General features: G+C 61.5%; 102 protein-coding genes, 2 tRNA genes and 1 riboswitch (1 of these 105 only partly in view). Of the genes, 45 read left to right on the top strand and 59 right to left on the bottom strand.

The window, feature by feature from the left end; translation table 11 throughout:
• Window positions 1–1,294 carry the 3' portion of a mechanosensitive ion channel family protein gene (locus tag NPS47_RS02590; protein WP_274293557.1) on the top strand. Its footprint begins 863 nt before the window's first position, so the window shows 1,294 of its 2,157 coding nt (coding positions 864–2,157); the start codon falls outside the window, past its left edge; the stop codon is at window positions 1,292–1,294.
• On the opposite strand, the gene phnR is transcribed toward NPS47_RS02590, so the two are convergent.
• The gene (phnR, locus tag NPS47_RS02585) at window positions 1,291–2,004 is read right to left on the bottom strand and encodes a phosphonate utilization transcriptional regulator PhnR (protein WP_274293556.1); all 714 of its coding nucleotides are present in this window, start codon (window positions 2,002–2,004) and stop codon (window positions 1,291–1,293) included. The genes NPS47_RS02590 and phnR overlap by 4 nt on opposite strands.
• A gap of 292 nt (window positions 2,005–2,296) precedes the next feature.
• On the opposite strand from phnR, the gene NPS47_RS02580 reads away from it, so the two are divergent.
• The 7 genes from NPS47_RS02580 to NPS47_RS02550 all read left to right on the top strand — a co-directional run bounded on the left by NPS47_RS02580 (window position 2,297) and on the right by NPS47_RS02550 (window position 9,403).
• The gene (locus tag NPS47_RS02580; RefSeq protein WP_274293555.1) at window positions 2,297–3,361 is read left to right on the top strand and encodes an ABC transporter substrate-binding protein; all 1,065 of its coding nucleotides are present in this window, start codon (window positions 2,297–2,299) and stop codon (window positions 3,359–3,361) included.
• A gap of 98 nt (window positions 3,362–3,459) precedes the next feature.
• Window positions 3,460–4,266: an alkaline phosphatase family protein gene (locus NPS47_RS02575; protein WP_274293554.1), complete on the top strand. Its 807-nt coding sequence runs from the start codon at window positions 3,460–3,462 to the stop codon at window positions 4,264–4,266.
• Window positions 4,267–4,271: 5 nt separating this feature from the next.
• On the top strand, window positions 4,272–5,105 hold the full coding sequence (locus NPS47_RS02570) for an ABC transporter permease (protein ID WP_274293716.1): 834 nt from the start codon (window positions 4,272–4,274) through the stop codon (window positions 5,103–5,105).
• The gene (locus tag NPS47_RS02565; protein ID WP_274293553.1) at window positions 5,092–5,889 is read left to right on the top strand and encodes an ABC transporter permease; all 798 of its coding nucleotides are present in this window, start codon (window positions 5,092–5,094) and stop codon (window positions 5,887–5,889) included. Before NPS47_RS02570 ends, NPS47_RS02565 begins: the two co-directional genes overlap by 14 nt.
• 1 nt (window position 5,890) lies before the next feature.
• Window positions 5,891–6,880, top strand: a complete 990-nt coding sequence (locus NPS47_RS02560; protein WP_274293552.1) for an ABC transporter ATP-binding protein — start codon at window positions 5,891–5,893, stop codon at window positions 6,878–6,880.
• A 25-nt stretch (window positions 6,881–6,905) separates the two neighbouring features.
• The gene (locus NPS47_RS02555; protein ID WP_274293551.1) at window positions 6,906–7,559 is read left to right on the top strand and encodes an HAD family hydrolase; all 654 of its coding nucleotides are present in this window, start codon (window positions 6,906–6,908) and stop codon (window positions 7,557–7,559) included.
• Window positions 7,560–7,978: 419 nt separating this feature from the next.
• Window positions 7,979–9,403, top strand: a complete 1,425-nt coding sequence (locus tag NPS47_RS02550; RefSeq protein WP_274293550.1) for a hypothetical protein — start codon at window positions 7,979–7,981, stop codon at window positions 9,401–9,403.
• A gap of 72 nt (window positions 9,404–9,475) precedes the next feature.
• On the opposite strand, the gene NPS47_RS02545 is transcribed toward NPS47_RS02550, so the two are convergent.
• Window positions 9,476–10,438 (bottom strand): NAD(P)H-quinone oxidoreductase, encoded by a 963-nt coding sequence (locus NPS47_RS02545; protein ID WP_274293549.1) that lies wholly within the window; start codon window positions 10,436–10,438, stop codon window positions 9,476–9,478.
• Between the two features lie 140 nt (window positions 10,439–10,578).
• On the opposite strand from NPS47_RS02545, the gene NPS47_RS02540 reads away from it, so the two are divergent.
• Together NPS47_RS02540 and NPS47_RS02535 are read left to right on the top strand one after the other, a co-directional pair.
• Entirely contained in the window at window positions 10,579–12,666 is a 2,088-nt protein-coding gene (locus tag NPS47_RS02540; RefSeq protein WP_274293548.1) for a carboxy terminal-processing peptidase, read from the top strand.
• Between the two features lie 123 nt (window positions 12,667–12,789).
• A complete protein-coding gene (locus NPS47_RS02535) occupies window positions 12,790–14,568 on the top strand; it encodes a bifunctional diguanylate cyclase/phosphodiesterase (RefSeq protein ID WP_274293547.1) in 1,779 nt (592 codons plus the stop codon).
• Here NPS47_RS02535 and NPS47_RS02530 read toward each other — a convergent pair.
• From NPS47_RS02530 to NPS47_RS02495, 8 genes are all read right to left on the bottom strand, one after another.
• Window positions 14,544–14,918 (bottom strand): hypothetical protein, encoded by a 375-nt coding sequence (locus NPS47_RS02530; protein ID WP_133215943.1) that lies wholly within the window; start codon window positions 14,916–14,918, stop codon window positions 14,544–14,546. The genes NPS47_RS02535 and NPS47_RS02530 overlap by 25 nt on opposite strands.
• Window positions 14,915–15,253, bottom strand: coding sequence for a helix-turn-helix domain-containing protein (locus NPS47_RS02525; RefSeq protein WP_274293546.1), 339 nt, complete (start codon window positions 15,251–15,253; stop codon window positions 14,915–14,917). Before NPS47_RS02525 ends, NPS47_RS02530 begins: the two co-directional genes overlap by 4 nt.
• Window positions 15,254–15,351: 98 nt before the next feature.
• Window positions 15,352–15,792 (bottom strand): YkvA family protein, encoded by a 441-nt coding sequence (locus tag NPS47_RS02520; RefSeq protein WP_274293545.1) that lies wholly within the window; start codon window positions 15,790–15,792, stop codon window positions 15,352–15,354.
• A 283-nt stretch (window positions 15,793–16,075) separates the two neighbouring features.
• Window positions 16,076–16,795, bottom strand: coding sequence for an FKBP-type peptidyl-prolyl cis-trans isomerase (locus NPS47_RS02515; protein ID WP_274293544.1), 720 nt, complete (start codon window positions 16,793–16,795; stop codon window positions 16,076–16,078).
• Between the two features lie 227 nt (window positions 16,796–17,022).
• Window positions 17,023–17,955: a pca operon transcription factor PcaQ gene (gene pcaQ / locus NPS47_RS02510; protein ID WP_274293543.1), complete on the bottom strand. Its 933-nt coding sequence runs from the start codon at window positions 17,953–17,955 to the stop codon at window positions 17,023–17,025.
• Window positions 17,956–18,059: 104 nt separating this feature from the next.
• The gene (gene nirD, locus NPS47_RS02505; protein ID WP_274293542.1) at window positions 18,060–18,425 is read right to left on the bottom strand and encodes a nitrite reductase small subunit NirD; all 366 of its coding nucleotides are present in this window, start codon (window positions 18,423–18,425) and stop codon (window positions 18,060–18,062) included.
• Entirely contained in the window at window positions 18,425–20,983 is a 2,559-nt protein-coding gene (nirB, locus tag NPS47_RS02500) for a nitrite reductase large subunit NirB (protein ID WP_274293541.1), read from the bottom strand. Before nirB ends, nirD begins: the two co-directional genes overlap by 1 nt.
• 273 nt (window positions 20,984–21,256) lie before the next feature.
• Window positions 21,257–25,048, bottom strand: a complete 3,792-nt coding sequence (locus NPS47_RS02495; RefSeq protein ID WP_274293540.1) for a bifunctional nitrate reductase/sulfite reductase flavoprotein subunit alpha — start codon at window positions 25,046–25,048, stop codon at window positions 21,257–21,259.
• Window positions 25,049–25,377: 329 nt separating this feature from the next.
• Here NPS47_RS02495 and NPS47_RS02490 point away from each other — a divergent pair, with 329 nt between their 5' ends.
• Entirely contained in the window at window positions 25,378–26,076 is a 699-nt protein-coding gene (locus NPS47_RS02490) for a DUF1266 domain-containing protein (protein WP_274293539.1), read from the top strand.
• Complete coding sequence (locus tag NPS47_RS02485) at window positions 26,073–28,757, top strand: DUF805 domain-containing protein (protein WP_274293538.1); 2,685 nt, start codon at window positions 26,073–26,075, stop codon at window positions 28,755–28,757. The genes NPS47_RS02490 and NPS47_RS02485 overlap by 4 nt, the downstream gene beginning before the upstream one ends.
• On the opposite strand, the gene NPS47_RS02480 is transcribed toward NPS47_RS02485, so the two are convergent.
• The 3 genes from NPS47_RS02480 to NPS47_RS02470 all read right to left on the bottom strand — a co-directional run bounded on the left by NPS47_RS02480 (window position 28,754) and on the right by NPS47_RS02470 (window position 30,769).
• The gene (locus NPS47_RS02480) at window positions 28,754–30,445 is read right to left on the bottom strand and encodes a molecular chaperone HscC (protein WP_274293537.1); all 1,692 of its coding nucleotides are present in this window, start codon (window positions 30,443–30,445) and stop codon (window positions 28,754–28,756) included. The two genes, NPS47_RS02485 and NPS47_RS02480, sit on opposite strands and share 4 nt — an antisense overlap.
• Window positions 30,446–30,600: 155 nt before the next feature.
• Window positions 30,601–30,677 (bottom strand) — tRNA-Asp (locus tag NPS47_RS02475).
• A gap of 16 nt (window positions 30,678–30,693) precedes the next feature.
• Window positions 30,694–30,769: transfer RNA gene (locus tag NPS47_RS02470), tRNA-Val, on the bottom strand.
• 160 nt (window positions 30,770–30,929) lie between these two features.
• Between NPS47_RS02470 and rdgC the strand changes: the two genes are divergently transcribed.
• From rdgC to sugE, 3 genes are all read left to right on the top strand, one after another.
• Window positions 30,930–31,850 (top strand): recombination-associated protein RdgC, encoded by a 921-nt coding sequence (gene rdgC, locus NPS47_RS02465; RefSeq protein WP_038608187.1) that lies wholly within the window; start codon window positions 30,930–30,932, stop codon window positions 31,848–31,850.
• 245 nt (window positions 31,851–32,095) lie between these two features.
• A complete protein-coding gene (locus NPS47_RS02460) occupies window positions 32,096–32,575 on the top strand; it encodes a hypothetical protein (RefSeq protein ID WP_274293536.1) in 480 nt (159 codons plus the stop codon).
• Between the two features lie 163 nt (window positions 32,576–32,738).
• Window positions 32,739–33,056: a quaternary ammonium compound efflux SMR transporter SugE gene (sugE, locus tag NPS47_RS02455; protein WP_274293535.1), complete on the top strand. Its 318-nt coding sequence runs from the start codon at window positions 32,739–32,741 to the stop codon at window positions 33,054–33,056.
• 15 nt (window positions 33,057–33,071) lie between these two features.
• Here sugE and NPS47_RS02450 read toward each other — a convergent pair whose 3' ends face one another.
• Both NPS47_RS02450 and NPS47_RS02445 read right to left on the bottom strand, forming a co-directional pair.
• Window positions 33,072–34,946 carry an MFS transporter gene (locus NPS47_RS02450; RefSeq protein ID WP_274293534.1) on the bottom strand — a complete coding sequence of 625 codons (1,875 nt, stop codon included), beginning with the start codon at window positions 34,944–34,946 and terminating at the stop codon, window positions 33,072–33,074.
• Between the two features lie 79 nt (window positions 34,947–35,025).
• A complete protein-coding gene (locus NPS47_RS02445; RefSeq protein WP_274293533.1) occupies window positions 35,026–36,171 on the bottom strand; it encodes a TDT family transporter in 1,146 nt (381 codons plus the stop codon).
• A gap of 185 nt (window positions 36,172–36,356) precedes the next feature.
• On the opposite strand from NPS47_RS02445, the gene NPS47_RS02440 reads away from it, so the two are divergent.
• Both NPS47_RS02440 and NPS47_RS02435 read left to right on the top strand, forming a co-directional pair.
• Entirely contained in the window at window positions 36,357–37,544 is a 1,188-nt protein-coding gene (locus NPS47_RS02440; protein WP_274293532.1) for an MFS transporter, read from the top strand.
• A 117-nt stretch (window positions 37,545–37,661) separates the two neighbouring features.
• On the top strand, window positions 37,662–41,135 hold the full coding sequence (locus tag NPS47_RS02435; protein ID WP_274293531.1) for a hybrid sensor histidine kinase/response regulator: 3,474 nt from the start codon (window positions 37,662–37,664) through the stop codon (window positions 41,133–41,135).
• Here the strand turns inward: NPS47_RS02435 and rmuC are convergent.
• Both rmuC and NPS47_RS02425 read right to left on the bottom strand, forming a co-directional pair.
• A complete protein-coding gene (gene rmuC, locus NPS47_RS02430) occupies window positions 41,107–42,495 on the bottom strand; it encodes a DNA recombination protein RmuC (protein ID WP_274293715.1) in 1,389 nt (462 codons plus the stop codon). The genes NPS47_RS02435 and rmuC overlap by 29 nt on opposite strands.
• 179 nt (window positions 42,496–42,674) lie before the next feature.
• Window positions 42,675–43,103 carry a tetratricopeptide repeat protein gene (locus NPS47_RS02425; RefSeq protein ID WP_157191551.1) on the bottom strand — a complete coding sequence of 143 codons (429 nt, stop codon included), beginning with the start codon at window positions 43,101–43,103 and terminating at the stop codon, window positions 42,675–42,677.
• Window positions 43,104–44,059: 956 nt separating this feature from the next.
• Between NPS47_RS02425 and NPS47_RS02420 the strand changes: the two genes are divergently transcribed.
• The 3 genes from NPS47_RS02420 to NPS47_RS02410 all read left to right on the top strand — a co-directional run bounded on the left by NPS47_RS02420 (window position 44,060) and on the right by NPS47_RS02410 (window position 46,542).
• On the top strand, window positions 44,060–44,284 hold the full coding sequence (locus NPS47_RS02420; protein WP_274293530.1) for a hypothetical protein: 225 nt from the start codon (window positions 44,060–44,062) through the stop codon (window positions 44,282–44,284).
• Between the two features lie 345 nt (window positions 44,285–44,629).
• A complete protein-coding gene (locus NPS47_RS02415; RefSeq protein WP_274293529.1) occupies window positions 44,630–45,112 on the top strand; it encodes a hypothetical protein in 483 nt (160 codons plus the stop codon).
• A 146-nt stretch (window positions 45,113–45,258) separates the two neighbouring features.
• On the top strand, window positions 45,259–46,542 hold the full coding sequence (locus tag NPS47_RS02410) for an OmpP1/FadL family transporter (RefSeq protein ID WP_274293528.1): 1,284 nt from the start codon (window positions 45,259–45,261) through the stop codon (window positions 46,540–46,542).
• Window positions 46,543–46,582: 40 nt separating this feature from the next.
• Here NPS47_RS02410 and NPS47_RS02405 read toward each other — a convergent pair whose 3' ends face one another.
• Window positions 46,583–47,518 carry a LysR family transcriptional regulator gene (locus NPS47_RS02405; RefSeq protein ID WP_274293527.1) on the bottom strand — a complete coding sequence of 312 codons (936 nt, stop codon included), beginning with the start codon at window positions 47,516–47,518 and terminating at the stop codon, window positions 46,583–46,585.
• 116 nt (window positions 47,519–47,634) lie between these two features.
• On the opposite strand from NPS47_RS02405, the gene NPS47_RS02400 reads away from it, so the two are divergent.
• The gene (locus tag NPS47_RS02400) at window positions 47,635–47,898 is read left to right on the top strand and encodes a DUF2798 domain-containing protein (protein ID WP_274293526.1); all 264 of its coding nucleotides are present in this window, start codon (window positions 47,635–47,637) and stop codon (window positions 47,896–47,898) included.
• A 9-nt stretch (window positions 47,899–47,907) separates the two neighbouring features.
• Here the strand turns inward: NPS47_RS02400 and NPS47_RS02395 are convergent, their stop codons facing one another.
• From NPS47_RS02395 to cobO, 14 genes are all read right to left on the bottom strand, one after another.
• The gene (locus tag NPS47_RS02395) at window positions 47,908–48,465 is read right to left on the bottom strand and encodes a glutathione peroxidase (RefSeq protein ID WP_274293525.1); all 558 of its coding nucleotides are present in this window, start codon (window positions 48,463–48,465) and stop codon (window positions 47,908–47,910) included.
• A gap of 43 nt (window positions 48,466–48,508) precedes the next feature.
• Window positions 48,509–48,631 carry a hypothetical protein gene (locus NPS47_RS02390; protein WP_274293524.1) on the bottom strand — a complete coding sequence of 41 codons (123 nt, stop codon included), beginning with the start codon at window positions 48,629–48,631 and terminating at the stop codon, window positions 48,509–48,511.
• Entirely contained in the window at window positions 48,628–49,830 is a 1,203-nt protein-coding gene (locus NPS47_RS02385) for an MFS transporter (protein ID WP_274293523.1), read from the bottom strand. Before NPS47_RS02385 ends, NPS47_RS02390 begins: the two co-directional genes overlap by 4 nt.
• Window positions 49,831–49,894: 64 nt before the next feature.
• The gene (locus NPS47_RS02380; RefSeq protein WP_274293522.1) at window positions 49,895–50,299 is read right to left on the bottom strand and encodes a MarR family winged helix-turn-helix transcriptional regulator; all 405 of its coding nucleotides are present in this window, start codon (window positions 50,297–50,299) and stop codon (window positions 49,895–49,897) included.
• A gap of 64 nt (window positions 50,300–50,363) precedes the next feature.
• Complete coding sequence (locus NPS47_RS02375) at window positions 50,364–51,092, bottom strand: adenosylcobinamide-GDP ribazoletransferase (protein WP_274293521.1); 729 nt, start codon at window positions 51,090–51,092, stop codon at window positions 50,364–50,366.
• A 1-nt stretch (window position 51,093) separates the two neighbouring features.
• Complete coding sequence (gene cobC, locus NPS47_RS02370; RefSeq protein WP_274293520.1) at window positions 51,094–51,663, bottom strand: alpha-ribazole phosphatase family protein; 570 nt, start codon at window positions 51,661–51,663, stop codon at window positions 51,094–51,096.
• Complete coding sequence (gene cobT / locus NPS47_RS02365; protein WP_274293519.1) at window positions 51,660–52,715, bottom strand: nicotinate-nucleotide--dimethylbenzimidazole phosphoribosyltransferase; 1,056 nt, start codon at window positions 52,713–52,715, stop codon at window positions 51,660–51,662. Before cobT ends, cobC begins: the two co-directional genes overlap by 4 nt.
• Window positions 52,712–53,233: a bifunctional adenosylcobinamide kinase/adenosylcobinamide-phosphate guanylyltransferase gene (cobU, locus tag NPS47_RS02360; RefSeq protein WP_038608153.1), complete on the bottom strand. Its 522-nt coding sequence runs from the start codon at window positions 53,231–53,233 to the stop codon at window positions 52,712–52,714. Before cobU ends, cobT begins: the two co-directional genes overlap by 4 nt.
• Window position 53,234: 1 nt before the next feature.
• Window positions 53,235–54,689, bottom strand: coding sequence for a cobyric acid synthase (locus tag NPS47_RS02355; RefSeq protein WP_274293518.1), 1,455 nt, complete (start codon window positions 54,687–54,689; stop codon window positions 53,235–53,237).
• On the bottom strand, window positions 54,686–55,678 hold the full coding sequence (gene cobD / locus NPS47_RS02350; protein ID WP_274293517.1) for a threonine-phosphate decarboxylase CobD: 993 nt from the start codon (window positions 55,676–55,678) through the stop codon (window positions 54,686–54,688). The genes NPS47_RS02355 and cobD overlap by 4 nt, the downstream gene beginning before the upstream one ends.
• Window positions 55,671–56,579, bottom strand: coding sequence for an adenosylcobinamide-phosphate synthase CbiB (gene cbiB, locus NPS47_RS02345; RefSeq protein ID WP_274293516.1), 909 nt, complete (start codon window positions 56,577–56,579; stop codon window positions 55,671–55,673). Before cbiB ends, cobD begins: the two co-directional genes overlap by 8 nt.
• A complete protein-coding gene (gene bluB / locus NPS47_RS02340; protein ID WP_274293515.1) occupies window positions 56,579–57,226 on the bottom strand; it encodes a 5,6-dimethylbenzimidazole synthase in 648 nt (215 codons plus the stop codon). Before bluB ends, cbiB begins: the two co-directional genes overlap by 1 nt.
• Window positions 57,223–58,518, bottom strand: coding sequence for a cobyrinate a,c-diamide synthase (locus NPS47_RS02335; protein ID WP_274293514.1), 1,296 nt, complete (start codon window positions 58,516–58,518; stop codon window positions 57,223–57,225). Before NPS47_RS02335 ends, bluB begins: the two co-directional genes overlap by 4 nt.
• The gene (gene cobO, locus NPS47_RS02330; protein WP_191832860.1) at window positions 58,515–59,126 is read right to left on the bottom strand and encodes a cob(I)yrinic acid a,c-diamide adenosyltransferase; all 612 of its coding nucleotides are present in this window, start codon (window positions 59,124–59,126) and stop codon (window positions 58,515–58,517) included. Before cobO ends, NPS47_RS02335 begins: the two co-directional genes overlap by 4 nt.
• Window positions 59,127–59,291: 165 nt before the next feature.
• Window positions 59,292–59,516, bottom strand: a riboswitch (cobalamin riboswitch).
• 148 nt (window positions 59,517–59,664) lie between these two features.
• On the opposite strand from cobO, the gene NPS47_RS02325 reads away from it, so the two are divergent.
• On the top strand, window positions 59,665–60,243 hold the full coding sequence (locus NPS47_RS02325; protein ID WP_274293513.1) for a hypothetical protein: 579 nt from the start codon (window positions 59,665–59,667) through the stop codon (window positions 60,241–60,243).
• Between the two features lie 68 nt (window positions 60,244–60,311).
• Entirely contained in the window at window positions 60,312–61,628 is a 1,317-nt protein-coding gene (locus NPS47_RS02320) for a PQQ-dependent sugar dehydrogenase (protein WP_274293512.1), read from the top strand.
• A 69-nt stretch (window positions 61,629–61,697) separates the two neighbouring features.
• Here the strand turns inward: NPS47_RS02320 and NPS47_RS02315 are convergent, their stop codons facing one another.
• From NPS47_RS02315 to NPS47_RS02290, 6 genes are all read right to left on the bottom strand, one after another.
• Window positions 61,698–62,345: an O-methyltransferase gene (locus NPS47_RS02315; RefSeq protein WP_274293511.1), complete on the bottom strand. Its 648-nt coding sequence runs from the start codon at window positions 62,343–62,345 to the stop codon at window positions 61,698–61,700.
• Window positions 62,346–62,361: 16 nt separating this feature from the next.
• Window positions 62,362–62,895 carry a C40 family peptidase gene (locus tag NPS47_RS02310; protein WP_274293510.1) on the bottom strand — a complete coding sequence of 178 codons (534 nt, stop codon included), beginning with the start codon at window positions 62,893–62,895 and terminating at the stop codon, window positions 62,362–62,364.
• Window positions 62,896–63,029: 134 nt separating this feature from the next.
• Complete coding sequence (locus NPS47_RS02305) at window positions 63,030–63,662, bottom strand: C40 family peptidase (protein WP_157191514.1); 633 nt, start codon at window positions 63,660–63,662, stop codon at window positions 63,030–63,032.
• Between the two features lie 115 nt (window positions 63,663–63,777).
• Window positions 63,778–64,482 carry a DnaA regulatory inactivator Hda gene (hda, locus tag NPS47_RS02300; protein WP_038608127.1) on the bottom strand — a complete coding sequence of 235 codons (705 nt, stop codon included), beginning with the start codon at window positions 64,480–64,482 and terminating at the stop codon, window positions 63,778–63,780.
• A 157-nt stretch (window positions 64,483–64,639) separates the two neighbouring features.
• A complete protein-coding gene (locus NPS47_RS02295; RefSeq protein WP_274293509.1) occupies window positions 64,640–65,713 on the bottom strand; it encodes an AI-2E family transporter in 1,074 nt (357 codons plus the stop codon).
• 25 nt (window positions 65,714–65,738) lie between these two features.
• On the bottom strand, window positions 65,739–66,788 hold the full coding sequence (locus NPS47_RS02290; RefSeq protein ID WP_274293508.1) for a DUF2066 domain-containing protein: 1,050 nt from the start codon (window positions 66,786–66,788) through the stop codon (window positions 65,739–65,741).
• A 345-nt stretch (window positions 66,789–67,133) separates the two neighbouring features.
• Between NPS47_RS02290 and purM the strand changes: the two genes are divergently transcribed.
• From purM to NPS47_RS02270, 4 genes are all read left to right on the top strand, one after another.
• Complete coding sequence (gene purM / locus NPS47_RS02285; RefSeq protein WP_274293507.1) at window positions 67,134–68,192, top strand: phosphoribosylformylglycinamidine cyclo-ligase; 1,059 nt, start codon at window positions 67,134–67,136, stop codon at window positions 68,190–68,192.
• On the top strand, window positions 68,192–68,845 hold the full coding sequence (purN, locus tag NPS47_RS02280; protein WP_274293506.1) for a phosphoribosylglycinamide formyltransferase: 654 nt from the start codon (window positions 68,192–68,194) through the stop codon (window positions 68,843–68,845). The genes purM and purN overlap by 1 nt, the downstream gene beginning before the upstream one ends.
• Window positions 68,846–68,853: 8 nt before the next feature.
• A complete protein-coding gene (locus NPS47_RS02275) occupies window positions 68,854–69,564 on the top strand; it encodes a DUF3108 domain-containing protein (RefSeq protein WP_274293505.1) in 711 nt (236 codons plus the stop codon).
• Window positions 69,565–69,826: 262 nt separating this feature from the next.
• The gene (locus NPS47_RS02270) at window positions 69,827–70,009 is read left to right on the top strand and encodes a hypothetical protein (RefSeq protein WP_274293504.1); all 183 of its coding nucleotides are present in this window, start codon (window positions 69,827–69,829) and stop codon (window positions 70,007–70,009) included.
• Window positions 70,010–70,055: 46 nt separating this feature from the next.
• Here the strand turns inward: NPS47_RS02270 and NPS47_RS02265 are convergent, their stop codons facing one another.
• From NPS47_RS02265 to NPS47_RS02235, 7 genes are all read right to left on the bottom strand, one after another.
• Window positions 70,056–70,595, bottom strand: a complete 540-nt coding sequence (locus NPS47_RS02265; RefSeq protein WP_274293503.1) for a DUF2058 domain-containing protein — start codon at window positions 70,593–70,595, stop codon at window positions 70,056–70,058.
• Window positions 70,596–70,620: 25 nt separating this feature from the next.
• Window positions 70,621–71,451 carry a nucleoside triphosphate pyrophosphohydrolase gene (mazG, locus tag NPS47_RS02260; RefSeq protein WP_274293714.1) on the bottom strand — a complete coding sequence of 277 codons (831 nt, stop codon included), beginning with the start codon at window positions 71,449–71,451 and terminating at the stop codon, window positions 70,621–70,623.
• A gap of 105 nt (window positions 71,452–71,556) precedes the next feature.
• Window positions 71,557–73,797, bottom strand: coding sequence for a GTP diphosphokinase (gene relA, locus NPS47_RS02255; protein WP_038608100.1), 2,241 nt, complete (start codon window positions 73,795–73,797; stop codon window positions 71,557–71,559).
• A 99-nt stretch (window positions 73,798–73,896) separates the two neighbouring features.
• Window positions 73,897–75,255, bottom strand: a complete 1,359-nt coding sequence (gene rlmD / locus NPS47_RS02250; RefSeq protein ID WP_274293502.1) for a 23S rRNA (uracil(1939)-C(5))-methyltransferase RlmD — start codon at window positions 75,253–75,255, stop codon at window positions 73,897–73,899.
• Window positions 75,255–76,157: a cysteine synthase CysM gene (gene cysM / locus NPS47_RS02245; protein WP_274293501.1), complete on the bottom strand. Its 903-nt coding sequence runs from the start codon at window positions 76,155–76,157 to the stop codon at window positions 75,255–75,257. Before cysM ends, rlmD begins: the two co-directional genes overlap by 1 nt.
• Before the next feature lie 109 nt (window positions 76,158–76,266).
• Complete coding sequence (locus NPS47_RS02240; protein WP_425313471.1) at window positions 76,267–77,613, bottom strand: histidine kinase sensor domain-containing protein; 1,347 nt, start codon at window positions 77,611–77,613, stop codon at window positions 76,267–76,269.
• Between the two features lies 1 nt (window position 77,614).
• On the bottom strand, window positions 77,615–78,331 hold the full coding sequence (locus tag NPS47_RS02235) for a response regulator transcription factor (RefSeq protein WP_274293500.1): 717 nt from the start codon (window positions 78,329–78,331) through the stop codon (window positions 77,615–77,617).
• A gap of 217 nt (window positions 78,332–78,548) precedes the next feature.
• Between NPS47_RS02235 and NPS47_RS02230 the strand changes: the two genes are divergently transcribed.
• The 4 genes from NPS47_RS02230 to NPS47_RS02215 all read left to right on the top strand — a co-directional run bounded on the left by NPS47_RS02230 (window position 78,549) and on the right by NPS47_RS02215 (window position 83,227).
• Complete coding sequence (locus NPS47_RS02230) at window positions 78,549–81,302, top strand: response regulator (RefSeq protein WP_274293499.1); 2,754 nt, start codon at window positions 78,549–78,551, stop codon at window positions 81,300–81,302.
• A 65-nt stretch (window positions 81,303–81,367) separates the two neighbouring features.
• Entirely contained in the window at window positions 81,368–82,357 is a 990-nt protein-coding gene (locus tag NPS47_RS02225; protein WP_274293498.1) for a 2-hydroxyacid dehydrogenase, read from the top strand.
• Window positions 82,358–82,388: 31 nt separating this feature from the next.
• On the top strand, window positions 82,389–82,826 hold the full coding sequence (locus tag NPS47_RS02220; RefSeq protein WP_038608081.1) for a hypothetical protein: 438 nt from the start codon (window positions 82,389–82,391) through the stop codon (window positions 82,824–82,826).
• A complete protein-coding gene (locus tag NPS47_RS02215) occupies window positions 82,823–83,227 on the top strand; it encodes an META domain-containing protein (protein ID WP_425313470.1) in 405 nt (134 codons plus the stop codon). The genes NPS47_RS02220 and NPS47_RS02215 overlap by 4 nt, the downstream gene beginning before the upstream one ends.
• Before the next feature lie 87 nt (window positions 83,228–83,314).
• On the opposite strand, the gene NPS47_RS02210 is transcribed toward NPS47_RS02215, so the two are convergent.
• Window positions 83,315–83,779 carry a peroxiredoxin family protein gene (locus NPS47_RS02210; RefSeq protein ID WP_157191489.1) on the bottom strand — a complete coding sequence of 155 codons (465 nt, stop codon included), beginning with the start codon at window positions 83,777–83,779 and terminating at the stop codon, window positions 83,315–83,317.
• A gap of 86 nt (window positions 83,780–83,865) precedes the next feature.
• On the opposite strand from NPS47_RS02210, the gene arsC reads away from it, so the two are divergent.
• From arsC to NPS47_RS02195, 3 genes are read left to right on the top strand one after another with little or no spacing between them, the layout of a single operon-like run.
• Window positions 83,866–84,219, top strand: coding sequence for an arsenate reductase (glutaredoxin) (gene arsC / locus NPS47_RS02205; RefSeq protein ID WP_274293496.1), 354 nt, complete (start codon window positions 83,866–83,868; stop codon window positions 84,217–84,219).
• Window positions 84,216–84,821 carry an NAD(P)H:quinone oxidoreductase gene (gene wrbA / locus NPS47_RS02200; protein ID WP_038608072.1) on the top strand — a complete coding sequence of 202 codons (606 nt, stop codon included), beginning with the start codon at window positions 84,216–84,218 and terminating at the stop codon, window positions 84,819–84,821. The genes arsC and wrbA overlap by 4 nt, the downstream gene beginning before the upstream one ends.
• Entirely contained in the window at window positions 84,814–85,230 is a 417-nt protein-coding gene (locus NPS47_RS02195) for a DUF2069 domain-containing protein (RefSeq protein ID WP_274293495.1), read from the top strand. The genes wrbA and NPS47_RS02195 overlap by 8 nt, the downstream gene beginning before the upstream one ends.
• Window positions 85,231–85,330: 100 nt before the next feature.
• Here the strand turns inward: NPS47_RS02195 and NPS47_RS02190 are convergent, their stop codons facing one another.
• Both NPS47_RS02190 and ttcA read right to left on the bottom strand, forming a co-directional pair.
• Window positions 85,331–86,002, bottom strand: a complete 672-nt coding sequence (locus NPS47_RS02190) for a DNA-3-methyladenine glycosylase I (RefSeq protein WP_274293494.1) — start codon at window positions 86,000–86,002, stop codon at window positions 85,331–85,333.
• Window positions 86,003–86,007: 5 nt separating this feature from the next.
• Complete coding sequence (ttcA, locus tag NPS47_RS02185) at window positions 86,008–86,832, bottom strand: tRNA 2-thiocytidine(32) synthetase TtcA (RefSeq protein ID WP_274293493.1); 825 nt, start codon at window positions 86,830–86,832, stop codon at window positions 86,008–86,010.
• Window positions 86,833–87,103: 271 nt separating this feature from the next.
• Between ttcA and NPS47_RS02180 the strand changes: the two genes are divergently transcribed.
• The gene (locus tag NPS47_RS02180; protein WP_136474961.1) at window positions 87,104–87,703 is read left to right on the top strand and encodes a Yip1 family protein; all 600 of its coding nucleotides are present in this window, start codon (window positions 87,104–87,106) and stop codon (window positions 87,701–87,703) included.
• Between the two features lie 141 nt (window positions 87,704–87,844).
• Window positions 87,845–88,339 (top strand): SprT family zinc-dependent metalloprotease, encoded by a 495-nt coding sequence (locus NPS47_RS02175; protein ID WP_274293492.1) that lies wholly within the window; start codon window positions 87,845–87,847, stop codon window positions 88,337–88,339.
• A 58-nt stretch (window positions 88,340–88,397) separates the two neighbouring features.
• Here NPS47_RS02175 and NPS47_RS02170 read toward each other — a convergent pair whose 3' ends face one another.
• From NPS47_RS02170 to NPS47_RS02155, 4 genes are all read right to left on the bottom strand, one after another.
• Window positions 88,398–89,720, bottom strand: coding sequence for a dicarboxylate/amino acid:cation symporter (locus NPS47_RS02170; protein ID WP_274293491.1), 1,323 nt, complete (start codon window positions 89,718–89,720; stop codon window positions 88,398–88,400).
• A gap of 289 nt (window positions 89,721–90,009) precedes the next feature.
• Window positions 90,010–91,356 carry an ATP-binding protein gene (locus NPS47_RS02165; protein WP_274293490.1) on the bottom strand — a complete coding sequence of 449 codons (1,347 nt, stop codon included), beginning with the start codon at window positions 91,354–91,356 and terminating at the stop codon, window positions 90,010–90,012.
• The gene (locus tag NPS47_RS02160; protein ID WP_045187444.1) at window positions 91,353–92,030 is read right to left on the bottom strand and encodes a response regulator; all 678 of its coding nucleotides are present in this window, start codon (window positions 92,028–92,030) and stop codon (window positions 91,353–91,355) included. Before NPS47_RS02160 ends, NPS47_RS02165 begins: the two co-directional genes overlap by 4 nt.
• Window positions 92,031–92,146: 116 nt before the next feature.
• Window positions 92,147–92,749 carry a hypothetical protein gene (locus NPS47_RS02155; RefSeq protein ID WP_274293489.1) on the bottom strand — a complete coding sequence of 201 codons (603 nt, stop codon included), beginning with the start codon at window positions 92,747–92,749 and terminating at the stop codon, window positions 92,147–92,149.
• Window positions 92,750–92,998: 249 nt separating this feature from the next.
• Here NPS47_RS02155 and NPS47_RS02150 point away from each other — a divergent pair, with 249 nt between their 5' ends.
• Window positions 92,999–93,700, top strand: a complete 702-nt coding sequence (locus tag NPS47_RS02150) for a 4'-phosphopantetheinyl transferase family protein (protein ID WP_274293488.1) — start codon at window positions 92,999–93,001, stop codon at window positions 93,698–93,700.
• A gap of 6 nt (window positions 93,701–93,706) precedes the next feature.
• Here NPS47_RS02150 and fhuF read toward each other — a convergent pair whose 3' ends face one another.
• Genes fhuF through NPS47_RS02135 form a run of 3 tightly spaced genes read right to left on the bottom strand, consistent with a single transcriptional unit; the run spans window position 93,707 to window position 96,587 of the window.
• Window positions 93,707–94,255, bottom strand: coding sequence for a siderophore-iron reductase FhuF (fhuF, locus tag NPS47_RS02145; protein WP_274293487.1), 549 nt, complete (start codon window positions 94,253–94,255; stop codon window positions 93,707–93,709).
• A complete protein-coding gene (locus tag NPS47_RS02140) occupies window positions 94,252–95,865 on the bottom strand; it encodes an ATP-binding protein (protein ID WP_274293486.1) in 1,614 nt (537 codons plus the stop codon). Before NPS47_RS02140 ends, fhuF begins: the two co-directional genes overlap by 4 nt.
• The gene (locus tag NPS47_RS02135) at window positions 95,862–96,587 is read right to left on the bottom strand and encodes a response regulator transcription factor (RefSeq protein ID WP_274293485.1); all 726 of its coding nucleotides are present in this window, start codon (window positions 96,585–96,587) and stop codon (window positions 95,862–95,864) included. The genes NPS47_RS02140 and NPS47_RS02135 overlap by 4 nt, the downstream gene beginning before the upstream one ends.
• Before the next feature lie 781 nt (window positions 96,588–97,368).
• On the opposite strand from NPS47_RS02135, the gene NPS47_RS02130 reads away from it, so the two are divergent.
• From NPS47_RS02130 to NPS47_RS02095, 8 genes are all read left to right on the top strand, one after another.
• Entirely contained in the window at window positions 97,369–100,251 is a 2,883-nt protein-coding gene (locus tag NPS47_RS02130) for a ribonucleoside-diphosphate reductase subunit alpha (protein ID WP_274293484.1), read from the top strand.
• A gap of 241 nt (window positions 100,252–100,492) precedes the next feature.
• Window positions 100,493–101,740, top strand: a complete 1,248-nt coding sequence (locus tag NPS47_RS02125; RefSeq protein ID WP_274293483.1) for a ribonucleotide-diphosphate reductase subunit beta — start codon at window positions 100,493–100,495, stop codon at window positions 101,738–101,740.
• Between the two features lie 482 nt (window positions 101,741–102,222).
• Window positions 102,223–104,727, top strand: a complete 2,505-nt coding sequence (locus tag NPS47_RS02120) for an AAA family ATPase (RefSeq protein WP_274293482.1) — start codon at window positions 102,223–102,225, stop codon at window positions 104,725–104,727.
• 214 nt (window positions 104,728–104,941) lie between these two features.
• Entirely contained in the window at window positions 104,942–105,481 is a 540-nt protein-coding gene (locus tag NPS47_RS02115; RefSeq protein ID WP_274293481.1) for a BRO-N domain-containing protein, read from the top strand.
• A 189-nt stretch (window positions 105,482–105,670) separates the two neighbouring features.
• The gene (gene parS / locus NPS47_RS02110) at window positions 105,671–106,192 is read left to right on the top strand and encodes a type II RES/Xre toxin-antitoxin system antitoxin (RefSeq protein WP_274293480.1); all 522 of its coding nucleotides are present in this window, start codon (window positions 105,671–105,673) and stop codon (window positions 106,190–106,192) included.
• A complete protein-coding gene (locus NPS47_RS02105; RefSeq protein ID WP_274293479.1) occupies window positions 106,192–106,689 on the top strand; it encodes an RES family NAD+ phosphorylase in 498 nt (165 codons plus the stop codon). The genes parS and NPS47_RS02105 overlap by 1 nt, the downstream gene beginning before the upstream one ends.
• Before the next feature lie 125 nt (window positions 106,690–106,814).
• Window positions 106,815–108,569 (top strand): SulP family inorganic anion transporter, encoded by a 1,755-nt coding sequence (locus NPS47_RS02100; RefSeq protein ID WP_274293478.1) that lies wholly within the window; start codon window positions 106,815–106,817, stop codon window positions 108,567–108,569.
• Window positions 108,570–108,666: 97 nt separating this feature from the next.
• The gene (locus NPS47_RS02095; RefSeq protein ID WP_274293477.1) at window positions 108,667–108,963 is read left to right on the top strand and encodes a hypothetical protein; all 297 of its coding nucleotides are present in this window, start codon (window positions 108,667–108,669) and stop codon (window positions 108,961–108,963) included.
• Window positions 108,964–109,193: 230 nt separating this feature from the next.
• On the opposite strand, the gene NPS47_RS02090 is transcribed toward NPS47_RS02095, so the two are convergent.
• From NPS47_RS02090 to NPS47_RS02075, 4 genes are all read right to left on the bottom strand, one after another.
• On the bottom strand, window positions 109,194–110,186 hold the full coding sequence (locus NPS47_RS02090) for an asparaginase (protein WP_274293476.1): 993 nt from the start codon (window positions 110,184–110,186) through the stop codon (window positions 109,194–109,196).
• Window positions 110,183–111,379 carry a hypothetical protein gene (locus NPS47_RS02085; RefSeq protein WP_274293475.1) on the bottom strand — a complete coding sequence of 399 codons (1,197 nt, stop codon included), beginning with the start codon at window positions 111,377–111,379 and terminating at the stop codon, window positions 110,183–110,185. Before NPS47_RS02085 ends, NPS47_RS02090 begins: the two co-directional genes overlap by 4 nt.
• A gap of 11 nt (window positions 111,380–111,390) precedes the next feature.
• Complete coding sequence (locus NPS47_RS02080) at window positions 111,391–112,287, bottom strand: nitrilase family protein (RefSeq protein ID WP_274293474.1); 897 nt, start codon at window positions 112,285–112,287, stop codon at window positions 111,391–111,393.
• A gap of 149 nt (window positions 112,288–112,436) precedes the next feature.
• On the bottom strand, window positions 112,437–114,374 hold the full coding sequence (locus tag NPS47_RS02075) for a flavin monoamine oxidase family protein (RefSeq protein ID WP_274293473.1): 1,938 nt from the start codon (window positions 114,372–114,374) through the stop codon (window positions 112,437–112,439).
• Window positions 114,375–114,546 lie beyond the last annotated feature (172 nt).

The raw sequence follows: 114,546 nt of genomic DNA, 5'->3' as shown, positions 1-114,546 counted from the left end.
GGCCAACATCCTCGCGGCGCTGTCCACCGGGCTGTTCATCCTGCGTTTTCGCCGCCCCATCGCCCACCTGATCCGCAATCAGCCGCTGTCGCGGCGCCTGACCCGACGGGCCCTGAGCGACACCATCGAAATCCTCGGGACCTTCTGGTACCTGCCAGCCCTGGTGCTGGTGGCGATCTCGCTGTTTGCCACCTTCATTTCCGCCGGTGATACCAGCACGGCCTTGCGCCAGTCGCTGATGTGCACGGTGCTGTTGATCCTGTGCATGGTCATCAACGGCCTGGTGCGCCGCCACGGCCTCAAGCCGCAACGCGCCAACCGCCGCCATGCCGTGTATGGCGAACGCCTGCGCAACTTCGCCTACACCCTGGTGCACATGGCGATCTGGCTGGTGTTCATTGAACTGGGCCTGCGGGTCTGGGGCTTTTCTCTGGTCGGCTTTGCCGAAGGCGAAGGCCATGAGGTGGCGGTGCGCCTGCTCGGCCTGGGCGGTACCCTGATCGCCGCGTGGCTGGTATGGATTCTCGCCGACACTGCCGTGCACCATGCCTTGACCCGCTCGCGCAAAGGTGCGGCCAACACCCGCGCGCAAACCATGATGCCGCTGATCCGCAACGTGCTGTTCGTGGCGATTTTCATCATTGCGGTGATCGTCGCCCTGGCCAACATGGGCATGAACGTCACCCCGCTGCTGGCCGGTGCCGGTGTGATCGGCCTGGCCATCGGCTTCGGTGCCCAGTCATTGGTCGCCGACCTGATCACCGGCTTGTTCATCATCATCGAAGACTCGCTGGCGATTGACGACTATGTCGATGTCGGCGGCCACCTCGGCACCGTCGAAGGCCTGACCATCCGCACCGTGCGCCTGCGCGATATCGACGGCATCGTCCACACCATCCCGTTCAGCGAGATCAAGAGCATCAAGAACTACTCCCGCGAATTCGGCTACGCGATCTTTCGCGTGGCGATTCCGCACAGCATGAACATCGACCAGGCCATCAGCCTGATTCGCGATGTCGGCCAGAAGCTGCGCAACGACCCGTTGATGCGCCGCAACATCTGGTCGCCGCTGGAGTTCCAAGGCGTGGAGAGTTTCGAATCGGGCTCGGCGGTCCTGCGTGCACGTTTCAAGACGGCGCCGATCAAGCAATGGGAAGTGTCGCGGGCCTTCAACCTGGCGCTCAAGCGTCAGCTCGATGAGGCCGGGCTGGATCTGGCCACCCCGCGCCTGAGCGTGCAGGTGATCACCAGCGATGCCAGCACGCCATTCAACGAAACCACCAGCAAGGGCTAACCGGCTTCGGCCTTGATGCGGATCGCATCGTGCCGCCAGTACTCAAGATCACAGTCGATCAGCCTGCCCTGCTGATCGCTGTTGATCCGGGTGATGTGCAGGCCCGGGCTGCCGGCTGAAACCTTGAGCGCCAAGGCCGCCGCCACGGGCAGTGCGGTGGGCAGAATCTCGAAACGCACCCTGCCGTATTCGATGCCGTAGTGGCGAGCATAGAGCTCGGTCAGCGACTGACTGAGGTCGTGCTCAAGAATGCCCGGAAAATGCTCGGGGTTCAGGTAATGCTCGGCATACAGCACCGCACGGCCGTCAATCCGCCGCAGGCGGCAGATCTGGATCACGCTCGACAGCGGCGACAACTGCAGTCGTGCGCATACTGCCGCGGCCGCCGGTAACAAACGCGCCGACAACAGTTCCGTATGCGCCTCGCGCCCCTGTTCGCGGACCATCGCATGAAAGTGGCTGCGTTCGATCAGGTCGTAAGTCAGCCGTTCGGGCGCGACAAACCAGCCGCGCCGCTCCTCGCGGTAAATCAGCCCGCGTGCCTCCAGCTGCACCAGCGCCTCGCGCAACGTGATGCGCGTGGTATCGAACACCTCGCTGAGCTTGCGCTCGGCCGGCAGCTTGCAGCCGGGCGAGAGAAGGCCATGCTCGATCTGCTCCTGCAGGGCATGACAGATAGCTGTTACTGCGCGCGGCGGCAGTGGCTGCATCGAAGGTTACCTATCTGGACTAGTCCAGCACCGGCAGCGCACACAATGGGCGCCTTCAGGGCTATGAGATTAGTGCAAGCCTAGGCAAAGCAGATGAATCTCAGATGACAGCCAGGGTGGTCTACGCTTGATTTTCAGGGGTGCAAGCCCTGACCGGGAGCGGCGCTGGACATCAAATTGTCATGCAACAGGCCTACCTTGGCTCGGGTATTGCTGACCTAGACCAACCGAATCGCAACAACGTCCCACATCACCATTCGCGTTTTGCAAGGCACCCACCAAGGAGCTTCGGATGAAACAGCTTTTTCTGGCATCACTGCTTGGCTCGACCATCGCCCTGTGCACCTCTGCCATGGCCGCCGACACCGACCTCAAGGCCCTCGAAGACGCCGCCCGCAAGGAAGGCGCAGTCAATAGCGTAGGCATGCCCGATGCGTGGGCCAACTGGAAGGGCACCTGGGAAGACCTGGCGCAGAAATACGGCCTCAAGCACATGGACACCGACATGAGCTCGGCCCAGGAAGTGGCCAAGTTCGATGCCGAAAAAGACAACGCCAGCGCCGACATCGGCGACGTCGGTGCCGCCTTCGGCCCGATTGCGGTGGCCAAGGGCGTGACCCAGGCCTACAAGCCCAGCACCTGGGAGCAGATTCCGGCATGGGCCAAGGACCAAGACGGGCACTGGGCACTGGCCTATACCGGCAGCATCGCTTTTATCATCAACAAGCAAGTGGTGAAGGAAGCTGACATGCCCAAAAAATGGGCAGACCTGAAAAATGGCAAGTACAAGGTGGCCATCGGTGACGTGAGCACCGCAGCCCAAGCGGCCAACGGCGTGCTGGCTGCTGCCATCGCCAATGGCGGCAGCGAGAAGAACATCGAGCCGGGCCTGGCGCTGTTCGCTGACCTCGCCAAGCAAAAACGCCTGTCCCTGGCCAACCCGACGATCCAGACCCTGGAAAAGGGTGAAGTGGAAGTTGGCGTAGTCTGGGACTTCAACGGTCTGAGCTATCGCCAGCAGATCGACCCGAATCGTTTCGAAGTGCTGATCCCGTCTGACGGTTCGGTGATCTCCGGCTATACCACCATCATCAACAAATACGCCAAGAACCCCAATGCCGCCAAGCTGACCCGTGAGTACATCTTCAGCGATGCCGGGCAGATCAACCTGGCTGAAGGTCATGCCCGGCCGATTCGTGCCGAGCACCTGACCTTGCCGGCGGAGGTACAGGCCAAACTGTTGCCCAACGAGCAATACAAGGCGGTGCAGCCGATCAAGGATGCGGCGGCATGGGAAGCGACCTCCAAGGCACTGCCGCAGAAGTGGCAGGAGCAAGTGATCATCGAGATGGAGTGATCCTTGATCGCGGGGCAAGCCCGCTCCCACCGGGGCATTACATTCCGGTGGGAGCGGGCTTGCCCCGCGATAAGGCCACCACCTACTGCGGAGAAACCATGAACAACAACGTCATCCTGGTCGTGCTCGATGGTCTCAACCATCAGGTCGCGCACCACGCCATGGGCCACCTGCATGCCTATGTCGAGGCCGACCGCGCAGCCCTGTACCGCCTGGAATGCGAACTGCCGGCCCTGTCGCGCCCGCTGTACGAGTGCATCCTCACCGGCGTGCCGCCCATCGACAGCGGTATCGTGCACAACAACGTCACCCGCCTGTCCAACCAGCGCAGCATCTTCCACTACGCCCGTGAAGCCGGGCTGGGCACTGCGGCGGCGGCCTATCACTGGGTCAGCGAGCTGTACAACCGCTCGCCGTTCGACCCGCTGCGTGACCGTCACACCCACGCGCCCAAGCTGCCGATCCAGCATGGCTTGTTCTACTACGCCGACCATTACCCGGATTCGCACCTGTTCGCCGATGCCGAGTACCTGCGCCGCCGCCATGCACCGAACTTCCTCCTGGTGCATCCGATGAACATCGACGACGCCGGCCACCGCCATGGCCTGGACAGCAGCCAGTACCGCAACAGCGCGCGCAGTGCCGACATTCTCCTGGCCGACTACCTGCAAACCTGGCTGCAAGAGGGTTATCAGGTACTGGTAACCGCTGACCATGGCATGAACAACGACCGCTCGCACAACGGCCTGCTGGCCGAGGAACGCGAGGTGCCACTGTTCGTGTTTGGCGATGCCTTCAGCCTCGATCCCGCCGCCAAGCCGCTGCAAACCGAACTGTGCGGGACGATCTGTGAACTGCTGGGCGTGCCCCACGACAAACCGGTGTGCCGGGAGCTGCTCAAGTGAATTCGATCAAACGCAGCAAGTGGCTGGCATCGCTGTTCCTGCTGCCGTTTGCGCTGTTTTTCATCATTTTCCAGATCGCCCCGCTGGCTTGGGTGGCGATCCACAGCCTGCAGGCCGAAAGCGGCTGGGGCCTGGCCAATTTCAGCAAAGTATTCCAGTCCAGGTTCTACCGCCAGGCGATCCAGCACAGCCTGGAAATCAGTTTCTGGTCTAGTGTGTTCGGCCTGCTCATCGCCATTCTCGGCAGCTATTCGCTGCGCAAGGTCGACTCGCGCCTGCGCGACTTCGTCAACGCCTTCGCCAACATGACCAGCAACTTCGCCGGCGTGCCGCTGGCCTTCGCTTTCATCATCCTGCTCGGTTTCAACGGCGCGCTGACCATGCTGCTGAAACAAGCCGGGATCATCGAGGACTTCAACCTCTATTCGAAGACCGGGTTGATCATCCTCTATACCTACTTCCAGATTCCGCTGGGTGTCCTGCTGCTCTACCCGGCCTTCGACGCCCTGCGTGAAGACTGGCGCGAATCGGCGGAACTGCTCGGCGCCAACGCCTGGCAATACTGGTGGAACATCGGCCTGCCGGTGATGACACCGGCGCTGCTAGGCACCTTCGTGATCCTGCTGGCCAACGCCCTCGGTGCCTACGCCACGGTCTATGCCTTGACCACCGGCAACTTCAACGTCCTGCCGATCCGTATCGCAGCCCTGGTGGCCGGGGATATTTCCCTGGACCCGAACCTGGCCAGCGCCCTGGCAATGATCCTGGTCGGGCTGATGACGCTGGTGACCGTCGTCCATCAATGGCTGTTGAAGAGGAGCTACCATGTCGCGCGCTGAACCGGGCACGACCCGCCTCTACCATCGCCTGATGGTCTATTTGCTGTTCATCATCCTGTTGCTGCCGCTGGCTGGCACCCTGCTCTATTCCCTGGCCACCAGCTGGTCGGCAAGCCTGTTGCCCAGCGGTCTGACCTTCAAGTGGTACGTGGCACTGTGGAGCGACCCGCGCTTTCTGGCGGCCTTCGGCCAGTCGCTGCTGGTCTGCGTCGGTGCGCTGCTGCTGTCGGTGCTGCTGATCCTGCCGTTGCTGTTCGTGGTCCACTACCACTTCCCGCGGCTCGACGCGTTGATGAACATTCTCATCCTGCTGCCCTTCGCCGTACCACCGGTGGTGTCTTCGGTGGGCTTGCTGCAGCTATACGGCTCCGGGCCGATGGCCATGGTCGGCACGCCTTGGATCCTGATCGGCTGTTACTTCACCGTAGCCTTGCCGTTCATGTACCGGGCGATCACCAACAACCTGCAAGCAATCAACCTGCGCGACCTGATGGACGCCGCCCAACTGCTCGGCGCCAGCACCTTCCAGGCGGCGTTCCTGGTGGTGCTGCCGAACCTGCGCAAGGGCCTGCTGGTGGCCTTGCTGCTGTCGTTCTCGTTCCTGTTTGGCGAGTTCGTCTTCGCCAACCTGCTGGTCGGCACCCGCTACGAGACCCTGCAGGTGTACCTGAACAACATGCGCAACAGCAGTGGTCACTTCAACAGTGCGCTGGTGATTTCCTATTTCCTCTTCGTGCTGGTGCTGACCTGGGCAGCCAACCGCCTGAACAAGGACAAGTCCTGATATGAGTTTTGTCAGCGTACAGAATCTGCAAAAAAGCTATGGCGCAAGCCCGGTGTTCACCGACATCAACTGCCAGATCCAGCGTGGCGAGTTTGTCACCTTGCTCGGCCCCTCCGGCTGCGGCAAATCCACCCTTCTGCGCTGCATTGCCGGGCTGACCGCGGTCGACAGCGGCAAGATTCTCCTCGACGGCAACGACCTGGTACCCCTGAGCCCGCAAAAACGCGGGATCGGCATGGTGTTCCAGAGCTACGCCTTGTTTCCCAACATGACCGTGGAGCAGAACGTCGCCTTTGGCCTGCGCATGCAAAAGGTCAATGCCGACGACAGCCGCAGCCGTGTCCGTGAGGTGTTGCAACTGGTCGAGTTGCAGGACTTCGCCAGCCGTTATCCGCACCAGCTGTCCGGCGGCCAGTGCCAGCGTGTGGCCCTGGCTCGCTCGCTGGTCACCCGCCCACGCCTGCTGCTGCTCGATGAGCCACTGTCGGCGCTGGATGCGCGGATTCGCAAGCACCTGCGCGAACAGATCCGCCAGATCCAGCGCGAACTGGGCCTGACCACCATTTTCGTCACCCATGACCAGGAAGAGGCGCTGACGATGTCAGACCGGATTTTCCTGATGAACCAGGGCCGCATCGTCCAGAGCGGCGATGCCGAAACCCTCTACACCGCGCCGGTGGACGTGTTCGCCGCAGGCTTTATCGGCAACTACAACCTGCTCGACGCCGCCAGCGCCAGCCGCCTGCTGCAGCGCCCGGTGAAAAGCCGCCTGGCGATCCGCCCGGAAGCCATCGCCCTGAGCCTCAGCGGTGAGCTGGAAGGTCAGGTACGCAGCCACAGCCTGCTGGGCAACGTGATCCGCTACCGCATCGAAGCCCGCGGGGTAGAATTGTTGGTCGATGTACTCAACCGCTCGTCCGCCGACCTGCACCCGGACGGCCAGCGGGTATCCTTGTCGATCGATCCCACCGCCCTCTGCGAAGTCGCCTGAGGGTTGCACAGGAGTATTTCCGAACATGGCACTAGCGATTTTCGATCTGGATGAAACCCTGATCCACGGCGATTGCGCCTCGCTGTGGAGCGAACAGATGGTCCGCCTTGGCTGGGTCGATGGCGAATCCTTCCTGCGGCGCGACAAGGAGCTGATGGATGCCTACGGCCGCGGGCACCTGGCCATGGAGGATTACATGGCCTTCAGTCTGGAGCCATTGATCGGGCGTACACCGGCTGAAGTCGGTCATCTGGTGGGGCCGTGGGTAGAAGACTTCATCGAGCCGATCATCTTCAGCGATGCAACCCACACCATCGCCGCCCATCGCAAGGCGGGTGACCGGATCCTGGTGATCTCCGCCTCCGGCACCCACTTGGTCGCGCCGATTGCCGAACGCTTGGGCATCGATGAGATTCTCGGCATCGAGCTGGAGGTGGTGAACGGTGTTTACACCGGCAAGACCGTCGGCACCCTTACCTACCGCGAGGGCAAGATCACCCGCTTGCTGGAATGGCTGGATCAGGAAGAAGAGAACCTGGAAGGCGCGAGTTTCTATTCCGACTCGCGTAATGACCTGCCGCTGTTACTGAAGGTGGATTACCCGCATGTGGTCAATCCGGATCCGGTGTTGCGTGAGCAGGCCGAGAAGGCTGGGTGGCCGATTCATACCTGGAGCTGAAGAAGCCGATCCCCGCTATCCATCGCGGTGCAAGCCCGCTTGCACCGATCCCTGTCACGACTCAGCGATGATCTTTCACACCCGCTGAACGATACTGGGGTAATTCAATAATCCCTACCGCGCCGCAGACAAAGCGATGCGGCACTCTCTGCTGACTGCTCGGGTCAGCCACGACATGTCGGCGTGCCGACCAACGCTAGCAAGCCCCGTTTAAAACCTATCATTTTTGCCAGTTGTGGACCTGCTCGCACAAAGCGTCCAATGCCCTCGTTCACCTATCGGAAGGCGCACGACGGGGAGCTTCAAGTGATCGGGTGGGCACCAGCCCTGTGTCCTGCCGCTCCAAAAACCACCGCTGAGCAAGAGCTCGACGGCCAGGTGATCGCCGATTACTTCGTTGAACCACTAAGAAGCTGAGCATGACAACCAAGCCACTGAACTCATTAAAAATCATGGGCGCCCGCTGGACGTACGGCGCCTTCTTCCCCTTTGGGAAATCGCGGCTGCTGGTGGCGCTCGATGCGAACAATGGCCCTCTGGACGCCCAATGGCAATATGCAGGCGATGAGAGCTGGAGCGCCCCCAGCTCGACCTGGCGTGATACCGATCCGAGCCGACAGTTGCACGTAAAAGCCAACGATGAGCTGGTCATCCTCAATGTACCGAACCTGATCGGCTCCTCATCGGCCCTTACAGGGAAACTGCCCGCCTTCGTGGCCCTGCGCGACAGTGGGGATATCATCGGCTGGGGCAACCCAGATTATGGTGGGAGCATCCCAAACGGCATCGGCAGCATGAAAGACATCAAGGAGGTCTTTTGCACAGGAATCGCCTTCGCCGCACTTACACACAGTAATCAACTGGTGTCCTGGAGCAGTGATAATAGTTGGCAGGTGCTAATGCCGCGCCCCTTTGGGCTGGTACATGCCAACGGTTATGCCTTTGCCGCGATCAACGACAAGAATTCAGTATCAGCTTGGGGGAGTCGCGTGCCAGAGGCCATCGGTGGGCTGAGCGACGTTCAATCTCTGGTAGGCAACTATAGAGCTTTCGCGGCACTCCGCCAGAGTGGGCACGTGGTTGCCTGGGGCGAGCCAACGGAAGGTGGTAGGGTCCCCGACAATATCGCTGCATTGTCCGACATCCAGGAGGTGTCGGCCACCGCCACTGCCTTCGCTGCCAGACGCGGCAACGGCACGGTGGTCGCCTGGGGCGAAGAATTCCGCGGGGGCTTGGTGCCCGAAGACATCGCTGCCTTGACCGATATCGTGGAACTGAGCTGCAGTTGCTACGACGGGGTCTTCACGGCTCGTCGCGCCACCGGCCATGTGGTCGCCTGGGGCGTTTCCGAGTACATCGGAGAGATGAAAACGATCATAGGTGAATCCACCGACATCATCTCTATGGTCTCCACCGCTTCTTCGTTTGCCGCGCTAAGCAGCACTGGCAAAGTCGTGGCCTGGGGAAGCCCTGATCAACCCTCCAGCACCGTGCCTGATGATATTTCCACTCTCGACGACATCGTGCAGATCGCCAGCTCGAACGGTGCGTTCGCCGTCCTGCGCAAGACCGGCAAGGTGAGGGCCTGGGGCCATCATAGGACCGGTGGTGTCGTACCGGAGGACGTAGTCGGCAAACTCACCAATGTAGTCGCCCTCTATTCCAACAGCTATAACTTCGCTGCCCTGACCGCCGACAGCAGGGTAGTCACCTGGGGAGATCCTGACGGCGGCGGGGACAGCTCGCCAGTAGATGACGAGCTCCAGTACAAGGTGTCGTACTACGCTGAACCGTTAGCACAGAGTAATGCGCTGCACTCACAGGATCGGAAGGCCCTGAGTTAAGCGCGCAAAGCCAACCGGAGCCAGGTCGATACCTGGCTCCGTCACCCATCGTATCGCCTGGCCTCAGAAGCCTTACACCAGGCTCTCGTCAATCACCAACACCAGCTTGCCCGACACCTGGTTGCTGGCAAGCTCGGCAAACGCTGCCTCGGCATCCTTGATCGCAAAGGCCTTGGCCAGTTGCGGCTTGAGCCGGCCCTCAGTGAACAACGGCCACACCTGCTGCCCCAGATCGCTGAGCAGATCAGCCTTGAACTGATCATCCCGGGTACGCAGGGTCGAACCCAGCACCTGTACACGCTTGAGCAACAGCTGCGCCAGGTCCAGCTCGGCCTTGCGCCCGCCCATCAGGCCGATGATCACCCAGCGTCCGTCACGGGCCAGCAGCTTGAGGTTGAGCTCGGCATAGTTGGCGCCGACCGGATCGAGGATCACATCGAACGGGCCGAAATCATTCAGGCCGTTGAGGTCTTCGCCACGCACCACGCCCCCGGTGGCGCCCAGGCTTTCGCAGTAGGCCAGGCGCTCAGCCGAGCCGACACTGACCCAGCACGGGCTGCCAAACGCCTTGCACAGCTGAATCGCCGCCGAACCCACGCCACTGGCACCGGCATGCAGCAAAACCTTCTCGCCCGGCTTGAGCGCGGCCAGCTGAAACACGTTGAGCCAGGCCGTGGCGTACACCTCGGGGATCGCCGCAGCCTCCTGCAGGCTCAGGCCTTCCGGCACCGGCAACACATGACGGGCATCAACCACCACCTCTTCGGCCATACCGCCACCGGCCAGCAGCGCACACACCCGGTCACCGACCTGCCAGGAGGAGCCAGCACCCACTTCACTGATCACCCCGGAGCACTCCAGGCCCAGAAACTCGCTGGCTCCCGGCGGCGGCGGATAGAGCCCGGCTCGCTGCAGCAGATCGGCACGATTGAGGCCGGCAGCAGCCACGCGAATTCGTACTTGACCGATATCGCAAGCTGGACTTGTCGTCGCAACCCACTCCACATGTCCGTCAACGCCTTGCAATGCCTTCACAGTGCCTCCATAGTTGTGTCATGACTGAGCCCGGGTGCTGTAGCCCCGGGCTTTTTGCATTATGCGTCCGGTTTTCATGGAACCGGCGAATTCAAAGACGGCCTAATATGCGTGATCAATTGTCCCTACGTCGAATCAGCATGAAGCATTTTTTGCCAAGCACCACCCTTGCACTGTTGATCGGTCTGGGCAGTCTGCCGTTGGCGGGCAATGCATGGGCTGCCAACAGCTGGGATAAACTCCAGCCCGATCGCGACGAAGTGGTCGCCAGCCTCAACGTGGTCGAGCTGCTCAAGCGCCACCACTACAGCAAGCCGCCGCTCAACGATGCGCGCTCGGTGATCATCTACGACAGCTACCTCAAGCTGCTCGATCCGGCCCGCAGCTATTTCCTCGCCAGTGACGTCGCCGAGTTCGACAAGTGGAAGACCCAGTTCGACGATTTCCTCAAAAGCGGCAATCTCGATCCCGGTTTCACCATCTACAAGCGTTATCTGGACCGGGTCAAATCGCGTCTGGACTTCGCCCTGGCCGAGCTGAACAAGGGCGTCGACAACTTCGACTTCACCACCAAAGAGACTTTGCTGGTCGACCGTAAGGACGCGCCGTGGATCAAGACCCAGGCCGAACTCGACGACCTCTGGCGCAAACGCGTCAAGGATGAAGTCCTGCGCCTGAAAATCGCCGGCAAAGAGTCCAAGGCGATCCAGGAGCTGCTGACCAAGCGCTACAAGAACCAGCTCACCCGTCTGGACCAGACCCGCGCCGAAGACATCTTCCAGACCTATATCAACACCTTTGCCCAGTCCTACGACCCGCATACCAACTACCTGTCGCCGGACAACGCGGAAAACTTCGATATCAACATGAGCCTGTCGCTCGAAGGTATCGGTGCCGTGCTGCAAAGCGACAACGATCAGGTCAAGATCGTCCGCCTGGTCCCGGCCGGCCCTGCCGCCAAGACCAAGCAAGTGGCCCCGGCCGACAAGATCATCGGCGTCGCCCAGGGCGACAAGGAAATGGTCGACGTGATCGGCTGGCGCCTGGACGAAGTGGTCAAGCTGATCCGCGGGCCGAAAGGTTCGGTGGTGCGCCTGGAAGTGATCCCGGCGAGCAACGCCCCGAACGACCAGACCAGCAGGATCGTGCCGATCACCCGCGAGGCGGTAAAGCTTGAAGAGCAGGCGGCGAAAAAGTCGGTGCTCAAGCTCAAGCAGGATGGCCGTGACTACAAGCTCGGCATCATCGAGATTCCGGCCTTCTACCTGGACTTCAAGGCCTTCCGTGCCGGCGATCCGGAGTACAAGAGCACCACCCGTGACGTGAAAAAGCTGCTCACCGAACTGCAGAAGGAAAAAGTCGACGGCGTGGTCATCGACCTGCGCAACAACGGCGGCGGTTCCCTGCAGGAAGCCACTGAACTGACCAGCCTGTTCATCGACAAGGGCCCGACCGTACTGGTGCGTAACGCCGACGGTCGTGTCGACGTGCTCGAAGACGAAAACCCCGGCGCCTTCTACAAAGGCCCGCTGGCGCTGGTGGTCAACCGCCTGTCAGCCTCGGCTTCGGAAATTTTTGCCGGCGCCATGCAGGACTACCACCGCGCGCTGATCCTCGGTGGCCAGACCTTCGGCAAAGGCACCGTGCAGACCATCCAGCCGCTCAACCATGGCGAACTGAAGCTGACCCTGGCCAAGTTCTACCGGGTTTCCGGGCAGAGCACCCAGCATCAGGGCGTGCTCCCGGATATCGACTACCCGTCGATTATCGACACCAAGGAAATTGGTGAAAGCGCCCTGCCCGAAGCCATGCCGTGGGACACCATCCGCCCGGCGATCAGGCCTGCGCTCGATCCGTTCAAACCGTACCTGGCCCAGCTCAAGGCGCGCCACGACGCCCGCACCGCCAAGGATCCGGAGTTCGTCTACATCCGCGACCGCCTGGCGCTGACCCAGAAGCTGATGAACGAGAAAACCGTCAGCCTCAACGAAGTCGAACGCCGTGCCCAGCATGCCGATATCGAAAGCAAGCAACTGGCCCTGGAAAACACCCGACGCAAGGCCAAGGGCGAAGAACCGCTCAAGGAACTGAAGAAGGAAGACGAAGACGCACTGCCGGCCGAGCCGGACGATACCAAACCGGAAGACGACGCCTACCTGTCGGAGTCCGGGCGGATCCTGCTCGACTACCTGGGGCTGAATTCGGCAGTCGCAAAGAACAACCCGTAAAAAGGTGATGGCAAAATAATGTGACTGTGCCGCTATTGCGTCATGAAACAGTCACGATTCTGTCGTGAAATAAGGGACTGAGCGCCGCTGGCCTCAGTCCCTTTTTTTCAAGGTAGTGCCGCCATGACCGTGACCGAACAGCTCAGCGCATTGAGCACCATTCTTGCTCAAAGTGCGTTGCACAGCCTGTTCCAACCCATTGTCTGCCTGTCTGAGCGGCGCATCCTCGGTTACGAAGCGTTGAGCCGCGGTCCGTCCAACAGCCCCCTGCACTCGCCGATCAACCTGTTCGCCGTGGCCCGCCAGGCCGGGCGCCTGACCGAACTGGAAGTGGCCTGTCGCGAGAGCGCCTGCCGGCGCTTCAGCCAGCAGAACCTTGAGGGCAAGCTGTTTCTCAACGTCTCGCCCGAGTCGTTGCTCGAGCCGCAGTACCAGTCCGGGCGCACCCTGAAGATGCTCCATGACCTCGGCGTACCGCCCAGCCGGGTGGTTATCGAACTGACCGAGCAAACTCCCACCGATGATTTCCAGCTGCTGTTCAATGCCCTGCACCACTACCGCGACATGGGCTTCTCGATTGCCCTGGATGATCTGGGGGCCGGTTATTCGAGCCTGCGCTTGTGGTCGGAACTGCGCCCTGACTACGTCAAGATCGACCGCCATTTCATCGACGGTATTCACCTGGATGCGGTCAAGCGCGAGTTCGTCGGCTCCATCCTGCAAATCGCCCGCGCCTCGCGCGCCCAGGTGATCGCCGAAGGCATCGAGCTGGCCGAAGAGCTCAAGGTGCTGACCGAAATGGGCGTCGACCTGGTCCAGGGCTATCTGCTCGGCCGCCCTCAGGAGCAACCGTCGCGGGATATCCAGCAGATGCTCGGCAGCCCCAATCGGGATCTGCAGGTGCTCAGCGAGGACGGCGGCAACCTCGCCGCCCTGCTCAACGAACAGCCCACGGTGAATCAGGACACACCGACGGCGCAGGTGCTGGAGCTGTTCCGTCGTCAGGCCAACCTCAACTCCCTGGCGGTGCTCAACGAACGCCGCCAACCCTGCGGTATCGTTCACCGTCATTCGCTGTCCGATGCCCTGCTCAAGCCGTTTGCCACCGATCTGTTTGCCCGCAAACCGATCAGCCGGTTGATGAGTGATGACTTCCTCGCGGTGGAACTGACGCAGTCGTTGCAACAGGTCAGCCGCCTGCTCACCAGCCGCGCACGCCAGCGTATCGAAGAAGATTTCATCATTATCCACAACGGCCGTTACCTCGGCCTGGGCCGGGTGATCGATGTGCTCAAGCTGATTACCGAACAGAAGATCCAGCAGGCCCGCTACGCCAATCCCCTGACCTTGCTGCCCGGCAACGTGCCGATCCAGCAGTGCCTGACGCGCCTGCTGCAACAGCAGCGTGAGGCGGCGATCTGTTATGTGGATATCGACAGTTTCAAGCCGTTCAACGACATCTACGGCTATGCCCGCGGCGATGAGGTGTTGCTGTGCCTGGCCCAGTGCCTGAACGAGCGGGTCGACCCCAATCATGACTTCGTCGGGCATATCGGCGGCGACGACTTCATGCTGGTGCTGGGTTCGGCTGACTGGGAGCGCAGGTTGCAATTGCTGCTGGAAGACTTTCAGCGCCAGTGCCGGCGCTTCTACCGTCCCGAACATGTGCAGGCCGGTTGTTTCATTGCCCCTAACCGCCAAGGGCAACGCCAGGAGTTCGCCCTGCTGTCGCTATCGATTGGCGTGGTGCAGTTGCGCCCGCAAGCCTGCGCCAACCTCGATGCCGGGCAACTGGCGGAGCTGGCGTCACAGGCCAAGCATCAGGCCAAAGACCTGAGCGGATACAGCCTGTACCTGATCGACACGGCGCCGACGGTTCAGGCTTCCTCTTTTTCCGGGTAGCTGTATTCGAACACCCGCACCACTTCCGAGGCATGCCAGGAGGCGGCGGCCATACCGTCCGATGGCCCGGAAAAGCGCCCCAGGCGCTCCACGCACTCGAAGAAGCCGGTGCGCGGCAAACGGCTGGCGCCCTGGCTGATCACCAACGAACTGCGCAGCGGCTGTTCCGCACGGGCGTCCAGTGCCGCCAGATGCTCCAGGGCAGCGGTCAGGGTCTGCATGGCCGGGCTCGGCAACTGCAGGCGTTCGAGCAGGGCGCGGTAGGTCAACAGGTGGCGTTGGCGACGGGCCAGGTCAAGCTCGCCAAGCAGACCCTCCCAGTGCTGGCGGCTGATCCGTACGCTACTCACGACGGCTCGCTCCATCCTGCCACACCCAGCTCCCAGGCCAGGCTGCGGCGAATCGCGGCATCCGGCTGGCGTTCGCCACTCTCGATCAGGGCCAGGTACACCGGGCTGATGCCGACGCTGCGCGCCAGTTGTTCCGCTGCCAGTCCCTTGCCCTCACGCAAACGCGCCAACTCGCTGAAACTCGGCAAGCTGGCGCTGTGTGGAGGGGTGAGCTGTGTTTCTTCGACGGCTGCCGCTTCAAGCTGACCGGCGGCTTTCAGCAGTGCCTGGTACTGCTCCCAGGGTACAACCGCATACTCGGGTTGACCGTCCCGGCTGATGACCTGAATACCCATTACAACCCCCTTGTAGGATTACGATATGTAATCGGTAGGCATAATCCTTATGCCAATTATATTACCAGCCAGCAAGGGTGTGCAGGGTGCTGATGTAATTAGCCTTTCAGCTGCTCCAGGCGCAAGGCTTCGGGCGTGTCTGGCAAGCGTTCGAGCACCCGCAGTTTTTCCGGTGCCTGGCGCTGGCGCCAGGCGCTGAACGCGGCCAGTTCATCCGACACCGCTTTGAGCACCCAGGCCAGCACGGCGATGTCATCGAGCATGCCAACGCCCAGCAACCAGTCGGGAATGGCGTCCAGCGGGCTGACGAAGTACAGCAACCCGGCCACCACGGTCACCAGCGCCTTGGCACTGATCGAGCGGTACTCGCCACGCCACCAGGCCAGACACAGCGCCTGCAGCAAGCGCACGTCTTCGCGCAGCTTACCCAAGCGGGGTCCTTTGCGCGCCACGGCAAAAAGCAGCGCCGGCAGACGGCCGCGACTGAGCAAGCGCTCGGCCAGCGGCAGAAAACGGGCGAAGGTCCAGGGTGCTTTCATACAGCCTCCAGGGCATGACCGAGGGAAAGGTTATCCACAATTATTGTGGATAACCTTGTGAACAGAGCCACTTTTAGTGCTCAGGGCGCCCGCCCGGCAAGGGCCGGGCTTAAATCGGGCGTTTTTTACACACCTGTTTCAATGGCGCAAACGTTTTACCCATCCTGCACCTTTTCGGCGTCAGGTCCAGCTTTTCAGACCGTCTGCGGTCGATGGGGTTCGCATCGATTGCACAAACGACAACGCCCCGTCGAGACGGGGCGTTGGCTGTACCGCGAGCAGATTACTCGGCGGCGTCGGCTTCAGGCTTGGCCTGATCCTTGATACCCAGCAGTTCCAGTTCGAACACCAGGACCGAGTTGGCCGGGATCATCGGGCTCGGGCTCTGGGCGCCGTAAGCCAGGTCGGACGGGATGTACAGCTTGTACTTCTCGCCCACGTGCATCAGTTGCAGGCCTTCGACCCAACCCGGGATCACACCGCTGACCGGCAGGTCGATCGGGCTGCCACGCTCAACCGAGCTGTCGAAGACCTTGCCATCGATCAGCTTGCCTTCGTAGTGAACGGTGACCACGTCAGTCGGCTTTGGCTGAGCGCCGTCGGCCTTCTTGATCACTTCGTACTGCAGGCCGGAAGCGGTGGTGACGACACCGGCTTTCTTGCCGTTTTCTTCAAGGAACTTCTTGCCGGCGGCAGCCGACTCTTCGCTCATCTTGGCCAGACGCTCTTCAGCGCGCTTTTGCAGGGCAGCAAAGGCTTCGACCAGTTCTTCGTCCTTGATTTTCTGTTCTTTCTTGCCGACAGCATCTTCGATGCCTTGAGCAACCGCTTTCGAATCAAGGTCGTCCATGCCTTCCTGAGCCAGGCTCTTGCCCATGTTCAGGCCAATACCGTAGGAGGCTTTCTGTGCCGGAGTCTTGAGCTCGACGCTGGTCTGCGAATCGCAACCCGCCAGGACCAGACCAACCAGGGCAACCGCAGCCGCCAACCGATGCTGTTTCATGCTATTTCCTTGTTCATGCGCCAATAGGGCAATCGAGTAAAGCCGCGAGCTTATCAGGCGGCCACGACCAATGGCTACCGGCATGAGAGCAAGAAAAGCCGGATAAGTTCAGCCAAGTAAAAGCTTCTTCATACTAAGCTGCAGCCAGTGGCCAGTATTGACGGGACAACGCACTTGGGCAACTTCGCCACAGAGGTTTTGTAGCTGTTTGTAAGATTGCCGGGATTTCACGGGTAGCTGCCGTCGCGGTACTGCCCCGCCACTTCGCGCAGCACCTCGCACAGCCAGCGCGCCGGCAGGCTCATCGGCAAGGCGGCATTGCTACAGATGCCGACCGAGCCGCCCGGCTCCTGCACACCCAGGTCAAGTTCGCACAGTTCACCGCGCCCCAGGTCGATCCGCACCGCATCGCGCGGTGCCACCCAGACCGCGTCGCTGCTTTGCACATAGCGGCGGCTCAAGGCTGGCGAAAGGGTCTCCAGGCGCTGCAGCGGCTGCTCGATGGCGCACTGCACGAACAGGCTGTCGGCATGCTTGCGGATGGTCGTGCCGGCCAGCGGCAGCACCAGCGGATAGCGCCCGAGCTGACTGCGCTCGATGGGCTGGCGGGCGAGCAAGGGATGCCCGGGACGCACGACCAGCGACATCGATTCGCTGTACAGGTGCTCGAACAACAGGCCCTGGATTTGCGGGCTTTCGGTCATGCGCCCGATCACCAGATCCAGCTCGCCGACATGCAGTTGCGCCAGCAGGTGCGCACTCGGGCCGGTGGCAACACTGACCACCAGGGCCGCATGGCGTTGATGCAGGCGGCACAGTACCTCTGGCATCAGCAGGCTTTCGACCGTGGACAGCACACCGATGCGCACCTGTGGCGGGGCATGCTCTTCACCGCGCAAGGTGCTTACGCCTTCGCGCAAGGCCTGCACGCTGGGCCCGGCGTAGCGCATGAAACGCACCCCGGCCGGAGTCAGTTCGACGCCCTGTTTGCTGCGTTCGAACAGGCGCGTCTGCAGCAGCTCTTCAAGCTCCTTGAGGGTCTTGGAGATCGCTGGCTGACTGATCGCCATGGCATCGGCGGCCTTGGCAAAACTGCCCTGACGGGCAATTTCAAGAAAGCACAGCAGGTGGCGGAATTTGATGCGGGTGTCGAGGTTCATGCCGGGAGTTTATCGGGGCCTTGCAATCGCCGGCAATGCCGGCTCCCACAGGGTCTGCATCCCACTGAATGTTGTGGGAGCCGGCATTGCCGGCGATGAGGCCTTCAAACCAGCCCCAGTTCCACCTGATCCGCCCTGATCCGCACCGGCCACACCTGCAACGCCTGCTGTGAATCCTCCAGACAATGCCCATCGCTCAGACTGAAATTCTGCTTGTACAACGGCGCCGCCACCACCAGCTCGCCCTTCAGATGCCCGACCAAGCCTCGGCCAATGACATTGGCGCCGGATTTCGGGTCCCGGTTGTCGACGGCAAACACCGGCGTGTCCTGCTCCGGCAGGTAGAACAACGCCACCTGCCGGCCTTCGAACCACACCACCACGCCCGATTGCGCAACCAGATCCTGGCGGCTGCAGACCGCTTGCCAGTCTTGTATTTGCAGGTTTACAGCGACATTGGACAGGCTCATCACAGCACCTCTTCAGTGGTCGGAATCAAATGCAGTTCAGCTGCGGCGATCGGCCGACGCTGGCCACGCTCACGGACAAAATGCACGCCCGGGTCGGGACGCTGGTCGTTGACGAAGGTACGAAAGCGCTTGAGCTTCTCGGGGTCTTTGAGGGCATTGGCCCATTCGCACTCGTAGCGGTCGACCACCAGCTGCATCTGCGCCTCAAGCTCGGCGCCCAGGCCCAGGCTGTCGTCGATAATCACCTGCTTGAGGTAATCCAGCCCGCCCTCCAGGCTCTCGCGCCAGACCGAGGTGCGCTGCAATTTGTCGGCGGTACGGATGTAGAACATCAGCACCCGGTCGATGAGACGGATCAGCCCCGCATCATCAAGGTCGGTGGCGAACAGCTCGGCATGGCGTGGCCGCATGCCGCCGTTGCCGCAGATGTACAGGTTCCAGCCCTTCTCGGTGGCGATCACGCCGATGTCCTTGCTCTGCGCCTCGGCGCATTCGCGAGTACAGCCGGATACCGCGAACTTGAGCTTGTGCGGCGAACGCAGGCCCTTGTAGCGATCTTCTATGGTCAGGGCCATTTGCACGCTGTCCTGCACGCCATAGCGACACCAGGTGCTGCCGACGCAGGACTTCACCGTGCGCGTGGATTTGCCGTAGGCATGCCCGGTTTCGAAGCCGGCTTCGATCAGCTCGCCCCAGATCGCCGGCAACTCGTGCAGCTGCGCGCCGAACAGGTCGATGCGCTGGCCGCCGGTGATCTTGGTGTAGAGGTCGTATTTCTTCGCCACCTGGCCGATGACGATGAGCTTTTCCGGAGTGATCTCGCCAGCAGGAATCCGCGGCACCACCGAATAGGTTCCGTTCTTCTGCATGTTGGCCATGAAGGTGTCGTTGGTGTCCTGCAACGGTACCAGCGAAGGGTCCATGATCGGCTGGTTCCAGCACGAGGCGAGGATCGAGCCGACCGTGGGCTTGCAGATATCGCAACCGACGTGGCCGCGGCCATGCCTGGCGAGCATTTCCTCGAAGCTGAGGATGCCTTCGACCCGCACCAGGGCGTACAGCTCCTGGCGGGTATAGGCAAAGTGCTCGCACAGACTCTTGTCGACGCTGACGCCGCGGGCGATCAGTTCGTGTTCGAAGACCTGCTTGAGCAACGCCGCGCAACCACCGCAACCGGTGCACGCCTTGGTCTGCTGCTTGAGTTCACCGAGCTCGCCACAGCCGTTGTCGATGGCGCTGCAGATCGCGCCTTTGCTGACGTTGTGGCAGGAACAGATGGTGGCGCTGTCCGGCAAGGCGTCGGCACCCAAGGTCGGTGCACCGGCGCTTTGCGGCAGGATCAATGCTGCCGGATCGGCCGGCAGGGCGATGCCGTTCTGCACATATTGCAGCAAGGTGTCGTAGTAACTGTTGTCGCCCACCAGCACCGCACCGAGTACGCGCTTGCCAGTGGCATCGACCACCAGACGGCGATAGGCCGAGCCGGCTTCGTCAATAAAGCGGTAGCTGCGTGCGCCCGGGGTAGCGCCGTGGGCGTCACCTATCGAGCCGACATCAACGCCAAGCAACTTGAGCTTGGTCGACATGTCGGCGCCGGTAAAACTGGCGGTATTCTCACCGGCCAGCGCCGCCGCGACATTGCGCGCCATGTTGTAGCCCGGCGCAACCAGGCCGAACACACTACCGCTCCACGATGCGCACTCGCCGATGGCATAGATGTACGGATCGCTACTGCGACAGGCGCTGTCGATCACCACCCCGCCACGCGCTGCAACCTCAAGACCGCTGCTGCGACCCAGAGCATCCTGCGGACGAATCCCGGCGGAAAATACGATCAGGTCGGTTTCAAGAAACTCGCCGCCCTCGAAGTTCATCCGGTAGCGATAGTCTTCACCGGCCACCACCGACTGGGTCGCCCGCGACAGGTGCACACCCACACCGAGCGCCTCGATCTGCGCCCGCAAGGCCGCGCCGCCTTCAGCGTCCAGTTGCACCGGCATCAAGCGCGGGGCGAATTCCACCACGTGCGCTTCCAGGCCCAGTGACTTGAGAGCGTTGGCGGCTTCCAGCCCCAGCAAGCCACCACCGACCACCACGCCACGCCGGACACCGATGGCTGCAGCGCGGATGGCATCGAGATCATCGAGCGTGCGGTACACCAGACGCGAAGCGCCCTCGCAGCCCTCGATTGGCGGCACAAACGGATAAGAGCCGGTGGCCAGGATCAGTTGGTCATAGGCGTAACGCCCCGCCGAAGTCAGCACTTGCCGACGCTCGCGGTCAATCTCCAGCACCGTTTCGCCCAAGTGCAGATTCACCCCGTGCTCGGCATACAGCCCCGCAGCACCGAGGGCCAGGGTTTCAGCGCAGCTGCCGCTGAAGTACTCGGACAGGTGCACGCGGTCGTAGGCACGCTGGCGCTCCTCACCGAACACTCGCAGCTCATAACGGCTCAGGGCGCCGCGTTCGATCAGTTGCTCGACGCAGTGATGCCCGACCATGCCGTTGCCGACGATGATCAGTTTTTTCCGCTGGGCGATGGTCGTTGCTGCATTCATACCCGATCCTCACTCAAGGCCATTCACGCTGGCTGTACTGCCGGGGCGCGCCCGGAAAACAAAAAAAGGCGCCTGGAGCCGAAGCTCCAGGCGCCTTTGCCTGGTCGTTCTATGTAGTTCCGGGTGCGAATCGCCATTGACCCGCAGGAACGTTGTAACAGTGCAAAAGCAGGGACCATGCCAACTGCCAAAGCCTTTGAAACCAGGGCTTTTCGCTAGCGTAAACGGCAGTTGTCGACCCAGGCTGGTGCAAGCCTCCCCCTTATGGGGCACTCAATACACATCGCGCAGATAACGTTTGCTCCGGCTCAGTTCAGCAACGTAGGCATCAGCCTGTTCAGCGCTCATCGCGCCGTGCTCAGACACCACCTGCTTGAGCGCGGCATCGACGTCACGGGCCATGCGTCCGGCGTCACCGCATATATAGAAGTAGCCGCCCTCTTCCAGCCAGCGCCAGAGTTCAGCGCCGTGCTCAAGCATGCGTTGTTGCACATAGATCTTTTCCGGCTGGTCACGTGAAAACGCCGTATCCAGGCGGGTCAGATGCCCCTCGCGCTGCCAGGCCAGGAGCTCGTCGCGGTAATAGAAATCGCTGGTCGCTTGCTGCTCACCGAACAGCAACCAGTTACGCCCCTTGGCACCTTCGGCCTGACGCTCCTGCAGGAATGCCCGGAACGGCGCGACGCCGGTGCCGGGACCGACCATGATCACCGGCGCTGTGCCGTCCTTGGGCAGGCGAAAATGTGCGCTTGGCTGGGTGAAAATGGCCACTTTGCCCTGTGCCGCACGGTCGGCCAGGTAGGTTGAGCAGACGCCTTTGCGCTGGCCATAACGGACCGTGGAAACCGTCAGATGAACCTGATCGGGGTGGTACTTGGCGCTGGAACTGATCGAGTACAAGCGTGGCTGCAACGGTTTGAGCAGGCTCAGCCAGGTCTCCAGGTCGAGCGCCGGTTTGAAGGCATGCAACAGGTCAATCAGTTGCTTGCCCCACAACCATTCCTTGAGCGCCGCCTTGTTCTGCGGTTTTAGCAGGTCCTGCAGGTGCACGTTGCGACTGTGCAGGGCCATGGTTTCCAGCATGACCGGCGTGACCTTGGCGATCTCCAGATGCTCGCTCAAGGCAGTGGCCAGTGGCATGTCCGCCTGGCCCTTGAGGCTGACCAACTGACGCCCCTCCAGACCGGTCGCCGCGAGCAGCTCGTTCACCAGCGCCGGGCAGTTGCGCGGCCACACACCGAGGGCATCGCCGGCCTGATAGCTGAAGCCGCTGTCGGCCAGGTCGAAAACAATCTGCCGGGTTTCCTTGTTGGCGCCCGGACTGTTGAGCAAGCGGTTTTCCCGCACCCTGGCAGGCAGCGGCTGTTGTTTGCTGAAGCCCGTGGCCGCTGGCTTGGACACCGGTAAGGCCAGCGTCTGCTGCTCCCGCCCGAACCTGGCCAGCAGCGCCTGCAACCACTCCCCTGCCGGTGCGGCGAAATCACCCTCGCAATCGACTCGCTCCAGCAAACGCTGGCAACCCAACTCGGCCAGGCGCTGATCGAGCTTGCGACCGAAACCACAGAATTGCTCATAGCTGGAGTCGCCCAGCGCCAGCACGGCATAGGGCAGCCCGGCGCAACGTTGCGCATGCTCGCCCTGCAAGTCCTGCCAGAACGCCGCGCCGCTGTCCGGTGCGTCGCCATCGCCAAAGGTACTGGCGATCAGCAGCAGGCTGGCGGGGCTGTCCAGTTGCGCCAGCGCGACATCCTCCATGCAGCTCAATTGCACCGGCAGGCCAACCTCGCGCAGCTGTTCGGCGCACTGTTCGGCCAGGGCCTGGCCGTTGCCGGTTTGCGAGGCCCAGAGCAGCAGGTGCTGATCCTGCATCGAGGCGCGCGGTGGCTCGACTTGAACCGCGCTGATGCGTTCGCCTGCAACCCGACTCAAGGCTACCGCGCAGTATTTGAAGGCCGGTTGCAGCGACAGCGGATCGACGGCGTCGCTGGTGACTGCGTTGATGGCGAGGTTGTCGCCATAGACATCATTCCAGTGAAACGGCGCAAAGCAGTTGCCGGGCAATACTCGCATAGTGATGCGTGCGGGCAACAGCGCCTGGCCACGCCGCGAGCGCACTTGCACCTGGTCCTTGTCGGCAATGCCCAGACGTTCGGCATCCTCGGGGTGAATCTCGACGAAGGGGCCGGGATCGAGTCTGTTCAACGCCGCGACCTTTCCGGTCTTGGTCAAGGTGTGCCATTGGTGCTGGACCCGCCCGGTGTTGAGCACCAGGGCAAACTCCTCATCCGGCAGCTCGGCGCTCGGCAGGCAGGGCCGGGCAAAGAAGCGGGCCTTGCCACTCGGGGTGGCGAAGGCGATGGCCGGCGTATGGCCAGTGGTATCGCGATAGAGGCTCTGGCTGACCCCGTCATTGCGATAACGCAGCGGGCTGCGGCAGTCCTCACGCCCGGGTTCACACGGCCATTGCTGTGGCGCCTGGCGCAAACCGGCGTAGCTGATGCCGCGCACATCATAGCCGGTGGCCGGATTCCAGGCCTGGCGGATCTCGTCGAACACCGCCTCGGCACTGTCGTAGCTGAACGCTTCGGCGTAGCCCATGGCACAGGCGACACGGGCGATGATCTGCCAGTCGGGCAAACTATCACCCGGTGGCTCGACCGCCTTGCTCATCAAGGTCAGGTTGCGCTCGGCGTTGACCATCACCCCTTCGCCCTCGGCCCACAGTGCAGCGGGCAAAAGGATATCGGCATAGCGATTGGTTTCGGTGTCGAGAAAGGCATCCTGGGTGATCACCAGCTCTGCCCGCTGCAGGCCGTCGATCACCTGTTGCCGGTTGGCGACGCTGGCCACCGGATTGCTGCAGATGATCCAGCAGGCCTTGATCTGCCCGGCTGCCAGTTGCTCGAACAGGGCTACGCTGCCGTCACTGCTTGCGCTGCGCAGAGTGCCTGCGGGCAGCTGCCAGAGCTGCTCGACAACCGCACGGTCACTCTCGATCAGGGCCGAACGCTGGCCGGGCAGGCCCGGGCCCATATAGCCCATTTCGCGTCCGCCCATGGCGTTGGGCTGGCCAGTGAGGGAAAACGGCCCGCTGCCAGGCCGGCAAATCGCCCCGGTGGCCAGGTGCAGGTTGCACAGCGCGTTGGTCTGCCAGGTGCCATGGATGCTCTGGTTCAGGCCCATGGTCCAGCAGCTCATCCATTCCGGCGCCCGGCCGATCCAGTCGGCGGCCCGGCGGATATCGGCTTCGGCAAGCCCGGTGATGGCGGCGACCCGCGCGGGCGTGTAGTCCTCGAGAAAGTCCGGCAGGGTTTCCCAGCCTTCGGTATAGCGCTCGATGAAATCATAATCACAATGGCCGTTGTGCTTGAGCAGATAAAGCAGGCCGTTAAGCAGCGCCAGGTCAGTGCCCGGTTTGATCTGCAGGAACAGGTCGGCTTTGTCGGCAGTGGCACTGCGCCGTGGGTCGACGACGATCAGCCGGGCACCGGCCTTGAGCCGGTCGAGCAAGCGTAGAAAGAGGATCGGGTGACAGTCGGCCATGTTCGCGCCGATAACGAAGAACACCTCGGCACGATCAAAATCCTGATAGCTGCCCGGCGGTCCGTCGGCCCCCAGCGACTGCTTGTAGCCGCTGCTGGCGCTGGCCATGCACAGGCGCGAATTGGATTCGATGTGGCGGCTGCGGACGAAGCCTTTGGCCAGTTTGTTGATCAGGTACTGGGCTTCCAGCGACATCTGCCCGGAGACATAGAACGCCAGGGCATCGGGCCCATGCTCGTCAATGACTGCGCGCAAACGCCTGGCCGTCTGTTCAATGGCTGCATCAACAGGCGTCTGCACCGGATCACGTTGACGCTGGTCACGCAGGTAAGCCTGCTGCATGCGCCCCGCGTCGCTTAGCGGTTGATGGGCGGTCAGGCCTTTGGTGCACAAACGGCCAAAATTGCTCGGGTGGTGTTTGTCGCCGCTGACCTTGGTCACCCGGTTGCCTTCAACCGTCATGACGATGCCACACCCTACGCCACAATACGGGCAAACGCTGCGCACAGTACTGCTGCTCATCTGCCAACCTCCTGCTTGCGCAAACAAAAAGGCGCCCTGTCGCCCCGGCTTGTGAAAACAAGCGGGAGCAACACGGCGCCTTTGTCGTGAACGGGGCAATCTGCGTTGATTGCCGGATATTCAAGCGTTAGCAAGGGGCGCGCCAACACCGCGCAAGCCCATAACACCGGGCTTGTGCGGAAAACCATCGCGAAATTTCTGCACCGTTCTGGGCGGGCCTGCACCAAGGCAGCCCACTACCGATTTGCCGCTACCGCTATGGCTCTTTACAATTCGCGCCACTTTGGTCGGTATCCGCACATCCTTCTGCCGACCCCCGGAGCTTTTTCATGGAAGAACTAGAGCAGCACTGGCTGTATGCCCTGTCCGCGCCGATGGCCGCCCTCAATGGCGCCAGCTACACCGCCGCGACCTATTACGAACCGGCAGACGATGACGAAACGGACCTGCAGAAATGGTGGGGCATCAGCAATCGCCGGCAGTTGCTGGACATGCTGCACATGGCCGATGACGGCCATGCCACTGAAGTCAGCAACGCCTATTGGCAAGCGGCGCGCTGCCTGCCCAGCGAATGGCACGACGCGCTGGAGCAATTGAACCCGCGCCAACGCATCCAGTACCAATTCGCCTACCGCACCCTGGCCGATTGTGGCCCCAGTGGCATACGGGCCTGGGACCTGGGACGCATGGGCTTCCTGCTGCGCAGCGGTCTGCGCAAAGGCTATGTCAGCGCCGATGAAAGCCTCTGGCTGCAAGGTCGCCTGGCCCTGCGCGCGCGTCATTACTACAACGACTGGAACACCTACCTGGCGGGCTACATCTATGGCAAGGCGCTGTGGAATTGCTCCGACAGCAGCGACGATGAACTGGCCGCGGAACTCGACCGCCAAGGGGGCGAGCACTGGAACCGCTGCATTCTCAACAACCTGCGCAAGGGCGCCGGCGAACTGCTCGCCAGCCTGCCGTGGGACCTGCCGTTGAATCTGCCTGAACGCCCTGACACGCTGGAAGAGGAGGCCTGGTCATGAGCTGCTGGATACGCCTGGGCATTGAGCCGACCAACGACCCTGAGCTGATTCGCGGCGCCTATCGCGCACGCCTGCCACAGCATCACCCGGAAACCGACCCGGAAGGTTTCCAGGCCCTGCGCCAAGCCTATGAAGCCGCCTTGCAACTGGCCCGTGACGAGCAGCCCCAGGCAGTAGCGGAGCAAAGTCCGATGCCCGTGGAAGACGGCCCTGTCGAGCGCACGCGGGCAGCCTTCGCAGTGTTGCTTGAAGACTCGACCCGGCGCTTCGACCCCGCCGCCTGGCAAGGGTTTATCGAGCAGCTTGACCAGTTGTCCCTGGAAGACCTGGAACCGGTCAGCTGGAACCTGCTCTACAACCTGATGCAGACCAGCCCGTTATCCCACAACTGTGTACAGATGCTGGCTTCGCGCCTGGGCTGGTCCAGCCAGCTACTGCGGCTGGAACAACCGGAACAGGCCGAGGCGTTCCTCGAACGCACGGCCGAGCCGGACCCGTTCGACACCGCGCTGATGAAGGATTGGTCGCCGGCTGCGCAAATGGAGACCTTATGGTTCACCCGCAGCCTCGAGTACCTGTTCCACAACCGGCCACTGTTCGAGTACAAACGCTTCGCCACCACGCACACCTGCATGGCCTTGCCCGCAGATGAGGCGTTTATCCAGCGTTTGCTGGTGCAGTTCAGCCAGGCCGGCATCGCCAGCAAGACCTTCTGCGCGATGCTTGCCGAGCAACAGCGCCAGGCACCGGACGATCTCGACCTGCTGTACTTGCTGGCCTGCCAGAGCAGCGACAGCGGCCAGGAAGAACTCGCCCGCCAGTGCTGGACCCGACTGTGGCGTGAACACCAGCACCCGCGCGCCGCGCGCTGGCTGCTGGAGCTGTGCCACAAGCAGCAGCCACAACGCCTGCCCTTGCTGATCCAGGCCTTCGATCGACTGGAGCCGGTCACCCGCTGGCCAGACGATCTTGAAGCGCCAGAGCAGGCCTGGGGCAGCCCGTCACAGCGCCCGGAAACCCTGACGCGCTGGTTCGAAGCCGCCCGCAGCGGGTTGCCTGACATTGCTGGCACCTTTGTCGGCTGGCGCATGGACGGTGATGACGAACAGCCTTTGCTGGCCTGGCTGCTCGACGATCAGCAAGACGCTCAACTGCAGCGTCTGTACCGCCACGCCTGGGCACTGCATCGAGGCGACAGCGGATTGCTGCGCCAGATCTTGGCCGAAGCGCCCGACGATGATCCGCTGGACGCGCTGATCCTCGAAGGCTTCCAGTACCAGGCCGCGCTACAGCTGCGCTGGCTGAACGAATCACCGGTTGCCCTGGCGTTGGCCGCCTTCATTGATAGCCCTTCAGACCTGGCGCAATTGCCCGAAGCTTTGCGCGAAAACAACCTGCGGCCAGTGTGCCGCGACTGGATGCGCCGGGTGCGCAGTTACCCGACCGCTGGCCTGATACGGCTGGCTGAGGCGTTCAAGCCGGGCGGCATGTTCCCGGCACCTTATGCGCTCGAGCTCCAGGCGCAACTGGCCGCTGCCGGCATCGAACTGCCTCGCCCACCCGCCGATGACGGCCTGTGGACCTGGCACCGGCAGAACCTGTTCATGCTGGCCCTGATCGACCAGCCGGAACGTTGGCTGGCGATGACCTCACCCGCCTTGCTGGCCATGCCCTACCCTGCCGATCACCCGTTTGCCCCGCTGCAACAGGTGCTGCTGCGCCTGCAAGCGGAGCAAGGCAACCTGGATGGGCTGCTGGGCTGGCTGGACGACCATGATCCGGTACAACAGTTGCTGGGCCAGCGCCTGCTCAGCGTGCAACAGGTGCTGGACAGCAGCCGACTGCCCAGCAACCTGCAGCTGTTTGCCTGCCTTGAGCGTGATCCAGGCGCCTTCGAAGACGACATGTTCGGCCTCTTGCTGCTCTGCGGCGTGCTCTATCACGACCCAAGCCTGAACGCCGAGCAGCACCGCGAAGTATTGCAACAGATCGCCAACCTGACCTGCGCACAGGACTGGTTCGAGCCGTTTCGCGACGGCCTGATCAAGGGCGAGCCGGTACGCCCGCCAAGCAAAGTGCTCGAAGAGGATTATCTGCTCAACAGCACGTTGTTCTATACCGCCCTCGACGCCCTGAAGAACCTGGCACGCTACGGTCGCGCCGGCGTACCAAGGGTCAAAGTGCTCAAGGAGCTGCAACGCGCCAAAGACTTCCCGGGCATGGACACCGGCATCCGTGCGGCGATGACGGCGTTGCTGTCGTGGTCCGAACGTCTGTTGCCGGCCAACGCCAGCAACCAGGCAGTGCCAGCCACGCATATATGGAAACTCGGTAGCCGCCTGAGTCGCAAGGCCTATGGCGTGCAGGTGCTCGGCAGCATCATCCTCGGGCCGCTGTTGACCCTGATGGCCGGGAGCATGCCGTTACAGATCCTCTTTGCCCTGTTGTTCGTCGGCCTGTTGGGCAGCGCCAGCCTGCGCCGTTTGCATGATATCGGCCGAGGCATCCCGACGCTGATCCTGTTCGCGGCGCTGCTGCCGTTCCTGCCGTTCCTGCCGCTGGTGCTACTGATCCTACCGGGTGAACCGCTGCCCAACCGCTACGGTCTGCCACCGGTGAACGCCGGGAAAAACAACCTGCAGGCGGGCCTGCAGGCAGCTTTGCGGCGCTTGAACGGTTAGAACCGCAGTTGCTCCAGTGCCTCGCTGAGGCGCTGGCGCTGACGGCTGATCTGTTCAGGTTGCTGGCTGGCCAAGGCGCTTGAGAAGTCGTCCAGCCAGCTGCCGATCCGTTCGCGGTCATCGCCCAGGCTCTGCATCCAGGCCCGTTCCAGACGGGCCAGCAGGGTGCGGTTGGGCAACGCATCGCGTGGATGGATTTTCAGCCCCGCGAGCCGTGCATGGCTGGCCTGCCGCGCTTTTTGATCGAGTCCGGTGGGGCTGCGGTCAATGCTGTGACTGTGCTGCTTGCCGGTGTCGAGCAAGGTCACGTCAACCTCCAGCAGGCCGTTGATGTCATAACTGAAGCGCACATCCAGGCTCTGGATGCTGCCATTGGGCGTGAGCGCAATCTCGAAGGCGTCGATAAAGATATTGTCACGCACCCAGGGCCGCTCGCCCTGGTACACCTCGATGCGGATCATTTTCTGCTCGGCATGGGTACTGCTGAAGCGCTTGACCCTGGACGTCGGAATCACCGTGTTGCGCTCGATGATCGGCGCAAACACACCGCTGACCTCTTCGCTGCGCGCGGCACTGATCCCCAGCGTATACGGACAGACATCGGTCAGGATCAACTCTTCAATGGCTTCGTCGCGGGCCTTGCATGCCGCCTGGGTGGCGGCACCGAGCGCGACGATCGTATCCGGGTCCAGGTGCCGGTATGGCAGGCGGCCGAACAGGGTGGCAACCATCTGCTGCACCGCCGGCATACGTGTGGCGCCGCCCACCAACACCAGACTGTCAAGGTCCTTGGGGCTCACCCGGGCGTCGCGCAAGGCCTGCTCGATCGGTGCCCGGATACGCGCCAGCAGCCCGGTCCAGATCTTCAGCGCACGCGCTTCGTCCAGTGACCAATGGCGCGTTTCACCGGCAACCTCACAGCTCAGGTGCTGCTCACCCTCACTCAGTTTGCACTTCAGCTGTTCGATGGCATCGGCAAGGCTGGCCAGGGTTTGCGGCGCCACGGCCGACGGCTTGAGCTGCCAGTCCTGCAGACAGGCTTGCAGCAACGCCGCGGTAAAGTCTTCACCGCCAAGGAAGTTGTCACCGGTCGATGCATGCACCTCGATCAGCGGCAGGGCGTATTCCAACACCGTGACATCAAACGTACCGCCGCCCAGGTCGAAGATCAGCGTACGTTCAAACTTCTTTTCGTGCAGGCCGTAGGCCATGGCTGCGGCGGTCGGCTCATTGATCAGGCGCTGCACGCTCAAACCGGCCAGTTCGGCGGCGAAGCTGGTGCGCTTGCGTTGCTCGTCGCTGAAATACGCTGGCACCGAAATAACCGCCTCACTCACCGAACAGCCCAGAAAGGCTTCAGCATCGGCTTTCAAGGCACCGAGCACCAATGCCGAGAGCTCTTCCGGGCTGAACGACTGGTCACCCAGCTCAAGTTTTTTGTCACTGCCCATGAAGCGTTTGAAGGCGCCGACGGTGCGCTCAGGGTGAGTCGTCAGCCGTGCTCGGGCTGGCGCGCCAACCAGAATACTGCCGTCGTCATCGAGACTGACGACCGAAGGGGTAAGGACATCGCCGAGGGCGTTGGGGATCAGTTGCGCCTGGCCATCGCGCCAGACAGCCACCAGGCTGTTGGTGGTGCCCAGGTCGATACCCAGCAGAGGCGTCGGGGAAGTGCGTGCATCCTGCATGATTGATCTCTTGCTCAGTAGGGGCTGGCACGGAGAAAGCAGCGACGTACCAGCGTGCTGTTGAATTCTGGGCGAAATCCAGAAACAAAAAAAGCGACCCTAAGGTCGCTTTCTTTGTGGCTTCCGGGTGTTCAGTGGGCCCTGGAAGCTAAATATGGCGCAGCGGACGGGACTCGAACCCGCGACCCCCGGCGTGACAGGCCGGTATTCTAACCGACTGAACTACCGCTGCGCGATACACTGAGAAGTGGTGGGTGATGACGGGATCGAACCGCCGACCCTCTGCTTGTAAGGCAGATGCTCTCCCGGCTGAGCTAATCACCCTTTCGTCTCGGTGTGGCGCGCATTCTACGGAGCACCGAACACTCTGGCAAGCACTTTTTTAAAAAAAATTTTCAGGCGTTCCAAAGACTTAGCGGACTTGGCCTGAAGCGCCCGCTCGGAGAATAATGCCCTCCTTATGTGTTGAGGAGAGATTCACCCCATGTGGTTCAAAAACCTGCTGACCTATCGCCTGACCCAGGATGTCCCGTTCGATCCCGAAGCACTGGAAACCGCTCTGGCCAGCAAGCCGGCGCGCCCTTGCGCCAGCCAGGAGTTGACCACTTACGGTTTCGTCGCGCCGTTCGGCAAAGGCGAAGATGCCCCGTTGGTTCATGTCAGCGGTGACTTCCTGCTGATCGCCGCGCGTAAAGAAGAACGCATCCTGCCCGGCAGCGTGGTGCGCGATGCGGTCAAAGAGAAGATCGACGAGATCGAAGCCGAACAGATGCGCAAGGTCTATAAGAAGGAGCGCGACCAGATCAAGGACGAGATCATCCAGGCCTTCCTGCCACGTGCCTTTATCCGTCGCTCGATGATCTTCGCCGCCATCGCCCCCAAGCAGGGCCTGATCCTGGTCAACTCGGCCAGCGCCAAGCGTGCCGAAGACCTGCTCTCGACCCTGCGTGAAGTGATGGGCTCGTTGCCGGTGCGTCCGGTGACCGTGAAGATCGCCCCGAGCGCGACCATGACCGACTGGGTCAAGACCCAGCAAGCCGCCCCGGACTTCTTTGTCCTGGACGAATGCGAACTGCGTGACACCCACGAAGACGGCGGCATCGTCCGTTGCAAACGCCAGGACCTGACCAGCGACGAGATCCAGCTGCACCTGGGTACCGGCAAGGTGGTGACCCAGCTGTCGCTGGCCTGGCAGGACAAACTGTCGTTCGTGCTCGACGACAAGATGGTCATCAAGCGCCTGCGTTTTGAAGAACTGCTGCAGGACCAGGCCGAAGAAGATGGCGGCGACGAGGCCCTGGGCCAACTCGATGCCAGCTTCACCCTGATGATGCTGACCTTCGGCGAGTTCCTGCCGGCGCTGTTCGAAGCGCTGGGTGGCGAAGAGATTCCGCAAGGGGTCTGAGGCCTTATCGCGGGGCAAGCCCGCTCCTACCGATCCCGGTAGGAGCGGGCTTGCCCCGCGATGACACCCGCAACCCAGCCGCCAGCATCCAACCGTTCTCCCCCCACGCATCAGCACCCCGCCTGACTCATTGCAAGCCGGGAGCGATGGCGTGTGCTTGCTGGAAAGGCTTCAGCCTGTAGTGCACTGCAACAGGTGATTACTTTGAACAGCTCAAGCACACAGCAACAATCAGGAGAAATACCATGGATGACTCGAAACTGGACACGTCAAAATCTTTTACCGCCGACGTGTACCTGGAGGACGGTGATGTACGGCGCCCTGTACGCATCAATGACAGCGGCTGGCTGCAGATTCTGGATGCCGAGATCAAAGGCCATCCCGTACTGCCAACTACCCTGTGGTTTGGCTGCTATGAGGAAAACGGCGAAGCGATCTACATCATCAAGGAGTACACCAAAGGCGGCAGCAAAAACGGCAGCACATTAGATATCAGCAACAATGACTATTTAGGCTTCTATTCGAAATCAGCCAGACACTGGCGAGTGACCCGACAGGATGGCGATGAGCTGATTCCCAAATCCACGCCCGAAGCGCATATATCGGTGTCTACCAAAGGCGGCAGGAAGTGGACCGCTCAGGGTGAACACTGCGTGGTGTCGAAGGATGGCGCTGACAGCAGATTTTTAGTGCACATCCATAAAGTCGGTATCTATCATTTTTGATCGCGTCAGTTCCCTGCATGAGCACGGCTGATCCAGAACTTGTGAGCTCCCGGGTTGCCCCGATAGTCCAACAGGGGCACCATATTGCCCACGGTGAGGACGGCCTCACGACGCACTGCGTTAACGTTTCGGGGACGGCCCCATCCACTGCTAGAGATGTTGCATGTCCTGGATCATCCTGTTTTTCGCCGGTCTGTTCGAAGTAGGCTGGGCCGTCGGCCTCAAATACACCGACGGCTTCACCCGCCCGCTGCCCACTGTCCTGACCATCGCCGCCATGGCTGTCAGCCTCGGCCTGCTGGGCCTGGCCATGAAGGAGCTGCCGCTGGGCACCGCCTATGCGATCTGGACCGGGGTCGGCGCCGTGGGCACGGTGATCGCCGGTATCATCCTGTTCGGCGAATCCATGGCGCTGGTGCGCCTGGCCAGCGTCGCATTGATCGTCACCGGCCTGATCGGCCTCAAGGTCAGCGCCAGCTGACCTTGCCCTGAGCGGTCAGCGCAGGTTGCCACGCAACTGACTGACCCGCTCACGCAACATCGCAGGCTCCGCCGCCTCCACCGGGATGGCGGACCCGGCCACCAGCGTTACCCGCGACCATAATCGGCGAAAGAAGCCCTTGGCCGGGTCGCGACTGAAAAAACTCCCCCACAAGCCCTGCAACGCCAGGGGAATCACCGGCACCGGGGTCTGCTCGATGATCCGGCTCAGGCCACCCTTGAACTCATCGATCTCACCGTCGGTGGTCAGCTTGCCCTCGGGGAAGATGCACACCAGTTCGCCATCGGCCAGGTAGGCGGCAATCTGCTTGAATGCCCGCTCGTAGGTCGCGGGGTCTTCATTGCGCCCAGCAATGGGAATGGCGCCGGCAGTGCGAAAGACAAAATTGAGCACCGGCAACTGGTAGATCTTGTAGTACATGACAAAGCGAATCGGCCGACGCACCGCTCCGCCGATCAGCAGCGCATCCACGAACGACACATGGTTGCACACCAGCAACGCCGCGCCCTCCTCCGGGATCTGCTGCAGGTCGCGGTGCTCGACCCGGTACATGGAGTGGCTGAGCAGCCAGATCATGAAGCGCATGGTGAACTCAGGCACGATCCTGAAGATGTAGGCGTTGACGCCAATGTTCAGCAACGACACCACCAGGAACAACTGCGGGATGCTCAGTTCAGCCAGGGTCAACAGCACGATGGTGACAATCGCCGACACCACCATGAACAGCGCATTGAGGATGTTGTTGGCGGCAATCACCCGTGAACGTTCGTGCTCAGCCGTGCGCGACTGGATCAGCGCGTACAGCGGCACGATATAAAAGCCGCCAAAAACGCCGAGGCCGACAATCGCCAGCAACACCCACCAGGCTTCGCTCATGCCCAGCAACGCCAGCCAGTCATGCGGCGTCGCCGCTGGCGGAACATCACCCGAGTGCCACCACCAGAGCAAACCAAACAGGGTCAGGCCGAACGAGCCGAACGGCACCAGGCCGATTTCCACCTTGTGGCCGCTAAGGCGCTCGCACAGCAAGGAGCCCAGGGCAATGCCCACCGAAAACAAGGTCAGCACCAGCGTGACCACGGTTTCGTCGCCATGCAGCCAGTCCTTGGCATAGGCCGGAATCTGCGTGAGGTAAATGGCGCCGACGAACCAGAACCAGGAGTTGCCGACAATCGAACGTGACACGGCCGGGGTCTGGCCCAGGCCCAGACGCAAGGTCGCCCAGGACTGGGTGAAGATATTCCAGTCCAGCTTCATCTGCGGCGACGCCGCACTTGCCCGCGGAATCCACTGGCTGGACAGGTAACCCAGCGCAGCCACCAGGACCACCGCACAGGCCACCACCGGCGCATAGTGCGTGCTGGACATCATCACCCCGGCGCCAATGGTGCCGGCCAGAATGGCCAGGAAGGTGCCCATCTCGACCAGGCCGTTGCCACCGACCAGCTCCTGCTCATGCAGGGCCTGAGGCAGGATCGAGTATTTGACCGGGCCGAACAGCGCCGAATGGGTGCCCATGGCAAACAGCGCCAGCAGCATCAGCGCCAGGTGGTTGGTCAGAAAACCGATGGCACCGATGGCCATGATGCCGATTTCGGCCAGCTTGATCAGGCGGATCAAGGCATCCTTGGGGTACTTCTCACCGAACTGTCCGGCCAGTGCGGAAAACAGGAAGAACGGCAGAATGAACAGCAAGGCGCAGAGGTTGATCCAGATCGAGCGGTCACCGTCGATGGCCAGCTTGTAGAGAATCGCCAGGATCAACGACTGTTTGAACAGGTTGTCGTTGAACGCACCCAGCGACTGGGTAATGAAGAACGGCAGAAACCGTCGTTTGCCTAGAAGGCTGAACTGCGAGGCTTGACTCATCGTCCGTGTACCTGAGTGGGGCTTTGTCATTGGAGGCATGCAGAGCGGACAAAGCCACAATCACCCAGGTAAATGCAATCTACTTGTGTAAGCCGGCAATACACGGCGAGACAAACAGCTCACCGCGCCAGGCCCCGCGCAGGGTGAAGCTGGCGACCATCATCCACAGACCGGCCAGCGCCACCACCAGCACCAGGCCCATGTGCTGGAAGAAACCCAGGCCCAGCCAGGCACCGAGCTTGAGGGTGGCCAGGGTGTAGACCCCGAGCGGAAAGGTGAAGCCCCACCAGCCCAGGTTGAACGGCATGCCATGGCGCATATAGCGCAGGGTGATCAGTACGGCGGTAAGCAGCCACCACAAGCCGGCGCCCCACAACACAATCCCGGCGACCAGGCCCAGGCCGCGGGCAATTTCACCCAGCTCGCCGAAGCCGTTGGCAGCGAAGATCGCCGGAGCATCGGCGCCCAGCAGCAACATGCCCAACGCACCGGTGCCGATCGGGCCCAGCGCCAGCCAGCTGGAAGCGGCCATGTTGGCGTGGGGCAGTTTGTGCAGGGCCATGCGCAGCATGAGGATGGTCAGGATGCTGAACGCCACCGGCAGCGATACCGCCCACAACACATAGCTGGTAATCAGCACCAGAAATTGACTGTGGGCATCGATCAGGTGCGGCGCCAGCTGGCCACCACTGGCGGCGGCAACCTCAGCGGCAACCACCGGCAACAGCCAGACCGCGGTCATCTGATCGATACTGTGCTCCTGGCGGGTGAACATCAGGTAAGGAATGGCCACCCCGCACAACAGCGCCAGGCCGACATCGAACCACCAGAGCGCTTCGATCCAGGGCACGACACCTTCGCCCCAGCGATTGACGCCAAACAGCAAGCAACCGTTGAGGATGGTAGCCAGCCCCATGGGGATGGTGCCGAAGAACATCGACACCGTGGAGTGGGCAAAAATCTGCCGTGCTTCATTGAAGAACATTATCCAGCGTGCGGCATACAACACGCTGAACAGGATGAACAGGGCAATGGTCAGCCACCACAAGGCCTCTGCGGTTGCATGCAGGCTGTCGATGCCGATCTGCATCAGGGCCAGGGCCAGGACCCCGGTGCCCATGGTCGCGGCGAACCAGTTGGGGGTGAACTGACGGATGACTTCACGCGGGTGAGCCAGATGGCTCAACGGGCGCAAGGGAGAATCAATCTGTTGCTGGCATGGCATGGTCGGAGTCTCCTGTAGTCCGGTGACGTGAGACCATCTTAGGCCTGAAAAGAATATCCATATAACGGGTATTTTCTCTATCTGTTATCTGTTTTACAGATATGGATCCAGCGCTATCCACCCCTTCCCGCCCAGGCGTATGCTTGGCCACTGATGGCCCCACGCAATAACAACAAGGACGTGCCATGCTCGATGCCGTAAAGCGCTACAACCCGCAAGTACGCCTGCTGCTCACCACTACATTTGTCTTGACCCTGGCGCGGGCGATCACCCTGCCCTACCTGGTGGTCTACCTCGCAGAAAATTTCGCCCTGGACGTCAGTGGCATCGGCCTGATGATTGGCGGCGCGCTGATTGTCGCCTCGCTGTTGAGCCTGTACGGCGGCTACCTGATCGACACCCTGCGCAGCTACACGGTGATCATCGTCTCGACCCTGGTCTTCGCCGTCGCCTTCGTTACCGCCATCGTCAGCCGCGAACTGAGTCTGTTCTTCACCAGCCTGGTGCTGATCAACCTGGCACTGGCGGTGGTCGACATTGCCGCCAAAGCCGGGTTTTGTGCCCTGCTTCCGCTGGAAGAACGCTCGGAGGTGTTCTCGATCAAGTACACCTTGAGCAACGTCGCCTACGCCGTCGGGCCCTTTGTCGGTGTAGCGCTGATCATGCTGGATAATCACCTGCCCTTTCTGGTGTCGGCGGCGTTGGGTCTGGCCATGTGCCTGTGCTACCGGCGCTGGGGCGAGCGCTCGGCGCGGGCGCAGCTGGACAGCAACCCTCAGGCCGGTTTTCTCAGTGTCGGCGGACAACTGCTCAAGGATCGCCGGTTGATCTGCTTCACCCTCGGCGGCGCGCTCAGTGCCGTGGTCTTCGGCCAGTTCACCGCTTACCTGTCGCAGTACCTGGTAGTGACCACCAATGCCGGCGAGGCGGCGCGGTATATCAGTTACCTGGTGGCCACCAACGCCATCACCGTCATCGCCTTGCAGTATGTGATAGGGCGGCGCATCAACAGCCGCCAGCTGATGCCCTGGTTGCTGGCCGGCATGGCGCTGTTCCTGGCTGGCCTGCTGGGGTTCTCCCTGGCCCAGTCGCTGCTGGTCTGGTGCCTGGCGATGCTGGTATTCACCTTGGGCGAAATCATCGTCATTCCGGCCGAGTACATGTTCATCGACAGCATCGCCCCCGAACATCTGCGCGGGGTGTATTACGGGGCGCAGAATCTGTCCAACCTGGGGGCGGCGCTGGGGCCGGTGATCTGCGGTTTTGCCCTGGCACACCTGGTGCCGGTGGCCACCTTCTACCTATTGATTGGCTCGGTGCTGCTGGCGGCGCTGTTTTATTACCTGGGGGCTCGGCGCTCCTACACCCCCTGACCTGCGACGCTCTGCCACTGCTACCATGGTCGGCGCTGACGAAGCGCCAGCGGCGTGCCAGACTGATTGATCGAGGTTCGCCGTTACACTGACGGCTGTTTTTGTTTCGGAGTAGTCATGTCGCTGTCCAGTGGGCTGATCGCCGCGGTCGCCCTGGCCTATATGGCCATCATGTTCGCTATCGCATTCTATGGCGACCGCCGCAAAACGCCGCTGCCACCGCGCCTGCGTGCCTGGGTGTACAGCCTGTCGCTGGCGGTGTACTGCACCAGCTGGACCTTCTTCGGCGCCGTCGGTCAGGCGGCCGAACAACTCTGGGCGTTCCTGCCGATCTACCTCGGCCCGGTGCTGTTGCTGCTGTTCGCGCCCTGGGTGCTGCAGAAGATGGTGCTGATCAGCAAACAGGAAAACATCACCTCGATTGCCGACTTCATCGCCGCCCGCTACGGCAAGTCCCAGTCGCTGGCAGTGGTGGTGGCGCTGATCTGCCTGGTCGGTGTCCTGCCTTATATCGCCTTGCAGCTCAAAGGCATCGTGCTCGGCGTCAACCTGCTGATCGGCGCCAGTGCCGACGCCACCGGCAGCCGCGTGCAGGACACCGCGCTGGTGGTGTCGCTGGTGCTGGCATTGTTCTCCATCGTTTTCGGTACCCGCAGCCTGGATGTGACCGAACACCACCGCGGCATGGTTCTGGCGATTGCCTTCGAGTCGCTGGTCAAACTCCTGGCGTTTCTGGCCGTCGGCGCCTTCGTCACCTTCGGCCTGTTCAACGGTTTCGACGACCTGTTCAGCAAGGCACAACTGGCCCCGCGCCTGGAAGGCTTCTGGAACGAGACCATCAATTGGCCGTCGATGGTGGTGCAGACCGGGGTGGCGATGATGGCGATCATCTGCCTGCCACGGCAGTTCCATGTCACCGTGGTCGAGAACATCGAACCGCAGGACCTGCGCCTGGCACGCTGGGTGTTCCCGACCTACCTGATTCTCGCCGCGCTGTTCGTGGTCCCCATCGCCCTGGCCGGGCAGATGCTGCTGCCCGGAGTGATGCCCGACTCTTATGTCATCAGCCTGCCCCTGGCCGAAGCCCATCCGGCCCTGGCCCTGCTGGCCTTCATCGGCGGCGCCTCGGCAGCCACCGGCATGGTGATCGTCGAAGCCGTGGCGCTATCGACCATGGTCTCCAACGACATGCTGCTGCCCTGGTTGTTACGGCGCAATAACGCCGAGCGACCGTTCGAAGTGTTCCGCCACTGGATGCTCTCGGTACGCCGGGTGACCATTGTGGTGATCATGCTGCTGGCCTATGTCAGCTACCGCCTGCTGGGCTCCACCGCCAGCCTCGCCACCATCGGCCAGATCGCATTTGCCGCCGTGACCCAGTTGACCCCGGCCATGCTCGGCGCGCTGTACTGGAAGCAGGCCAACCGCCGTGGCGTGTTCGCCGGCCTCGCCGCCGGGGTGTTCCTGTGGTTCTACACCCTGGTCCTGCCGATTGCCGCGCATAGCGTGGGCTGGCCACTGGAGCTGTTCCCCGGCCTTGCCTGGCTGCATGGCAACCCGTTGAACCTGCCGATCACGCCGCTGACCCAAGGTGTGGTGTTGTCGCTGGCCGGCAACTTCACCTTGTTCGCCTGGGTGTCGATCCTTTCCCGCACGCGGGTTTCCGAACACTGGCAGGCCGGGCGCTTCATCGGCCAGCAGACCAGTGCCCGACCCAACAGCCGCTCGCTGCTGGCGGTACAGATCGACGACCTGCTCAAGCTCGCGGCGCGCTTTGTCGGTGAAGAACGTGCGCGGCAAAGCTTCATCCGCTTCGCCTACCGCCAGGGCAAGGGCTTCAACCCCAACCAGAACGCCGACGGCGACTGGATCGAGCACACCGAACGCCTGCTCGCCGGTGTGCTTGGCACCTCCTCGACCCGCGCCGTGGTCAAAGCCGCCATCGAAGGCCGCGACATGCAGCTTGAGGACGTGGTGCGCATCGCCGACGAAGCCTCGGAAGTACTGCAGTTCAACCGCGCCCTGTTGCAAGGTGCGATCGAGAACATCAGCCAGGGCATCAGCGTGGTCGACCAGAACCTGCACCTGGTGGCCTGGAACCGTCGTTACCTGGAACTGTTCAACTACCCCGACGGCCTGATCAGCGTCGGTCGGCCGATTGCCGACATCATCCGCTACAACGCCGAACGCGGGCTGTGCGGCCCCGGCGAAGCCCAGGTGCATGTGGCCCGCCGCCTGCACTGGATGCGCCAGGGCCGCGCGCACACCTCCGAACGACTGTTCCCCAACGGCCGGGTCATCGAGCTGATCGGCAACCCGATGCCGGGCGGCGGTTTCGTCATGAGCTTCACCGACATCACCCCGTTCCGCGAAGCCGAGCAGGCGCTCAAGGATGCCAACGAAGGCCTTGAACAGCGGGTCGCCGAACGGACCCAGGAGCTGTCGCAACTGAACCAGGCACTGACCGAAGCGAAAAGCCACGCCGAAGCCGCCAACCAGTCCAAGACCCGCTTTCTGGCGGCGGTCAGCCATGACCTGATGCAACCGCTGAACGCTGCCCGGCTGTTCTCTGCCGCCCTCTCCCACCAGGGCGACGGGCTCTCGGCAGACGCCCAGCAACTGGTCCAGCACATGGACAGCTCACTGCGTTCAGCCGAGGAACTGATCAGCGACCTGCTCGATATCTCGCGCCTGGAAAACGGCAAGATCACCCCCGATCCGAAACCCTTTGCCCTCAACGAGCTGTTCGACACCCTCGGTGCCGAGTTCAAGGTACTGGCCCAGCAACAGGGCCTGGATTTCCGCCTGCGCGGCAGCCGCCTGCGGGTGCACAGCGACATGAAGCTGCTGCGGCGGATCCTGCAGAACTTCCTGACCAACGCCTTCCGTTACGGCAAGAGCCCGATCCTCCTAGGGGTACGCCGCAACGGTGGCAAGCTGTGGCTGGAGGTCTGGGACCGCGGCCCGGGCATTGCCGACGACAAACTGCAAGTGATCTTCGAAGAGTTCAAACGTCTGGACAGCCACCAGACCCGCGCCGAAAAAGGCCTGGGCCTGGGCCTGGCGATCGCCGACGGCCTGTGCCGGGTACTCGGCCATTCCCTGGAAGTGCGCTCCTGGCCCGGTAAAGGCAGCGTATTCCGGGTCAGCGTGCCACTGGCCACGACACCGGCTGTGGCCGTCGTCACCCCGGCCGAGCAAGCCGGGCAGCCACTGGCGGGGATGCAGGTGCTGTGCGTCGACAACGAAGACAGCATTCTGGTCGGTATGAACAGCCTGCTCAGCCGCTGGGGTTGCCAGGTCTGGACGGCGCGCAACCGTGAGGAGTGCGATGCCCTGTTGAACAAGGGGATGCGTCCGCACCTGGCCTTGGTCGACTTCCACCTGGACGATGGCGAAACCGGTACCGAACTGATGGCCTGGCTACGCACGCGCCTGGGCGAGCCGGTACCTGGCGTGGTGATCAGTGCCGATGGACGCAGCGAAACGGTCGGCCAGGTGCATGCCGCCGGTCTCGACTACCTGGCCAAGCCGGTCAAGCCGGCGGCCTTGCGCGCCCTGCTCAATCGGCATCTGAGCCTGGTCCAGTAAGGGCGCTGGCGGCCAGTGGGTCGCCTTCGCTCATGGCCCGCTCCAGCAAGTCGGCCGGCAGGCTTTTGCTGGCGCGGGCACCGAGCAACTTGAGCTGTTCGCTGCGGCTGATCAGGTTGCCGCGGCCTTCACAGAGTTTGTTGCGCGCGGCGCTGTAGGCTTTATCCACCTGTTGCAGGCGATTGCCCAGTTCGTCCAGGTCCTGGATGAACAACACGAACTTGTCGTACAGCCAGCCGGCACGTTCGGCGATTTCCCGGGCATTCTGGCTCTGGCGCTCCTGCTTCCACAGGCTGTCGATCACCCTCAGGGTGGCCAGCAAGGTGGTTGGGCTGACGATGACGATCTGCCGGTCGAAGGCTTCCTGGAACAGGTTCGGCTCGGCTTGCAGCGCTGCAGAGAACGCCGCCTCAATCGGCACGAAGAGCAGGACGAAATCGAGGCTGTGCAAGCCTTCCAGGCGGTTGTAATCCTTGCCCGACAAGCCTTTGACGTGATTGCGCAACGACAGCACATGCTGCTTGAGCGCCGCCTGGGCAATCTCGCTGTCGTCGGCAGCAACGTACTGCTGATAGGCGGTCAGGCTGACCTTGGAGTCGACCACCACCTGCTTGTCACCCGGCAACATGATCAGCACGTCCGGCTGGAAGCGTTCGCCGTCAGCACTTTTGAGGCTGACCTGGGTCTGGTACTCGCGGCCCTTTTCCAGCCCGGCGTGCTCGAGCACCCGTTCCAGAATCAGTTCGCCCCAGTTACCCTGGGTCTTCTGGCCCTTGAGCGCCTGGGTCAGGTTGGTGGCCTCATCGCTCAGGCGCAGGTTGAGTTGCTGCAGGCGCTCCAGCTCCTTGGCCAGGGAAAAGCGCTCGCGGGCCTCCTGCTGATAGCTGTCTTCAACACGCTTCTCGAACGCCTGGATGCGCTCTTTTAGAGGGTCGAGCAATTGCCCCAGATGTTGCTGGCTGGTCTGTGCGAAGCGTTGCTCACGTTCATCGAAGATCCTGGTCGCCATTTCCGCGAACTGGGCACGCAGCTCGTCACGCGAGCCCTGCAGGTCGTCCAGACGCTGCTGATGGCTTTCCTGCTGTTCACGCAATTCCGCGCTCAGGGCCGCGCTGTGGGCGTCCAGACGGCGCAATTCAGCCTCACGGGCACTGCGTTCGATCTGCCAGGCATGGGCGGCATCACGGGCGTTGTCGCGGTCGATCTGCAGCAACTCCAGCTCACGGGCCTGCGCCGCCAGCGTGGCCTGCTTGGCAGCGTTGGCCTGACTCAGGTCGCTGATTTCGTCGCGACTGGCGTCGAGCTGGGCGAGCAAGCCTTCCTGAGCCATCTGCGCACTGCCCAGGCGCTCCTCGAGCAAAGCCGTTTGCGCCTCACGCGCGGCCTGGCGCCGTTGCTGGGCAAACACCCAGCCCAGGCACGGCACTGCGGCCACCATGATACCCAGCACGATGCTGGTCAGATCCAACGCCATTACCACCCGAACACCCCCAGCTGAAATCAACGGCTGAGCTTATCAGCCTTGCCGCTGTACTGCAGTCAAGCGTCTGGCAGTTGCTTGAGCAAGCGCCGGGCTTCCTGAGAGCCCTGCGACGCCGCCAGCTCCAGCCAGTAGCGGGCCTGTTCGGGCTCATTGATCTGCGCCTGGGCGCACAAGCGGCCGTATTCGAGCTGCGCACGCCGGTCCCCGGCACGCGCGGCCTGACGCAGCAGATCATGACCAATGCGCCGGTCGCGGGCGTTGCCGCAATCACGGCAGAGCATCTGCCCCAGACGACTTTGCGCGACCACCACGCCTTGACGCGCCGGTTGCTTGAGCAAGCGCCCGGCAAAATGCTTGACGTTGGGGTTATCACCCAGGCGCGGATTGTCGAGCAGCCACAAAGCGACCTTCAAAGTGAAGCGCTGGGGCTCTGGCAAGGGCGGTGGAGCGGAAGAAATAGCGGGGATTCTGGCGCGAAACTTCATAACCAACAGCGAAGGCAACTCGAGAGGCGCGCCACTCTACTCCATTTTTCTGCCAATGGCCCGAGCCCTTTGGATACTTTTTTCAAAATATTTCTGTGTTTATTTGTTGACGCTGGACGGGGACTTTTCTTCTGACAGAAGTTCACGCTCTGATTGTCAGACACATCGGAAAAAGCTAGCACGCCCGTCCTAGAGCAAGCGCTCGGGACAATCCACAGAAGCTGTGGATAACTCGGTGGACAACCCCCTCCAAGACCCCGCAAACCCCCATGAAATGGGGCTTTGGCTCAAACTGTCGATTTTTTCACCAGCTAAAATAAGTGTTTTTTTTCATTGACTTAAGCCCACGGTCAAGTCATTGGCGGGGGCATCAGGTGCTGTTGCAGCGCTGTAACATCGATTGCGCCAAGTGTGTACAACCGCCCCAAAGAAAGGCAGTTCGCTGCACGAATTTGGCACGTTCCCTGCCTCTTCCTCATGAAAGCGGGTCTTCACAGGAGGTAAAAAACGCGAGATACTGGTCGGCTCCGCTGCTGAAAAGCCACTCACCCTTGCCAAGACCCGGCCATTGCTGTAGTCTTGCGGCCGTTAGTACCAAGCTGAAAGTCAATTCTGGCCAAAGCAGTCCTTACAGTACCCTGCCCACCTTGGAGCAGCGCCTGTTGAAACAAGGACCGGCCCACTTGATGGTTCCCAGGTAAATCACTTCTTACTCTGACCGAACCAACCTGCAGATTGATCAGGATCTTCACCCCGTGGCATAGAACCTCGACCCGGTGTGTTGCCTGCCCTCTGACGTACCTACCAGTCAGCCCCAGCGCCACATGATAAATGCGCCCAAAACTGGCTGCCCTGTTCCAGTCAGGTTCTTCGCCCAGACTAAATCCCGGCGTTACTGGAACGTTTTAAGTGTGCACGGATCGAAACCGTGTCTATTGCAGGAACATCTAATAACTATGACTCACTCTATCCATACTCAGGCTGCGATTCGCACCCTTTCCCAGGCATTTGCCCCATTGAACTGCTTGATCCTGGCGTCGCGCAAAGGCGGCTTCAGCTTCACCCTGGTCAACGAGCACGGCATTGCCCGTCACAGCGAGCGTCTGTACCCCGAGCAGTACAGCCAGTCCGCACCGCTGCAAGCGGTCATCGAGCGCACCCGTCAGGCCCTGGTAGCCTGATCCCGCCTCGCTGCAACAGCTCAAGCCCCGCCCTCTCGCGGGGCTTTTTTATGCGCGCCACCCCGGTAGGAGCGGGCTAGCCCCGCGATTGCGGACTGTCTGCCACATCGCCTCGCGGGGCAAGCCCGCTCCCACAGCAAGCCCCTCTCCAGCATCCAGCCCTAATCACCTCACGGCATATGATTTATAACCAAAAGCCGCAAATGTTTTAAAAACAGACCTTTACACCGCGAATATGACACTACACTTCAACTCAAGCGGCACAGGCCGCTTCCGGCGGACCTGACCGACTCTCCAGCTGCCAAGCTCCAGCGTCCGCCGGTCAAATTCAAGTTCGAGGGCATTATGGGTATCGCCGCGAGCGAGTTGAGCCAGTTTGTCATTCGCCCGACTCTGATCTACCTGGACCGCCACAGCGCAACTGCCGAAGCCTTGTTACTAGGCGTTGCCGCCAGCCAGTCTGCCCTCGGTTCTGCCCTGCATGATCGCCGCGGCCACGGCCTCTACCGCATCGGCGAATTACGCCACCAAAGCATCTGGGACCAGTTTCTGGCCCGCGACCCCGAACTGGCCAGCCTGGTCCGCGGCCTGGCCAGCCAGCACGCCTTTCTCAGCGGCCCACACCTGGAACTGACGGTAAACCTGCGCTACGCCACGGCCATCGCCTGGATGCTGATCGAAGAACAAGCCCCCAAACTCCCCGCTGCCGACGATCTACTCGGCCTGGCGCGCATCTGGCGCCAGACTTTCCAACCCCAGGGACGCTTGCGCGACTTCACCTGCGCCTGGCAAACCTGCATCGCGCCTGTGACTCTTGAAGCCTGCTGACAGTCACTGAACTCCATAATCGGAAAACTCCTACCAATCTGGTCGGATTGTCCTACAAAACCGCTCTATCTCCTGCGATACAGCCTATAGCGCTGCGGGCGAAATGTTGGTAGTTTTCGCCCCGGAGATCCCAAGGAGTTCTAATAATGAAAAAAGTAATGCTCAAAACCTCTCTCAGCCTCGCCGTCACTCTCGCCTCGACTCAACTGTTCGCCAGCGGCTTTGCCCTCAACGAACAAAGCATCAGTGGCATGGGTACAGGTTTCGCGGGTCGTTCTTCCTCTGCCGATGATGCCAGCACCGTATACGGCAACCCTGCCGGTATGTCGCGTCTGAAACGCGAGCAAGTCACCGCTGGCGCCGCAGTCATTTTTGCCAAAACCGACATCAAGGACGGTCGCGGCACCTTTGGCGGCAGCAATGATGGCGACATGGTTCCAACCGTCGGCGTGCCAATGGGCTTCTACGTCAAGCCAATCGATGAGCACTGGGCTTTCGGTATCGGCATGTACGCACCGTTCGGCCTGGTCACCGACTATGAAAGCGGCTTTGCCGGCCGTTACTTCGGTAGCAACAGCGAAGTTCAGGTCATCACCCTGCAGCCGACCATCAGTTATGCCTTCAACGACAAGGTTTCGATCGGTTTCGGCCCGACCATCAACCGCATCGACGGCACCCTGGAATCCGCTGCGCTGAACCGCGCCACGCCGGGCCGCAATGACGGCAAAGTGAAGATCTCCGGTGACGATACCGCCATCGGTTACAACATCGGTATTCTGGTACAGGCCACCGACAGCACCCGCGTCGGCCTGACCTACCACTCGATGGTCGATTACAAGCTCGAAGGCGACACCAAAATTTCCGGCTCGGGCTTCGGTCCGTTCAGCGGCAGCAAGTTCGACGCTTCGCTGAAGATCAAGACCCCGGAATCGGTCGACTTCTCGGTTACCCACGAACTGGATGCCAACTGGACCCTGTATGCCGGTAGCACCTGGACGCGCTGGAGCCGCCTGGAAGCCATCACCGTCAACAACGATGGTGTCCCAGCTCCGCTGAACCCTGCACTTGGCCAGATCAGCGAAGAGCAGAACTGGCATGACACCTGGGCCCACGCCATCGGCGCGGCCTACAAGGTGAACAAGGAATGGACCCTGCGCGCCGGCCTCAGTGTCGACCAGGCGCCGACCAACAACGCCAACCGCTCGCCACGCATCCCGACTGGCGACCGCAAGGCAATCAGCCTCGGTGCTGGCTGGAGCCCGAACGATGACATGACCATCGACGTGGCCTACTCCTACCTGATGGAAGAAGACGTCAAGGTCAATCAGCGCACCTCGCTGAGCGACCCGGCTCACTTCAAAGGTTCCTACAGCGGCAAGTATGAAAACAGCGCTCACGGTCTCGGTGCTTCCCTCACCTACCGTTTCTGATTTCATCCTGTTGTAAAAAAACCGCCTTCGGGCGGTTTTTTCATGCTTGCTCGCCAGCCGGCCAGGTACTGCCCAGACACGCCTGCAGATAGTCCATGAACACCCGCACCTTGGGCGTCATGGCAAAACGGTCAGCCACGCACAGATAGACATCCATTGGCTCGGCCTGGGCATAGACCTGGGCAGGCTGTGAGTATTCGAACAGCGCCACCAGCTGCCCGCGCTCGATATAGGGCCGGGCGACGAATTCAGCCAGACGTGCGATGCCGCCATGATTGACGGCCATCTGGGCCAGCACATCGATATCGTCGCTGATCAACACATCAGCAAACTCGGCATCAAAGCGCAGGCCGTCGCGCACAAACCCCCAGCGCAGAAAGCGCCCGTCCACCGGATAGCGAAACACCAGGCAACGATGCTGCTTGAGCTGCTCCGGTGCACCTGGCCAGCCGGCCTGAGCCAGATACTCCGGTGAGGCACAGCAAATGAACGGCACCCGGGCAATGCGCCGCGCCAGCAGGCCGTGGTCCAGCTGTGGCTTGATACGGATACTGACGTCGACACCTTCCTGGCGATGATTGACGCGCCCATCACTCGTAACCAGTTCAATCGAAAGCTGCGGATAGCGGGCGCTGAACGCCGGAATCAATGGCGCCAGCACATGACGAGCGAATGCCGAAGACGAGGCGATACACAAACGCCCCTTGGGCTCGCAGTCAGGCGTCGTGACCGCCAGGTGCGCCTGTTCGAGGTCACGTTCAATGTGTTTGACCTTCTCGTAGTAAAGCGTGCCACTGGGGGTCAAGGCCATGCTACGCGTGGTCCGCGACAACAGCCGGACCTCCAGGTGCGCTTCCAGCCGCGCAATGTTCTGGCTGACTGCCGCCGCACTCAAACCCAGGGTTCTGGCGCCACCGGCAATGCTGCCCGCTTCGACAACCTTGATGAAGCTCTTGATCGAGCCGAGCAGATTCATGCGGATCAGTCCTGGATTCGTAAGATTCTCTTTATAAAGACCTAAGCCGCAGCCGTCTACCTGAGCCGCTGTCGCGCTTGCTAGGCTATACCCTCCACACCTGATAAGAAGTCCGCATGACAACCCGCAATGCCACCCCTCGCCGCCGCAAACTTGGCGCTCGTGCCACCCCTTACGTGTTCGCCTTCTATATGTCAGCGATCATGGCCATGCTGATGTGCTTCGTGATCACTGCCGCCACCGTCGGCATCGATGCGCACTACCTGAGCAACGTGCTCAAGGCCTATCAGCTGGCCATGCCGGTCGCGTTTACCTGCGTGCTGGTCGTACGCCCGATCGTGCTCAAGCTGGTGGCCTGGACCGTTCACCCCAGCCTCTGAAACCGCACGTTACGGCTGCGAAGCGATGGCCTTCTCGATAGCCGCCGTGAACTCGGGATCGTCCGGCTTGGTCAGGCTGGAGAAACTGGCGACCACCTTGCCCTTGCGATCGACCACGTACTTGTAGAAATTCCACTTCGGTGCGCTGCTCTGCTCGGCCAGCTCCTTGAACAACGGTGTCGCATCGCTGCCACGCACCGGCTGCGGCTTGGTCATGGTGAAGGTGACGCCATAGTTGGCGTAGCAGACCTTGGCGGTCTTCTCGGTGTCGGCGTCTTCCTGCTTGAAGTCGTTGGACGGCACACCGAGCATTTCCAGGCCTTGTCCGTGATAGGTCTTGTAGACGCTTTCAAGCCCCTCGAACTGCGGGGCGAAGCCGCAGTAGCTGGCGGTGTTGACCACCACCAGCGGCTTACCGGCAAAACGTTCGCACAGGTCGACCTGCTCCTTGCCGCGCAGTTCCGGCAGGCTGCCCTGCTTTTCAAGCAGCGCCGGACAGTCTGCGGCCTGCGCTGACGCCGCAGCCATCAGGGTGAACAGTGGAACCAAGATCCAGCGTGTACGCATCATCGTCTCTCCTTTGAGCCCGCCTATAGCCTGCAGAATACGCTTAGCACACGCCCATGCCCAACTGCATCAATGCCAGACCACCTTCATGCCAGCCCCACCAGATCAAGGCCAGCAGCAGTAACGCGAGCAGGGCCAGGAGCCCGCGCAGGGCAAAGCGGCTCATGCCGCTTGCGCCTGCAGGCGCGCCACAGGGCGTTCACGCACCGGCCAGTTGAGCGCCGCTGCCAACAGACTGAGCAGGATCGAGATCTGCCAGACCAGGTCGTAATTACCGGTCTGGTCGTACACCACGCCACCCAGCCAGCCACCGAGGAACGCCCCCAGCTGGTGGAACAGGAAGACAATACCGCCGAGCATCGACAGGTTGCGCACACCGAACAGGGTCGCCACCGTGCCATTGGTCAGCGGCACCGTCGACAGCCACAACAGGCCCATGGCAATGCCGAACAGGTAGGCACTGAACTGGGTGACCGGCGCCCACAGGAACAGCACGATCACCACTGCGCGCAACAGATACAGCGCGGTCAGCAAGCGTGGCTTGGACATCCGCCCGCCCAGCCAGCCGGCGGTGTAGGTACCGACGATATTGAACAGGCCCACCAGCGCCAGCACCGTGGTGCCAATGGTTGCCGGCAAATGCTGGTCGACCAGGTAGGCCGGCAGGTGCACGCCGATGAACACCACCTGGAAGCCACAGACGAAAAAGCCCAGCGCCAGCAACCAGAAACCGGAGTGCGAGCAGGCCTCACGCAGCGCCTGGCCCAAGCTCTGCTCGACACCCTGGCTGGGCAGCGGACGGTCCTTCAACAAGCCCACCAGCGGCACGATGAACGCCACCAGCAGACCCAGCACCAGCAACGCTGCCGACCAGCCCAGCCAGCCGATCAGGCCGAGCGTACCCGGGAGCATGGCGAACTGGCCGAAGGAACCTGCGGCGCTGGCAATACCCATGGCCATGCTGCGTTTTTCTGCCGGTACGGCACGACCGACCACGCCAAGAATCACCGAGAACGAGGTGCCGGAAAGACCGATACCGATCAGCAGGCCAGCGCTCAAGGACAGGGTCATTGCCGAATCCGACATCCCCATCAGCACCAGACCTACGGCATAGAGGATACCGCCGACCATCACCACTTTCGCCGCACCAAGGCGGTCGGCCAGGGCCCCGGCGAACGGCTGAGCCAGGCCCCAGATCAGGTTCTGCAGGGCGATGGCGAAGGCGAACACTTCACGCCCCCAGCCAAACTCCGCACTCATCGGCGCCAGGAACAGGCCGAAGCCATGCCGCACACCCAGCGAGAGCGCGAGGATCAACGCCGCTCCCAGGAGAATCCAACCACTGGTCCGCCATACCGATGTCATTATTGTTTTCTCCATCGCGCCGCAAGGCTATACGGGTATATACCCGCTTTAGGTCAAGAAAGGCTCAAGCCAGTATCTCTAACAGACGTACCAGTTCATCACGCTGCCCTTCACCGAGGGTATCGATCAGGCTGGCCTGGGCTTTTTCCCAGGCAGGTTCAGCCACTCGCAAACGCTCGTGGCCCTGCTCGGTGAGCAGCACCAGGCGATTGCGCAGGTCGCGACCTTCGGCCAGCGCCACCAACCCTTCGGCTTCCAGCACCCGCAGGTTGCGCCCCAGGGTACTGCGATCCAGGCCCATGGCTTCGGCCAGGGTCGAGATACTCGGCTGGTCGAGGCGACGCAAATGCCGCAACAAGGAAAACTGCGCGACGTTGATCCCGAAGCCTTCAAGGGCCTCGTCATAGTGCCGGCTGACCCCACGGGCAGCACGACGCAGATGGGTGCAGATGCATTCACTGGTCAACATGGATACGTGTATATACCCGCATAATCTTCGGTGCAAGCATTTCCTGGCAAGATGGCGCTGGAGACTACAGCGCCAGACTGAGTAAAACCGCCAACTCCAGCAATTCCAATAGCGCGCCGGCAGTGTCACCGGTGGTTCCCGCCAATCGACGAATCATCAGTCGACGAATAAAGAAAAAAACTACACCCGCAACAGCCAGAGCGTACAGACCGTGCAGCCCCGCCAGACATAAGCACAGGACGCAACTGGCAAGCAGCACCCATGCCCCGCTACGCCTTGGCACATGATCGGCCAAGGCCTGCCCCAGTCCCCCGGCCCGCACATAGGGCGTGGACAGAAACAGCCCGAGCAACGCCGCCCGACCCAGCAACGGCGCCAGTATCAACAACAGGCCCTGGCCACGCTCCACCAGCACCAGTAAGGCGCAGAACTTGAGCAGCAGCACCAGCACCAGCGTCACCACGGCAATCGGCCCGCTGCGCGGGTCTTTCATGATTTCCAGGGTGCGCTCACGGTCACCGAAGCCGCCCAGCCAGGCATCGGCACTGTCAGCCAGACCATCCAGGTGCAAGCCGCCACTGAGTAGAACCCAGGCGCAGAGCAACAAGGCCGCGTGCAGCAGCAACGGGCTGCCGTCGAGTAAAGCATTCAACCCCCACAGCAGCACGCCAAACAGCAGCCCCACCAGCGGATAAAACAGCAGAGAGCGGCCCAACTGCTCAGGTGTCGGCATCCCCGGCAAACGCACCGGCAGGCTGCTGAGAAACTGCAAGGCAATCCAGAACGCGAGCATCTCAGGAAACTTCCCGCAGACTGCCGTCGGCGTGCACTTCAAGGCGGCACAAGGCGCCATGAGCGACTTCGACCTGCAGTAACTGTTCACGCGGCAAGCCCCTGGCCCGTGCCAGCAACAGGCGCATCACGCCACCATGGGTGACCAGCAACAGGTGCTTGCCTGCATGTGCCCGGTGCAACTCGGCAATGGCGGCCAGCACGCGCTGGGAGAAGGCGGTCACCGGTTCACCGCCAGGCGGGGTGAACGCATAGGGATCGGCCCAGAACTGGCCTAATTGCTGCTCATGGGTGAGCATCAGGTCAGCGGCGCTGCGCCCTTCCCACTCGCCAAAATGCAGCTCCTGCAACCCGGGCGCCAACTGCACCGGTAGATGCATTTGCTCACCCAGCACCTGGGCAAAGCGGGCGCAGCGCTGCAAGGGTGAGCTGACCAGCACCTGCCAGGGCCCGGCTGCGTCCACTGCGGTCTGCATCTGCGCCCAGCCCTTGGCGGTCAGCGCATCGTCGAGGCTACCGCGCAAGCCGCCGCCCAGCTCGGTTTCACCATGGCGCAGCAAGTCGATAATCATGCCGGACGGTCCGCCACCGCGGCTTCGGCGAAAGTCGCCATCTGCCCGTGCAGGTCGCAAGCCAGACGCAACACCGGGACGGCCAGCGCCGCACCACTGCCCTCGCCCAGACGCAAACCGAGCTCCAGCACCGGTTCAGCATCCAGTTCGGCGAGCACTCGCCGGTGTCCGGGTTCGGCGCCGCAGTGACCAAACAGCAGCCAGTCACGGCAGCCCGGATTGATCCGCACCGCGACCAACGCGGCAACGCTGCAGATAAAGCCATCGATCAGTACCGCGATCCCGGCCTGAGCGCAGCCCAGATAGGCCCCGACCAAAGCGGCGATTTCAAAGCCACCGAAGCACAACAGCTGCTGCAACGGATCCTCCGCAAGGCCCTTGTGGAGCGCCAAGGCGCGCTCGATCACCTCGGCCTTGTGACGAACGCCCGCAGCATCCAGACCGGTACCGGGACCGCTGAGCTCAACTGCCGGGCAACCGAGCAAGGCGCAGGCCAAGGCACTGGCTGCGGTGGTATTGCCGATGCCCATCTCGCCGCCAATGAACAGCTGGGCATCGCTGGCCGCCGCACGCAAGGCACTCTCACGACCCCCTTGCAGCGCTTGCATGCCCTGCTCCCAGGTCATTGCCGGGGACTTGGCAAAATTCGCCGTACCCGGCCCTACCCGCAGGTGACGCACACCCGGCAGACTCAACTGCAGGTCGATGGTACCCAGGTCCACCACCTCCAGCTGGGCACCGAGCTGACGCGCCAGCACACTGATCGCCGCACCACCGCCGACAAAGTTCTGCAGCATCTGCGCGGTCACCGCCTGGGGATAGGCGGAAATACCTTCGGCAACCACCCCGTGATCGCCCGCGAAGATGGCGATGTTCACCTGGTCCAGGCGTGGCTTGAGCTGCCCCTGCAAACCGGCAAGTTGTACCGCAATCAGCTCCAGCCGCCCCAGCGAGCCGGCCGGCTTGGTCAATTGCTGTTGACGCGCCAGGGCCTGGTCGCAGGCAGCCTGGTCAACGGCGCGGCAGGCATCAAGCCACCAGTTCTGACTCATGGTGCGGTTCCTTTCAGGGTAAGAGGCAGGCCAGCGACGGTCAGTACCACCCGCTGGCAACGTTCGGCAATAGCCTGATGCAGCCAGCCGGCTTCATCGACATAGCGGCGGGTCAGCTCGCCCAGCGGCACTACGCCAAGGCCGCTCTCGTTGCTGACCAAAATGATTTCGCCCGGCAACCCGGCCAGACAATCGAGCAGCGCCGTGCGCTCGGCCTGCAGACGCTCCGGGTCGTCCAGCATCAGCAGGTTGGTCAGCCACAGGGTCAGGCAGTCGACCAACAGGCAGCGCTCGGCGCTGGCGTTGGCACGCAGGACATCGGCCAGGGCCAGCGGCTCTTCGATCAGCCCCCAACTGGAAGGCCGGCGCTCACGGTGCAGTTGCACCCGCGCATTCATTTCACCATCCAGCGGTTCGCTGGTGGCGATGTAGGTGACCGGCAAGCCGCTGCGCTCGGCCAGTTGTTCAGCCAGGCGGCTTTTGCCGGAACGGGCACCACCGAGGATCAGGTTGAGCATGTCAGTTCAGTCCGCACAGTTGGCGTAGGCAGGGGGTATCCAGGTGCTGCTCGACCAGGTCGGCGAGGCGCTCGATGTCGCGTTCGCGCAGTGCCTGGTAATCGACCTGTTCCACTTCATGCAAACCGGCCCAGCGCAGCAATGCCGCGCACGATTGCGGGCTTTCGAACAGACCGTGCAGGTAGGTCGCGAGGATCTGCCCGTCGGCACTGATGGCACCGTCGCTGCGACCGTCCGCCAGCTGCACGGCAGGCCGCTCCAGCGCCGAGCCCTGGGTCACCCCGGCATGGATCTCATAGCCGCTGATCGGCGCCTGCTCCAGCTGCAAGGTACCGGCGACGTTGCGCAGCTGCTTGTGCGCTTCCAGCACGGTGACGAAATCGAGCAAGCCCAGGCCATCGCTGCTGCCAGCCGCCCCTTCCAGCCCCAGCGGGTCTTCCACCCGTTGGCCAAGCATCTGCAGACCGCCACAGATGCCAAGGACCTTGCCGCCGTAACGCAGATGCCGGGTAATGGCCTGATCCCAGCCTCGGGCGCGCAACTGCGCCAGATCACCGCGCACGCTCTTGGAGCCCGGCAGGATGATCAGGTCCGCAGGCGGAATCGGATCGCCGGGGCCGATGAACTGCAGGTCGACTTGCGGGTGCAGGCGCAGCGGGTCGAAATCGGTGTGGTTGCTGATGCGCGGCAGCACCGGCACGATCACTTTGAGTGCGCGCGCGGTCTTGTCGGACTGACGCTGATCGATGCCGTCCTCGGCTTCCAGGTGCAGGTCCATCACATACGGCAACACGCCCAGCACCGGCTTGCCGGTGCGCTCCTCGAGCCAGTCCAGGCCCGGCTGCAGCAACGCGATATCGCCGCGAAAACGGTTGATGACGAAACCTTTGACTCGCGCCTGCTCGCTTGGCGACAGCAGTTCCAGGGTACCGACCAGATGGGCAAACACCCCGCCGCGGTTAATGTCGGCGATCAGGATCACCGGGCAGTCCACCGCTTCGGCAAAGCCCATATTGGCGATATCGCCGGCACGCAGGTTGATCTCCGCAGGCGAACCGGCGCCTTCGACCATCACCACCGGGTACTGGGCACTCAAGCGCTGGTGAGATTCCAGCACCGCCTGCATGGCGATGACCTTGTAGTCGTGATACGCCACCGCGTTCATGCTGGTGACCGCACGCCCGTGGACAATGACTTGCGCGCCAGTGTCGCTATTGGGCTTGAGCAGCACCGGGTTCATGTCGGTGTGCGGCGCCAGCCCGGCGGCCTGGGCCTGGACGGCCTGAGCCCGGCCGATCTCACCACCGTCGGCGGTCACGGCACTGTTGAGCGCCATGTTCTGCGGTTTGAACGGCACCACCGCCACGCCCTGGCGCAACAACCAGCGGCACAGTGCGGTCACCAGGGTGCTCTTGCCGGCATCGGAAGTGGTGCCCTGCACCATCAGGGTACTCATGGCTGTTCCTTGCAGTAGTCGTTGAATGCCTGTTGCAGGCGCTGAAAGTCCTGCTCGGTGGCCGGCAAGCCGAAGCGCAGGCTGACAGGCTGGTTGAACAGGCGCAGCAAAATGCCGCGCCGGGCCATGAATTCATACAGCAGCACAGCCTGGTCGGTGACCAGGTACTGGAACAGATCGCAGCCGCCAGTTGGCGCAAAGCCTGCGCTGCTGAGCAAGCCTGCCAGGCGCTGGCTAGCGGCTGAGCAGCGCGCGATCTGGTGCTCATGCGCAGCGCTGTCGAGCAGGCAGGCCTGACCGAGAATCCGCGTTGGCCCGCTGACGGTCCAGGGGCCCAGCAGTTCGGCCAGGCGTTGCAGCAAGGCAGGTTCAGCCAGGACAAAACCCAGACGCACACCGGCCAGACCGAAGAACTTGCCGAACGAGCGCAACACGATCAGCCCCGGGCGCTGTGCCTGGGCGCCGATGCTGTGCTGCGGGGTGTTGTCCATGAAAGCTTCATCGACCAGCAACCAGCCACCGCGCGAAGCCAGGCGGGCATGCCAGGCGAGCAACTGCTCGGCGCTGAGCAGACAGCCGGTGGGGTTGTTCGGGTTGACCACCACCAGCACATCAAGACTGTCGAGCAGCTCATCCACTTGCTCGCCGTGCAGTTCAAGCACCTGGTGCCCGGCGCGCCGCCAGCCCTCGGCGTGCTCGGCATAACAAGGCGACAGCACGCCGACCGTGCCGCGCGCGCGCAGGTGTGGCAAGGCCTGGATCGCCGCCTGCGAGCCAGCCACCGGCAGCACCTGCTGAACGCGGTAGTACTCGGCTGCAGCCTGCTCCAGGCCATCGTCGGTTTCCGGCAAACGTGCCCAGGCGCGCAGCGGGATGTCTGGAATGGCATAGGGCCAAGGCGCAATGCCACTGGACAGGTCCAGCCACTGCTCCCGGGCAATACCGTAGTGCTGCACTGCGCGCTGCAGGCGCCCACCGTGCTCAAGCATAGAATTCAGCTCCCAGACACAACAGCAGCAACCACAACCATACGCCCTGGCACACCAGGCGCCAGCCACGCTCGATCGACTCGGCATCCGCCACCGGGCCTTCGCCCAGTTGCGCGCGTTCGTGCAGCTCACCGTGATAGACCGCCGGGCCGCCCAGCTCCACAGCCAGCGCACCGGCGCCTGCGGCCATCACCGGACCGGCATTGGGGCTGTCCCACAGCGGCGCCTGACGGCGCCAGCACTTGAGCGCCAGACGGGTCTTGCCGAGCAGCGCGTAGGTCAGTGCCACCAGCCGTGCGGGGATGTAGTTGAGCAGATCATCGATACGCGCAGCGGCCCAGCCGAAACGCTCGAAACGTTCATTGCGATAGCCCCACATGGCATCCAGGGTGTTGCTCAGACGATAGAGCACCACACCCGGCGCGCCCGCCACGACAAACCAGAACAGTGCGGCGAACACCGCATCACTGCCGTTTTCCAGCACCGACTCGGTGGCTGCGCGCGCCACGGCGGTTTCGTCCAGTTCGCGGGTTTCGCGGCTGACCAGAAAGCCGACGCGACGGCGCGCCTCATCCAGGTCACCACGGCGCAAGGCGTCGGCCACCGGGGTCACGTGCTCACCCAAACTGCGCAGGCCCAAGGCGCAATACAAGGCCAGCACTTCCACTAACCAGCCGATGTAGGGTAGCCAGGACAGCAAGGTGACCAACAGGGTCAGGGGAATCACTGCCAGGAACCAGGCCGTCACGCCATGACTGCGCCAACCACGGCCAGCGGCGTTGAAACGCTGCTCCAGGCGCGTGGCCAGGCGGCCAAAGGCGACCAGTGGATGGCGGCGCTGGGGCTCACCCAACAACGCATCCAGCGCCACCCCGGCAACAGTCAGCAACGCCACACTCATCAAGACTCTCCCCACTGGTTTTCAAACAGCATGTCGCTCAAGGGTCGCGCCTTAGCCCAGCCTTCAAGGACCAGCATCGGCGCGGGATAGAAGGCCTGGACCGGGCCCAGGCAGAGAATCGCCAACGGCTTGGCACCGGCCGGCATCGCCAGCAAGTCGGCCAACGCCTGCGGCTCGAACAGCGATACCCAGCCCATGCCCAGGCCTTCGGCGCGCGCTGCCAGCCAGAGGTTCTGGATCGCACAGGACAACGAGGCGAGGTCCATCTCCGGCAAGGTGCGACGGCCGAAAATGTGCTTTTCGCGGTCATCCATCAAAGCCGCCACCAGCACTTCAGCGCAATCGCTGATGCCTTCAACCTTGAGCTTCATGAATTCGTCGGAGCGCTCACCCAATGCCTCAGCGGTGCGCACCCGCTCAGCTTCCACCAGGCCCTGGATGCGCTGGCGCAACTCGCGGTCGGTGATGCGGATAAAGCGCCACGGCTGCATCAGGCCAACGCTGGGCGCCTGATGCGCCGCTTCGAGCAGCCGCGCCAGCAACTCCGGCGCTACTTCGCCCTTGATGAAGTGGCGCATGTCGCGACGCTCGCCGATAGCCCGATAAACCGCCGCGCGCTCGGCGTCGGTGAAAGCCTGGTCGCTCATGGTGCCAACAGCGCCGCCGCCGCTTGCGGGTTGGAAGCAAAGTAGAAATGCACGTAGGACGCCGTCAGCCGGCCACAACGGTAGACCGCTTCAGCGCCACGCCCGCCGTTGGGGCTGTGCCCGCGGGCAATCGGCTCAAGCGCAGTGGTGGTCAGCGAGTGGTGATAGGTATGGCCGCGCAAGGTGCCTTCTGGCAGTTCCACCGCCTGCAAGGCCAGGGCTGCGAGGCGCTTTTGCATCACCGCTTCGCCTTCCAGCAAGCCAAGCAGCTCGGCACGCTCACCGGCGACATCGGTCAGGGTCTCAAGCAGGTAGAGCATGCCGCCACACTCGGCCAGCAAAGGCTTGCCTGCCTGATGATGGCTACGGATCGCGGTGAGCATCCCGGTGTTGGCAGCCAGCGCCTGATGGTGCAGTTCCGGGTAGCCACCCGGCAGGTAGAGGCTGTCCGCCTGCGGTAGCGATTGCTCATGCAGTGGCGAAAAGAATTTCAGCTCGGCACCCATGGCCCGCAGCAGGTCAAGGTTGGCGCCATAGGTGAAGGCAAAGGCCTCATCGCGCGCCACGGCGATGGTCACCCCATCAAGCAAGGGCTCGATAACCTCGGCAGTCGGCGCCGCGAACGCCACCGCCGGCGGCAAGGACGACTCACAACTGGCGCCGAGGGCTGCGGCTGCGGCGTCAAGACGAACGTCCAGGTCATTGAGTTCACTGGCCTGGACCAGGCCCAGATGCCGGCTCGGCAATTCAATCCCGGTTTCCCGTGACAGGCCGCCGTACCAGCGCAGTCCTTCGGTAAGGCTGCCCTCAAGCAACTGGGCGTGACGCAAGGTACCGACACGGTTGGCCAGTACCCCTGCAAACGGCAAGTCCGGCTGATAACGCGCCAGGCCCAGGGCCAGGGCGCCGAAGGTCTGGGCCATGGCAGTACCGTCGATCACCGCCAGCACCGGCACATTGAAATGGCGAGCCAGGTCGGCGCTCGACGGCGTACCGTCGAACAAGCCCATGACCCCTTCGATCAGGATCAGGTCCGCCTCCCCCGCCGCTTCCCACAGCAGCCGGCGGCTTTCCTGCTCGCCGACCATCCACAGGTCCAGCTGGTACACCGGCGCACCGCTGGCCCGTTCGAGGATCATCGGGTCAAGGAAGTCCGGGCCGCACTTGAACACCCGCACCTTACGCCCGAGGTTGCGGTGCAACCGCGCCAAGGCAGCGGTCACCGTAGTCTTGCCCTGGCCTGATGCCGGGGCGGCAATCAGCACCGCCGGGCAATGGCGCGTGTCACTCATAGTTCAACGCCCTTCTGGGCGCGGATGCCGGCCTGGAACGCGTGCTTGACCATCCCCATCTCGGTGACGGTGTCGGCCAGCTCGATCATTTCATCCTTGGCGCCACGACCGGTGACGATCACGTGCTGCATCGGCGGCCGCGCCTGTAGGTCGCTGAGCACCTGTTCCAGGTCAAGGTAGCCATGTTTGAGGGCAATGTTCAGCTCATCGAGCACCACGAAGGTGATCGTCGGGTCCTGCAGCAACTGGCGCGAAACGGCCCAGGCCGCTTCGGCGGCGGCGATGTCACGCTGGCGGTCCTGGGTTTCCCAGGTGAAGCCCTCGCCCATCACGTGATAGCGCACCTGCTCGGGGAAACGCCGGAAGAACAGTTCTTCACCGGTGCTGTTGCGGCCCTTGATGAACTGCACCACACCGCATTGCATACCGTGGCCCATGGCCCGGGCGAGCATGCCGAAGGCCGAGCTGCTCTTGCCCTTGCCATTGCCGCTGAGCACCAGCAGCAGGCCGCATTCGTTGGGGGCGTTGGCAATACGCTCGTCGATTACCGCCTTCTTGCGCTGCATACGGGCCAGGTGGCGTTCGTCACGCTCGGTGGATTCAGTCATCGAAGTCTCCGCAAACCACTGTCAGCCACTCTGCAACGAGCCTGGCAGCACAGGGCGGCACAGCGTTCGCGGCAACGAGAGGGCAACAGATCAATGGATAAGGCAGACGGAAAAACGCGCAGGGCTGCGGCACAAGCCGAAGAAACCGCGCATCACCCTCCGTGATGCCGTTGGCTGTTACAGGCCGGTCTCCGGGCTTGTGAGCGGGGCCATGAACACCCGGGGTCGCGCGCCTTCCCGGGTGCGATCACCCAGTGGCCATGCGCGGCCTTGACTCACCTACCGTTGCGGGGGCAGCGCCGGACTCGCACGCAGTTGCGCGCCCACCGGCTTCCCTGTTTCACCCTGCCAGACCGCAGCCTACAGAGCACCTGAAACAAGTCGCGAAGGTTAGAGGGTTGCACCCGGAGCGTCAATGAAAGGCGCAGCACTGGCCTGGATCAATGGCGCCTTTGTCATCTTGTGTAACCCTGACATCGGTGATATCAAATAGCCACAATCTGGCTGTCTCGATTACAACGATAAAGGAGAGAGCGGCATGCAAGGTCTGATCATCAATAACCCGCGCCTGGAATTCCTGCGCCCGGTGCTGGAGCGCTGGGTCGATTGTATTGACCGCCTCAACCAGACCCTGGGCGATGGCGAAGCCGCGTACTGGCATGGCGCTCAAGCCAACCTGAGCCTGCTCTCGGCCGCGGCCTGGCAAGCCGAGCTGGTGACCCTGCAACATCACCAGAGCAAGAAACAGCGCGACGAAGGTGAACGTGAAGGCCGCTGCGATCTGTATATCGCCAACCGTGAAGAGGCCGCGTACCTGCAGGGCAGCCAGCGCTGGCCACGCATCGCCCGCCTCGACCTGAGCAACGCCCTGCAGGAAACGGTCTTCGCTGCCCGCCAGGTGGCCGCGCCCAGCCAGCTCAAGGTCGCCGCGCTGTTCGCCAGCCCATGGAAAGCCGGGCAGCATGCCAGCCCCGAAGAGCTCCAGGACCTGGTGGACGACCTGCAGAAGCACAACGCCTGCGCCATCGCCTGGTACTTCCCCTACGCCTACCGCAAGCTGCACAACGAAGCCGGGCAGTACCATCCTGGGGTCGCCCTGTTGCTCAAGCAGGCCTGAACAAGGGAACCTCCCGCACGTTGATCGCCTCTACTTTCAACAGAGGCCAACGTTGCGAGGGGTACACCATGGACATGATCCGGACAGCCTTGCTGCTGACCCTGTCTGCCGGACTGATCGGCTGCGGCGAGACGGCCCGGCTGGAGGTCAGCAACGGCTTCGGTCCGTCGCCGCAGCTGCCCGAACCGAACAAGACGCTGATTCCCACCGTCAACATCGCTCCGGCCATTGGCTGGCCCCCGGGCGCCAAGCCTGTGGCTGCACCTGGCACCCAGGTGACGGCCTTCGCCGAAGGCCTGGATCACCCGCGCTGGCTCTATGTATTACCCAATGGCGATGTGCTGGTTGCTGAAACCAACGCCCCGCCCAAGCCCGAGGACGGCAAGGGCATTCGTGGCTGGGTGATGGGCAAAGTGATGAGCCGCGCCGGTGCCGGCGTGCCCAGCGCCAACCGCATCAGCCTGCTGCGCGACAGCGACCATGACGGCGTGGCTGAAACCCGCACAACCTTTATCGACAACCTCAATTCGCCGTTCGGCATGGCCCTGGTCGGCAATGATTTCTATGTGGCCGATACCGATCGTCTTCTGCGCTTTCACTACGAATCCGGGGCTACCGCGATCACCACGCCCGGCACCGTAGTGGTCGAGTTACCCGGCGGCCCGCTGAACCACCACTGGACCAAGAACGTCATCGCCAGCCGCGACGGCAAGAAGCTGTACGTCAGCGTCGGCTCCAACAGCAACGTTGGCGAGAACGGCATGGACCAGGAGAAAGGCCGTGCCGCGATCTGGGAAGTCGACCCTGCCAGCGGCCAGCAGCGCCTGTTTGCTACCGGGCTACGCAACCCCAATGGCATGGCCTGGGAGCCGCACTCCGGGCAGCTATGGACTGCAGTCAATGAGCGGGACGAGATCGGTAGCGACCTGGTGCCCGACTACATCACCTCGGTCAAGGACGGTGGTTTCTATGGCTGGCCCTACAGTTACTATGGCCTGCACGTCGATCAACGGGTCAGCCCGCAGGACCCGCAGCGGGTCGCCTCGGCGATTTCGCCCGACTACGCCGTCGGACCGCATACCGCCTCACTGGGCCTGACCTTTGCTGAACCCGGTGTATTGCCGCCGCCTTTTGAGCAAGGCGTGTTCATTGGTCAGCATGGCTCTTGGAACCGTAAACCGCACAGTGGCTACAAGGTGATATTCGTGCCCTTCAGTACTGCCGGTAAACCGGCTGGCAAGCCGATTGATGTGCTGACTGGTTTTCTCAGTGACGAGGGCAAGGCCATGGGGCGGCCGGTGGGGGTGATCAATGACCAGCGTGGCGGGTTGCTGGTGGCCGATGATGTCGGCAACACGATCTGGCGGGTGAGTAAGGCCCGGTAAGCGCTTCGCGGGGCAAGCCCGCTCCCACAGCGGGATATGCAACCTGTGGGAGCGGGCTTGCCCCGCGATTCAACGCTTACGACACAGCGTCAGACCATCCCCCAAGGGCAGCATCGACAAATCCACCCGCGGATCATCCTTGAGCCCCAGGTTCAATGCCTGAATCGCGCGCGTATCGTCACTGTCAGGCTGCGCCTGCAACACCCGCCCGCTCCACAGGGTGTTGTCGAACAACAGCAACCCACCGGCGCGCAACAAACGCAGGGCCTCTTCCAGGTAGCGCGGGTAGTTGGCCTTGTCGGCATCAATGAAGATCAGGTCATAACGGTCTGACGGCAATGTCGCCAAGGTCTGCAAGGCGGGCGCCAGGCGCAGTTCGATACGCTCCGCCACCCCGGCCTCCTGCCAATAGCGCCAGGCAATCGCGTTGTAACTACCTTCAAGATCGCAGCACAACAACTGGCCCTGCTCCATGGCCTGGGCCATGCACAGCGCACTGTATCCGGTGAAGGTACCGATTTCGATCACCCGCTGCGCGCCGATCAAACGTACCAGCAACGCCAGCAACTGGCCCTGCTCCGGCGCCACCTGCCAGCGCGCCTCGGGCAGCGTCTGGGTTTCGGCGCGCAAGCGGGCCAGCAATGGCGTCTCACGCAGAGAAACCGCTTGCAGGTAGTGGTAGAGCGCATCGTCGAGGTAGAGCGTTTGTGCCGTCATCGCCTACCTCGCAAGGTCAGGGGTTACGCGCCAGGTGAGTCGGGGCCAGGACCCGCTTGGCATTGAGGTAGGTTTTGTTCCAGTAGCTGTTGGACAGGTAGTCCAGACGCACGGTTCCACCCGCAGACGGGGCATGCACGAAGCGGCCTTCGCCGACGTAGATGCCGGCGTGGCTGACCTGCGAGCCACCGTTGGTGGCAAAGAACACCAGATCCCCGGACTGCAACGCCCCACGGTCGATAGTAGGCGCGCGAACGCCGATCATTTCACGGGTGGTGCGCGGCAAGGCAATGCCGGCCGCATCGCGATAGACGTAACCGATCAGGCCACTGCAATCAAAACCCGAGTCCGGTGTATTGCCACCCCAACGATAAGGCGTACCGACCAGGCCCAGGGCACGGAACAGCACATCTTCGGCAACCGGAGAGAAATACACCTGAGGCGCCATGACGACGGGTTCGACCACCTTCGGCGGGGTCGGGGCATGACTGGAGCAGGCACCGAGCAGTGCCAGCAGGGAAAGTAGAGCGAAGCGCGCCTTCATCGCCATGGTCAGAACATCCTGTCTGAAGCCGTCCGGCGCTGAGCCGGAAAATAGTTGAGAATTTAGATTAGACGCTTTCTGTAAACACGCACGGCGACGCGCTTTTCAGCTACGTCGCCGTGATACCGCAAGGCCGATGATCAGTTGCGCGAGATGGTCGTCGCGGTCGGTGCCATGGCCAGTGCGCGTTTGGCTTCGATAAAGGTCTTGCTCCAGTAGCGATCACCGAGCTTGTCGATGCGCACGCCACCGCTGCGGCGGCTGCTGGAGTGGATGAACTGATCGTCGCCCAGGTAGATCCCGGCGTGACTGACACGACCGCGACCATTGGTGCTGAAGAACAGCAGGTCACCCGGCTTGAGGTTGTTACGAGCAACCAGCGGGGCTTTTACGTTGATCATTTCGCGGGTGGAGCGCGGCAGATTCAGGCCGGCCTCTTCGCGGAACAGGTAACCGATGAAACCGCTGCAATCAAAGCCGGTGTTCTCCGAGGTACCACCGAAACGGTAACGGGTACCGATCAGCGACATTCCGCGTTCGAGAATGTTGTCGGCCAGGGCTGGCAACTGGTATGGCTTGCTGCTGGCGAAATCCTGAAGTTCTTCTTCGGTGGCCAGCTCTTCCTCGAACACCGACGAGGTGGAGGACTTGCTCAAAACCTGAGCGGAAACCGGTTGTTGAACCTGCTGCTGCGAAACAGGGCTATGCGCTGCGCAGCCAAAAAGCAGGGTCACAAGTGCGAGGGGCACGAGGGGTGCGAAGCGATTTAGCATGGGCACGACCGTGTCTTGGATTTAAAGAAGTCGAAACTATGCCTTCTATCGCATCGATTTGCAAATTCAATCGAAAAAAATGTGACTTTTACGTGCCGAGGCTCTAGCCCCTGCCTTACCAGCCTAAAGTTTCTTTCAGAAACGGGATGGTGAGCTTGCGTTGAGCTTGCAAAGACGCCTGATCGAGGCGCTCGAGCAGGTCGAACAAGGCACTCATGCTGCGCGTACCACGGGTGAGGATGAAGTGCCCGACCTCGTCGGACAGTTGCAGGCCACGGCGCGAGGCACGCAGTTGCAAGGCGCGCAGCTTGTCTTCGTCAGACAGGGCGCGCATCTGGAAGATCAGCGCCAGGGTCAGGCGCGACTTGAGGTCTGCCAGCTTGATCGGCAGCTCTCGCGGCGAACTGGACGCCGCCAGCAACAAGCGCCGACCGCTGTCGCGCAGGCGGTTGAACAGGTGGAACATGGCCTCTTCCCACTCCGGCTTGCCGGCAATCACATGCAGGTCGTCGAGGCAGACCAGTTCGTACTGTTCGAGGTTATCCAGCAGCTCGACGCCGCGGTCGAGCAGTTGCGCCAGCGGCAGGTAGACAGCGGGTTCACCCAACTGCTCGAAACGCAGGCAGGCGGCTTGCAGCAGATGAGTACGCCCGACGCCCTGCTTGCCCCAGAGATAGATCAGGCTTTCAGTCCAGCCGGCGTCGGCTTCGCAGAGTCGCTCGACGTAGCCCAATGCGGCGGCGTTGGCACCCGGGTAGTAGTTGATGAAGGTGGCGTCGTCACGCAGACGCACACCCAAGGGCAACTGGATCGGTTTCATGCTGGCTGGGCAGTTCCGAAGAACCACAAGGGGCCTTTTGTGAAAAGTCTGCAAAGTCTATACCCGTGGCGCCGGTCGCACAATCAGTGAGGACCACAAGTAAAATCAAAGGCTTGCATTGACACCCGGGAATCAGTGCAAGCCTTTGGCCGTCAAGCTAGAGATCCGGGTCGATCTCACCGCCATACATGTCCGACTCTTTATAGAGGTCATGGACGTGACGCAGCAGCACCATGATCACCGCCGCCATCGGCAGGGCCAGCAGAACGCCGGTGAATCCGAACAGCTCACCGCCGGCGAGAATGGCGAAAATCACCGCCACCGGGTGCAGGCCGATGCGGTCACCCACCAGCAATGGCGTCAGGACCATGCCCTCCAGTGCCTGGCCGACCATGAACACCGCTGCAATCGCCAGCAGCGGGTAAGGATCGCCGCCAAACTGGAACAAGCCGGCAACCATCGCCGCGCCGATACCAATAATGAAGCCCATGTACGGCACGATGGCCGCCAGACCTGCCAGCAGGCCAATCAACAAGCCGAGCTCAAGACCGACCAGCATCAGACCCGAGGCATAGATCACCCCAAGTGCGAGCATCACCATCAACTGGCCACGGACGAACGCGCCCAGCACTTCGTGGCATTCCCCGGCCAGCGCCACCGCCCGCTCCTCGCGCTGGCGCGGCAGCAGGCTGCGGATCTTGGCCATCATCAGGTCCCAATCGCGCAGCAGGTAGAAGCTCACCACCGGGATCAGCACCAGGTTGGCCAGCCAGCCCAGCAGCGCCAGCCCGGAAGCGGTGGCCTGGGACAGGATGATCCCGACGATGTCGGTGGTCTGGCCCATGTGACCACTGATGGCCGCCTTGATCTTGTCGAACTTCCAGAAACCTTCGGCCAGGCCAAGGCGTGTCTGCACCCAGGGCAAGGCGTCATGTTGCAACCAGTCAAGCATCTGCGGCGCCAGCTCGTAGAGGCGCACCAGCTGCTTGGCCAGCATCGGCACCAGCACCAGCAACAGCAGGGTCAACAACAGGGTGAACAAGGTGAATACCAGCACCACGCCCCAGGTGCGGGACAAGCCGGCACGTTCCAGGCGATCAACCAGCGGGTCCAGCAGGTAGGCCAGCAGGATGCCCACCAGAAACGGCGACAGAATCGGGTGCAGCCAGTACAGCAACGCGGCGCACAGCAAAGTTACGCCGAGCCATACCCAGCGACGTATATCAGTCATGAACGGCTCCAGGCCAGGTCAGGGATTACCAACGAAAACGCAGGCCATTGAACGGTTGTGCCGCAACGGTCTGGGTCGCACCCGGGCTGGCCGGATCAACAGCCGGTTGCGGTGCCGGTGTTTCGGCTGGCAGCTCCTGCAGCTTGGCCAGGCCCAGTTGGGCGCGCAGCTGATCGCTGTTGCCAGTGACCTGGTAGATCAGGGTATCGCCTTCAACCTGTTTCAGGTGCGCGCCATAGGGCTCCAGGACCCGGCCCAGCTCGGCATAACGTGCCAGGTTCATGCCCTGGACCTGCACCTGCATTTCACTGCTGGCACCGGGGCGGGTCACAAAACGCGGCGCCAGGCGGTTGCTGACTGCCAGCATCACGGCGTCAGCCAGTGCGGCCTGGTCGCCAGCTTCAACCTTGCCCTGCTCGCGCTGCTCCCCCAGCCACAGGCGCCAGGTGCCTTGCCACTTGCCATCGGCTTCGCTGGCATGCACCGCCAGCAGGGCATCGGCGCCATAGCGCTCGGAAGCCTCGCGCAGCGGCGCAGGGTCGGCGCCTTCAAGATTTTTCGCGGTGGCCACCAATTGCTCATTGAGGTCGGCCAGCGGCAGGCGCAATGGCAGGCCACGGTGCTGGGCGGCATGACGCAGTGGCGCGGCGCTGTTCTGGCCGTCGCCGACCAGGCTTGCGCCTTCGATACTGTCGTTCAACCACCAGCCAAGGATCGAAGGCCGGTTGTTACCCCACAGCGCCAGCCCCGCCTGGCGCAAGGTGCGCTCGGTGCTGCCCGGATCGAAGTCGACCAGCACGGTTTCCGGTGGCCCGGCCTCGAAGCCGAACTGACTGATGATCTGTTGCGGATCCTTGCGCAGTGCGGCCAGGGCCGGGCTCTGCGCCGCCTTGGGGTCGCCGGTCAGGCGCAGCACGAGGGTTTCAAGGGCTTTGCCGGTGGCCTGCGTGCGGGCTTCGGCGCCCTGGCCGTCGACCGGCTCACGAACCTGATAGAGGCCGGAAAGGGTTTCGGCCTGAGCCGACAGACCCAGCAAGGCAAGACAGCCAACGGCCAGGTAATTACGCAAACGCATGGAGGATTCCTGTCCTGGTAATAAAGAAGCGATGCTTATAAACAGATGCCGGTATGACCGCAGCACCCGGCAAAACATTCAGCCAGCGCGGTCAATTTCATCTCATCGCCTTTGCTATACCTTATACAGCCTGGGCCCTGGCAACCAGTGAGACACTGTTAAAGGCTATTTTTTTAGCTGATCTGGGCTCTGCCCGTCGGCCTGAGGATGGCCGCTACCGGGCAACCCTGATAAAATCGCGCGCCTTCGCAGACCGGCGACGGTCAGGCAACCGGATTACCCTCCGCCTTGCCTGGCAGGTCACGGTCGATTCCCCTGAATCCCTCCCCCCTAAAGGCCTGGATCATGAGCAAGCAACCCTCCCTGAGCTACAAGGACGCCGGTGTAGACATCGACGCCGGTGAAGCATTGGTCGAACGCATCAAAGGCGTTGCCAAGCGCACGGCGCGCCCGGAAGTCATGGGCGGCCTGGGCGGTTTTGGCGCCCTCTGTGAAATCCCGGCCGGCTACAAACAACCGGTTCTGGTCTCCGGCACCGACGGCGTCGGCACCAAGCTGCGCCTGGCACTGAACCTGAACAAGCACGACAGCATCGGCCAGGATCTGGTCGCCATGTGCGTCAACGACCTGGTGGTGTGCGGCGCCGAGCCGCTGTTCTTCCTCGACTACTACGCCACCGGCAAGCTCAACGTTGACGTTGCCGCGACCGTGGTGACCGGCATCGGCGCTGGCTGCGAACTGGCTGGCTGCTCCCTGGTCGGCGGTGAAACCGCTGAAATGCCTGGCATGTACGAAGGCGATGACTACGACCTGGCCGGCTTCTGCGTTGGCGTGGTGGAAAAAGCCGAGATCATCGACGGCTCCAAGGTTGCCACCGGCGACGCGCTGATCGCCCTGCCGTCTTCCGGCCCGCACTCCAACGGCTATTCGCTGATCCGCAAGATCATCGAAGTGTCCGGTGCCGACATCGAAAACACCCAGCTCGACGGCACGCCGCTGACCGAACTGCTGATGGCCCCGACCCGCATCTACGTCAAGCCGCTGCTCAAGCTGATCAAGGACACCGGCGCGGTCAAGGCCATGGCCCACATCACCGGTGGCGGCCTGCTCGACAACATCCCGCGCGTCCTGCCAAAAGGCGCCCAGGCGGTCGTTGATGTCGCCAGCTGGAACCGCCCTGCCGTCTTCGACTGGCTGCAACAGCAAGGCAACGTTGACGAGCACGAAATGCACCGCGTACTGAACTGCGGCGTCGGCATGGTCATCTGCGTGGCCCAGGACCAGGTCGAGATCGCCCTGAGCAACCTGCGTGATTCCGGCGAGCAGCCATGGGTCATCGGCCAGATCGGCGTTGCTGCCGAAGGCGCTGCCCAGGTCGAGCTGAAGAACGTCAAGGCGCACTGATGCCAGGCAAGTCTTGTGATGTCGTGGTGCTGCTGTCCGGCACCGGCAGTAATCTGCAAGCCTTGATCGACAGCGTCCGCACCGGCGATAGCCCGGTGCGGATCCGCGCGGTCATTTCCAATCGCGCCGATGCCTATGGCCTGCAGCGCGCCCGTGATGCCGGCATCGACACCGCTGTGCTCGACCACAAAGCCTTCGAGGGCCGCGAGGCCTTCGACGCGGCACTGGTCGAGCTGATCGATGGTTACCAGCCGCAGTTGGTGGTGCTGGCCGGTTTCATGCGCATCCTCAGTGCCGGCTTCGTCCGTCACTATCAAGGTCGTCTGCTGAACATTCATCCGTCGCTGCTGCCCAAATACAAGGGCCTGCACACCCATCAACGCGCTCTCGAGGCGGGCGACAAGGAGCATGGCTGCAGCGTGCACTTCGTCACCGAGGAACTCGACGGCGGACCGCTGGTCGTACAGGCAGTGATACCGGTAGAGTTGGATGACACGCCAGAACGTCTGGCGCAACGGGTTCACAGCCAGGAACACCAGATTTACCCGCTGGCGGTGCGCTGGTTCGCCGAAGGCCGTTTGCGCCTTGGTGAGCACGGTGCTCTACTGGATGGCCAGCCCCTGGCGGCCAGCGGCCACTTGATTCGATCCTAGGAGATACTATGCGTCGCGCCCTGCTCTTCGCTCTTGCCGTGCTCGCACTGCCGCTTCAGGCAGCGGATCTTAAGCCTTTCTCGGCCAGCTACACCGCCGACTGGAAGCAGTTGCCCATGAGCGGCACCGCCGAGCGCAGCCTGGAAAAGAATGCCAACGGTACCTGGAGCCTGAACTTCAAGGCATCGATGATGATCGCCAGCCTGACCGAGCAAAGCACCCTGCGTCTGGACAAGGACACCCTGCTGCCTCAGACCTACCACTTCGAACGTGGTGGCCTGGGTAAAGCCAAGAAAGTCGACCTGGACTTTGACTGGAGCAGCAAGAAGATCACCGGCTCAGACCGCGGTGACGCAGTCAACCTGCCACTCAACCGTGGCGTGCTGGACAAGTCCACCTATCAGCTGGCCCTGCAGCATGACGTCGCGGCCGGCAAAAAGAGCGTGAGCTACCAGGTGGTTGATGGTGACGAGATCGATACCTATGACTTCCGCGTCCTGGGCACCGAAAAAGTCACCACCAAGACCGGCCAGGTCGATGCCATCAAGGTCGAGCGCGTACGCGATCCGAGCCAGAGCAAGCGCATCACCGAGCTGTGGTTCGCCAAGGACTGGGATTATCTGCTGGTACAACTGCGTCAGGTCGAGACTGACGGCAAGGAGTACGTGATCGTGCTGCAGGATGGTACGGTCGACGGCAAGGCGGTCAAGGGCAACTGATTGCCTGACAGCTGGTTACATCCGAAACCCCGCCTTGTGCGGGGTTTCTTTTTATGGGGAACACCCCCGGTAGGAGCGGGCTTGCCCCGCGATTGCGAGCTGTCAGTCACATCGCATCGCGGGGCAAGCCCGCTCCCACAGGTAGTCCCGTTACCGACATGAAAGATGTTTCATGGGCCAAGCATTTACTTAGCCAGCTAACAAATTCTATAAAAGAGGCCTGCGACACGGTGCCGCAGTTAACTGAAAGTGGAGTTTGCAGATGACTGTCAAAGTAACTGAGCGCGACGAAAACAAGATGTCTTATGAAACCCTGGCTGCAGGCCTGCGCATCTGGGATGTGCATCAGCAGGATGAACTGGTGGGCATGTTCCACAACGAACATGAAGCCCACAATTACCGCATCGAACTGGAATTCCTCGAAAGCAGACAGCAACAGCAATAGTCCACTGCAGAAAACACAAACCCCGCCGAAGCGGGGTTTGTCGTTGTTACCACATCAGATCGTCAGGGATCACGTAGGCGGCGTACGGATCATCGGCATCCGGTTCTTCCACCTGGGTGTTGAGCAGGACGATACGCTTGGGATCGCGCTCCTGGATCTTCAGGGCCGCTTCCCGCGGGATCACTTCATAACCGCCGCCATGGGCGACGATCGCCAGCGAGCCACTGCTCAGTTTGCTGCGCATCAGGGCATTGACCGACAGGCGCTTGACCTTCTTGTCGTCGACGAAGTTGTAGTAGTCCTCGGTGGTCAGCTTGGGCAGGCGCGAAACCTCGATCAATTGCTTGACCTGGGCGGCACGGGCCTTCTGCTCGGCTTTCTCCTGCTGCTGGCGGTTGAGCTCCTGGTCGCGCTTGGCTTTTTCCGCCATGGCTTCCTTGGCCAGCCGCTGCTGGCTATCGTCGACTTCGACCTGGCCTTTGTGTTCCAGGCGCTTCTGTTTCTTCTGTTCTTTACTGACCTGCTTGACCTGCTTCTGGTTGACCAGACCGGCTTTGAGCAATTGGTCGCGAAGGGAAAGGCTCATTGTTCACTCACTTATGTGCTTCAGCTCAGCCGCAGCTGGGCAGGTTCTTTTCCTGACGTTTGGCTTCGCCCCACAGCGCATCCATGTCTTCCAGGGTGCAATCTTCAATCGGACGCCCACTCTCGCGCAATGCCTGCTCGATAAATCGGAAACGTCGTTCAAACTTTTGGTTGGCGCCGCGCAGGGCGTTTTCCGGGTCGACCTTCAGATGCCGGGCCAGGTTGACCGTGGCAAACAGCAGATCACCCACTTCCTCGGCCAGCGCTGCACTGTCATTGTCGGCCATGGCCTCGAGCACTTCATCGAGTTCTTCGCGCACCTTGTCCAGCACCGGCAAGGCGTCCGGCCAGTCGAACCCGACCTTGGCCGTGCGTTTTTGCAGCTTGGCGGCTCGCGACAGGGCTGGCAAGGCTGCCGGTACGTCATCGAGCAGCGACAGCTGTTCGGGCACGCCCTTCTCGGCCCGCTCCTGAGCCTTGATTTCTTCCCAGCGCTGCTTGACCTGGGCCTCGTCGAGCTTTGGTGTATCCAGCGGCGCGTACAGCTCACCGGTGGGGAACACGTGCGGATGGCGGCGGATCAGCTTGCGGGTAATGCTGTCGATCACCCCGGCAAACTCGAAACGGCCTTCTTCGCGGGCCAGCTGGCTGTAATAGACCACCTGGAACAGCAGGTCACCCAACTCACCCTGCAAGTGTTCAAAGTCGCTGCGCTCGATGGCGTCGGCCACTTCGTAGGCTTCTTCGAGGGTGTAGGGAATGATCGTCGCGTAGGTCTGCTTGAGGTCCCACGGGCAGCCAAACTGCGGGTCGCGCAGGCGGGCCATGAGGTGGAGCAGGTCGTCCAGGGTATACATCATGTGATCTCTGTTCAGGCAGGCCCGGCCTCATCGCTGGCAAGGCCAGCTCCCACAGGAGGTTGCTGTACCCTGTGGGAGCTGGCCTTGCCAGCGATGAGGACCTCAAGGCGTACGGTTACGCCGCGTCTCAATAATGTTCGGTAACTGCGAGATTCTGCCCAGCAGACGCCCAAGGGCGTCCAGGCCAGGAATCTCGATGGTCAGCGACATCAGTGCGGTGTTGTCTTCCTTGTTCGAGCGGGTGTTGACCGCCAGCACGTTGATCCGCTCGTTGAGCAGCACCTGGGAGACGTCACGCAGCAACCCCGGACGGTCGTAGGCACGGATGATGATATCCACCGGGTAGGTCTGTACCGGCACCGGCCCCCAGCTGACCTGGATGATCCGCTCCGGCTCGCGCCCGGCCAGTTGCAGTACCGAAGCACAATCCTGGCGGTGAATGGTCACCCCGCGGCCCACGGTGATGTAGCCGACAATCGCATCGCCCGGCAACGGCTGGCAGCAGCCGGCCATTTGCGTGAGCAGGTTGCCGACACCCTGGATCTGGATATCACCACGCTTGCCCGGTTTGTAACCGGTGGCCTTGCGCGGCACCAGTTCGACGTGTTCACTGCGCTCTGGCTCGACCAGTTGTTGCGCGGCGTTGACCAGATGGGCCAGGCGCAAGTCGCCCGCCCCGAGGGAGGCGAACATGTCCTCGGCGGCCCTGAGGTTGGCTTTTTCAGCCAGCCGCTCAAAGTCCACCTGGGGCAGTCCCAGCCGGTTGAGTTCACGTTCCAGCAGGGTCTTGCCGGCCGCGACGTTCTGATCGCGCGCCTGCAGCTTGAACCAGTGAACGATCTTGGCCCGTGCCCGCGACGTGGTGACATAGCCCAGGTTCGAGTTCAGCCAGTCACGGCTCGGGTTGCCGTGCTTGCTGGTGATGATCTCGACCTGCTCACCGGTCTGCAGGCTGTAGTTGAGCGGCACGATCCGCCCGTTGATCTTCGCGCCACGGCAGTTGTGACCGATTTCGGTATGCACGCGGTAGGCGAAGTCCAGCGGCGTGGCGCCTTTGGGCAGATCGATGGCGTGGCCGTCGGGGGTGAAGACATAGACCCGGTCGGGCTCGATATCGACGCGCAGCTGTTCGGCCAGGCCACCGATATCACCCAGCTCTTCATGCCATTCCAGCACCTGACGCAACCAGGAGATCTTCTCCTCGTAATGGTTGGAGCTGGATTTGACGTCTGTACCCTTGTAGCGCCAGTGCGCGCAGACGCCGAGCTCGGCCTCTTCGTGCATGGCGTGGGTACGGATCTGCACCTCGAGGACCTTGCCCTCGGGGCCGATCACCGCGGTGTGCAAGGAGCGGTAGCCGTTTTCCTTGGGGTTGGCGATATAGTCGTCGAATTCTTTCGGGATGTGCCGCCACAAGGTGTGGACGATCCCCAGCGCGGTATAGCAATCGCGCATCTCCGGCACCAGCACGCGCACTGCGCGCACGTCATAGATCTGGCTGAACTCCAGACCTTTGCGCTGCATTTTGCGCCAGATCGAATAGATGTGCTTGGCCCGGCCACTGATGTCGGCCTTGACCCCGGTGGCCAGCAGCTCGTTCTGCAGCTGGTTCATCACATCGCTGATAAACCGTTCACGGTCCAGGCGCCGCTCATGCAGCAGCTTGGCGATCTGCTTGTACTGGTCCGGCTCCAGGTAGCGGAAGGACAGGTCTTCCAGCTCCCACTTGATATGACCGATACCCAGGCGATGCGCCAACGGCGCGTAGATATCGAAGACCTCGCGGGCAACGCGGTTGCGTTTCTCGTCGTCGGCGCCTTTGACCGCGCGAATGGCGCAGGTGCGCTCGGCCAGCTTGATCAGCGCCACACGGACGTCATCGACCATGGCCACGAGCATTTTGCGCAGGTTCTCGACCTGCGCCTGGGAGCCCAGCACCAGCGACTGGCGAGGGCTGAGACTGGCGCTGATGGCGGCCATGCGCAGCACACCGTCGATCAGCTTGGACACCACCGGGCCAAAGCGCTGGCCGACTTCGGCCAGGGTCACCTTGCCTTCGCGCACGGCACGGTAGATCACCGCCGCGACCAGCGAGTCCTGGTCGAGCTTGAGGTCGGCGAGGATTTCGGCGATTTCCAGGCCGGCCTGGAAACTCGAGGTCCCGTCGGCCCAGGAATGCTTGGCCGGGTTGCCCTTTTTCTCGATCTCCTGGGCGAACTCGCAAGCCTCTTTAAGGGCTTCACGGTCCAGCGCCAGGTCGACGCTCACCACATGATCCAGCCATGCTTCGAGATTGATACTGCCGTCGGTGTTGACCGGCTGGTGCACTCTCACCTGTACCATCTTTGTTTACCTTTCCCTACAGCGCATTCGCGATGCGCTTGATATCTCTGGTGCTGCCCCTGCCGGACCCAAGGTGCAGCGCCCAACGCGCCAGTCCCGCTAGCCCGCTTCGAATAACGCCATGGCTTCGACATGCGCCGTCTGAGGAAACATGTCGAGAATCCCGGCACATTTTAACCGGTACCCCTGCCTGACCAGCTCTAGCGTGTCACGGGCCAGGGTTGCCGGGTTGCACGATACATACACCAGACGTTTCGCCCCAAGGTCGGCAATTTTTCGCACAACCTCATAAGCGCCGTCCCGCGGTGGGTCCAAGAGTACCGCAGAAAAGCCTCCAGCGGCCCAGCCGGAGGCGGTCAAAGGCTGCGATAAATCGGCCTGAAAAAACGCTGTGTTATGCAAATTGTTGCTTCGTGCATTGGCCGCTGCCCGCTCGACCATTGCCTGTACACCTTCCACCGCCACCACTTCACGCGCCTGCCGGGCCAGCGGCAGGGCGAAATTGCCCAGACCGCAGAACAGATCAAGTACGCGCTCGTCGGCTTGCGGCGCCAGCCAGGCCAGCGCCTGCTCGATCATCGCCGTGTTGACCGCAGCGTTGACCTGGACGAAATCCCCGGGCCGGTATGCCAGCTCCAGGTTCCACGGTGCCAAAGTAAAGCCGAGGCTCTGACCGGCGTCGAGCGGATAAGGTTCACCCTCGCCTTGCAACCATAGCTGCACACCTGCTTCTTTGCAGAAGGCCTGCAAGCGACCCAGGTCGCCTTCCGCCAATGGCGCGGTATGGCGCAACAGCAAGGCCAGTGCCGTACCGCTGAACAGCTCGACATGACCAACCACCTGCGGTTTGCTCAAGCTCTGCAGGAGCATCGGCAAGTGACGCATGATCGACTGCAAGGGTTGTACCAGTACCGGGCAATCCTCGATGGCGACGATGTCCTGGCTGGCTTCGGCGCGGAAACCGACTTCGAGCTTTTTCGCTTTGTTATCCCAGCGCACCGCCACCCGTGCCCTACGCCGGTAGGCGAACTCAGGTCCGCTCAACGGGGCGGCCCAACGCTCGGGCACCACACCAGCGACCCGCTGCAGCTGCTCGGCCAGCAAGCGCTGTTTGAGGGCCAGTTGATCGGCATGGGCCAGGTGCTGCAAGTTGCAGCCACCGCAGCGATCGAAATGCTTGCACGGCGCCTGACGACGCTCCGGGCTGGCGCTAAACACCCGCTCCAGACGCGCTTCGACGACCTTGCCGTGGGCATTGAGCACCCGCGCCTCGACTTCTTCCTCGGCCAGTGCGCCACTGACAAACCAGGTACGCCCTTCAAAAAAGGCAATGCCACGGCCATCCCCCGCCAGGCGTTCGATACGCAGGCGCTGCTTTTTGCCGGTGGGGATCTGCGGCGTGCGGCTGCCGCCGGCCGGCTGGAAGCGCAGGCCGCTGTTGCGTTTACTTTTGGACATCAGTTCGCCGCGTCGAAAATGCCGGTCGACAGGTATCGGTCGCCACGGTCACAAATGATTGCCACGATCACGGCGTTTTCCAGTTCGCGCGACAGACGCAACATCGCCGCCACTGCACCACCAGAGGACACACCACAGAAAATGCCCTCTTCGCGGGCCAGTCGGCGGGTGGTCTCTTCGGCTTCACTCTGGGCCATGTCGACCACGCGATCAACGCGGTCAGCCTGGTAGATCTTCGGCAGGTACTCTTCGGGCCAGCGCCGGATACCCGGAATCGCCGAGCCTTCCATCGGCTGCAAACCGACGATCTGCACGGCCGGGTTTTGCTCTTTGAGATAACGCGAGCAGCCCATGATGGTGCCGGTGGTACCCATGGAGCTGACGAAATGGGTGATGGTGCCCTGGGTCTGGCGCCAGATCTCGGGACCGGTGCTGACATAATGGGCTTCGGGATTGTCACCGTTGCCGAACTGATCGAGCACCAGGCCACGGCCCTCGGCTTGCAGACGGTCGGCGAGGTCGCGGGCGCCTTCCATGCCTTCTTCCTTGCTGACCAGAATCAGCTCGGCGCCATAGGCGGTCATTGCCGCTTTGCGCTCGGCGCTGGAGTTGTCGGGCATGATCAGGATCATTTTGTAACCCTTGATCGCCGCCGCCATGGCCAAGGCGATCCCGGTGTTGCCCGAGGTCGCTTCGATCAGGGTGTCGCCCGGCTTGATCTGCCCGCGCAATTCGGCACGGGTGATCATCGACAGCGCCGGACGGTCCTTGACCGAACCTGCCGGGTTGTTGCCTTCAAGCTTGAGCAGGAGGGTGTTGCTGGTTTCACCGGCAATGCGCTGCAGGCGGACCAGAGGCGTGTTGCCGACGCAATCGGCGATGGTTGGGTACTGCAAGGTCATGGCGTAGTTCGCAATCCAGACTGCGGGGGCGCCTATCATACCGGCAAACGAGCGTTGTCCATATCACGCAATGTGCGGGTGTTATACCAGCCAGTTATAAACCGTTGGCCTATGGCTGAGCAGCAGGTAGCTGGATGTTCAGCCGCAGCCCCTGCCCGGTATTTTGCGCCCACAGGCGCCCACCCTGGCGCACGATGGCATTGCGGGCGATGCTCAGGCCAAGGCCGAAACCACCGTCCCCCGGACGTGAGCCGTCCAGCCGGGTAAACGGCGCGAAGATCCGCTCAAGTTCGGCCTCTGCCACGCCGCCGCCCTGATCCTCCAGCCACAACAGCCAGTGATCGCCCTGACGCCGGCCGTCCAGGCGAATCACGCCGCTGGCCGGGGAGTGGCGGATGGCGTTGCGCAGAATGTTCTCCAGCGCCTGCGCCACGCTGTTCAGGTTGCCGTGAATCCAGCAGGAGGCATCCAGTGCGCAATGCAGTTGCGCCGACGGCCAGGTGCTTTCAAAACAGGCATCTTCGGCGAGCATGTCCCAAAGTGCCTGGACCTGGATCGGCTCCTTGCTCGGCGGCGCCCGCTCGGTGTCGAGCCAGGCCAGTTGCAAGGCATCCTCGACCAGCCGCTGCATGCAGTCGATTTCGCGCCCCAGGCGTTCGCGCAGCTGGCCGGCGTCAGCGTCCCCTTCACAGGCTACGCGCAGACGGCTCAACGGCGTGCGCAACTCGTGCGACAGGTCACGCAACAGCTGTTGCTGCAAGGCCACCGTGCCCTGCAGGCGTTCAGCCATGTCATCGAACGCACGCCCCAGTTCGCCCAGCTCATCCTGGCGGCTGGTGGTGCTGCTGGCGACCCGCGCCGACAGCTGGTCCGCCCGCCAGGCATTGGCCTGCTCGCGCAGCTGGATCAGCGGCATGATCAACATGCGGTACAGGCCGATGCACAGCAACAAGGTGAACAGCCCGGGGATCACGCCATTGGTCATGAACCGCCAGAACAGGCGGTAGCGACCGGGCATCAGGCGCTCTGGCAATTCGATCACCAGCAGCCCCTGCTCCGGGTGCTCGACAAACGGCACGCGCATCCACGGCAAGCCAATCACCCGGCGACTGACCGGCCAGTCGATGCCACGCAGGAAGGTGATCTTGCGACTTTGCTCAGCTGTCAGCGGCGTGCTGCTCAGCGATTGCAAGTCGGCCCCCAGCACATTCACCCAGGTGCCTTCCTTGCTGGCCATGTCGGCCATCCAGGCATCGACGCCGGCCTGTCCGCCCTGCTTCCAGGCGCGTTCAGCCTCTGCGGCATAGTCGGTCAAGGTGGTTCGGGCCTGATCGGACAGATAGGCGTTCTGAGTTTCCATGTGCCGGCCCCAGCTCCAGCTCAGGCCGATCATCAACAGACAGAAGCCGACCAGCAGGATCGCCAGTTTCCAGAACAATGAGTGACGATTGGGCACCTCAGCCGACCTCAGCGGCACTGAGCACGTACCCCTTGCCCCACACCGTGCGCAGTTCACGCTCCTGGTAACCGATGGTCTTGAGCTTGCGCCGGATCTGGCTGACGTGCATGTCCAGGCTGCGGTCATGGCGGGCATAACCACGCTGCAGGACCTGCTGATAAAGGAAGGGCTTGCTCAGCACCTCTTCCTGGCTGCGGTGCAGAATGTCGAGCAGGCGGTACTCGCTCAGGGTCAGCCCGGCCCAGCGCTCGCCACAGCGGACATCGCAAGCCTGGTCGTCGAACTGCAGAGCGCCGCCCGGCTGCGCGGGCGCTTGCTGACGGCGGCGCTCCAGCGCCACCCGGCGCAGGATCGCCTCGATACGTACCTTGAGCTCAGCGATGCTGAACGGTTTGGGCAGATAATCGTCGGCACCGCGCTGGAAACCGCTGATGCGATCCGCCTCGGCGCCCAGGGCAGACATCATGATCACCGGCGTCGAGCTGCTTTCGCGCAGTTTCGCCAGCACCTCCAGGCCGTTCAGCCCGGGTAGCAGGATGTCCACCAGGACCACATCGAAACGCGATTCACGCGCAACCTCCAAGCCCTCGCGACCATTCTTGCACCAGGTGACCTTGAAGCCGCCACGTTGCAGTTCTTCATGCAGGTGGGCGCCGAGGACCGGGTCGTCCTCGATGGCCAGTATGGTGGATTCGCTAATAGTTACGGGATTCATTGGCGGGTGCTAGCAATTCTCAGTTACGCGATTATTGAGTAATTGCCTGGCGCAGGCAACCCGCAACTGCTTGTCGATGCGACTGCGTGGATTGTGCCTACGTCAAAAGTAGATACAAATGAGTGCATTGCGCGAGAAGGCGCGGTACTTTTCCGACTTGGTCCGTCAGCTAGCACTGACGGCGGCTTACAGCACATGCCAGGCACAGGAGAGTTTCGTGCTGAATCGTTTGGGAATCCGCAGCCGCGTGTTGCTGCTGGCGATGCTACCTGCCGGCTTGATGGCATTGGTACTGGGCAGCTATTTCACCTGGCTGCAGCAGAGCGAGCTGCAAACCCAATTGCTGCAGCGCGGCAAGATGATTGCCGAGCACCTGGCGCCCCTGGTGGCACCGGCCCTGGTCCGTCACGACCCGGCCCAGCTGGAGCGCATCGCCGCCCAAGCCCTGGAACAGGCGGACGTGCGTGCCGTGGCGTTTCTCGGCGAGGATCGCCACAACCTTGCCCATGCCGGCCCGAGCATGCTCAACCAGGCACCCGCCGGCGGCGGTACGGCGTTGCTGCAGCGTACCGGCAGCGACGCCACCCGTTACCTGCTGCCGGTGTTCGGCCACCATCGCGACCTGGCAGGCGAACGTATCCCGGACGAAGCCGATCGACTGCTGGGCTGGGTGGACATCGAGCTGTCCCACGATGGCACCCTGTTGCGCGGTTACCGCAGCCTGTTCACCAGCCTGCTGCTAATCTTCTGCGGCCTGGTCGCCACGGCGCTGCTGGCATTGCGCATGAGCCGCACGATCAATGACCCCATCGGCCAGATCAAGCACGCCGTGACCCAGCTCAAGGACGGCAACCTGGAAGAACGCCTGCCGGTCATGGGCAGTTATGAGATGGATGAGCTGGCGGCCGGTATCAACCGCATGGCCGAAACCCTGCACAACGCCCATGAAGAGTTGCAGCACAGCATCGACCAGGCCACCGAAGACGTCCGCCAGAACCTGGAGACCATCGAGATCCAGAACATCGAACTGGACATGGCGCGCAAGGAGGCCCTGGAGGCCAGCCGGATCAAGTCCGAGTTCCTCGCCAACATGAGCCATGAAATCCGTACGCCACTCAATGGCATCCTCGGTTTTACCCACCTGTTGCAAAAAAGCGAGCTGACCCCGCGCCAGCTCGATTACCTCGGCACCATCGAAAAGTCCGCCAGCAGCCTGCTCGGGATCATCAACGAGATCCTCGACTTCTCCAAGATCGAGGCCGGCAAGCTGGTGCTCGACAGCATTCCGTTCAACCTGCGCGACCTGATCCAGGACACCCTGACCATCCTCGCCCCCGCCGCCCATGCCAAGCAGCTGGAACTGGTCAGCCTGGTCTATCGCGACACGCCGCTGTCGCTGGTCGGTGACCCGCTGCGCCTGAAGCAGATCCTTACCAACCTGGTCAGCAACGCCATCAAGTTCACCCGCGAAGGCACCATCGTCACCCGCGCGATGCTCGAAGAAGAGCATGAGGACAGCGTACAACTGCGCATTTGCGTGCAGGACACCGGCATCGGCCTGTCCAGCCAGGATGTCCGCGCACTGTTTCAGGCCTTCAGCCAGGCTGACAACTCGTTGTCGCGCCAGCCGGGGGGGACTGGCCTGGGCCTGGTGATCTCCAAGCGCCTGATCGAGCAGATGGGCGGTGAAATCGGAGTCGACAGCACGCCGGGTGAAGGCTCGCAGTTCTGGGTCAGCCTGCGCCTGCCCAAGGCCCGTGACGACGCCGAGGACCTGCCGCTGCAATCGCTGGTGGAACGCCGGGTGGCGATTGTCGACGCCCACGAGCTGGCGCGTCAGGCCCTGGAGCATCAACTGGAAGACTGCGGCCTGCAGGTTTCCACCTTCCATTCGATCGACCCGCTGCTGCATGCGGTGGCGGCGGCACGCATGGCAGGGGAGCCCTTCACCCTCGCCGTCATGGGCGTCAACCTCGACAGCGTCGCGCCAGAACGCCTGGGCCAGTACATCCAGCAACTGCAGCGTCTGAACTGCCAGGCGCTGGTGTTGTGCCCGACCACCGAGCAGGCGCTGTACCACCCTTACCTGCCCAACGCCCATAGCCAGCTGCAAGCCAAACCGGCCTGCACGCGCAAGTTGCGCCGGGCCTTGCTGGAGCTGGTTCAACCCCGGCGCAGCGGCAGCGAGGCCAAGGTCAGCAGCGAGCAGCCGTTACCCAAAGTGCTGTGTGTCGACGACAACCCGGCCAACCTGTTGCTGGTGCAGACCCTGCTTGAAGACATGGGGGCCGACGTATTGGCCGTCGACAGTGGCTATGCCGCCGTCCAGGCCGTGCAGAACGAGCATTTCGACCTGGTGCTGATGGACGTGCAGATGCCCGGCATGGACGGTCGCGAGTGCACCGAGCAGATCCGCCAGTGGGAAACCAGCCAGGGCGGCGCGCCGCTGCCGATCGTCGCCCTCACCGCGCATGCCATGGCCAATGAAAAGCGCGCCCTGTTGCACAGCGGCATGGACGATTACCTGACCAAGCCGATCAGCGAGCGCCAGCTGGCCCAGGTAGTGCTCAAGTGGACCGGCCTGAACCTGAGTGCGCCGCACAACGAACGTGCACCGGAGCGCATTGCCGACAGCAGCGAACTCAAGGTCCTCGACCCGGAAGAAGGCCTGCGCCTGGCGGCGGGCAAACCCGACCTTGCCGCCGATATGCTGGCCATGCTCCTGGCGTCGCTGGAAGCCGACCGCGAGGCGATTCGTGCTGCCCGCGAGGCCGCCGACCGCAACGGCATGATCGAGCGTGTGCATCGCCTCAATGGCGCTTCACGCTACTGTGGCGTACCGCAGTTGCGCGCCGCCTGCCAGCGCAGCGAAACCCTGCTCAAACAGAATGACCCTGAAGCGCCGCGAGCCCTGGACGAACTGGACCGGGCCATCATCCGCCTCACCGCCCAGGCGCGCCTGAGCGCCTGACCTGAGGCAAGGTGATGAGCAGCCGCCGCGGTTAGACTTCTCCGCAATCGACTCAGGAAGATCCCATGCGCGTACTGTTTTTCAGCAGCCAGACCTATGATCAGGACAGTTTCAACAACGCCCCGGCGGGCCACGGGCTGGAACTGCACTTCCAGCCCGCCCGCCTGAGCGAAGACACCGCGCCGCTGGCCAGCGGTCATGAAGTGGTCTGTGCCTTCATCAACGACGACCTCAGCGCCGCGGTGCTCAAGCGCCTGGCCGCAGGCGGTACACGCCTGATCGCCCTGCGCTCGGCCGGCTACAACCATGTCGACCTTGCGGCGGCAAAACAGCTGGGCCTGGCCGTGGTGCGGGTACCGGCGTATTCGCCACATGCCGTGGCCGAACATGCAGTCGCACTGATCCTGGCCCTGAACCGCCGCCTGCACCGGGCTTACAACCGTACCCGCGAAGGCAACTTCAGCCTGCACGGGCTGACCGGCTTCGACCTTCACGGCAAAACCGTCGGGGTGGTTGGCACCGGCCAGATCGGCGCCGCCTTCGCCCGCATCATGGCCGGCTTCGGCTGCCAGTTGCTGGCGTACGACCCGTACCCCAACCCTGAGCTGCTGGCCCTCGGCGCCCACTACCTGGAACTGCCGGAGCTGCTGCGCCAGGCCCAGATCATCAGCCTGCACTGCCCGTTGACCGAACACACCCGCCACCTGATCAACCCGCAGAGCCTGGCGCAGCTGCAACCGGGGGCCATGCTGATCAACACCGGGCGCGGCGCCCTGATCGACACCCCGGCACTGATCGAAGCCCTGAAGGACGGCCAATTGGGTTACCTGGGCCTGGATGTCTATGAAGAAGAAGCCCAGCTGTTCTTCGAAGACCGCTCCGACCTGCCGCTGCAGGACGACGTGCTGGCCCGCCTGCTGACCTTCCCCAACGTGATCGTCACTGCCCACCAGGCCTTCCTCACCCGTGAGGCCCTGGCAGCCATTGCCGCGACGACGCTGGACAACATTACCCGCTGGGCGGCAGGCAATCCGCAAAACTTGGTCGAGGGTTGATGCTAGGATACGCGGCAGATTTGGAGGACCCATGGTCGAACACGATTTCCGCTACAACCTGTTTAACCCGCAACACACCCTGATCGAATGCCGCGCCCTGGTGCCAGGCCGCTATCAAGTGACCGGCAATGGCGGTTCGATCCAGAAGCATGATGTCCTGCTGGTGACCCTCAAGGGCAGCAAGGACTTGTCCATGCGCCTGACCGTGGAAACCGTACGTCACCTGATCAACCCGACCGGTCAATGGGTCGCGGTGGCCAGCGGCCCGGTGTTCGGTGAGCTGGCGATCCACACCTGGGAAGTCAACTGCGACAGCTGCCAGGCCAACCTGAGCTTCGAGTTCGCGGTCGACGCCAAGCTGGGCAAGAAAGCCCTGCAGCCTGCCGCTACCGCGCGCATTGCCGAGCTGGGCTGGAGCAGCCGTGGCGACAAGCACCTGTGCCCGAAATGCAAGGAGACGGCCCAGTGAAAACCCTGTTGCTCAGCGCCCTGACCGGCACGGCCCTGCTGGGGTGTGCCGCCGAGCCGATGAAGCTGGAACAGGAGCGCAGTTACCTGCTGGAGTGGATTGGTGAGCGTCCCTTGATGGACTACAGTCACCTGACCCTGACCCTGGCAGCCGACGGCCGCGCCTATGGCAATGGCGGATGCAACCATTGGTTCGCGCCTTACCAGCTTGATGGCGACAAAATCAGCTTCGGCAAAGTCGGCAGCACCCGCAAGTTGTGCGCACCGGCCTTGATGGAGCAGGAAAAGCGCTTCCTGCAGTCGCTGGAGACTGTCCAGCGCTGGGACATCTCGCCGATCGAGCAGGTACGCTTCTGGCCTGCCGAGGGCAAGCCGCTGCGTTTCTGGCCTGAAGAAGGCTGAAGCTTTATCGCCGGCAAGGCCGGCTCCCACAGGTTTTCAGTCAACCTTTGTGGGAGCCGGCCTTGCCGGCGATGAACGCACCGCCGATCAAGCGCCTTTCAAGGCCTTGATCTTCGCGTTCAAGCCCTCAAGCGTCTGCTCCCCCATCAACTGCTCACGCACCTTGCCCTTGTCATCGATGATGTAGGTCACCGGCAAGGCTTCACTGCGCGGCAGCTCATAGCGCTCGGCCGGGTCCTCGGCCAGCACGGTGAAACCGATGCCCAGCGCCTCGGTGGCTTTTTTCAGCTCTTCACCCTGCAAGCCATCGAAGTTCACGCCGAGCACCTTCACCCCCTGCGCCTGCCATTGCTTGGCCGCGGCATTGAGTTCGGGGATCTCGGTGCGGCACGGGCCACACCACTCGGCCCAGTAGTTGAGCACCAGCCAGTGCCCGTCGATCTGCTCGGCTTTTACGGTCTGGCCGTTCTGGTCCAGGCCATAGTCTGCACCGCAACCGCCGAGCAACAGGCTCGCGGTGATGGCCAGTGCTGCTGCCAAACGTCTTGTCATGGGTCAATCCTTCTCGAAGATTCAAGCAAAATGCAAAGTCGCTGCGGTTAGAATAGCCGCCACACCCTGCTGGATGCGACCCGAACATGACTGACCTGACCCTCTATCACAATCCGCGCTGCTCCAAATCCCGTGGCGCGCTGGAACTGCTTGAAGCCCGTGGCCTGGCCCCGACCGTGGTGCGCTACCTGGAAACCCCGCCAGATGCCGCTACGCTCAGCGCCCTGCTCGGCAAGCTGGGCATCGGTGCCCGTCAACTGCTGCGCAGCGGTGAGGACGAATACAAAGACCTGAACCTGGCCGACCCGGCACTGAGCGATGCGCAACTGATCGAGGCCATGGTCAAGCACCCGAAGCTGATCGAGCGCCCGATTCTGGTGGCCGGTGACAAAGCCGTGATCGGCCGCCCGCCGGAGAAGGTGCTGGAGATCCTGCCGTGAGCGCACCGTACATCCTGATCCTGTTCTACAGCCGCCACGGTTCGACCAGCGAAATGGCCCGGCAGATTGCCCGCGGTGTCGAGATGGCCGGCCTGGAAGCGCGGATCCGTACCGTCCCGGCGATTTCCACCGAATGTGAAGCGGTAGCCCCGGACATTCCGGAGACCGGCGCGCTGTACGCCACCCTGGACGACCTGCGCCATTGTTCCGGCCTGGCCCTGGGCAGCCCGACGCGCTTTGGCAACATGGCCGCGCCGCTCAAGTACTTCATCGATGGCACCAGCAGCCTGTGGCTCAGCGGTGGCCTGGTCGGCAAGCCGGCGGCAGCGTTCACCTCCACCGCCAGCCTGCACGGCGGTCAGGAGTCGACCCTGCTGTCGATGCTGCTGCCGTTGATGCACCACGGCATGCTGATCATGGGCCTGCCCTACAGCGAATCGGCGCTGCTGGAAACCCGCGGTGGCGGCACGCCCTATGGCGCCAGCCATCACGCCGGGGCTGACGGCAAGCGCGACCTGGATGCCGACGAAATCGCCCTGTGCCGCGCCCTCGGGCAACGCCTGGCGACTACCGCCAAACTGCTGGAGAACGGCCGTGGCTAAAAAGCCCAAGGTGCTGCCTTCGATCGACTGGCTGGCCCCACGCCTGCGTCTGGCGCGGGCGCTGAGCCTGGCGAGCTTTTTCGGCCTGATCGCGCTGCTGACGGTCAACAACCTGCTGTTCGCTGACCTGCATGGCGCCCGTACCGGGGTGATCCTCGCGGTCGAACTGGTGCCGCTGGCGCTGTTGCTGCCGGGCATGCTGCTGGGCAACGCACGCGCCCATGCCTGGACCTGCTTCGTGGTCAACCTGTACTTCATCAAAGGGGTACTGGCCGCGTTCGACCCGGCACGGGCGCTGTTTGGCTGGCTGGAAGTGGCGATCAGCCTGGCGCTGTTCGTCAGTGCCTTGCTGTATGTGCGCTGGCGCTTTCAGTATGACCGGCGGTTGGCTGGGGAAGGCTCGAACTAGGCATTGAAGCTATCGCCGGCAAGGCCGGCTCCCACAGGTTGTGTGCCAGATTCAGAACTTGTGGGAGCTGGCCTTGCCAGCGATAGCAACACCGCCAATCTTAATGATTGACAGTATGCGCCAGCATCACCGATAGCTGACACAGCGGCCGGCCGCTTTCGGCATGCCACCGGTTGAACGCTGCCTGCACCAGCGCCAGATCGCGCTGACTGGTCGGCGGCTTGTCGATGATGTCCTGGGCGATCAGCGCCGCACTCATGTCATCGGTGGGGATGAAGGTGTCCTTGCCAACCATGCGCAGGAAGCGCGGTGCCGACAACCCGCCCAACTGGTTGCCATGCTTGGCCAGGTACTTCCACAGGCCGACGATATCGGTCACCGGCCAGTCGGCGATCAGCGCCCCGAAGCTGCCCTTCTCCTTTTCCACATCGAGGATCATCTGCGCATTGCGCGGCACGCTCTTGAGCTTGCCCAGGTGGCGGATGATCCGCGTGTCCTGCATCAGCCGCTCGAGGTGCTCGGCGCCCATCAGCACGACCTTATGCGGGTCGAAACCGAAAAACACCTCTTCAAAGGCCGGCCACTTGGCATCCACCAGGCTGTGCTTGAGCCCGGCGCGAAACACCCGCAGGGCCAGGGTCGACAGGTAGCGGTCGGCACTGATCGCGCGCAACTGCTCGGCGCTTTTCGCCTGCGGCAGGTGCGCTTCCAGCGCTGCAGCGGAGCCGAAGCGGTTCAGGCAGTACTCATGCAGCCATTGATAGTCACGCATGCCGGTCAGATGTTCAGCACGTCGAGAAAACGTGGAGGTGCGGTGTCGTCGATCTTGAGGTTGACGAAGTCGAACAGGTTGCGGTCGGCCAATTGCGACGGCACTACGTTCTGCAGGCCACGGAAGATGCTCTCGGTACGGCCAGGGGTTTTGCGCTCCCACTCCACCAGCATGTCCTTGACCACCTGACGCTGCAGGTTTTCCTGCGAGCCACAAAGGTTGCACGGAATGATCGGGAATTCTTTCAGGTCCGAGTAGGCCTGGATGTCTTTCTCGCTGCAGTAGGCCAGCGGGCGGATCACCACGTTGCGGCCATCATCGGCACGCAACTTCGGCGGCATGGCCTTGAGGGTGCCGTTGAAGAACATGTTGAGGAAGAAGGTCTCGACGATGTCGTCGCGGTGGTGCCCGAGCGCCATCTTGGTCGCGCCGATTTCATCGGCGAAGGTGTACAGGGTGCCGCGACGCAGGCGCGAGCACAGCGAGCAGGTGGTCTTGCCTTCCGGGACCAGCTCCTTGACCACCGAGTAGGTGTCTTTCTCGACGATGTGGTACTCGACGCCCAGCGCCTTGAGGTAGGCCGGCAGCACGTGCTCGGGGAAGCCCGGTTGCTTCTGGTCCATGTTCACCGCGACGATCTCGAACTTGATCGGCGCCACTTTCTGCAGGTACAGCAGAACATCGAGCATGGTGTAGCTGTCTTTGCCGCCGGACAGGCAGACCATGACCTTGTCACCGTCTTCGATCATGTTGAAGTCGGTGATGGCTTCGCCGGCGAGACGACGCAGGCGTTTTTGCAGTTTGTTCTGGTTGACCGAAAGGGTGCCCATAGCGCTTGGAATCCGCGAGGTGTGACAAAAGCGGCATATTTTACGCACAAACCGCCGCCAGGCGTAGGCCAATCCGATAAAGACTGCAAGGTGATTAACCGGCCCGCTGACAGCGCGATTTGCTCTAAAAAGCCGGCTTTACCCGGCTAACTCCTTCCTATACTGCGACATAAGGCCACAGCAACCGTGACCTCGATCCTCTGGCCCCTATCACTTGGGGTCGCAAGCGCTCCTTTGGGGGGCGATGGCAACAACGGAAGGAGTGACTGGCATGATCCATCACGTTCTGGGGCTGTTTACCCATCCTGACCAAGAATGGAAAGAGATCCGTGGCGAGGAAGAAAGCATCAGCCACATGTACCTGACCCACACCCTGATACTGGCAGCGATCCCTGCCATTTCAGCGTTTATCGGCACCACCCAGGTCGGCTGGGTCATCGGCGATCGCGCCCCGGTCATGCTGACCCAGGAAAGCGCGCTATGGATGACCATCATGTCGTACCTGGCCATGCTCGCCGGGGTCGCCGTAATGGGCGCGTTCATTCACTGGATGGCGCGTACCTACGACGCCAACCCGAGCATGGCCCGCTGCATCGCGTTTGCCACCTATACCGCAACGCCGCTGTTCGTTGGCGGCCTGGCGGCGCTCTACCCCCACCTGTGGCTGGGGATGGTCGTCGGCACGGCAGCCGTGTGCTACACGGTCTATCTGCTCTATGTCGGCCTGCCGACCTTCATGAACATACCTTCGGATGAAGGCTTCCTGTTCTCGAGTTCGGTACTGGCGGTCGGCCTGGTGGTGCTGGTAGCCATCATGGCCTTCACCGTGATCGTTTGGGGACTAGGCGTGGGGCCTGTCTATACCAACTAGAATCATCTATTAGAAATGCAGCAACATAGGCGCAGTAACCATCAGGCCGCCGCAATGGCGGCCTGATGCTGTGCGCAGACAGGTGGCTCAGCAGCGCTGCGCTGGTTGCGGCATAATTGCCGGCCAGGAGTGTTCCCCGATATGCCCGAACTGCTCAAATCCCGCGTCGAAACCTGCTACCAGCAAGCCGAATCCTTTTTCAAACGCCCCTTCACCCGCCCTGAGGTCAGTTTCAAACTGCGCGGGCAAAAGGCCGGCGTCGCCCATCTGCATGAAAACCTGCTGCGCTTCAACCTGCAGCTGTATCGCGAAAACAGCGAAGACTTCCTCAAACAGACCGTAGCCCACGAGGTCGCCCATCTGGTGGCCCACCAACTGTTTGGCGACCGCATCCAGCCGCATGGCGAGGAGTGGCAACTGATCATGCGCGGGGTTTATGAACTGCCGCCTAACCGTTGCCATAACTATGCAGTCAAACGGCGCACGGTGACGCGCTACATCTATCGCTGCCCGTGTGCCGGTAGTGACTTCCCGTTCTCGGCCCAGCGCCACAGCCTGGTGCGCCAGGGGCGGCGCTATTTGTGCCGGCGCTGCCGGCATACGCTGGTGTACACCGGCGAAACACGGGTGGAATAGCTCTCACAGGTACAAAAAAACCCATCCGGAGATGGGTTTTTCATGGGCTACCTTTCGCTTAGCGGGCAGGACCTTCAGCCACACCCAGATCATCCATCGGGCGGGTATCGACCAGCGGCGAACCACCGGAAGCCAGCTCGGTCTGCAGCTTGTCTTCGTCCAGCTCATTGACCCACTTGGCAACTACCACGGTGGCCACGGCGTTGCCGATCAGGTTGGTCAGGGCACGGGCTTCGGACATGAAGCGGTCGATACCGAGGATCAGCGCCAGGCCGGCAACCGGCAGGTGGCCAACGGCGGACAGGGTTGCTGCAAGGACGATGAAGCCCGAGCCGGTAACGCCGGCAGCACCTTTGGAAGCCACCAGCAGCACCAGCAGCAGAGTGATCTGGTGGGTGATGTCCATGGTGGTGTCAGTCGCCTGGGCAATGAACACCGCGGCCATGGTCAGGTAGATCGAGGTACCGTCGAGGTTGAACGAGTAGCCAGTCGGGATCACCAGGCCGACAACGGATTTCTTCGCACCCAGACGCTCCATCTTGGCCAGCATGCGTGGCAGGGCCGACTCCGAAGACGAAGTACCCAGCACGATCATCAGCTCTTCACGGATGTAGCGAATCAGCTTGAGCACGCTGAAACCGTGGGCGCGGGCGATACCACCGAGCACCACGACGATGAACAGCACACAGGTCACATAGAAGCAGGCCATCAGGTAGCCCAGTTGCACCAGCGAACCGACGCCGTACTGGCCGATGGTGAAGGCCATGGCACCGAAGGCACCGATCGGCGCCAGCTTCATGATCATGTTGATGATGTTGAACATGACATGGGCGAAACGGTCGATCAGGTCCAGCAGCGGCTTGCCGTAGGCACCCAGGCGATGCAGGGCGAAGCCGAAGATCACCGAGAACATCAGCACTTGCAGGATGTCGCCGTTGGCAAAAGCGCCGACCACGGTGTTAGGGATGATGTTGAGCAGGAAGCCAACGGTGGTCTGCTGTGCGCCAGCGGCGGCATAAGCGGCCACGCTGCTGGCGTTCAGGGTGCTGACGTCGATATGCATGCCGGCGCCAGGCTTGACCACGTTGACCACGACCAGGCCGATGATCAGGGCAATGGTCGAGACGATTTCGAAATAGAGCAGCGCGTAGCCACCGGTCTTGCCCACCGACTTCATGCTTTGCATGCCAGCAATGCCGCTGACCACGGTGCAGAAGATGATCGGGGCGATGACCATTTTGATCAGTTTGACGAACCCGTCACCCAAAGGCTTCAGGGCAACGCCGGTCTCAGGGTAGAAGTGGCCCAGCAGGATACCGATGGTGATCGCTACTAACACCTGGATATACAGCGATTTGTACAGTGGCTGACGCGTCGTCATGGCTAATTCCTCAAGGGTATCGGGCTCATCCTTCCCAGGATGCGAGCGGTACCTAAAGCGCGAACCCTCCTGCACTGGAGGGATTTGTTGTGTCGAGCTGCCTGGCAGGACTCTGTCAGAGCAGTAGCAAGCCCGATGCCAAAATGCGCTTTATCGGTGCAAGCCCCGTGTTTGCTGGGGTTTGTTGCACAGTGAGGTTGCAAAAGTGCCGCGCGGGTTGGCGGATTTCCGCCCGACACCTTTTGCAAAAGGATAACGATGGCGGTAATCCGCCCGAAGGGATAGGCACTCAGTCCAGGCTGAAGCGAATGCGAAATGCCGCGCCGCCCAGCGGTGAATCATCGAGGGTCAGGCTAGCGTCGTAGCTTTCGATGATGTCCTTGACCACCGCCAGCCCGATGCCCTGCCCCGGATTTTGCCGATCCAGGCGTTCGCCGCGCTGGAGGATGCGCTCGCGTTGGTCCGGGGGTACGCCAGGACCGTCGTCTTCGACACACAGCTCGACCTCTGATGGCCCGCTGCGCAGGCTGATATGCACCTCGCTCAGGCACAGGCGGTAGGCGTTTTCCAGGAGGTTGCCGAGCAGTTCGAGCAAGGCGCCCTGCTCCATGGGCACCATCGCATGCTCGGGGAGGTCCAGGCTGATCTTGACCTGCTTGTCGCGGTAGACCTTGGCCAGGGTGCTGCACAGGCTTTCGAGCAACGGCTGCAAGGCCACCTGGTGACGCACCAGACCACTCTTGCGCAGGCTGGCGCGCTGCAACTGGTAGTCGATCTGCTGGCTCATGCGCTCGATCTGGCTTTGCAGAATCCGCGCCTGCTCACGGTCTTCACGACGCTGGCCCATGCTTTCGCTGACGCCCTGCAGTACCGTCAAAGGTGTTTTCAGGCTGTGGGCCAGGTCCCCCAGCGAATCTCGGTAGCGTTGCCGCTGCTCGCGCTCGCTGCGCAACAGGCGGTTCAGCGAACCGGTCAGGCGCAGCAATTCCCGAGGATGTTCGCCGCTGAGCCCATCACGGGCACCGGACTCGACATCATCCAGCTCGTGGCTCAACTGACGCAGTGAGCGCAAGCCCCAGGTCAGGCCGGCCCAGAGCAGCACCAGCAAGGCCAGCAACGCCGCGCCAAAGCCCAGGTACAGGCGTTCGCGCAGGCCGTCGAGGGTATGCTGATATTCGCGTACCGGCTGTAGGGCAACAATACTGAAGGCCGCCGTCTTGCCGCCGAGCAGCTTGACCTCGACGTCATAGACGAAGAACTCCTCGCCATCGGCCTGGCGAATCCGCGCGAACTCGTTGCCGCGCCCGTCATAGCGCGGGGTGTAGTTGATGTTTTCATCGGCCGTCGCCCGCGATCGCCAGACCAGATTGCCCTGGCGGTCATAGATATAGCCGAGCAGACGGCTGTCGGGCAGGTTGTATTTTTCGTCCGGCAGCAACGCCGGCATCTGCAACTGATTGTGCTCGATGCGCGCAGCGGAAATCAGCGTGGTGACGTCCGAGGCCAGGCGCTTTTCTATCGACTCCTGCAAGGCCAGGCTGAAGGCCTTCTGCAAGGCCGGCAGCAGGCCGAGCATGAACAGCAGGGCCAGCAGCGCCGCGGCCAGCATCAGGCGCACGCGTAACGAACGAATCATCGGCAGCGCTCGGTGAACAGATAGCCCAGGCCACGCACGGTATCGATTGGTTTGAAGCCGTTGTTGCCTTCAAGCTTGCGCCGCAGGCGACCGACCAGCACCTCGATCACATTTGGATCACGCTCGTCGTCATCGGGGTAGAGCTGCTCCATCAGGCGATCCTTGGCCACCACCTGCTGGTGATGGCGCATCAGGTACTCGAGGATGCGGTATTCATAGGCGGTCAGCGCCAGCGGCTGATCGTCGAGGGTGGCCTGCTTGCGGTTCAGGTCCAGCAACAACGGCCCCGCTGCGATGGTCGACTGGACGAAGCCGCTGGAACGACGCAACAGGGCATTGAGGCGGGCCTCCAGCTCTTCGAACTGGAACGGTTTGACCACATAGTCGTCGGCCCCCGCGGCCAGGCCTTCGACCTTGTCCTGCCAGTTGCCGCGCGCGGTGAGGATCAGGATCGGAAAGCTCTTGCCCTGGGAGCGCAATTGGCGGATCAGGTCCAGGCCGCTCATGCCGGGCAGGCCGAGGTCGATCACCGCCAGGTCATGGTTGAACTGCTCGGCCTGGTACAAGGCCTCCTCGGCGTTGGGCACCGCTTCAACCACGTGCCCGCTTTCGCTCAGGCGACTGTGCAAGTGATGACGCAACAGCGCTTCGTCCTCAACCACCAGCAGTTTCATAGGTTCCTCCCTACCCGTGCCGGCGCGCGTGGCTCCGGCGAAATACTCAGCCCATGCAGAATAACAGCGAACCGGCCATGCACCTGCAGGCCGGTTCGAACTTCTTCATCGCAGGGTCAGAAGGCGTAGTTGGCCGACAGGTAGGTTTGCGCGCTGCTGTCCAGGCGCAGGGTGCCGACTTTCGGACCGCCATGTTCGGCCAGCTCGGTGCTGGCATTGCTGCGCAGGTAACGGTAGCCCAGTTCGACCGAGGCGTTGTCGGTGACCTGTTGCAGCAGGCCGGCTTGCAGGCCGATGGCATAACCGGTGTCGGTGTCGCGGCTGTAACCGGACGACTCCTGGCTGAGCTTGGTCAGGCCGGCGCTGGCACCGCCGAACAGCTTGGTGCTGTTGCCCAGCGGGTAGAACAGGTCGTAACTGCCCAGCAGGTTTTCCTGACGCACCTTCAGGCCGCTATGGTCGTTGGAGACGTTGTCATAGGTGAGGTAGTAGCGGCCCTGATCGTTCATCTGGCCGACACGCACGCCCCAGGTTCCGTCCTTGCTGATGATGCCGTCGGTGTTCAGGTGATCAGTGTTGCTGCTGAGCAAGCCGGACTTTTTGATCTTGTCGCTGGTCTGGCCATAGGTGACACCGGCGAAGGTCGTGTCGGCGGCCTGGACGGCAGCACTGGCGCCGAAAAAGGCGACGGCGAGGAACAGGGTATTGAGCGCTTTCATAAGGTTTTACTCCTGGCGGATGTGCCGTTTGGGTGTTGAAGCCAGAGTAAGCAAAACCTCCTGAACGACCGCTGAACCCTGCCTGAACCTCGGCTGAACAGCAGTGCTGACGGTGGGAGCGGGCTTGCCCCGCGATACGATGTGACTGACAGGATGCAATCGCGGGGCAAGCCCGCTCCCACCGAAGCCTGCCACCGATGCCTGTTGCATCACTGGCAAGCCCCCCACAGCCACGGCACAATAGCGCCCATGAACCGACTCCCCGCCTGCTGCGCCCCGTTGCTGCACCATTGGCCCCTGCCCCGCCCGGTCGCTGGCGCGGTCCTGGTCAGCTGCCCCTTCGACCCTGCGTTACTGGCCAGCGACGACTTCGCCCGCGCCGGCATCGAGCAGACGCCGAGCCTGCAACGCTCGGTAGCCAAGCGCCAGGCCGAGTACCTGGCCGGACGGGTGTGCGCGCGGGCGGCCTTGCAGCGCCTGGAGGGTCGCGACTACGTACCCGGTACCCACGAGGACCGCTCGCCGATCTGGCCGGCCGGTATCAGTGGTTCGATCACCCACGGCAAAGGCTGGGCAGCCGCGGTGGTGGCACGCAGCAGCGATTGCCAGGGGCTGGGGCTGGATCAGGAGAGCCTGCTCAGCGACGAACGCGCCGAGCGCCTGGCCCGGGAGATCCTCACCGCAGACGAACTGCAGCGGATGGACGCCAGCCAGACGGGCCTGACCGTCACCCTGACCTTTTCCCTCAAGGAAAGCCTGTTCAAGGCGCTCTACCCGATCGTCCAGCAGCGCTTCTACTTCGAGCACGCCGAAGTGCTGGAATGGTCAGCCGATGGCCATGCCCGCCTGCGCCTGCTGACCGACCTGTCGGCGCAGTGGCATAAAGGAAAGGAAATCGACGGCCAGTTCAGCCTGCAGGATGACCAGTTGCTGAGCCTGGTCAGCGTCTGAAGCGCCTCAAGCCAGCAACGGACAGTGCTCACAGTGCCCGACCCAGTCGACTTTGTAACTCAGGCAGCAGGTGCGGCGACGGCGCTTGCCCACGGCATCCACACTGACGGCGGCAAACAGCGGGCTGTCAGGCAAGTTCAGCAAACGGTCTAAACCGCCGCCATCACCTTCGGCACGTTGCAGCGCCTGATCCAGGCAATCCCCGGCATTGCCCCAGAGCACCGCTGGCGCTACCGCCCCCAGCGCCGCCAGACGCAACACCACTGGCTGCAGGTGATGTTCCAGCACCGCTTCGATCCCCTCACAGCGCTCGCCCTGCGCAGCCAAAGCAAACGGCAGGCCGCGACTATCCAGGCTCACCTCGGTGGCAGCGAATACTGACAGCTCATTACCCTCAAGCAGCGACTGCCAGACCACCGCAAAGTAGTACTTGGACCACTGCGAGACCAGCACCGGACGCTGCGCCGGCATCAGCTCGGGGCCATACAGGCCAAGCAGCAAGGATTCGAAGGGGAGCGGTTGCAGCACCTGGTCCAGAGGCAACCCGGCGCTCATGCCGCGTCCTGCTGGCGCGGCCAGCTCAGACTGAAGCGCGCACCGCCCAGGCGCTCGCTGCGTCCGACTGACGCCCGGCCTTTATGCCAATAGATGATCCTTCGCACAATCGACAGGCCCAGGCCATGGCCACCGGAAGCGCGGGTGCGGCTGTCATCGAGACGGGTGAAGGGGGTGAAGATGCGGTCCCAGACATCTTCCGGCACGCCCGGGCCATCGTCGTCGACGTCGATCCGGCAACGCTGCAGTCCGAGCTGGTAACTGAGGCTGACCTGCGATTCAGCATGGCGCATGGCATTGCTGACCAGGTTCTGTAACGCCCGGTGCAGGTAACGCGGCTCGGCTTCCACCCAGGGCCCCTGCCCGTCCGCTTCTTCCGGTCCGTGACAGGGCCCGCGCACGACCTTGACGTCACGACGCAGGGGCGCGAGTTCAGCGATCACCTGATCGAGCAAGGCATCCAGATCGACCCGCTGAAAATGCAAGGCCGGCGCGCCTTGTTCAAGACGCGCGTAAGTGAGCATCTCGTCAACCAGCTTGTCCAGCTCCTGGATATCGCCATCCATGCCGCTCAAATACTTTTCCCGCGCCTGGTCGTCACGCGCACTGGCGATCATTTCCAGGCCGAAGCGCAGGCGCGCCACGGGGGTGCGCAACTCATGGGAGACCGCGCGCACCAGTTCTCGCTGGATAGCCAGCGAACGCTGCAAGTGTTCAGCCATGCCATTGAAAGCCGCCGCCAGACGCCCGACCGAGTCGGCATCATCGGCGGCAACGCGGGTTTCCAGGCTGCCCTGAGCAATGCGCGTCGCAGCGGTTTCAAGCGTGGACAGACGCCGCTCCAGCTGACGCACCAGTAAATAGACGATCAGGCCGATCAGGCACAGCCCGAGCACGGCGATCAGTGCCAGCAGTTGTGGCGGGTAGGGATTCATCTGGTACAGCGGGCCGATCTCCAGCGCCCAGGGGGTGCCGACCATCCCGGCAACCACGCGGATCGAGTCACCGTCCTTGCCCAGGGTCATCACCGTGTCGCCCTCATCGACACGGCGGCGCTGGTCCACGTCCATGTCGGTCTGCTCCAGGCGCCGCAGGCTCAGGTCGAACCCAAATCCCTTGCTTTGCTTGATCTCGGCCAAGCGCCGCGGCTGCTCGCCGATCGGGTAGCGCACCAGCTCATCGGCCAGCAGGTAAATGGTGGCCCGCGCCAGTTGCTCGCTGATCTGCTCGACCTCGCCGGTCAACAGCAGGTGCTCAGTGCCGACCTGGCGCATGACCTTGGCCGCATGCGGGCCGGTCTTCTCCACCAGCACCTGGCCACGCTGCAACTGGCTGCGCTGACCACCGTCGATGCCGGCCTGCGCCAGGGTTTGCAGCTTCAGCGGTATGCCCAGCAAGCGCTCCCAGATCAGCAGGGTGCGCTTGCGCTCAACCTCGCCCAGCGGCACCAGGTTGTCGGCCATCAGGGTGAACGTACCGTGGGCCAGACGCTCGCGGTACTGACCGGCACGCACCTCGTTGAGCAGGTGCACACTGAGCACCCCGAGCACCGCCACCAGCACCAGCGCGGCGAGCATGCCGCCATAGATACGCAGGAAAATCGAGTTCATCGCACCTGGCCCATGGCCTCGGCCGCCTCGCGCACGAACAGGTAGCCTTTGCTGCGGATGGTCTTGATCATCCGCGGGTGCTCGGGGTCATCACCGATGCGCGGGCGGATTCTGGAAATACGCACATCGATGGAGCGGTCCTGGCCGTCATAGCCCACCCCACGCAACGAGGTGAAGATTTCCTCACGGGACAAAATACGTCCGGCGTTGCTGACCAACAGCCAGAGCAAGTCGAATTCAGCACTGGTCAGTTCGATACCTTCATCGCGCAGCCAGGCTTCACGTAGGCTGTTGTCCACCCGCAGTGGCCCGAACTGCAGGCATTGCGCTGGCTCACTTTCAGCCACCGGCTCACTGCGCCGCAGCAAGGCATTGATGCGCGCCAGCAGCAGGCGTGGGCGCACCGGTTTGCACACATAGTCATCCGCGCCCATGTCCAGGCCCTGAACCTGATCAAGGTCGTCACTGCGGGCGGTGAGCATGAGGATCGGCCCGGCAAACTGCTGACGAACCTTGCGGCAGATGCTCAAGCCGTCTTCGCCGGGCAACATCAGGTCGAGCACCACCAGGTCCGGCTGCTCGGCAATGATCCGCGCCGCCGCCTTGGCCCCGTCACCTTCGACCTTGACGTCAAAACCGTTGGCCTGCAGGTACTCTCGGGTCAGGTCGGCCAAACGCTGGTCATCCTCGACGATCAACACCTGACTGCGCTGCTGCTCCACGGCTCACCTCGACGGCTTGTTGTTATTAAAGAGTGCCCTGGCAACGGCTTCACCAAAAGGCAACATCGGCCCCGGATACTACGTCGGGCACCGACGCCTGCCAACCGTCACCACGAGCGGCAAAAAACCACGGGGCGGATTGCTCGGAAGGCTATCGGATTTGTGGTAGGGTGCGCGCCCGAAAATATCCGCCGGGATAACCGTAGTCTGTGAAAAAAAGGGTGACGGACGGTCATCTGGCGCTAAGACACGGCCTACAAGGCGTTAGCCAAAATCACTCACAAACTACTCACAAGTTATCCACAGAGCACCACCTTGCAATACCCCCAAGACCGCATTATCTTGTATCCCTATCGAAACAAAACACTACATCTTGGGTTTTGAACAGATTCCCAAGCACAAGTCGAGCAAGAAACTCAAGCCCTGATTCAGTGCTTTTTTGCTTGAACTTTAGAAACATTCAGCAGCCAAACCGCTCCTGCGGAGGCGTCCGTTGCAAACCCTCGGAGGGTGTTGTTTCGGGTACGGGTGTTGCAAGCCATAGGCACACCGTACAGCAACAGTTTTGAGTCGTGGATTCAGAACCTTTGACTTCGGCCAGGGAGCGGCAAGAAATTGCCCCTTATTTTCCTGATCTGTCCCGAAGTGAGTATGCCCGACCTGTTCGGCATGCCGGAGCGTCGCGTTCCCGCGTGTCATCAGCGTCGGTTGTTGGGCTTTCGGACGGAACGGCGGGCGCCCACAAGGCGCCTAAACAAACATAGAGAACGTGGAGACACCCATGCAAACCGACACAACTCGCGAGAACCCGCAGGCCAAGGCGCCGCAGGCCGCTGATTCGAACCAGGATCTGGCTGCCACCGCCCCAGGCCAACTGCGTGTGATCAAGCGCAATGGCACTGTCGTCGCCTACACCGACGACAAGATCACCGTGGCCATCACCAAGGCGTTCCTCGCAGTTGAAGGCGGCACCGCCGCTGCCTCGTCGCGTATCCATGACACCGTTGCCCGTCTGACCGAACAGGTTACCGCGACCTTCAAACGTCGCATGCCATCGGGCGGCACCATCCACATCGAAGAAATCCAGGACCAGGTCGAACTGGCCCTGATGCGTGCCGGCGAGCAGAAAGTTGCCCGCGACTACGTGATCTACCGTGACCAGCGCGCCAAAGAGCGTGCGACCCGCGTTCACGCCGAAGACGCCAACGTGCAGCCGCACCCGAGCATCCGCATCACCCTGGCCGACGGCAGCCTCGCGCCACTGGACATGAACCGTCTGAACACCATCATCACCGAGGCCTGCGAAGGCCTGGCCGAAGTCGATGGCGACCTGATCCAGCGCGAAACCCTGAAGAACCTCTATGACGGCGTCGCCATCAAGGACGTCAACACCGCCCTGGTGATGACCGCCCGTACCCTGGTCGAGCGCGAGCCGAACTACTCGTTCGTTACCGCCCGCCTGCTGATGGACACCCTGCGTGCCGAAGGCCTGGGCTTCCTCGGCGTGGCCGACAGCGCCACTCACCACGAAATGGCCGAGCTGTACGCCAAGGCCCTGCCGGCCTACGTTGCCAAAGGCGTCGAGTTCGAACTGCTGAACCCTGCCCTGGCCGACTTCGACCTGGAAAAACTGGGCAAGGCGATCAACCACGAGCGTGACCAGCAGTTCACCTACCTGGGCCTGCAGACCCTCTACGACCGTTACTTCATCCACAAGGATGGCGTGCGCTTCGAACTGCCTCAGGTGTTCTTCATGCGTGTGGCCATGGGCCTGGCGCTGGAAGAGAAAAACAAAGAAGCCCGTGCGATCGAGTTCTACAACCTGCTGTCGTCCTTCGACTACATGGCTTCGACCCCGACCCTGTTCAACGCCGGTACCCTGCGTCCACAGCTGTCGAGCTGCTACCTGACCACCGTGCCGGACGACCTGTCGGGCATCTACCACGCGATCCACGACAACGCCATGCTGTCGAAATTCGCCGGTGGCCTGGGCAACGACTGGACCCCTGTGCGTGCACTGGGCTCTTACATCAAGGGCACCAACGGTAAATCCCAGGGCGTCGTACCCTTCCTGAAAGTGGTCAACGACACCGCCGTCGCCGTTAACCAGGGTGGCAAGCGCAAAGGCGCGGTCTGCGCCTACCTGGAAACCTGGCACCTGGACATCGAAGAATTCATCGAACTGCGCAAGAACACCGGTGATGACCGTCGTCGTACCCACGACATGAACACCGCCAACTGGATCCCTGACCTGTTCATGAAGCGCGTCTTCGATGACGGCAAGTGGACCCTGTTCTCGCCGAACGAAGTCCCTGATCTGCACGACCTGACCGGCAAGGCCTTCGAAGAGCGCTACGAGTACTACGAAGCCCTGACCGAGTACAACAAGATCAAGGTGTTCAAGACCATCCAGGCCAAAGACCTGTGGCGCAAGATGCTCTCGATGCTGTTCGAGACCGGCCACCCATGGCTGACCTTCAAGGATCCGTGCAACCTGCGTTCGCCGCAGCAGCACGTTGGCGTGGTCCACAGCTCGAACCTGTGCACCGAGATCACCCTGAACACCAACAAGGACGAGATCGCGGTCTGCAACCTGGGCTCGATCAACCTGCCGAACCACATCGTCGACGGCAAGCTGGACACCGCCAAGCTGCAACGCACCGTGAACACCGCCGTGCGCATGCTCGACAACGTGATCGACATCAACTACTACTCGGTGCCGCAAGCGCGTAACTCGAACCTCAAGCACCGTCCGGTCGGCCTGGGCATCATGGGCTTCCAGGACGCGCTGTACCTGCAGCACATCCCTTACGGTTCCGACGCTGCCGTCGAGTTCGCCGACAAGTCGATGGAAGCGGTCAGCTACTTCGCCATCCAGGCTTCCTGTGACCTGGCTGACGAGCGTGGCGCCTACGAGACCTTCCAGGGTTCGCTGTGGTCCAAAGGCATCCTGCCGCTGGATTCGCAACAGATCCTGATCGAAGCCCGTGGCCAGAAGTACATCGACGTCGACCTGAACGAAACCCTGGACTGGGCACCGGTGCGTGCTCGCGTACAGAAAGGTATTCGTAACTCGAACATCATGGCCATCGCGCCGACCGCGACCATCGCCAACATCACCGGCGTTTCGCAGTCGATCGAACCGACTTACCAGAACCTGTACGTGAAATCGAACCTCTCGGGCGAATTCACCGTGATCAACCCGTACCTGGTTCGCGACCTCAAGGCCCGTGGCCTGTGGGACCCGGTCATGATCAACGACCTGAAGTACTACGACGGTTCGGTGCAGCAGATCGAGCGCATCCCGCAGGAACTCAAAGACCTGTACGCCACCGCGTTCGAAGTGGAAACCAAGTGGATCGTCGACGCCGCCAGCCGCCGTCAGAAGTGGATCGACCAGGCCCAGTCGCTGAACCTGTACATCGCCGGCGCTTCGGGCAAGAAGCTTGACGTGACCTACCGCATGGCCTGGTACCGTGGTCTGAAAACCACCTACTACCTCCGTGCCCTGGCCGCGACCAGCACCGAGAAGTCGACCATCAACACCGGCAAGCTCAACGCCGTCTCCAGCGGTGGCGACAGCGCGCCGATCCAGGCAGCGGGCCCAGCGCCAGTGCCGAAGGCTTGCGCGATCGACGAGCCGGATTGCGAAGCTTGCCAATAAGCGCCTGATGGCTGGCCAGCTCCTCTTGTGGGAGCTGGCCTTGCCAGCGATGGGCGGCCCCGCCGCCCTGCCCTTCGCAACAAGACAAATAGGTCCGGGGTACTTTTACCCAAGACCTGCCGAGGAGCCCCGCTCCCGGAAGCATTCCAAGATTTTGCGTGCACAGCAGTACCTAACCGCAAGCATCGCAACCAAGATCCACCGGCCATACTGAATATGGCCCTCAAGCAGGAGACCCACCATGCTGAGCTGGGACGAATTCGATAAAGACGAAGGCGAAGAAGCCGCCAAAGGCGCCACCGCCACTCAAGCCGCTGCCGCAGGCATCGACAAGCTGGACAACGCTGGCGGTGTTGCCGCCCTCGAAGCCCGCGCCGTAACCGCCGATGACTCCGACGCCGTCAAGCGTGCCAAGGCTGCCCTGGACCAACTCGACATCGCCGAAGGCCTGGCTGAGCTGGAAGGTTCCGCCGCCCGTGTCGCGGTTGACGAAAAGCGCATGATCAACTGCCGCGCCGACCTCAACCAGCTGGTGCCGTTCAAGTATGACTGGGCCTGGCAGAAGTACCTGGACGGTTGCGCCAACCACTGGATGCCGCAAGAGGTCAACATGACCGCGGACATCGCCTTGTGGAAAAACCCGGAAGGCCTGACCGACGACGAGCGTCGCATCGTCATGCGCAACCTGGGCTTCTTCTCCACTGCCGACTCCCTGGTTGCCAACAACCTGGCCCTGGCCGTGTACCGCCTGATCACCAACCCGGAGTGCCGCCAGTACATCCTGCGCCAGGCCTTCGAAGAGGCGATCCACACCCACGCCTACCAGTACTGCATCGAATCGCTGGGCATGGATGAAGGCGAGATCTTCAACATGTACCACGAGATCCCGTCGGTTGCTAAGAAAGCCGCCTGGGGCCTGAGCTACACCCGCGCGATCTCCGATCCGGAATTCAACACCGGCACCGTCGAGACCGACAAAGAACTGCTGCGCAACCTGATCGCCTACTACTGCGTTCTGGAAGGCATCTTCTTCTACTGCGGCTTCACCCAGATCCTGTCCATGGGTCGCCGCAACAAGATGACCGGCGTTGCCGAGCAGTTCCAGTACATCCTGCGTGACGAGTCCATGCACCTGAACTTCGGTATCGACGTGATCAACCAGATCAAGATCGAAAACCCGCACCTGTGGGATGCCGAAATGAAGGAAGAAGCCTCGCAGATGATCCTGCAGGGCACCCAGCTGGAAATCGAATACGCTCGCGACACCATGCCGCGCGGCGTACTGGGCATGAACGCCGCGATGATGGAGGACTACCTCAAGTTCATCGCCAACCGTCGCCTGTCGCAGATCGGTTTGAAGGAAGAGTACCCAGGGACCACCAACCCGTTCCCATGGATGAGCGAGATCATGGACTTGAAGAAGGAGAAGAACTTCTTTGAGACGCGAGTGATTGAGTATCAGACTGGTGGGGCTCTTAGCTGGGATTGAAAACTTCAAACGGCCATCATTAATGATGGCCGTTTTTTTCAGGAAGAATCGATGTTTAAGTACAACGAAGCATCTTTTGAAGAAATTATTAAACTACCAACAAAAAAGCACGAACCCCAGCTCCTAGCTATAACTTACTGCACCTTGATAACAGTCGAGTTAATTCTAAAGAGAACTATAAACTCGAGTGGCGGACATGACATCCCCGGCATGCTAATAAACAGCTCTCGACTTCACCCAAAGTTCCAAACAGAGCTTACAACCTTATCTCGACAATTCAGAAACATACTTCAGTCCATATATGTGCAAGGAAAGAGCAACACATCGCAGCTAGCGCCTGGTGAATCCTACCCCTACATTCGTTATTTCAGGCACACATCTGACTGGTCGTCACCAAGTCATGACGAGGATGAACTATTTAGCTTATTAAACAAAGCCAAGGAAATTCGTGCCTTCTTGAAAAAGAATATTAGGTAACCAATATGATCACCACTCAAGAACTGCTCTCAACACTATCCTTAAAAAATATTAACCACACCGTTAAGTATCTTCACCCGACCCTCTATATTATTCATGTAGATGAAGCCTATAAAGAGCTTGATTTTGAACAGCGGGTTGCCCTTCTTTCTGGTTTTCTAGGCATTGACACTTCACGCCTAATCTCTCTTCAGTCCAGCAGCAGCATTGAACTCTGCCTGCTAACAACTGTAGAGAGAGAAACTGACTACTCATTCTTTGACGAAGAAAATACTCGACACCACTGGATTGAAGCTTTGGCCGGCAGCCGACCAAACAGGGCAGCCTCTCAACGAAGCTTCAAAAGCCTACATTTCTATGGGTATAAGGGTGGCCAAGGGCGCTCCACTGTACTTGGCACTCTCTCTAAGTTCTTGGCCGATCAAGGTTACAAGATCTTGCTAATCGATGCCGACATTGAGGCTCCATCGCTCGACAAAATATTCCAAACCAAGACAACAAGACTTTCGGAAACATTACTTGGCATTTGCCACTTCAATACTAAAATTGATACAGCAAACGCCTATATCCAAAACACAGGAAAAGTCGATTTAATTGCATGCCGCCCTGAAAGCGAAATCTATGATATCGATTTTGCTTCTTTCTCCTTAAACACTGTATTAGACCCGATACTTATAAGAAATGGGATACTAAAAATCTCTCAGTTCGCTGCTGACGAAAAATATGATTTTGTATTTATCGATCACCGCACCGGCATTTCTAGCTCTGTGCTTCCTATCGTTTTAACTCTCCCCGGCCCTGTTATTTCTTTTGCTCGACGCGACACTCAGTCAGCATCCGGAACAAGAGCGTTTCGCGAGCTCCTCTCGATCAATACCGAAGCCCCTGGCCTTTATGTTAGCTTCACTATTGACCCTGAATTTAAGCGCTCCAACCTTAGCGAAGAATCGCTTAAAATCCAAGAAGAACTTCTAATGCAGTTCCCAGAAAGCTTCCGCCTAGAGGTTGAGGATGCTATCGACAATTACTGGATCGACTGGGCCTATAGTAAGCCCCTAATAAACGGCATAATACCTGATACTAAAAAAATAAACCCTGAGAACTTATTTGCACTAAGAGATATCTGCTCGGTCCTTGGCCTACTTGACGAGCACCCCATCTCCGAGGCACAGGTAAAACCGAAGACAGGCTCAGCTCTTACGAGTTCCGGCTCCACAGACGGCGGTATATATCTAGAAGCAAATTTCCTGAAGCGCCTTCTCTCGCCAAACTCACCTATTACTTATATCCTAGGCCGAAAAGGCACTGGTAAAACAAGACTATTAAGAGAACTTCACTCTAGAGGTCTTGGGCGCCCAATTTTAACTGCCGCCGACTACAAGCATGATGGCGGGATAGGCTCTGCGGCCGCATGCTTCAAACAATTAATTGACAAATACCGAGACAAACCGGAAACCATTTGGTGCACATTACTTTACTGTGCAATTGAATCTGACAGCTCCTCCATTGGGAAAAGCGAGCACTTAGAAAAGTGCATTACGGCCAATCTCGACACAAATATAAATTTTCTCGACCTAAAAGAGTCCATAAGCGCTAATCCAACTCAAAAAGATCACTACACATTTCTGATCGACGGAATCGAGACGGCATTCCCGTCTTCCGATATAAAAAAATATATTGAGTCTCTATTTAGCTTTTTACTTACAATACAGTCTGACTCTTATCTATCACAGAAAATAACAATACGCCTTTTTATCAGGAGCGATCTAGCAAAAAATGCGATTGAAAATGTTGAACAGCAAACTGACGGCCGTGAAATTCAATTAGTTTGGGACGAACAATCAATATTCAACTTTGTTCTATTGCGCATTTGTCAAAACTCATGGTTTAGAGAGAACTTCGCCGACGCATGCAAGCTGCTACAACTTGAAGAAAATGCATTAAAAAACGGATCAATGACCTCGGATAAGTACGAACCTCTGCTCATGGAGTTCTTCCCTCCGAAACTTCGAGCCAGTAACATTCAAACTATTACATTTTTGAAGACCTACTTCTCTGACACAGTGGACTCTACTTATTCCCCAAGGCTTTATGATCGTTTCTTGGACTATGTAGCGGGAGACGAGAGTCGCCGAGCTAGACGTGGTGAAGAAATCGAGGGCGGAAGACTTAGCCAAAAGCTAATCATGCAGGCGCATAAAGAGGCATCCGAATACTATTTAGGTGAAGTTTCGGCCGAGCTCAAGCATATGTTAGATCCATCGATAGACGTGAGAAAATTCACCGAAGGCTTCAATGGTCTATCAACACCATTTCTTTTGGAGGGTTGTATTGTTGAGCTTTCCAACAAAACTCAGCTCGACGTTTCACTGGTAAGATCTTCAATGAACATAATGAAAGATATCGGCATGTTCGAGGCGAGACTTGGGTTTTCTGGGCAGTGGCGAGTGGGGCGCTTATTTAAAAGTTCTCTGGGTATGAAATACGTCAGAGGAACAAAGCTGACATAATTACCGCCCGCGACGACAAAGACTGCTAAAAAGCAGTCTTTGTCGTACTGATGAACTAGTACAATTTCCTACACCCTCAAGAGACGGTGCCGACGATGTACCGACTTTTGTTTATAGAGTAAGAGCGCTAATGTTGCATCGCGCCTAAGAAACGCTCATGCAGCGGAATTCCGTTCCCGTTAGAAACGGCTCTCCTGTTTTTGGAAGGCCAATCATGGATAACCACTACTGCTCCACCCTCTTCACCCGCCACAACCGCCCCCTTCACACCCTCTGGCTCGAATCCCAAGCCTGGTTCTGCGCCCACGAACTCGGCCGGCTGACGGGGCGCTACTTCGACGAACACTGCATCCGCAAACTCGACCCGGACCAGCATCGCAACGTGCAGCTGCTGCGCTACGGCGAGTACCAGGCGACCACCATGGTCAGTGAGTCCGGCGCCTATACCCTGCTCGCCCATCATCACATTCCGGAGAACCGCCACCTGCGGCACTGGCTGACCCATGAGGTGGTGGCGGTGTTGCGTGATGGGCGGGAGTCGGAAATGGCCGACCTGCCGCGGCTGGGGCGAATGTGCTGGCCGGGTGGGCATGCGGCGAGCTTGTTGTATTGGCAGAACGAGCCGTGGATTCGCTTGCGGGATATGCCCGTGGTGATGGCGGCGGAAGTGCCTTTGGGGTTGCCGGTGAAGCGCAAACGGAGTTGGCGGGAATGTGCGCAGCGGGCGTTGCGGCTGCATGGGGTAGGCGATTGAGTTGGCGCCTCACAACAGCTTCGGCCACAGAATGACGCAAATCTTTTCTCACGCATCCGCCAATTGGCAGTACACTCAATGCCATCTGTCAAGGCTGGAGCGCCGATCATGTCTGCTACTGCGGAAAACACAGACGCCAGGAAATCGCCGAAAAAACCTGGCAAAGCGAAAGCTGCCGATGCCGGATCAATGATCACAACGAGCACTGAAGCGGCAGCCCATCGGCTGAACGAAACACCCGCGCAAAGAGCCTACGGTACTGCCCGTGTGTCGGCATCGAGCACTACCGGCATGGCGATTGTCGATCTGCTGCTGCCCGACACCGACACAGACGACCGCATGGAGGTGTTCAAGGCCACACAGAGCGGCTTTCCGCTCAGCTCGGTCATCCAGCTGGTCGAGTCGGTCGAAACCTTCAAGCGGCACAATGTACTGGCGAAGATCGTCGGCCTGTCCGAGCGTACCCTCGCCCGCCGGATGAAGAACAAGGATGAAGCCCTGAGCCCTGAACAAAGTGCCAGGGCGCTGTATTACGCAGAGGTGCTGGAGAAAGCGCAGGAGGTGTTCGGCACCCGCGCGCTTGCCGAAGCGTGGATGACCCGGCCGGCGCTCGGGCTGGACGGTGAGGCGCCGATCGACCTGCTGTCCAATCCGGTCGGCTATGAGCTGGTCAGCGACTTCCTGAATCGACTGGATTACGGGGTCTACTGATGGTAACGGACCCGCTGGCTCATGACCTGCATTTCTGGCGTCTCGACCATGCCAGGCACGCGCCTTCGTGGAACAGCGGCATTGGCGCAGAAGCGTGTGGCGGGCGCTGGAATCCCAAGGGGTTTCAGGTGGTGTATGCCAGCCTTGATGCGGCTACGGCGATTCTTGAAGTGGCGGTGCATAAAGGCTTCCAGACCCTCGACTGCGTTGCGCACACGCTGACGGCGGCACGAGTGCTGGACCCGTCCAGGGTGTACAAGGTCGAACGAAAGGATGTGCCCAACCTGAACTGGCTGAGGCCGGGAACGCCCAGTCGCAGCCAGCAAGCCTTTGGCGCCCGGCTGCTGGAACAGCATCCCTTCGTGCTGATTCCTTCCTGTGTTTCGCCCTATAGCTGGAACCTGTTGATGAACCCACTGCTGGCTTCAGGACTTTACGACCTTGTCCTGCAGGAGCCGTTCGCATTGGATGGACGGCTGAATCCCCCTCTGCAGTAAGCAAGGCAGGTGAATTGGTTGCAGTTGATCTGCAGCAGCCAAGTTTTTCGGCGCAACCTCGATAGTGAGCCATTCTTAAAAAGCTCCAGCCAGGGAGCCCTATCGACGCTGCCGGAAAGCACTGCATGAACGAAACTCCACCCGTCCCGTCCACCCCTCAATTGCGCTCCGCCAAGACTCCGAGCGGCTGGCGGCGCTGGTTGCCCGGGCTGCAGGTGCTGCGGGCGTACCAAATGGCCGATCTGCCGAAAGACCTGCTCGCAGGGCTGGTGCTGACCACCATGCTGGTACCAGTGGGCATCGCCTATGCCGAAGCCTCGGGGGTGCCGGGCATCTATGGGTTGTACGCGAGTATCGTGCCGCTTCTTTTCTATGCCTTGTTCGGCCCCAGTCGCATTCTGGTACTCGGGCCTGACTCGGCGCTGGCGGCCATCATTCTTGCCGTGGTGTTGCCCTTGTCCGCTGGCGATCCTCTGCGTGCCATCACCCTGGCCAGCGCCATGGCCCTGGTGTGCGGGCTGGTATGTATCGGCGCGGGCTTGTTGCGGCTGGGCTTTATCACCGAGCTGCTGTCCAAGCCCATTCGCTACGGCTACATGAACGGTATCGCCTTCACGGTGCTGATCAGCCAGACGCCCAAGTTGTTCGATATCTCGGTAGAGAGCAGCGGCCCCCTGCGTGAAGTGCTGAACCTCGGTCAGGCATTGCTGGCAGGGCAAGCCAATTGGGCTGCATTCATCGTCGGCGCCGGAACCCTGGCCCTGATCCTGGTGCTCGAGCGCTTCAAGCGCGTTCCAGGCATCCTCATCGGCGTGGTCGCAGCGACGCTGGTGGTGGGCAGTCTTGGCCTCGATGCCAGCCAGGGGGTCAAGGTGCTGGGCGCTATGCCGCAAGGGTTACCCGGCTTCGTCGTACCCTGGCTACGGGCCGAAGACCTGATCACGGTGCTGATCGGTGGCTTCGCTGCCGCGCTGGTGTCCTTCGCCGATACCAGCGTGTTGTCCCGCACCTATGCGGCCAAAACTCGTAGCCCAGTCGACCCGAATCAGGAAATGGTCGGCCTGGGGGTCGCCAATCTGGCAACCGGACTGTTCCAGGGCTTTCCCGTCAGTAGCAGCTCCTCCCGTACGCCGGTCGCCGAAGCGGCTGGGTCGCGTACTCAGCTCACCGGCGTGTTCGCTGCATTGGGAGTAGCCTTGTTGCTGCTATTCGCGCCCAAGCTGTTACAGCACCTGCCCAACAGCGTGCTTGCCGCCGTGGTGATCGCGGCCGCCATTGGCCTGTTCGAGATCAAGGACCTGAAGCGGATCTACCGTATCCAGCGCTGGGAGTGCTGGCTGTCGATTACCTGCTTTGTCGGGGTGGTGGTGCTCGGCGCGGTCCCGGGTATCGGCCTGGCGGTCGTCCTTGCCGTGATCGAGTTTCTCTGGGATGGCTGGCGTCCGCATTACACGGTACTCGGTCGCGTTGACGGGGTGCGTGGCTACCACGACATCTCCCGCTACCCCAGCGCGCGCCTGGTGCCTGGGCTGGTGCTGTTTCGCTGGGATGCGCCGCTGTTCTTCGCCAATGCCGAGTTTTTCCAGAAGTGTGTAATGGAGGCCATCGCCAACTCTGCGACCGAGGTACGGCGAGTGGTGGTGGCGGCGGAGCCGGTCACCAGTGTCGACGTAACCTCTGCGGACATGCTGGTGGAGCTGGAACAGGCACTGCGTGCGGCAAACATCGAGCTGCGCTTTGCCGAAATGAAAGACCCGGTCAAGGACAAGCTCAAACGTCTGGAAGTGCTGGAGCACATTGGCCGTGATATTTTCCAGCCAACGGTTGGCGCCGCCGTGGACGCCTATCTGGAAGAGCACGGCGTCGACTGGACGCCTTAGCGGTAGCGCCCCTGAAGGTTAACGCCGCATCCGGCGCCAACCTATGCGAAAATACCCGCGCTTTTGTTCATATGTGTGGAGATGTACAGTTTTGGTAATGCACTACTCAATCAGCGGCGACGCAGTCGCTTGCGGTCGCAATGGCAATAACCTCAGCAGCACTTCGGAAACCGACAAGGTCGATTGCAAGTCGTGCCAGCGCTCGCTGGTCAAGGCTGATGCCGCCCCGGCCAAGAAGGCCACTCCATCGTTGGCAGAACTGCGCAAACAGCGCCAGGCAAGCCAAGTGAAGGCAGCGTCGTTCTGCTTCAAGGCCAACTGGCGTGCACGCCTGGCCGCCCTGCCCGAGCGCTGCCGTGTGCCTCGTGGTGTAGCGCCACAGGCTTTCGTTTAAGCGTACGCAAGCCTAAGACCACCCTGCGGGGTGGTTTTTTTGGTCGGTGCTTCACTTAACTGGATTGCTGCACCCGTCGTAGGAGCAGATTCACCGGGACGCCGGACCGCCGCGAAGGACTGCGCAGCAGGCCCGCCCCCGGGGCCGCATTGCGGCCCTTCGCGGATAAATCCGCTCCCACAGGGTTCAGGGGCAACAATAGCTGAAGCCGCTTCGGTCAATAAGGCCAGCTATCGCCCCGTCAGCCAGCGACCCAGCTCGCCCTCCATACCACAACCGATCAGCACCCATAACAGCACCCGGCATTTACGTGGACAGAGAAACCCCGCCATCAGCGCCCCCTTGCGCTGCAGATCCATCTCGCCACCCCTGAACCCATATGAGCGCAGCGCCGTAGCGCCAGCGCCCGTACGCGTAGCAACGATGACAGGCATCCAGTGGCTGATTTGCCCCACGCAGCGTGCCCACTCCTGCGAGACGTGCCCGGCACCAAAACCGGCGATGACCAGACCTTCGTAGCCCAATCCCGCCAGCTCTTCCAATAGCAAGGTATCCGCCGCGAGGCTGGCTTCGAGTAACGCTACGCGATGATCCAGACGCTCCGGCACAGGCAGTGAGCAGCGCGGCTTCGGCGCTTTCAAATAGCGCACTCGCCCTTCTATCACCAAACCTTCCGGCCCGAAGTGCGTAGAACTGAAGGCAGCCATTGCCAGGCTATCGGCTTTGCGTACATGTTCAGCAGCATGAATCTCGTCATTGATCACCACCAAGGCGCCGCGCCCCTGACTTTCATCTGCCAACGCCACCTGAACCGCAGCCAGGAGATTCGCCGGGCCATCGGCGCCGGCCTGGTTGGGCGAACGCATGGCGCCGGTGAGAATCAACGGCGTCTGGTATGGCCAGAGCAGGTCGAGAAAATAGGCCACCTCTTCAAGCGTGTCGGTTCCCTGGGTCAGCACGATGCCCTGCACGCCTTGCTCCACCTGGGCCTTGGCCCACTGCAGGACCTCGATCAATTGAATGAAAGTCAATGAGGCGCTAGGCAAGAGGTGCAGCGTTTGAGCGGTTATAGCGGCAAGCTCCTCTAACTGCGGCAAGCTTGCCAGCAGGGCTTCGCTACTCAAACTCGGCGTCACCCCCTCGCCGGGTGTATTGACCTGCATGCTAACGGTTCCACCCAAGGCACCAATTGCAATCTGCGGGAGCTGCAAGACTTCGCTCATGGGGTGACTCCAGTGACCAACCGGACGAAGGGGATGATAGCCAAAGTGCAGATGGCCATGGACAGAACATTGCCGATGTACCCATGCATGTGGCTCGGCAGCCGCCGACTGATGGCATGGGCCAGGGGCGGCGCCATCAACGCGCCGAGGGTGGCGCTGAGGACGATGACCTGCCAGCTGCCGCCCAGCATGAGAACGGCGGCAGGCACCACAGAGACGATTGGAATGTAGGTGGGATACCAGCCCAGACGCTGCCACTGTCGGCGCCAGAACAGCACGCCGATGAAAGAGGCCAGCGCTTGCCCTGCCAGCATCTCCAACAGCAGATGCGAACCATAGGCGGGGCCGCCCGGAGAAATCCAATAGGCTAGCAACGCCCCCATAATCAGGCCCAGGCTGGCCAGCTCATTGCCAAAAAACGGCGCCTCGCTGAAATCTGCCAGCACCCGCCGCAATGTCCAGACCACACCGTAGTCAGCCTCGGCTTTCGCTGCCGGTACAACCTGCGGTGCTTTGACAGCAGGTGTCGAACGGACCAGCTGCGGAACGTGGCGACACAGGATCAACGCCAGCACGCTGGCGATGGCCATGCCGCCGACATTGCCGATTACCACCGGCAGCTCCAGCGGATAACAGAGGTAGTTGACCAGCAGCAGGCTGGCGGGGGTCACCAGCAGCGCCCCCAGCAGCGCGCCGTTGATGGCGACCTTCCAGCCGGCGCCAAACAACAGCACCATCGCCGCCGGTAACGAGACAAAGGCAACGAAGGTTGGCTGCCAGGTTCCGCTGCTCAAGGTCCAGCCCCACAGGGCATGGCTGAACAGCAAGCCCAGCAACGAGCTGATCACCAGCCACGGCCACAGCCCTGTGCCATAGCAAATGGCAAAGCCCTGCCAGCGCATACCATTGCGGTTGGCCCAATGGGCCAACGCCGCACCTGCCAGTAACCCCAGCGCGGGTAACTCATGCTTGTAGAAAGCTACTTCACTGATATCACCGACTATCCAGCGCAGCCGCGCCAACGGCTCCTGAAGGTTAGCGACCATGTGCGCATAATCCGGCCAGAGACCGAGCCAGGCTTCGGCGCGGCCACTGAGCAATTCGATGGTCACACTGGTAGTCACCGAGATCGCCAGGCACATCAGCAACAAGGGGATGAAACTGTTACGCGGTTGTTCGAGCGAGTTGTCCATACGTGCCTCCTTCAGCGCGGTAACGCTGGATGCAGGTCATAGCCAAGCATCGAGCCGTACAGGTCCGTGCGCCGGTCACGCGGTAAATCATTGAGGCTGTTCCAGATCGGCGCACTGCGCGCACTGGTGAGGTCGAGATCGGCGTAGAGGATGCATTCGTTTTCGGCCCCCGCCACTTCACCAATGGGCCAGCCATTGGTTCCGGCGATCAGCGAACAACCGAGGAAGCGTCCGCCACGCTCGCTGCCGATGCGATTGGCGGCAGCGATGTGGACGTTGTTGACGTGGGCGGCAGTCATGGTCAGGTAAGACGCCATGCACCGGCCGCTGGCATCGAACAGCGGTGGTGGAGTCCACACCCAATTGTTCAGGCTGCAGATGATATCCGCGCCTTGCTGAGCCAACAGACGCGGCACCTCGGGGAACCAGATATCCCAACAGATCAACAGGCCGATGCGGCCTATCGGGGTTTCGAACACCGGAAAGCCCAGGTCGCCAGGGGTGAACCAGAGCTTTTCCTGGTTCCACAGGTGGGCTTTGCGGTAGTGCCCAAGCAAGCCCTCTGGACCGAACAACACGGCACTGTCGTAAAGCTTCAAGCCGTCGCGTTCGACAAACCCGGCAACCAGGTAGACCTGATGTTCACGCGCGAAAGCCGCCCAGGTGTTAACGCTTGGACCGCCCTCTAGGGTTTCGGCATGCGCATAGGCTTCGGCACGGGTATTGAAGGTGTAGCCGGTGTTGGCCAACTCTGGCAGGACAATCAGGTTGGCCCCTTCGCGGACCGCTTGTTCGGCGAGTTGCAGGCCTCGGCATAAATTGTTGTCGCAGTGCTCAACCCCCACTTGCGGGTCGAACTGGATAACGGCGACACGGACGGGACTCACTGGAGCAGCGTTTGCAGACATGGGCGGCGGCCTTCTTATCGTTGTTGGAGGGACGCCAGTTAAGCGGACACCTCGCTAGATAAGACAGTCAGGCAATTCTGTAGCAAACGTGGGAAAGGTCTTAAGCGACGGAAAGGGTAATCCTACTGTCTGCCCTTTTCGCCGCAATTTCAGGCCTTCACTTGGTACTGCGGATAGTCATCCATCGAGAAGTCTCCATTGAAGGTTGCATCCGTTTTCTGACAGATATTAATCACTGCATCCACAGCGGTTCTGAAACACGGCTCGGTCCAGCCAGCGTCGACCGAAAAAGACTCGCCCACCAGGTAAAGACCCGAGCGCTCAGCAAAATCCCGGTTGTATTTCATCAGGCTGACAGCGTCGTAATAGGTACCCGCGCGGTAGAGCTTGGCGCAGCCCAGTGCATTCTTGTCGGTGATCCAGCGCTGAACCCGCGCGTTATAGGTGTCTATGTAGGGAGAAATCGGCTCTTGGATGTTGCCGCAACGCAGCAGGATCCGATCCAGCTCGTTGACGCATTTTTTGACCAGTTGCTCATCGTCGAAAGAAGCCAGTTTGGTGGCGTCGTCCTCCCAGGTGTAACTGAGCAGAATGCAGTCATAGGCGTAGCTGTCGTTGTACCGGTAGGTGTACACATCATGTACGAAGCTGTCGGTAACAAGAATTTGCGGTATGCGCTGATGCTTGCTCAAAAAGCTCTTTTTCAGCGGTGCGTAGACCTTACAACTGGTTTCCCAGTGAGCTGTTTTATAGGCATTGATGGTTTTGGCCGGCAGCATCGCCGGGGTGAAATGCTCCAGACGAACGTTGGCTTCGAGCAACCAGGACGGCAATGTCACGATCACAGAATCGAAATCTTCACTCAGGGTCGTTGTGGAGGCGGGATTACTCACATTCCACTGGTACTGAACACGGACCTTCCCATCAGGCAGTTTGCTCAGGCCGGTAACCGAGCTATCGGTGAGCAGCCCATTCTCACGCTTAAGACAGTGGCTATAGAGTGACCTTCCAGTGCCATCGATACTCATGAAAAGCAGGCATTCATCCAATGCTGCCAAGCCAAGATAGGTAGGCGCAGCGAACTTCAAGCCTTTGCTGTCATAGACCGCCTCTGCGGCCAGGTAGGGTGCTTCCAGTGGATTTCCCTGCTCATCCACCCGGCCATGAACCAGTTGCAAGTGGCTGCTGAAACCGAAGATGGCAGTGCGTAATGGGTATAGGCAGCACACATCGTAAAATGCGCCCCAACTTCCATCACCAATGCCAATGGCATAGAAAATCGCTGATTCCTCTGGGCTCATGCCAAGGCCGCCAAAATCACCGGGCCGGCTTTTGTCCCAGCGGGTGATCGCTGCAAGACTGACCAGATCGCGAAATGACAACGCTTGATAGCGCTCTACGATTGCAGCCCAAAGCGTCTCCCAACCTTCGGAACCATAGATGGCCGCAACCTGTTCAGTCATTCGGGCTGCGAAGCGGTGCCATTTGTCATAGACCTGCTGCAGTGCCGCAGTCGGGGGTGGGGTAGCACCATCAGGGTTGTTCCATACAAGCAATGTCGGTTCGCCGTGCCCCTCCACCTCTCCTTCCTGTAAGTAGACACCTGTTGAAGTCACCCAAGGAGTGCCAGGGTTAGGGAAATCAGAAAGATGCAGGTCGAAAAGCTTGGCGTAGTAAGCCATCAACGAACGACCGTCCTTGGGCGCTTCACCTGTTCGGTTAAAGAACGGCATGCGCATCGCCCCCATTTCAAAAGGCGTAGAAGGCGCAGCCATTGGATGGTTACTGTCTACAACGGTCAGATGCCGCCCACCAATGCGTTGAGATTGTTCAATCAGGGTGATCTGAGTGAAGCCACAGCGCAGCAACTCACGTGCAACCGTCAGCCCAGTGACGCCAGCGCCGACAATACAAATACGGTGATCAGTGAGTCTGGCCTGAGCAATGCCATCTGGTTGCTCAAGCAGCTTGCGGTAGTCAAAACACAGATCGGGGGGATTGGGGAAACGGGCGGTCCATTTGCCTGACGGGGTTGCCAGGTTGGCCGCTACATTGGCGGGATGATTGTAAGTAGAGCCGATGGTCATGGTTCGAGTTCTCCAGGAGAAGTTGGAGAGTCGAGCTTGGTGATACGCCGATGCCAGGAGGCATTACATAGTTATGTGTTGGAAGGATATAGACACTGTGGGAGTGGGCTTGCCCCGCGATGCGCTGTGACGGTGGGAATGCGATCGCGGGTGTACAACCGGAGGTGGTGAG

Origin of the sequence: Pseudomonas putida, assembly GCF_028682475.1 — a bacterium.
Classification (GTDB): domain Bacteria; phylum Pseudomonadota; class Gammaproteobacteria; order Pseudomonadales; family Pseudomonadaceae; genus Aquipseudomonas; species Aquipseudomonas putida_AG.
Note: the sequence above shows the minus strand (reverse complement) of the source record. Positions and strands in the feature narration are given on the sequence as shown.

Bases quoted from the DNA above. Each gene is read 5' to 3' on its own strand.
- NPS47_RS02525 (WP_274293546.1), bottom strand. From the start codon at position 15,253: ATGGGTATTCAGGTCATCAGCCGGGACGGTCAACCCGAGTATGCGGTT.
- NPS47_RS02495 (WP_274293540.1), bottom strand. From the start codon at position 25,048: ATGAGCAGCAGTACTGTGCGCAGCGTTTGCCCGTATTGTGGCGTAGGG.
- NPS47_RS02450 (WP_274293534.1), bottom strand. From the start codon at position 34,946: ATGAGTCAAGCCTCGCAGTTCAGCCTTCTAGGCAAACGACGGTTTCTG.
- NPS47_RS02125 (WP_274293483.1), top strand. From the start codon at position 100,493: ATGCTGAGCTGGGACGAATTCGATAAAGACGAAGGCGAAGAAGCCGCC.
- rdgC (WP_038608187.1), top strand. From the start codon at position 30,930: ATGTGGTTCAAAAACCTGCTGACCTATCGCCTGACCCAGGATGTCCCG.
- pcaQ (WP_274293543.1), bottom strand. From the start codon at position 17,955: ATGAACCTCGACACCCGCATCAAATTCCGCCACCTGCTGTGCTTTCTT.
- NPS47_RS02170 (WP_274293491.1), bottom strand. From the start codon at position 89,720: ATGACGACGCGTCAGCCACTGTACAAATCGCTGTATATCCAGGTGTTA.
- NPS47_RS02420 (WP_274293530.1), top strand. From the start codon at position 44,060: ATGACTCACTCTATCCATACTCAGGCTGCGATTCGCACCCTTTCCCAG.
- phnR (WP_274293556.1), bottom strand. From the start codon at position 2,004: ATGCAGCCACTGCCGCCGCGCGCAGTAACAGCTATCTGTCATGCCCTG.
- NPS47_RS02165 (WP_274293490.1), bottom strand. From the start codon at position 91,356: ATGATTCGTTCGTTACGCGTGCGCCTGATGCTGGCCGCGGCGCTGCTG.
- NPS47_RS02405 (WP_274293527.1), bottom strand. From the start codon at position 47,518: ATGAATCTGCTCGGCTCGATCAAGAGCTTCATCAAGGTTGTCGAAGCG.
- NPS47_RS02395 (WP_274293525.1), bottom strand. From the start codon at position 48,465: ATGCGTACACGCTGGATCTTGGTTCCACTGTTCACCCTGATGGCTGCG.
- NPS47_RS02075 (WP_274293473.1), bottom strand. From the start codon at position 114,374: ATGACCATCGGCTCTACTTACAATCATCCCGCCAATGTAGCGGCCAAC.
- nirB (WP_274293541.1), bottom strand. From the start codon at position 20,983: ATGAATGCAGCAACGACCATCGCCCAGCGGAAAAAACTGATCATCGTC.
- NPS47_RS02460 (WP_274293536.1), top strand. From the start codon at position 32,096: ATGGATGACTCGAAACTGGACACGTCAAAATCTTTTACCGCCGACGTG.
- purN (WP_274293506.1), top strand. From the start codon at position 68,192: ATGCCAGGCAAGTCTTGTGATGTCGTGGTGCTGCTGTCCGGCACCGGC.
- cobD (WP_274293517.1), bottom strand. From the start codon at position 55,678: ATGCTTGAGCACGGTGGGCGCCTGCAGCGCGCAGTGCAGCACTACGGT.
- NPS47_RS02085 (WP_274293475.1), bottom strand. From the start codon at position 111,379: ATGGACAACTCGCTCGAACAACCGCGTAACAGTTTCATCCCCTTGTTG.
- NPS47_RS02375 (WP_274293521.1), bottom strand. From the start codon at position 51,092: ATGCTCGCGTTCTGGATTGCCTTGCAGTTTCTCAGCAGCCTGCCGGTG.
- NPS47_RS02355 (WP_274293518.1), bottom strand. From the start codon at position 54,689: ATGAGTACCCTGATGGTGCAGGGCACCACTTCCGATGCCGGCAAGAGC.
- NPS47_RS02235 (WP_274293500.1), bottom strand. From the start codon at position 78,331: ATGAATCCCGTAACTATTAGCGAATCCACCATACTGGCCATCGAGGAC.
- NPS47_RS02520 (WP_274293545.1), bottom strand. From the start codon at position 15,792: ATGAAAGCACCCTGGACCTTCGCCCGTTTTCTGCCGCTGGCCGAGCGC.
- NPS47_RS02325 (WP_274293513.1), top strand. From the start codon at position 59,665: ATGCAAGGTCTGATCATCAATAACCCGCGCCTGGAATTCCTGCGCCCG.
- nirD (WP_274293542.1), bottom strand. From the start codon at position 18,425: ATGAGCCTGTCCAATGTCGCTGTAAACCTGCAAATACAAGACTGGCAA.
- NPS47_RS02115 (WP_274293481.1), top strand. From the start codon at position 104,942: ATGGATAACCACTACTGCTCCACCCTCTTCACCCGCCACAACCGCCCC.
- NPS47_RS02310 (WP_274293510.1), bottom strand. From the start codon at position 62,895: ATGGCGATGAAGGCGCGCTTCGCTCTACTTTCCCTGCTGGCACTGCTC.
- cobT (WP_274293519.1), bottom strand. From the start codon at position 52,715: ATGAGTCAGAACTGGTGGCTTGATGCCTGCCGCGCCGTTGACCAGGCT.
- NPS47_RS02435 (WP_274293531.1), top strand. From the start codon at position 37,662: ATGTCGCTGTCCAGTGGGCTGATCGCCGCGGTCGCCCTGGCCTATATG.
- NPS47_RS02120 (WP_274293482.1), top strand. From the start codon at position 102,223: ATGATCACCACTCAAGAACTGCTCTCAACACTATCCTTAAAAAATATT.
- NPS47_RS02270 (WP_274293504.1), top strand. From the start codon at position 69,827: ATGACTGTCAAAGTAACTGAGCGCGACGAAAACAAGATGTCTTATGAA.
- cobO (WP_191832860.1), bottom strand. From the start codon at position 59,126: ATGACTGAATCCACCGAGCGTGACGAACGCCACCTGGCCCGTATGCAG.
- NPS47_RS02220 (WP_038608081.1), top strand. From the start codon at position 82,389: ATGGTCGAACACGATTTCCGCTACAACCTGTTTAACCCGCAACACACC.
- NPS47_RS02315 (WP_274293511.1), bottom strand. From the start codon at position 62,345: ATGACGGCACAAACGCTCTACCTCGACGATGCGCTCTACCACTACCTG.
- hda (WP_038608127.1), bottom strand. From the start codon at position 64,482: ATGAAACCGATCCAGTTGCCCTTGGGTGTGCGTCTGCGTGACGACGCC.
- NPS47_RS02095 (WP_274293477.1), top strand. From the start codon at position 108,667: ATGCACTACTCAATCAGCGGCGACGCAGTCGCTTGCGGTCGCAATGGC.
- cobU (WP_038608153.1), bottom strand. From the start codon at position 53,233: ATGCTCAACCTGATCCTCGGTGGTGCCCGTTCCGGCAAAAGCCGCCTG.
- NPS47_RS02140 (WP_274293486.1), bottom strand. From the start codon at position 95,865: ATGAACTCGATTTTCCTGCGTATCTATGGCGGCATGCTCGCCGCGCTG.
- NPS47_RS02090 (WP_274293476.1), bottom strand. From the start codon at position 110,186: ATGAGCGAAGTCTTGCAGCTCCCGCAGATTGCAATTGGTGCCTTGGGT.
- NPS47_RS02130 (WP_274293484.1), top strand. From the start codon at position 97,369: ATGCAAACCGACACAACTCGCGAGAACCCGCAGGCCAAGGCGCCGCAG.
- NPS47_RS02440 (WP_274293532.1), top strand. From the start codon at position 36,357: ATGCTCGATGCCGTAAAGCGCTACAACCCGCAAGTACGCCTGCTGCTC.
- NPS47_RS02555 (WP_274293551.1), top strand. From the start codon at position 6,906: ATGGCACTAGCGATTTTCGATCTGGATGAAACCCTGATCCACGGCGAT.
- mazG (WP_274293714.1), bottom strand. From the start codon at position 71,451: ATGTATACCCTGGACGACCTGCTCCACCTCATGGCCCGCCTGCGCGAC.
- NPS47_RS02565 (WP_274293553.1), top strand. From the start codon at position 5,092: ATGTCGCGCGCTGAACCGGGCACGACCCGCCTCTACCATCGCCTGATG.
- NPS47_RS02265 (WP_274293503.1), bottom strand. From the start codon at position 70,595: ATGAGCCTTTCCCTTCGCGACCAATTGCTCAAAGCCGGTCTGGTCAAC.
- NPS47_RS02485 (WP_274293538.1), top strand. From the start codon at position 26,073: ATGAGCTGCTGGATACGCCTGGGCATTGAGCCGACCAACGACCCTGAG.
- NPS47_RS02305 (WP_157191514.1), bottom strand. From the start codon at position 63,662: ATGCTAAATCGCTTCGCACCCCTCGTGCCCCTCGCACTTGTGACCCTG.
- NPS47_RS02210 (WP_157191489.1), bottom strand. From the start codon at position 83,779: ATGACAAGACGTTTGGCAGCAGCACTGGCCATCACCGCGAGCCTGTTG.
- NPS47_RS02275 (WP_274293505.1), top strand. From the start codon at position 68,854: ATGCGTCGCGCCCTGCTCTTCGCTCTTGCCGTGCTCGCACTGCCGCTT.
- NPS47_RS02425 (WP_157191551.1), bottom strand. From the start codon at position 43,103: ATGAAGTTTCGCGCCAGAATCCCCGCTATTTCTTCCGCTCCACCGCCC.
- NPS47_RS02390 (WP_274293524.1), bottom strand. From the start codon at position 48,631: ATGAGCCGCTTTGCCCTGCGCGGGCTCCTGGCCCTGCTCGCGTTACTG.
- NPS47_RS02160 (WP_045187444.1), bottom strand. From the start codon at position 92,030: ATGAAACTGCTGGTGGTTGAGGACGAAGCGCTGTTGCGTCATCACTTG.
- NPS47_RS02175 (WP_274293492.1), top strand. From the start codon at position 87,845: ATGCCCGAACTGCTCAAATCCCGCGTCGAAACCTGCTACCAGCAAGCC.
- NPS47_RS02400 (WP_274293526.1), top strand. From the start codon at position 47,635: ATGACAACCCGCAATGCCACCCCTCGCCGCCGCAAACTTGGCGCTCGT.
- purM (WP_274293507.1), top strand. From the start codon at position 67,134: ATGAGCAAGCAACCCTCCCTGAGCTACAAGGACGCCGGTGTAGACATC.
- NPS47_RS02105 (WP_274293479.1), top strand. From the start codon at position 106,192: ATGGTAACGGACCCGCTGGCTCATGACCTGCATTTCTGGCGTCTCGAC.
- NPS47_RS02380 (WP_274293522.1), bottom strand. From the start codon at position 50,299: ATGTTGACCAGTGAATGCATCTGCACCCATCTGCGTCGTGCTGCCCGT.
- NPS47_RS02540 (WP_274293548.1), top strand. From the start codon at position 10,579: ATGAAGCATTTTTTGCCAAGCACCACCCTTGCACTGTTGATCGGTCTG.
- NPS47_RS02575 (WP_274293554.1), top strand. From the start codon at position 3,460: ATGAACAACAACGTCATCCTGGTCGTGCTCGATGGTCTCAACCATCAG.
- NPS47_RS02515 (WP_274293544.1), bottom strand. From the start codon at position 16,795: ATGAAACAGCATCGGTTGGCGGCTGCGGTTGCCCTGGTTGGTCTGGTC.
- cobC (WP_274293520.1), bottom strand. From the start codon at position 51,663: ATGATTATCGACTTGCTGCGCCATGGTGAAACCGAGCTGGGCGGCGGC.
- relA (WP_038608100.1), bottom strand. From the start codon at position 73,797: ATGGTACAGGTGAGAGTGCACCAGCCGGTCAACACCGACGGCAGTATC.
- NPS47_RS02385 (WP_274293523.1), bottom strand. From the start codon at position 49,830: ATGACATCGGTATGGCGGACCAGTGGTTGGATTCTCCTGGGAGCGGCG.
- NPS47_RS02410 (WP_274293528.1), top strand. From the start codon at position 45,259: ATGAAAAAAGTAATGCTCAAAACCTCTCTCAGCCTCGCCGTCACTCTC.
- cbiB (WP_274293516.1), bottom strand. From the start codon at position 56,579: ATGAGTGTGGCGTTGCTGACTGTTGCCGGGGTGGCGCTGGATGCGTTG.
- sugE (WP_274293535.1), top strand. From the start codon at position 32,739: ATGTCCTGGATCATCCTGTTTTTCGCCGGTCTGTTCGAAGTAGGCTGG.
- parS (WP_274293480.1), top strand. From the start codon at position 105,671: ATGATCACAACGAGCACTGAAGCGGCAGCCCATCGGCTGAACGAAACA.
- NPS47_RS02415 (WP_274293529.1), top strand. From the start codon at position 44,630: ATGGGTATCGCCGCGAGCGAGTTGAGCCAGTTTGTCATTCGCCCGACT.
- NPS47_RS02190 (WP_274293494.1), bottom strand. From the start codon at position 86,002: ATGCGTGACTATCAATGGCTGCATGAGTACTGCCTGAACCGCTTCGGC.
- NPS47_RS02335 (WP_274293514.1), bottom strand. From the start codon at position 58,518: ATGAGTGACACGCGCCATTGCCCGGCGGTGCTGATTGCCGCCCCGGCA.
- NPS47_RS02180 (WP_136474961.1), top strand. From the start codon at position 87,104: ATGATCCATCACGTTCTGGGGCTGTTTACCCATCCTGACCAAGAATGG.
- NPS47_RS02080 (WP_274293474.1), bottom strand. From the start codon at position 112,287: ATGTCTGCAAACGCTGCTCCAGTGAGTCCCGTCCGTGTCGCCGTTATC.
- arsC (WP_274293496.1), top strand. From the start codon at position 83,866: ATGACTGACCTGACCCTCTATCACAATCCGCGCTGCTCCAAATCCCGT.
- cysM (WP_274293501.1), bottom strand. From the start codon at position 76,157: ATGACCTTGCAGTACCCAACCATCGCCGATTGCGTCGGCAACACGCCT.
- NPS47_RS02320 (WP_274293512.1), top strand. From the start codon at position 60,312: ATGGACATGATCCGGACAGCCTTGCTGCTGACCCTGTCTGCCGGACTG.
- NPS47_RS02490 (WP_274293539.1), top strand. From the start codon at position 25,378: ATGGAAGAACTAGAGCAGCACTGGCTGTATGCCCTGTCCGCGCCGATG.
- NPS47_RS02480 (WP_274293537.1), bottom strand. From the start codon at position 30,445: ATGCAGGATGCACGCACTTCCCCGACGCCTCTGCTGGGTATCGACCTG.
- NPS47_RS02550 (WP_274293550.1), top strand. From the start codon at position 7,979: ATGACAACCAAGCCACTGAACTCATTAAAAATCATGGGCGCCCGCTGG.
- NPS47_RS02155 (WP_274293489.1), bottom strand. From the start codon at position 92,749: ATGAAAGCGCTCAATACCCTGTTCCTCGCCGTCGCCTTTTTCGGCGCC.
- bluB (WP_274293515.1), bottom strand. From the start codon at position 57,226: ATGAGCGACCAGGCTTTCACCGACGCCGAGCGCGCGGCGGTTTATCGG.
- fhuF (WP_274293487.1), bottom strand. From the start codon at position 94,255: ATGAGCGCCGGGTTGCCTCTGGACCAGGTGCTGCAACCGCTCCCCTTC.
- NPS47_RS02580 (WP_274293555.1), top strand. From the start codon at position 2,297: ATGAAACAGCTTTTTCTGGCATCACTGCTTGGCTCGACCATCGCCCTG.
- rlmD (WP_274293502.1), bottom strand. From the start codon at position 75,255: ATGTCCAAAAGTAAACGCAACAGCGGCCTGCGCTTCCAGCCGGCCGGC.
- NPS47_RS02290 (WP_274293508.1), bottom strand. From the start codon at position 66,788: ATGCGTTTGCGTAATTACCTGGCCGTTGGCTGTCTTGCCTTGCTGGGT.
- NPS47_RS02445 (WP_274293533.1), bottom strand. From the start codon at position 36,171: ATGCCATGCCAGCAACAGATTGATTCTCCCTTGCGCCCGTTGAGCCAT.
- NPS47_RS02150 (WP_274293488.1), top strand. From the start codon at position 92,999: ATGAACCGACTCCCCGCCTGCTGCGCCCCGTTGCTGCACCATTGGCCC.
- NPS47_RS02100 (WP_274293478.1), top strand. From the start codon at position 106,815: ATGAACGAAACTCCACCCGTCCCGTCCACCCCTCAATTGCGCTCCGCC.
- NPS47_RS02225 (WP_274293498.1), top strand. From the start codon at position 81,368: ATGCGCGTACTGTTTTTCAGCAGCCAGACCTATGATCAGGACAGTTTC.
- NPS47_RS02535 (WP_274293547.1), top strand. From the start codon at position 12,790: ATGACCGTGACCGAACAGCTCAGCGCATTGAGCACCATTCTTGCTCAA.
- ttcA (WP_274293493.1), bottom strand. From the start codon at position 86,832: ATGGGCACCCTTTCGGTCAACCAGAACAAACTGCAAAAACGCCTGCGT.
- NPS47_RS02560 (WP_274293552.1), top strand. From the start codon at position 5,891: ATGAGTTTTGTCAGCGTACAGAATCTGCAAAAAAGCTATGGCGCAAGC.
- NPS47_RS02295 (WP_274293509.1), bottom strand. From the start codon at position 65,713: ATGACTGATATACGTCGCTGGGTATGGCTCGGCGTAACTTTGCTGTGC.